The 115,343-nt window shown below is 73.8% G+C and carries 100 protein-coding genes, 3 tRNA genes and 1 pseudogene (1 of these 104 running past the window's edge); 48 read left to right on the forward strand and 56 right to left on the reverse strand.

Annotated elements, in window-relative coordinates; genetic code table 11:
• Together JOE68_RS14960 and JOE68_RS14965 are read right to left on the reverse strand one after the other, a co-directional pair.
• On the reverse strand, window positions 1-2,051 hold the 5' portion of the coding sequence (locus JOE68_RS14960) for an AfsR/SARP family transcriptional regulator (protein ID WP_204842955.1). Its footprint begins 757 nt before the window's first position; only the first 2,051 of its 2,808 coding nucleotides appear in the window; its start codon is at window positions 2,049-2,051; its stop codon lies beyond the left edge, outside the window.
• Window positions 2,052-2,671: 620 nt separating this feature from the next.
• Window positions 2,672-2,754: transfer RNA gene (locus JOE68_RS14965), tRNA-Leu, on the reverse strand.
• A gap of 116 nt (window positions 2,755-2,870) precedes the next feature.
• On the opposite strand from JOE68_RS14965, the gene JOE68_RS14970 reads away from it, so the two are divergent.
• The 7 genes from JOE68_RS14970 to pknB all read left to right on the forward strand — a co-directional run bounded on the left by JOE68_RS14970 (window position 2,871) and on the right by pknB (window position 12,378).
• Window positions 2,871-4,040 (forward strand): FHA domain-containing protein, encoded by a 1,170-nt coding sequence (locus tag JOE68_RS14970; protein ID WP_204842956.1) that lies wholly within the window; start codon window positions 2,871-2,873, stop codon window positions 4,038-4,040.
• A 56-nt stretch (window positions 4,041-4,096) separates the two neighbouring features.
• Window positions 4,097-4,558 carry an FHA domain-containing protein FhaB/FipA gene (locus JOE68_RS14975; RefSeq protein ID WP_204842958.1) on the forward strand — a complete coding sequence of 154 codons (462 nt, stop codon included), beginning with the start codon at window positions 4,097-4,099 and terminating at the stop codon, window positions 4,556-4,558.
• The gene (locus JOE68_RS14980) at window positions 4,555-5,949 is read left to right on the forward strand and encodes a PP2C family protein-serine/threonine phosphatase (protein ID WP_204842960.1); all 1,395 of its coding nucleotides are present in this window, start codon (window positions 4,555-4,557) and stop codon (window positions 5,947-5,949) included. Before JOE68_RS14975 ends, JOE68_RS14980 begins: the two co-directional genes overlap by 4 nt.
• A gap of 5 nt (window positions 5,950-5,954) precedes the next feature.
• A complete protein-coding gene (locus JOE68_RS14985; protein WP_204842962.1) occupies window positions 5,955-7,442 on the forward strand; it encodes an FtsW/RodA/SpoVE family cell cycle protein in 1,488 nt (495 codons plus the stop codon).
• Entirely contained in the window at window positions 7,439-8,902 is a 1,464-nt protein-coding gene (locus JOE68_RS14990; protein ID WP_204842963.1) for a peptidoglycan D,D-transpeptidase FtsI family protein, read from the forward strand. Before JOE68_RS14985 ends, JOE68_RS14990 begins: the two co-directional genes overlap by 4 nt.
• A complete protein-coding gene (locus tag JOE68_RS14995) occupies window positions 8,902-10,320 on the forward strand; it encodes a serine/threonine-protein kinase (protein ID WP_204842964.1) in 1,419 nt (472 codons plus the stop codon). Before JOE68_RS14990 ends, JOE68_RS14995 begins: the two co-directional genes overlap by 1 nt.
• Window positions 10,321-10,389: 69 nt before the next feature.
• Entirely contained in the window at window positions 10,390-12,378 is a 1,989-nt protein-coding gene (gene pknB / locus JOE68_RS15000; protein WP_204842965.1) for a Stk1 family PASTA domain-containing Ser/Thr kinase, read from the forward strand.
• 60 nt (window positions 12,379-12,438) lie between these two features.
• Here the strand turns inward: pknB and JOE68_RS15005 are convergent, their stop codons facing one another.
• On the reverse strand, window positions 12,439-13,080 hold the full coding sequence (locus JOE68_RS15005) for an aminodeoxychorismate/anthranilate synthase component II (RefSeq protein WP_204842966.1): 642 nt from the start codon (window positions 13,078-13,080) through the stop codon (window positions 12,439-12,441).
• A gap of 65 nt (window positions 13,081-13,145) precedes the next feature.
• On the opposite strand from JOE68_RS15005, the gene JOE68_RS15010 reads away from it, so the two are divergent.
• Window positions 13,146-14,492, forward strand: coding sequence for an FAD-dependent oxidoreductase (locus JOE68_RS15010; protein ID WP_239562250.1), 1,347 nt, complete (start codon window positions 13,146-13,148; stop codon window positions 14,490-14,492).
• Between the two features lie 30 nt (window positions 14,493-14,522).
• Here JOE68_RS15010 and JOE68_RS15015 read toward each other — a convergent pair whose 3' ends face one another.
• Window positions 14,523-14,681 (reverse strand): hypothetical protein, encoded by a 159-nt coding sequence (locus JOE68_RS15015; protein ID WP_204842967.1) that lies wholly within the window; start codon window positions 14,679-14,681, stop codon window positions 14,523-14,525.
• Window positions 14,681-16,474: a class E sortase gene (locus JOE68_RS32225; protein ID WP_307819692.1), complete on the reverse strand. Its 1,794-nt coding sequence runs from the start codon at window positions 16,472-16,474 to the stop codon at window positions 14,681-14,683. The genes JOE68_RS15015 and JOE68_RS32225 overlap by 1 nt, the downstream gene beginning before the upstream one ends.
• A gap of 138 nt (window positions 16,475-16,612) precedes the next feature.
• On the opposite strand from JOE68_RS32225, the gene crgA reads away from it, so the two are divergent.
• Both crgA and JOE68_RS32230 read left to right on the forward strand, forming a co-directional pair.
• On the forward strand, window positions 16,613-16,879 hold the full coding sequence (crgA, locus tag JOE68_RS15025) for a cell division protein CrgA (RefSeq protein WP_204842968.1): 267 nt from the start codon (window positions 16,613-16,615) through the stop codon (window positions 16,877-16,879).
• A 212-nt stretch (window positions 16,880-17,091) separates the two neighbouring features.
• Window positions 17,092-17,505 (forward strand): PH domain-containing protein, encoded by a 414-nt coding sequence (locus tag JOE68_RS32230; RefSeq protein ID WP_204842969.1) that lies wholly within the window; start codon window positions 17,092-17,094, stop codon window positions 17,503-17,505.
• Window positions 17,506-17,512: 7 nt separating this feature from the next.
• Here JOE68_RS32230 and JOE68_RS15035 read toward each other — a convergent pair whose 3' ends face one another.
• Window positions 17,513-18,370 (reverse strand): rhomboid family intramembrane serine protease, encoded by an 858-nt coding sequence (locus tag JOE68_RS15035; protein WP_204842970.1) that lies wholly within the window; start codon window positions 18,368-18,370, stop codon window positions 17,513-17,515.
• 4 nt (window positions 18,371-18,374) lie between these two features.
• Entirely contained in the window at window positions 18,375-18,923 is a 549-nt protein-coding gene (locus tag JOE68_RS15040) for a peptidylprolyl isomerase (RefSeq protein WP_204842971.1), read from the reverse strand.
• Between the two features lie 197 nt (window positions 18,924-19,120).
• On the opposite strand from JOE68_RS15040, the gene JOE68_RS15045 reads away from it, so the two are divergent.
• On the forward strand, window positions 19,121-19,819 hold the full coding sequence (locus JOE68_RS15045) for a hypothetical protein (protein WP_204842972.1): 699 nt from the start codon (window positions 19,121-19,123) through the stop codon (window positions 19,817-19,819).
• Between the two features lie 114 nt (window positions 19,820-19,933).
• Here the strand turns inward: JOE68_RS15045 and JOE68_RS15050 are convergent, their stop codons facing one another.
• Window positions 19,934-20,488: a DUF2020 domain-containing protein gene (locus JOE68_RS15050; RefSeq protein ID WP_204842973.1), complete on the reverse strand. Its 555-nt coding sequence runs from the start codon at window positions 20,486-20,488 to the stop codon at window positions 19,934-19,936.
• Between the two features lie 125 nt (window positions 20,489-20,613).
• Here JOE68_RS15050 and JOE68_RS15055 point away from each other — a divergent pair, with 125 nt between their 5' ends.
• Complete coding sequence (locus JOE68_RS15055) at window positions 20,614-21,039, forward strand: DoxX family protein (protein ID WP_204842974.1); 426 nt, start codon at window positions 20,614-20,616, stop codon at window positions 21,037-21,039.
• Window positions 21,040-21,409: 370 nt separating this feature from the next.
• Here the strand turns inward: JOE68_RS15055 and JOE68_RS15060 are convergent.
• From JOE68_RS15060 to dnaA, 11 genes and pseudogenes are all read right to left on the reverse strand, one after another.
• Window positions 21,410-21,482, reverse strand: a tRNA-Ala gene (locus JOE68_RS15060).
• 38 nt (window positions 21,483-21,520) lie between these two features.
• Window positions 21,521-21,637: pseudogene (locus JOE68_RS31195) on the reverse strand (DLW-39 family protein); the annotation flags it as partial.
• A 35-nt stretch (window positions 21,638-21,672) separates the two neighbouring features.
• Window positions 21,673-21,746 (reverse strand) — tRNA-Ile (locus tag JOE68_RS15065).
• A 78-nt stretch (window positions 21,747-21,824) separates the two neighbouring features.
• On the reverse strand, window positions 21,825-22,595 hold the full coding sequence (locus JOE68_RS32235; protein WP_204842975.1) for a DUF3566 domain-containing protein: 771 nt from the start codon (window positions 22,593-22,595) through the stop codon (window positions 21,825-21,827).
• A gap of 26 nt (window positions 22,596-22,621) precedes the next feature.
• Window positions 22,622-26,404, reverse strand: a complete 3,783-nt coding sequence (gene gyrA / locus JOE68_RS15075; RefSeq protein ID WP_204842976.1) for an intein-containing DNA gyrase subunit A — start codon at window positions 26,402-26,404, stop codon at window positions 22,622-22,624.
• Between the two features lie 46 nt (window positions 26,405-26,450).
• Window positions 26,451-28,421 (reverse strand): DNA topoisomerase (ATP-hydrolyzing) subunit B, encoded by a 1,971-nt coding sequence (gene gyrB, locus JOE68_RS15080; RefSeq protein ID WP_204842977.1) that lies wholly within the window; start codon window positions 28,419-28,421, stop codon window positions 26,451-26,453.
• A gap of 239 nt (window positions 28,422-28,660) precedes the next feature.
• The gene (locus JOE68_RS15085) at window positions 28,661-29,176 is read right to left on the reverse strand and encodes a DciA family protein (RefSeq protein WP_307819693.1); all 516 of its coding nucleotides are present in this window, start codon (window positions 29,174-29,176) and stop codon (window positions 28,661-28,663) included.
• 103 nt (window positions 29,177-29,279) lie between these two features.
• Window positions 29,280-30,500 (reverse strand): DNA replication/repair protein RecF, encoded by a 1,221-nt coding sequence (gene recF / locus JOE68_RS15090; RefSeq protein WP_204842979.1) that lies wholly within the window; start codon window positions 30,498-30,500, stop codon window positions 29,280-29,282.
• Window positions 30,501-30,503: 3 nt separating this feature from the next.
• Entirely contained in the window at window positions 30,504-31,418 is a 915-nt protein-coding gene (gene gnd / locus JOE68_RS15095) for a phosphogluconate dehydrogenase (NAD(+)-dependent, decarboxylating) (RefSeq protein WP_204842980.1), read from the reverse strand.
• 29 nt (window positions 31,419-31,447) lie between these two features.
• Complete coding sequence (dnaN, locus tag JOE68_RS15100) at window positions 31,448-32,584, reverse strand: DNA polymerase III subunit beta (RefSeq protein WP_204842981.1); 1,137 nt, start codon at window positions 32,582-32,584, stop codon at window positions 31,448-31,450.
• A 1,400-nt stretch (window positions 32,585-33,984) separates the two neighbouring features.
• Window positions 33,985-35,529, reverse strand: a complete 1,545-nt coding sequence (gene dnaA, locus JOE68_RS15105; protein WP_204842982.1) for a chromosomal replication initiator protein DnaA — start codon at window positions 35,527-35,529, stop codon at window positions 33,985-33,987.
• A 423-nt stretch (window positions 35,530-35,952) separates the two neighbouring features.
• On the opposite strand from dnaA, the gene rpmH reads away from it, so the two are divergent.
• The 9 genes from rpmH to JOE68_RS15150 all read left to right on the forward strand — a co-directional run bounded on the left by rpmH (window position 35,953) and on the right by JOE68_RS15150 (window position 41,957).
• The gene (gene rpmH / locus JOE68_RS15110) at window positions 35,953-36,096 is read left to right on the forward strand and encodes a 50S ribosomal protein L34 (RefSeq protein ID WP_033428178.1); all 144 of its coding nucleotides are present in this window, start codon (window positions 35,953-35,955) and stop codon (window positions 36,094-36,096) included.
• Window positions 36,097-36,109: 13 nt separating this feature from the next.
• Window positions 36,110-36,496 carry a ribonuclease P protein component gene (gene rnpA, locus JOE68_RS15115; RefSeq protein WP_204842983.1) on the forward strand — a complete coding sequence of 129 codons (387 nt, stop codon included), beginning with the start codon at window positions 36,110-36,112 and terminating at the stop codon, window positions 36,494-36,496.
• The gene (gene yidD, locus JOE68_RS15120) at window positions 36,493-36,762 is read left to right on the forward strand and encodes a membrane protein insertion efficiency factor YidD (protein ID WP_204842984.1); all 270 of its coding nucleotides are present in this window, start codon (window positions 36,493-36,495) and stop codon (window positions 36,760-36,762) included. The genes rnpA and yidD overlap by 4 nt, the downstream gene beginning before the upstream one ends.
• Before the next feature lie 3 nt (window positions 36,763-36,765).
• Entirely contained in the window at window positions 36,766-37,821 is a 1,056-nt protein-coding gene (yidC, locus tag JOE68_RS15125) for a membrane protein insertase YidC (RefSeq protein ID WP_204842985.1), read from the forward strand.
• 18 nt (window positions 37,822-37,839) lie between these two features.
• Window positions 37,840-38,382 (forward strand): Jag family protein, encoded by a 543-nt coding sequence (locus JOE68_RS15130; RefSeq protein ID WP_204842986.1) that lies wholly within the window; start codon window positions 37,840-37,842, stop codon window positions 38,380-38,382.
• A 215-nt stretch (window positions 38,383-38,597) separates the two neighbouring features.
• The gene (locus JOE68_RS15135) at window positions 38,598-39,056 is read left to right on the forward strand and encodes an NUDIX hydrolase (protein ID WP_204842987.1); all 459 of its coding nucleotides are present in this window, start codon (window positions 38,598-38,600) and stop codon (window positions 39,054-39,056) included.
• A 158-nt stretch (window positions 39,057-39,214) separates the two neighbouring features.
• Window positions 39,215-39,892: a 16S rRNA (guanine(527)-N(7))-methyltransferase RsmG gene (rsmG, locus tag JOE68_RS15140; RefSeq protein WP_204842988.1), complete on the forward strand. Its 678-nt coding sequence runs from the start codon at window positions 39,215-39,217 to the stop codon at window positions 39,890-39,892.
• A gap of 218 nt (window positions 39,893-40,110) precedes the next feature.
• Complete coding sequence (locus JOE68_RS15145; RefSeq protein ID WP_307819694.1) at window positions 40,111-40,983, forward strand: ParA family protein; 873 nt, start codon at window positions 40,111-40,113, stop codon at window positions 40,981-40,983.
• Window positions 40,980-41,957 carry a ParB/RepB/Spo0J family partition protein gene (locus JOE68_RS15150; protein ID WP_204842989.1) on the forward strand — a complete coding sequence of 326 codons (978 nt, stop codon included), beginning with the start codon at window positions 40,980-40,982 and terminating at the stop codon, window positions 41,955-41,957. The genes JOE68_RS15145 and JOE68_RS15150 overlap by 4 nt, the downstream gene beginning before the upstream one ends.
• Window positions 41,958-42,040: 83 nt before the next feature.
• On the opposite strand, the gene JOE68_RS15155 is transcribed toward JOE68_RS15150, so the two are convergent.
• Window positions 42,041-42,985, reverse strand: coding sequence for a D-alanine--D-alanine ligase family protein (locus tag JOE68_RS15155; protein WP_204842990.1), 945 nt, complete (start codon window positions 42,983-42,985; stop codon window positions 42,041-42,043).
• Window positions 42,986-43,000: 15 nt separating this feature from the next.
• Window positions 43,001-44,317, reverse strand: coding sequence for an aminotransferase-like domain-containing protein (locus tag JOE68_RS15160; protein WP_204842991.1), 1,317 nt, complete (start codon window positions 44,315-44,317; stop codon window positions 43,001-43,003).
• Window positions 44,318-44,463: 146 nt separating this feature from the next.
• On the opposite strand from JOE68_RS15160, the gene JOE68_RS15165 reads away from it, so the two are divergent.
• The 3 genes from JOE68_RS15165 (at window position 44,464) to JOE68_RS15175 (ending at window position 46,974) form a co-directional block, all read left to right on the forward strand.
• Window positions 44,464-45,102 carry a GNAT family N-acetyltransferase gene (locus tag JOE68_RS15165; RefSeq protein WP_204842992.1) on the forward strand — a complete coding sequence of 213 codons (639 nt, stop codon included), beginning with the start codon at window positions 44,464-44,466 and terminating at the stop codon, window positions 45,100-45,102.
• Between the two features lie 70 nt (window positions 45,103-45,172).
• On the forward strand, window positions 45,173-45,922 hold the full coding sequence (locus JOE68_RS15170) for an ArsR/SmtB family transcription factor (RefSeq protein ID WP_204846115.1): 750 nt from the start codon (window positions 45,173-45,175) through the stop codon (window positions 45,920-45,922).
• A gap of 50 nt (window positions 45,923-45,972) precedes the next feature.
• Window positions 45,973-46,974: a YdcF family protein gene (locus JOE68_RS15175; RefSeq protein WP_204842993.1), complete on the forward strand. Its 1,002-nt coding sequence runs from the start codon at window positions 45,973-45,975 to the stop codon at window positions 46,972-46,974.
• 288 nt (window positions 46,975-47,262) lie between these two features.
• Here the strand turns inward: JOE68_RS15175 and JOE68_RS15180 are convergent, their stop codons facing one another.
• The 9 genes from JOE68_RS15180 to JOE68_RS15220 all read right to left on the reverse strand — a co-directional run bounded on the left by JOE68_RS15180 (window position 47,263) and on the right by JOE68_RS15220 (window position 57,558).
• On the reverse strand, window positions 47,263-48,414 hold the full coding sequence (locus tag JOE68_RS15180; protein ID WP_204842994.1) for an N-acetylmuramoyl-L-alanine amidase: 1,152 nt from the start codon (window positions 48,412-48,414) through the stop codon (window positions 47,263-47,265).
• Between the two features lie 181 nt (window positions 48,415-48,595).
• The gene (trxA, locus tag JOE68_RS15185) at window positions 48,596-48,925 is read right to left on the reverse strand and encodes a thioredoxin (RefSeq protein ID WP_204842995.1); all 330 of its coding nucleotides are present in this window, start codon (window positions 48,923-48,925) and stop codon (window positions 48,596-48,598) included.
• A gap of 26 nt (window positions 48,926-48,951) precedes the next feature.
• Complete coding sequence (gene trxB / locus JOE68_RS15190; protein WP_204842996.1) at window positions 48,952-49,944, reverse strand: thioredoxin-disulfide reductase; 993 nt, start codon at window positions 49,942-49,944, stop codon at window positions 48,952-48,954.
• Window positions 49,945-50,037: 93 nt separating this feature from the next.
• Window positions 50,038-50,769 carry an RsmA family anti-sigma factor gene (locus tag JOE68_RS15195; protein WP_204842997.1) on the reverse strand — a complete coding sequence of 244 codons (732 nt, stop codon included), beginning with the start codon at window positions 50,767-50,769 and terminating at the stop codon, window positions 50,038-50,040.
• On the reverse strand, window positions 50,766-51,383 hold the full coding sequence (gene sigM, locus JOE68_RS15200; RefSeq protein WP_204842998.1) for an RNA polymerase sigma factor SigM: 618 nt from the start codon (window positions 51,381-51,383) through the stop codon (window positions 50,766-50,768). Before sigM ends, JOE68_RS15195 begins: the two co-directional genes overlap by 4 nt.
• 179 nt (window positions 51,384-51,562) lie before the next feature.
• Complete coding sequence (locus JOE68_RS15205) at window positions 51,563-53,089, reverse strand: protein kinase family protein (protein WP_204842999.1); 1,527 nt, start codon at window positions 53,087-53,089, stop codon at window positions 51,563-51,565.
• Between the two features lie 37 nt (window positions 53,090-53,126).
• A complete protein-coding gene (gene murJ / locus JOE68_RS15210) occupies window positions 53,127-54,758 on the reverse strand; it encodes a murein biosynthesis integral membrane protein MurJ (RefSeq protein ID WP_204843000.1) in 1,632 nt (543 codons plus the stop codon).
• Window positions 54,755-57,013 carry a DUF6049 family protein gene (locus tag JOE68_RS15215; protein ID WP_204843001.1) on the reverse strand — a complete coding sequence of 753 codons (2,259 nt, stop codon included), beginning with the start codon at window positions 57,011-57,013 and terminating at the stop codon, window positions 54,755-54,757. The genes murJ and JOE68_RS15215 overlap by 4 nt, the downstream gene beginning before the upstream one ends.
• Window positions 57,014-57,015: 2 nt before the next feature.
• Window positions 57,016-57,558, reverse strand: coding sequence for an NUDIX hydrolase (locus JOE68_RS15220; protein WP_204843002.1), 543 nt, complete (start codon window positions 57,556-57,558; stop codon window positions 57,016-57,018).
• A 136-nt stretch (window positions 57,559-57,694) separates the two neighbouring features.
• Between JOE68_RS15220 and JOE68_RS15225 the strand changes: the two genes are divergently transcribed.
• Complete coding sequence (locus JOE68_RS15225) at window positions 57,695-59,122, forward strand: CCA tRNA nucleotidyltransferase (protein WP_204843003.1); 1,428 nt, start codon at window positions 57,695-57,697, stop codon at window positions 59,120-59,122.
• Between the two features lie 112 nt (window positions 59,123-59,234).
• Window positions 59,235-59,726: a response regulator transcription factor gene (locus JOE68_RS15230; protein WP_204843004.1), complete on the forward strand. Its 492-nt coding sequence runs from the start codon at window positions 59,235-59,237 to the stop codon at window positions 59,724-59,726.
• 28 nt (window positions 59,727-59,754) lie between these two features.
• Here JOE68_RS15230 and JOE68_RS15235 read toward each other — a convergent pair whose 3' ends face one another.
• Entirely contained in the window at window positions 59,755-61,053 is a 1,299-nt protein-coding gene (locus JOE68_RS15235; protein WP_204843005.1) for an MFS transporter, read from the reverse strand.
• Between the two features lie 243 nt (window positions 61,054-61,296).
• Here JOE68_RS15235 and JOE68_RS15240 point away from each other — a divergent pair, with 243 nt between their 5' ends.
• The gene (locus tag JOE68_RS15240; protein ID WP_204843006.1) at window positions 61,297-61,869 is read left to right on the forward strand and encodes a YqgE/AlgH family protein; all 573 of its coding nucleotides are present in this window, start codon (window positions 61,297-61,299) and stop codon (window positions 61,867-61,869) included.
• Between the two features lie 3 nt (window positions 61,870-61,872).
• Here the strand turns inward: JOE68_RS15240 and JOE68_RS15245 are convergent, their stop codons facing one another.
• Window positions 61,873-62,271: an SdpI family protein gene (locus JOE68_RS15245; RefSeq protein WP_204843007.1), complete on the reverse strand. Its 399-nt coding sequence runs from the start codon at window positions 62,269-62,271 to the stop codon at window positions 61,873-61,875.
• Window positions 62,272-62,479: 208 nt separating this feature from the next.
• Here JOE68_RS15245 and JOE68_RS15250 point away from each other — a divergent pair, with 208 nt between their 5' ends.
• The gene (locus tag JOE68_RS15250) at window positions 62,480-63,043 is read left to right on the forward strand and encodes a Uma2 family endonuclease (protein WP_204843008.1); all 564 of its coding nucleotides are present in this window, start codon (window positions 62,480-62,482) and stop codon (window positions 63,041-63,043) included.
• A 214-nt stretch (window positions 63,044-63,257) separates the two neighbouring features.
• Window positions 63,258-66,038: a leucine--tRNA ligase gene (gene leuS / locus JOE68_RS15255; RefSeq protein ID WP_204843009.1), complete on the forward strand. Its 2,781-nt coding sequence runs from the start codon at window positions 63,258-63,260 to the stop codon at window positions 66,036-66,038.
• A 42-nt stretch (window positions 66,039-66,080) separates the two neighbouring features.
• Here the strand turns inward: leuS and JOE68_RS15260 are convergent, their stop codons facing one another.
• Entirely contained in the window at window positions 66,081-66,821 is a 741-nt protein-coding gene (locus JOE68_RS15260; RefSeq protein WP_204843010.1) for a TetR/AcrR family transcriptional regulator, read from the reverse strand.
• Between the two features lie 122 nt (window positions 66,822-66,943).
• On the opposite strand from JOE68_RS15260, the gene JOE68_RS15265 reads away from it, so the two are divergent.
• Window positions 66,944-69,055 carry an MMPL family transporter gene (locus JOE68_RS15265; RefSeq protein WP_204843011.1) on the forward strand — a complete coding sequence of 704 codons (2,112 nt, stop codon included), beginning with the start codon at window positions 66,944-66,946 and terminating at the stop codon, window positions 69,053-69,055.
• A 752-nt stretch (window positions 69,056-69,807) separates the two neighbouring features.
• On the opposite strand, the gene JOE68_RS15270 is transcribed toward JOE68_RS15265, so the two are convergent.
• A complete protein-coding gene (locus JOE68_RS15270) occupies window positions 69,808-70,797 on the reverse strand; it encodes a YncE family protein (RefSeq protein WP_204843012.1) in 990 nt (329 codons plus the stop codon).
• Window positions 70,798-71,077: 280 nt separating this feature from the next.
• Window positions 71,078-73,357 (reverse strand): DUF2339 domain-containing protein, encoded by a 2,280-nt coding sequence (locus JOE68_RS15275; protein WP_204843013.1) that lies wholly within the window; start codon window positions 73,355-73,357, stop codon window positions 71,078-71,080.
• A gap of 165 nt (window positions 73,358-73,522) precedes the next feature.
• Between JOE68_RS15275 and JOE68_RS15280 the strand changes: the two genes are divergently transcribed.
• From JOE68_RS15280 to ptsP, 9 genes are all read left to right on the forward strand, one after another.
• Entirely contained in the window at window positions 73,523-74,500 is a 978-nt protein-coding gene (locus JOE68_RS15280) for a LacI family DNA-binding transcriptional regulator (RefSeq protein ID WP_204843014.1), read from the forward strand.
• Window positions 74,490-75,932, forward strand: a complete 1,443-nt coding sequence (locus tag JOE68_RS15285; protein ID WP_204843015.1) for a sugar ABC transporter ATP-binding protein — start codon at window positions 74,490-74,492, stop codon at window positions 75,930-75,932. Before JOE68_RS15280 ends, JOE68_RS15285 begins: the two co-directional genes overlap by 11 nt.
• A complete protein-coding gene (locus tag JOE68_RS31210; RefSeq protein ID WP_239562252.1) occupies window positions 75,929-76,891 on the forward strand; it encodes an ABC transporter permease in 963 nt (320 codons plus the stop codon). The genes JOE68_RS15285 and JOE68_RS31210 overlap by 4 nt, the downstream gene beginning before the upstream one ends.
• Window positions 76,892-76,905: 14 nt before the next feature.
• A complete protein-coding gene (locus JOE68_RS31215; protein ID WP_239562253.1) occupies window positions 76,906-77,826 on the forward strand; it encodes a substrate-binding domain-containing protein in 921 nt (306 codons plus the stop codon).
• A gap of 2 nt (window positions 77,827-77,828) precedes the next feature.
• Complete coding sequence (locus JOE68_RS15295; protein WP_204846116.1) at window positions 77,829-78,680, forward strand: ribokinase; 852 nt, start codon at window positions 77,829-77,831, stop codon at window positions 78,678-78,680.
• A gap of 13 nt (window positions 78,681-78,693) precedes the next feature.
• Window positions 78,694-78,891: an RbsD/FucU domain-containing protein gene (locus JOE68_RS15300; protein ID WP_204846117.1), complete on the forward strand. Its 198-nt coding sequence runs from the start codon at window positions 78,694-78,696 to the stop codon at window positions 78,889-78,891.
• Window positions 78,892-79,023: 132 nt separating this feature from the next.
• Complete coding sequence (locus JOE68_RS15305) at window positions 79,024-79,185, forward strand: RbsD/FucU domain-containing protein (protein ID WP_204843016.1); 162 nt, start codon at window positions 79,024-79,026, stop codon at window positions 79,183-79,185.
• A 755-nt stretch (window positions 79,186-79,940) separates the two neighbouring features.
• On the forward strand, window positions 79,941-80,516 hold the full coding sequence (locus tag JOE68_RS31220) for an isochorismatase family protein (protein WP_307819695.1): 576 nt from the start codon (window positions 79,941-79,943) through the stop codon (window positions 80,514-80,516).
• A 204-nt stretch (window positions 80,517-80,720) separates the two neighbouring features.
• The gene (ptsP, locus tag JOE68_RS15315; RefSeq protein ID WP_204843018.1) at window positions 80,721-82,352 is read left to right on the forward strand and encodes a phosphoenolpyruvate--protein phosphotransferase; all 1,632 of its coding nucleotides are present in this window, start codon (window positions 80,721-80,723) and stop codon (window positions 82,350-82,352) included.
• Window positions 82,353-82,391: 39 nt separating this feature from the next.
• On the opposite strand, the gene JOE68_RS15320 is transcribed toward ptsP, so the two are convergent.
• The 6 genes from JOE68_RS15320 to JOE68_RS15345 form a co-directional block, all read right to left on the reverse strand.
• The gene (locus JOE68_RS15320) at window positions 82,392-83,264 is read right to left on the reverse strand and encodes a LysR family transcriptional regulator (RefSeq protein WP_204843019.1); all 873 of its coding nucleotides are present in this window, start codon (window positions 83,262-83,264) and stop codon (window positions 82,392-82,394) included.
• 109 nt (window positions 83,265-83,373) lie between these two features.
• Complete coding sequence (locus tag JOE68_RS15325) at window positions 83,374-84,468, reverse strand: CU044_5270 family protein (RefSeq protein ID WP_204843020.1); 1,095 nt, start codon at window positions 84,466-84,468, stop codon at window positions 83,374-83,376.
• Complete coding sequence (locus JOE68_RS15330; protein ID WP_204843021.1) at window positions 84,461-85,057, reverse strand: RNA polymerase sigma factor; 597 nt, start codon at window positions 85,055-85,057, stop codon at window positions 84,461-84,463. The genes JOE68_RS15325 and JOE68_RS15330 overlap by 8 nt, the downstream gene beginning before the upstream one ends.
• A 156-nt stretch (window positions 85,058-85,213) precedes the next feature.
• Entirely contained in the window at window positions 85,214-86,401 is a 1,188-nt protein-coding gene (locus JOE68_RS15335; RefSeq protein ID WP_204843022.1) for a glycine C-acetyltransferase, read from the reverse strand.
• 2 nt (window positions 86,402-86,403) lie between these two features.
• Window positions 86,404-87,438, reverse strand: a complete 1,035-nt coding sequence (gene tdh, locus JOE68_RS15340) for an L-threonine 3-dehydrogenase (RefSeq protein WP_204843023.1) — start codon at window positions 87,436-87,438, stop codon at window positions 86,404-86,406.
• A 36-nt stretch (window positions 87,439-87,474) separates the two neighbouring features.
• Window positions 87,475-88,938, reverse strand: a complete 1,464-nt coding sequence (locus tag JOE68_RS15345; protein ID WP_204843024.1) for an SDR family oxidoreductase — start codon at window positions 88,936-88,938, stop codon at window positions 87,475-87,477.
• Between the two features lie 173 nt (window positions 88,939-89,111).
• Here JOE68_RS15345 and JOE68_RS15350 point away from each other — a divergent pair, with 173 nt between their 5' ends.
• Window positions 89,112-90,557, forward strand: a complete 1,446-nt coding sequence (locus JOE68_RS15350) for a serine/threonine-protein kinase (protein ID WP_239562254.1) — start codon at window positions 89,112-89,114, stop codon at window positions 90,555-90,557.
• 33 nt (window positions 90,558-90,590) lie between these two features.
• Here JOE68_RS15350 and JOE68_RS15355 read toward each other — a convergent pair whose 3' ends face one another.
• From JOE68_RS15355 to macS, 4 genes are read right to left on the reverse strand one after another with little or no spacing between them, the layout of a single operon-like run.
• A complete protein-coding gene (locus JOE68_RS15355; RefSeq protein ID WP_307819696.1) occupies window positions 90,591-91,154 on the reverse strand; it encodes a GNAT family N-acetyltransferase in 564 nt (187 codons plus the stop codon).
• The gene (locus JOE68_RS15360) at window positions 91,151-91,726 is read right to left on the reverse strand and encodes a DUF1707 SHOCT-like domain-containing protein (protein ID WP_204843025.1); all 576 of its coding nucleotides are present in this window, start codon (window positions 91,724-91,726) and stop codon (window positions 91,151-91,153) included. The genes JOE68_RS15355 and JOE68_RS15360 overlap by 4 nt, the downstream gene beginning before the upstream one ends.
• A complete protein-coding gene (locus JOE68_RS15365) occupies window positions 91,723-92,376 on the reverse strand; it encodes a response regulator (RefSeq protein ID WP_204843026.1) in 654 nt (217 codons plus the stop codon). Before JOE68_RS15365 ends, JOE68_RS15360 begins: the two co-directional genes overlap by 4 nt.
• Window positions 92,373-93,512, reverse strand: coding sequence for a MacS family sensor histidine kinase (gene macS / locus JOE68_RS15370; protein WP_204843027.1), 1,140 nt, complete (start codon window positions 93,510-93,512; stop codon window positions 92,373-92,375). The genes JOE68_RS15365 and macS overlap by 4 nt, the downstream gene beginning before the upstream one ends.
• 180 nt (window positions 93,513-93,692) lie before the next feature.
• Here macS and JOE68_RS15375 point away from each other — a divergent pair, with 180 nt between their 5' ends.
• Window positions 93,693-94,889: a GGDEF domain-containing protein gene (locus JOE68_RS15375; RefSeq protein ID WP_204843028.1), complete on the forward strand. Its 1,197-nt coding sequence runs from the start codon at window positions 93,693-93,695 to the stop codon at window positions 94,887-94,889.
• On the opposite strand, the gene JOE68_RS15380 is transcribed toward JOE68_RS15375, so the two are convergent.
• Window positions 94,886-96,112, reverse strand: coding sequence for an AI-2E family transporter (locus tag JOE68_RS15380; protein ID WP_307819697.1), 1,227 nt, complete (start codon window positions 96,110-96,112; stop codon window positions 94,886-94,888). The genes JOE68_RS15375 and JOE68_RS15380 overlap by 4 nt on opposite strands.
• Window positions 96,113-96,310: 198 nt before the next feature.
• On the opposite strand from JOE68_RS15380, the gene JOE68_RS15385 reads away from it, so the two are divergent.
• The 3 genes from JOE68_RS15385 to JOE68_RS15395 all read left to right on the forward strand — a co-directional run bounded on the left by JOE68_RS15385 (window position 96,311) and on the right by JOE68_RS15395 (window position 103,037).
• Complete coding sequence (locus JOE68_RS15385; RefSeq protein WP_204843029.1) at window positions 96,311-98,458, forward strand: hypothetical protein; 2,148 nt, start codon at window positions 96,311-96,313, stop codon at window positions 98,456-98,458.
• 235 nt (window positions 98,459-98,693) lie between these two features.
• A complete protein-coding gene (locus JOE68_RS15390) occupies window positions 98,694-99,500 on the forward strand; it encodes a hypothetical protein (RefSeq protein ID WP_204843030.1) in 807 nt (268 codons plus the stop codon).
• Between the two features lie 186 nt (window positions 99,501-99,686).
• Window positions 99,687-103,037: a hypothetical protein gene (locus JOE68_RS15395; protein ID WP_204843031.1), complete on the forward strand. Its 3,351-nt coding sequence runs from the start codon at window positions 99,687-99,689 to the stop codon at window positions 103,035-103,037.
• A gap of 155 nt (window positions 103,038-103,192) precedes the next feature.
• Here the strand turns inward: JOE68_RS15395 and JOE68_RS15400 are convergent, their stop codons facing one another.
• From JOE68_RS15400 to JOE68_RS15415, 4 genes are all read right to left on the reverse strand, one after another.
• Window positions 103,193-104,056, reverse strand: coding sequence for a GGDEF domain-containing protein (locus JOE68_RS15400; protein WP_204843032.1), 864 nt, complete (start codon window positions 104,054-104,056; stop codon window positions 103,193-103,195).
• A gap of 104 nt (window positions 104,057-104,160) precedes the next feature.
• Window positions 104,161-104,997 carry an exonuclease domain-containing protein gene (locus tag JOE68_RS15405; RefSeq protein WP_204846120.1) on the reverse strand — a complete coding sequence of 279 codons (837 nt, stop codon included), beginning with the start codon at window positions 104,995-104,997 and terminating at the stop codon, window positions 104,161-104,163.
• Between the two features lie 25 nt (window positions 104,998-105,022).
• The gene (locus JOE68_RS15410) at window positions 105,023-105,580 is read right to left on the reverse strand and encodes a TetR/AcrR family transcriptional regulator (protein ID WP_204843033.1); all 558 of its coding nucleotides are present in this window, start codon (window positions 105,578-105,580) and stop codon (window positions 105,023-105,025) included.
• Between the two features lie 99 nt (window positions 105,581-105,679).
• Window positions 105,680-106,921, reverse strand: coding sequence for an erythromycin esterase family protein (locus tag JOE68_RS15415; RefSeq protein ID WP_204843034.1), 1,242 nt, complete (start codon window positions 106,919-106,921; stop codon window positions 105,680-105,682).
• Between the two features lie 113 nt (window positions 106,922-107,034).
• Here JOE68_RS15415 and JOE68_RS15420 point away from each other — a divergent pair, with 113 nt between their 5' ends.
• Window positions 107,035-107,727, forward strand: a complete 693-nt coding sequence (locus JOE68_RS15420; RefSeq protein ID WP_204846121.1) for a MerR family transcriptional regulator — start codon at window positions 107,035-107,037, stop codon at window positions 107,725-107,727.
• Window positions 107,728-107,808: 81 nt separating this feature from the next.
• Here JOE68_RS15420 and dnaB read toward each other — a convergent pair whose 3' ends face one another.
• From dnaB to JOE68_RS15450, 6 genes are all read right to left on the reverse strand, one after another.
• Window positions 107,809-109,170 carry a replicative DNA helicase gene (gene dnaB, locus JOE68_RS15425; protein ID WP_372443301.1) on the reverse strand — a complete coding sequence of 454 codons (1,362 nt, stop codon included), beginning with the start codon at window positions 109,168-109,170 and terminating at the stop codon, window positions 107,809-107,811.
• Between the two features lie 428 nt (window positions 109,171-109,598).
• Window positions 109,599-110,054 carry a 50S ribosomal protein L9 gene (gene rplI, locus JOE68_RS15430; protein WP_204843035.1) on the reverse strand — a complete coding sequence of 152 codons (456 nt, stop codon included), beginning with the start codon at window positions 110,052-110,054 and terminating at the stop codon, window positions 109,599-109,601.
• Window positions 110,055-110,071: 17 nt separating this feature from the next.
• Entirely contained in the window at window positions 110,072-110,311 is a 240-nt protein-coding gene (gene rpsR, locus JOE68_RS15435) for a 30S ribosomal protein S18 (RefSeq protein ID WP_015105786.1), read from the reverse strand.
• A gap of 45 nt (window positions 110,312-110,356) precedes the next feature.
• The gene (locus JOE68_RS15440; RefSeq protein ID WP_204843036.1) at window positions 110,357-110,857 is read right to left on the reverse strand and encodes a single-stranded DNA-binding protein; all 501 of its coding nucleotides are present in this window, start codon (window positions 110,855-110,857) and stop codon (window positions 110,357-110,359) included.
• Between the two features lie 12 nt (window positions 110,858-110,869).
• Window positions 110,870-111,199 (reverse strand): 30S ribosomal protein S6, encoded by a 330-nt coding sequence (gene rpsF / locus JOE68_RS15445; protein ID WP_204843037.1) that lies wholly within the window; start codon window positions 111,197-111,199, stop codon window positions 110,870-110,872.
• A 132-nt stretch (window positions 111,200-111,331) separates the two neighbouring features.
• Window positions 111,332-112,315, reverse strand: a complete 984-nt coding sequence (locus JOE68_RS15450; protein ID WP_204843038.1) for a hypothetical protein — start codon at window positions 112,313-112,315, stop codon at window positions 111,332-111,334.
• Between the two features lie 165 nt (window positions 112,316-112,480).
• Here JOE68_RS15450 and JOE68_RS15455 point away from each other — a divergent pair, with 165 nt between their 5' ends.
• The 3 genes from JOE68_RS15455 to JOE68_RS15465 are packed head-to-tail and all read left to right on the forward strand — an operon-like array spanning window position 112,481 to window position 115,277.
• Window positions 112,481-113,251, forward strand: coding sequence for a deoxyribonuclease IV (locus tag JOE68_RS15455; RefSeq protein WP_204843039.1), 771 nt, complete (start codon window positions 112,481-112,483; stop codon window positions 113,249-113,251).
• Window positions 113,248-114,639 carry a glycosyltransferase family 87 protein gene (locus JOE68_RS15460; RefSeq protein WP_204843040.1) on the forward strand — a complete coding sequence of 464 codons (1,392 nt, stop codon included), beginning with the start codon at window positions 113,248-113,250 and terminating at the stop codon, window positions 114,637-114,639. The genes JOE68_RS15455 and JOE68_RS15460 overlap by 4 nt, the downstream gene beginning before the upstream one ends.
• Entirely contained in the window at window positions 114,636-115,277 is a 642-nt protein-coding gene (locus tag JOE68_RS15465) for a class I SAM-dependent DNA methyltransferase (RefSeq protein WP_204843041.1), read from the forward strand. The genes JOE68_RS15460 and JOE68_RS15465 overlap by 4 nt, the downstream gene beginning before the upstream one ends.
• The last annotated feature ends 66 nt before the right edge of the window (window positions 115,278-115,343 follow it).

The following is a 115,343-nucleotide window of genomic DNA, read 5'->3' on the forward strand; positions in this document are numbered from 1 at the left end:
CGCAGGTGGAACCAGGTGAGGACGCGGGCGAAGTGCCAGGCGGCGCGGTGGCGGCCCACGTCGGCGGCGGTGTGCTGGGCGGCGAGCAGGTGCCGGTGCTCGGCGTCCAGCCAGGCCAGCGCGGCGGGCCGGTCGGGCAGCGGGAGGGGGGACGCGCCGGACGCGGGCGGTTCCGGCAGGACCGGCGGGGCGTGGGCGTTGAGCAGGCGGTCGGCGGCGTGGGCGGTGTGCAGGTAGAAGTCGACCACCCGCTCCGCCGCCGCCCGCCGCACCGGTTCGGGCAGGTCGCGGGCGAGCCCGGCGGCGTAGGCGCGGACCAGGTCGTGCAGGGCGCAGCGCCCGTCGGGCGAGCGGTCGAGCAGGGAGGCGTCGGCCAGCGCGCGCAGCACCGCGCGGGCCCGCCCCGCCGGCAGGCCGAGGAGTCCGGCGGCGGCCGGGAGGCCGGTGTCGGGTCCGGGCGCGGTGCCCAGCAGCGCGAAGGCGGTGCGCTGGGTGTCGGTGAGCCGGCGCAGGGACCAGGACAGCACGGCGGGCAGGCTCGCGGCGGGGTCGTCGTCGTCCAGGGCGTCCGGGCCCGACTCGCGCAGCTCGGCGACGGCCTCGGCCGGGGGCAGCCCCTGCTGGACGCGGGCGGCGACCAGGCCGAGCGCGAGCGGGAACCCGCCGCACAGCGCGATCAGGTCGGCGACGGCGGCCTCGTCGGCCGCGACCAGCTCCGCGCCGAGGGCGGCGACCAGCAGGGCGCGGGCCTCGGTGTCGGGCAGCACCCCGAGGGGCAGCGGCCGGGCGCCGTGGCGGGCGCCCAGGCCGTGCAGCCGGTTGCGGCTGGTGACCAGCACGGTGCACGAGGCGGTGCCGGGCAGCAGCGGCACGACCTGGTCGGTGGTGGCGGCGTTGTCCAGCACGACCAGCACCCGCCGGTCGGCGACCAGGCTGCGGAACAGCGCGGCCTGGGCGTCCGGGTCGGCGGGGACGCGGTCGGGCGCGACGCCGAGGGCGGCGAGGAACCCGCGCAGCGCGTCCCCCGGGGTCTTCGGCCGGCCGGTGGGGCTGAACCCGTGCAGGTCCACGAAGAGCTGCCCGTCGGGGAACCGGTCCAGGTGGTGGTGGGCCCAGTGCAGCGCCAGCCAGGTCTTGCCGATCCCGCCGGCCCCGGCCAGCGCCGAGATCACCACCGTCGCGGGCCGCCCCGCCGCGGAGTCCAGGGCCTTGGTCAGCACGGCCAGCTCCTCGGCGCGGCCGGTGAACAGCCGGGGCGGGGCCGGCAGCTGGCGGGGCGCCGGGGGCGCGCCGGGCGTGGGCGCGGCCGGCCCGGCCAGCTCCGGGTCCGCGGCCAGGATCTGCTGGTGGAGGCGCTGGAGCCCGGGGCCGGGGTCGGCGCCCAGCTCGTCGACCAGCCGGGCGCGCACCCGCCGGTGGTGCTCCAGCGCGTCGGCCTGGCGACCGCTGCGGTACAGGGCCAGCACCAGCTGGGCGGCGACCCGCTCGTCCAGCGGGTGGCGCTGCGCGCGCTCGGCCAGGTCGGGCAGCAGCTCCGCGTGCCGGCCGCGGCGCAGCGCGGCGTCGGCGTGGTCCAGCTCGGCGGCCAGGCGCTCCCGCTCCAGGGTGGCGCGCAGGCCGTGCGCCCACGGCGTCTCCAGGTCGGCCACCGGCTCGCCCCGCCACAGCCCCAGCGCCCGCTCGAACAGCTCGACCGCCCGCTCGTCGTCCGCGGCGCGGGCGTCGGCGACCAGGCCGCGGAACCGGTGCAGGTCGACCTCCCGCTCGTCCGCGGTGAGCCGGTAGCCGCCGGAGTGGCGGACCAGGTGCACCCCGTCGAGCGCGGACAGCGCCCCGCGCAGCCCGGAGACGTAGGTGTGCAGCGAGTTCCGGGCCCGCGGCGGGACCCGCTCGCCCCACACGCACCCGAGCAGGCGGTCGATCGCGACCAGGTGGTTGACCTCGACCAGCAGCACCGCCAGCACCGCGCGCTGCTTGGCCGACCCGAGGCGCGCCGGCGCGCCGCCGACCTCGGCTTCGACGCCGCCCAACAACCGGAACCGCACCACCATGACGCCCCCCGGTCCGCCCGTCGGCCGGCAACGGAATACCAGGGCGTGACCATATCGTCACAATCGCCTCGCCCGGTTGGTGCGGGCGGGTCAACAACCCGCTGCCGAACGCGGGCACGACCGCTGCGGCGCCGGTCGGCACCGGCCCGCGAGCCCGGTCGGGAGCGGTCGCCGGGCGCCCTGCCAAGCACTACCCTGCGCGTTCCCGAAGTGGAGTAACGGATATCACACGCTCCGCAACGGCGTGGGCGGCGCGCACGACCGCTCCCGGAAACCGCACCGAGGACCCCGCGACCGGCCGCGAACCGGGCGCCACCGCCGGTGGGCCGGCCCGACGGGATTCCACCCCACGACACCCGACGTGGGAAAACGCGGCACGTGCCCCGGGCGAGCCCGGCACGCCCGCCCGGCGGGCGGCACAGCGCCGCGCGGCCGGACGGCCGCACCGCCCCCGGCAACCGCCATTAGCCCGAACGAGTGGTCTACGACACAGGGGCGGGCGGAGCCCGACTCACCCCGAACAGCACAGGGGCCCCGCGATTGCGGGGCCCCTGTGCGGACTTCCTGCTCCGAACCGCGTACCGCCGGTTCGAGCCAGCTGATTCCCGATCAGCCTTCTGTGGGCGAGGGGGGAGTTGAACCCCCACGTCCTTTCGGACACACGGACCTGAACCGTGCGCGTCTGCCATTCCGCCACTCGCCCGGAGCGACGTGGAGAACACTAGCACGGTCCACGTCCGGGTTACCAATTGCCCCGTGTACCCGTACGGCGCCCCGGATACGATCGGCGGTGGAAGTCGACCGAGTCGGAGGGTTGCCGTGGGCCTCGTACAGCGCTTCGAGCGCCGTCTCGAAGGCATCGTGGGCAACACCTTCGCCCGCGTGTTCGGCGGCAACGTCGTCCCGCAGGAAGTCGCGCAGGCCCTCGCCCGGGAGGCCGAGGTCAACATCCGCGAGCTCGCGGGTGGCAGGCTGCTGGCCCCGAACCACTACCTGGTCCTGCTGGGCCCCCAGGACCACGACCGGCTTGCCGGTGACGGCCAGGATGAACTACGCATCACCCAGCTTCTCGGTGACTCCATCCGGGAGCACCTCGAAGAGAGCGGATGGGATACCTATGGTGACGTCGTAGTCTCCCTGGAGCGCTCCGACGCGCTGCACACCGGACAGTTCCGAACCAGCTCGTCCGTCGACCCCGACGTGAAAGTTGCCAGCCGACGGTCAGCACCACCTCGCACTGCAGGAGACGGATCCATGAGCCAGCCTCCCGGCTACGGACAAGGACAGGGCCAGCCCGGCTACGACCCCTACGCGCAGGGCGGCTACGGCCAACAGCAGGGCTACGACCAGGGCTACGGCCAGCAGGGGTACGACCAGGGTTACGGCCAGCAGCCCCAGGGGTACGACCAGGGCTACGGCCAGCAGCAGGGCTACGACCAGGGTTACGGCCAGCAACAGCAGCAGGGCTACGACCAGGGCTACGGCCAGCAGCAGCAGGGCTACGGCCAGGGCTACGACCAGGGTTACGGCCAGCAGCAGCAGGGCTACGACCAGGGTTACGGCCAGCAGGGCTACGACCAGGGCTACGGCCAGCAGCAGCAGGGCTACGGCCAGGGCTACGACCAGGGTTACGGCCAGGGCGGCTACCCGGACCCGTCGCAGGGCTACGCCCCGCCGGCGGTGCAGTCCGGCGCTCGCCAGCTGAGCGCGACGCTGCACCTGGACGACGGCTCCAACCGGACCTACAACCTCAAGCAGGGCGGCAACGTGGTCGGTCGCGGCCAGGAGGCGGACTTCCGGCTGCCCGACACCGGGGTGTCCAGGAGGCACCTGGAGATCACCTGGGACGGGCACAGTGCCATGCTCGCTGATCTCGGTTCGACCAACGGGACCACGGTGAACGGCACTCCGGTGCAGACTTGGCAGCTCGCGGAAGGCGACGTCGTCCGCATCGGCCACTCCTCGCTGGTCTTCCGCACCCAGGGCTAGCGCGGTCGGGACGGGTGAAGGCGTGACGGCACTCAAGGCAGGAGCGGTTACAACCGGTGCCAGAGCTGGTGATGCAGCTGACCAGAGCGGGTTTCCTCATCCTGCTCTGGTTGTTCGTGTTTGCTGCGCTGAAGGTGGTCCGGTCCGACCTGTACGCGGCGTCGGGACTGCGCGTTCCGACGCCCGGCCTGCGTAGGGGGGCCAAGAAGGCCGCGAAGGGCGGCAAGGCGCCCCGGCAGCTCGTCGTCACGCACGGCGCGCTGGCGGGCACGCGCATCTCCCTGGACGGCAGGCCGATCCTGATCGGCCGCGCGGACGACTCCACGCTCGTGCTGGACGACGACTTCGCGTCGACCAGGCACGCGCGGCTGTCCATGCGCGGCGCCGACTGGTACGTGGAGGACCTCGGCTCCACGAACGGCACGTACCTCGACCGGGCGAAGGTCACGGCCCCACTCCGGGTCCCGCTCGGCTCCCCGATCCGAATCGGCAAAACGGTGATCGAGCTGCGCTCATGACCCTCGTCCTTCGATACGCGGCCCGCAGCGACCGGGGCCTGGTGCGCTCCAACAACCAGGACTCCGTGTACGCGGGCCCCCGCTTGCTCGCGCTGGCCGACGGCATGGGCGGCCACGCCGCGGGCGAGGTCGCCAGCAAGGTGGTCATCGCCGCCCTGGCCCCGCTCGACGACGACGAGCCGGGCGACGACCTGCTCGGCCAGCTCCGCGAGGCGGTGATCGCCGGCAACGGCGCGATCTCCGAGCTGGTGCAGTCCGACCCGGACCTGGACGGCATGGGCACCACGCTCACCGCCGTGCTGTTCGCGGGCAGCCGGCTCGGCATGGTGCACATCGGCGACTCGCGGGCGTACATGGCCCGCAACGGCGCGTTCACGCAGATCACGCACGACGACACGTTCGTGCAGTCGCTGATCGACGAGGGCCGGATCACCGAGGAGGAGGCGGCGACGCACCCGCAGCGCTCGCTGCTGCTGCGCGCGCTGACCGGGCACGAGGTGGAGCCGCGCCTGATGGTGCGCGAGGCCCGGCCCGGCGACCGCTACCTGCTCTGCTCCGACGGCCTGTCCGGCGTGGTGAGCCAGGAGACGCTGGAGGAGGCCATCCGCATCCCGGACCCGCAGGCGTGCGCGGACCGGATGATCGAGCTGGCGCTCAAGGGCGGCGGGCCGGACAACGTGACGGTCGTCGTCGCCGACGTCGTGGACGTGGACTTCGGGGAGGACGCCCCGATAGTGGGCGGCGCGGCCGGTGACGGCAGCGAGGACCCGCCTCCCCCCGACTCGCCCGCCTCGCGGGCGAGTTCGATCACCGGCCCGCGGCCGGCGCCGCCGCGGCCCGAGCCGCCGCAGCCGCAGGTCGACCCGCGCCGGGCGCGCGGCAACCGCCTCAAGGCGCTGGGCCTGGTGGTGTTCCTGCTCCTGCTGCTGACCGCGGCCGGCCTGGGCACCCGCTGGTACGTGCTGCGGCAGTACTACGTGGGCGCCGCGCCGGACGGCCAGGTCTCGGTGTTCCGCGGTGTCACCGGCAGCGTCTTCGGGTTCGACCTGCACACCCGGGTGGAGGGCTCCTGCCCGCCGGGCGCGCAAGCCTGCGAGCCGATCACCGTGGACGACCTGAAGGTCGCGACCAGGGACGTGGTGCGCAACGGCATCACCGACGTGGACGGCCTGGAGGGCGCGCGCGAGGCGATCCGCCGCCTGCGCACGGAGCAGACGCTGCCGCTCTGCCCCAAGGACCAGTCGTCCAGCGCGACCGGGCCGACGACGACCACCGCACCGGTGGACCCGTCGGCGGCCTCGACCGCGCCGACGACGACCACCACGCTGGAGGGCATCCCGCTGCCCTCGCCCGTGCAACAGCCGGGCACGGACTGCCGGAAAGGTCAGTAGACGCCATGGGTTCGCCGGTCCCCGGCGCGGGAGGACCACCGCCCGCGGCGGCGGGGGGCAGTTCACCGCACGCGGCGGCGAGCACGTCGCCCGGGATGCGCCCGCCCACGAAGCGGTCCGTCGAACTGTTCCTGCTCGCCTTCGCCGCACTGCTCGTGACGATCGCCCTGATCCTGGTGGAGGCCAACCAGGAGCAGGAGCTGACCATGCGGATCGTGTGGCTCGGCCTGGCCTACCTGGGCGTGCTGTCCGTGGCGCACCTGGCGGTGCGCCGCTGGGCGCCGTACGCGGACCCGGTGATCCTGCCCTGCGTGGCGCTGCTCAACGGCCTGGGCCTGGTCATGATCCACCGGATCGACCTGGCCATGGAGGACGTGAAGCTGCCCAACAACCAGGTCTGGTCGGCCGCCGCGCCGAAGCAGCTGCTGTGGACGGCGATCGCCCTCGTGCTGTTCTGCACCGCCCTGAAGGTGCTCTCCGACCACCGCACGCTGGCCAAGTACGGCTACACGTGCGGCTTCCTGGGGCTGGTGGCGCTGGTCCTGCCCGGCGTGCTGCCGAGCTTCATCGCGCCGGAGATCAACGGCGCGAAGATCTGGCTGGCGTTCGGCGCGTTCTCCATCCAGCCGGGTGAGTTCGCGAAGATCCTGCTGATGGTGTTCTTCGCGGCGTTCCTGGTGTCCAAGCGCGACCTGTTCACCACGGCCGGGCGCCGGGTGCTGAACCTGGACCTGCCGCGGGCGCGCGACCTGGGCCCGCTGATCGCGGCGTGGCTGGTCGGCGTGAGCATCATGGTGCTCCAGAAGGACCTGGGCTCGTCGCTGCTGTTCTTCGGCATCGTGCTGGTGCTGCTGTACGTGGCGACCGAGCGCGCGGCCTGGGTGGTGCTCGGCGTGGTGCTGTTCTGCATCGGCGCGTTCGTGGCGTGGAAGCTGTTCGGCCACGTCCAGATCCGCGTGCAGAACTGGCTGGACCCGTTCGCCGACGCGAACGAGCGCGGCTACCAGATCGTCCAGTCGCTGTTCGGCCTGGGCACCGGCGCGCTGTTCGGCGCGGGGCTCGGCGGCGGGCGGCCGGACCAGATCCCGGAGGCCAACACCGACTTCATCACCGCCGTGATCGGCGAGGAGCTGGGCTTCGTCGGGCTGTCCGCGGTGCTGCTGGTCTACACGGTCCTGGCCATGCGCGGCCTGCGCGCCGCGCTGTCGGTGCGCGACACGTTCGGCAAGCTGCTGGGCGGCGGCCTGGCGTTCGCGATGGCGTTCCAGATCTTCATCATCGTCGGCGGCGTCACGAAGCTGATCCCGATGACCGGCATCACCGCGCCGTTCCTGTCCAAGGGCGGTTCGTCGCTGCTGGCGAACTACATCCTGGTGGCGCTGCTGCTGCGCATCTCCGACGCGGCGCGCGCGCCGAAGGCCGCGCCGAAGCCCCGCCAGCAGCAGCCCGCGATCGCCGACCAGTACACAGTCATGGTGGAGCGTCCCAAATGAACACACCGCTCCGCCGGATCGGCGTCGCCATGATGGCGATGATGGTGCTGCTGCTGGCCAACGCCACCTACGTGCAGGTCATCAAGGCCGACGACTACCGCAAGAACCCGCTGAACCGGCGGGTGGTGCTCGACCAGTACTCGCGCGAGCGCGGCCAGATCATCGCCTCCGGCGGCGAGCCGCTGGCGACCGTGGAGCGGACCACGGACCGGCTGCGCTACCTGCGCAAGTACGCGGGTCCGGCGTTCGCGCCGGTGACCGGCTACTTCTCCACCGTGTACGGGGCGAGCGGCCTGGAGCGGGCCGAGGACGACCTGCTCAACGGCTCGGACGACCGGCTGTTCGCCCGCCGCGTGTCGGACCTGATCACCGGTCGCGACCCGAAGGGCGGCAGCCTCCAGCTGACCATCGACGCGGCGCTCCAGCAGGTCGCCTACGACCAGCTCCAGGGCGTCGCCGGCTCGGTGGTGGCGATCCGCCCGCAGACCGGCGAGATCCTGGCGATGGCGTCCACGCCGACCTACGACCCCAACGCGCTGGCCAGCCACGACGTGGCCGAGCAGCAGGCGGCGTGGAAGCAGCTGATCGCGCCGGAGAGCAACCTGCCGATGCTCAACCGCTCGGTCGCGGGCCTCTACGCGCCCGGGTCGACGTTCAAGCTGATCGTGGCCGCCGCCGCGCTGGCCGAGGGGAAGACCAAGGAGAGCGAGGTCGACGGCCGGCCGGTCATCACGCTGCCCGGCACCCAGGTCCCGCTGCCCAACTTCAACGACACCATCTGCGGCAACGGCGTCACCGCCACCCTGGAGGAGGCGCTGGCGAAGTCGTGCAACACCGCGTTCGCCGTGCTGGCCGACCAGCTCGGCCCGGACAAGCTGCGCAAGGCGGCGGCGAAGTTCGGCTTCGACGACGCGGACCTGCGGATCCCGCTGGCGGTGGAGACCTCCACGCTGGGCCCGATGGACGAGCGGCCTGCGGTGTACCAGACCGGCATCGGGCAGCGGGACGTGCTGGTCACCCCGCTGCAGAACGCCATGATGACCGCGGCCATCGCCAACGGCGGCGTCCGGATGCGGCCCCACCTGGTGCAGAAGGTCCTGGCGCCCGACCTGCAGGTGATCAGCGAGGACGAGGGCGACGAGGTCGCCGACGCGATGGAGCCCGAGCACGCCGCCGCGCTGCGCGACATGATGGTCAGGTCGGAGGCGAACACCGCGCCCAACGGCCGGCTGTCCGGCGTGACCGTCGCGTCCAAGACCGGCACCGCCGAGCACGGCGAGGACGTGAAGGACACCAGGCCGCACGCCTGGTACGTGGCGTTCGCGCCGGCCGAGAAGCCGGAGATCGCGATCGCGGTCATCGTGGAGAACGGCGGCACCGCCGGCCTGTCCGCGACCGGCGGCAAGGTGGCCGCCCCGATCGGCCGCGCGGTCATCGGCGCCTACCTCGGGGGCCGCTGATGCTGACCTCCGGCCAGTTGCTCGCCGAGCGGTACCGCCTGTCCCGGCGGATCGCGGTGGGCGGCATGGGCGAGGTCTGGGAGGCGGCCGACACCCGGTTGGACCGCAAGGTCGCGGTGAAGGTGCTCAAGGCGGAGCTGTCCGGCGACCCGGAGTTCCTCAACCGGTTCCGCATCGAGGCGCGCACCACGGCGTCGCTGAACCACCCGGGCATCGCCGCCGTGCACGACTACGGCGAGACCGCGTCGGCGCCCGACGGGCCGGAGGACACCGCCTACCTGGTGATGGAGCTGGTGGAGGGCGAGCCGCTGGCGGCGATCATCGCGCGCGGCCGGCTGGGCGCGGACCGCACGCTGGACGTGCTGGAGCAGGCGGGCAACGCGCTGCAGGCCGCCCACGAGCGCGGGCTGGTGCACCGGGACGTGAAGCCGGGCAACATCCTGGTCACCCCGAACGGCCAGGTGAAGATCACCGACTTCGGCATCGCGAAGGCGGCCGACGCCGCGCCCGTGACCCACACCGGCATGGTGATGGGCACCGCCCACTACATCGCGCCCGAGCAGGCCCTCGGCCACGCGGCCGAACCCGCCAGCGACGTGTACGCGCTGGCCGTGTGCGGCTACGAGTGCCTGGCCGGGCACCGGCCGTTCCTGTCGGAGAACGCGGTGACCGTGGCGATGATGCACATCCGCGACATCGCGCCGCCGCTGCCGCCGGACGTGCCGCCGGGTCCGCGCGCGCTGATCGAGGCGACGATGGTGAAGGACCCCCGCCAGCGCTACCGCAACGGCGGCGAGTTCGCGGCGGCGGTGGGCGCGGTGCGGGCCGGCCAACCGCTGCCCACGCCCACCGGCCTGGCCATGGCGGTCGGCTCCGCCCCCCTGCCCCAGCTCACCCACCCGGCCGTCCCGGCGGGGCACCCGGGCTCCCTCCCTGGGATGCCGCCGGTGCCGCCGCAGGTGAGCACTCCGCGCACGGGCGCCTTCGGTCCGCTGTCGGTCCCGCCGCGGCCACCGGGGCGCAACCGCGCCGTGCTGTGGGTTATGGTCGCTGTGCTGGTGGCCGCGCTGGTCGTGCTCGGCGTGGTGGTCCTGCGCGGGATGGGCGAGGACGGGACACCCGGCGGGACACCGGGCGGGACCAGCCCGCAAGGCACCACGAGCACCCGCACGTCCCCGCCCGACCCGACCGATCGTCTCCCCGGCACGCCGAAGGTCACGATCACCGAGTCGGACTTCGTCGACCTGCCGGCCGACGAGGTCGCGAAGAGGCTCTCCGGGCACGGCCTGGAGCCCGAGGTGAGCACCGACCGGGGCGGTGAGCCGCAGGACCGGGAGCAGTGCCTGGTGTCGGACCTGAGCCCGACCGGCGAGGTTGCGATCGGCTCACGGGTGACGGTGACGTGTGTACCGACGTGACGCCCGAGCGGTACGAAGGCGGACGCAAGCGATGGCAGGACCGTTGACGAGGAGCGGGACGAAGCACTGATGAGCACTCCGCGACTGCTCTCCAACCGCTACGAACTGGGTGAGACCCTCGGCTACGGCGGTATGTCGGAGGTCCACAAGGGCCGCGACGTGCGGCTCGGCCGGGACGTGGCGATCAAGGTGCTCCGTGCCGACCTCGCCCGCGACACCCAGTTCCAGGAGCGGTTCCGGCGGGAGGCCCAGAACTCCGCGGCGCTGAACCACCCCGCCATCGTCGCCGTCTACGACACCGGTGAGACGAACACCGAGTACGGCCCGCTGCCCTACATCGTGATGGAGTTCGTCGACGGCCGGACGCTGCGCGACATCGTGAAGACGCAGGGGCCGCTGACCGGCAAGCGCGCCATGGAGATCATGGCCGACGTGTCCGCGGCGCTGGACTTCAGCCACCGGCACGGCATCGTGCACCGGGACGTGAAGCCCGCGAACGTGATGATCACCCGTTCCGGCGCGGTGAAGGTGATGGACTTCGGCATCGCGCGGGCCGTGCACGACGGCCAGGCCGCGGTGACCCAGACGGCCGCGGTGATCGGCACCGCGCAGTACCTGTCGCCGGAGCAGGCGCGCGGCGAGGCCGTGGACGCCCGGTCGGACGTGTACGCGTCGGGCTGCGTGCTGTTCGAGCTGCTGACCGGCGAGCCGCCGTTCACCGGCGACTCCCCGGTGGCGGTGGCCTACCAGCACGTGCGGGAGGACCCGAAGCCGCCGTCGTCGCTGAACCCGAAGGTGACGCCCGCGCTGGACGCGATCGTGCTCAAGGCGATGGCGAAGGGCCCGGCGAACCGCTACCAGTCGGCCGCCGAGATGCGCGCGGACCTGGTGCGCGTGCTGTCCGGCCAGCGCCCGTCCGCGCCCGCGGTGATGACGGCCGAGGACCGCACGGCGGTGCTCAACCAGTCGCCGCGCGCCGAGGTGTCCACCGGCGGGCGGCACCGCACGTCCGCGCAGCGCGACGACCCCGCCGACCACGACCCGCTCGACGGGGAAGAGGAGGAGCGGCGCGCCCGGCGCAAGCGGACGATCATGATCGCCCTGGTCGTCCTGCTGTGCGTCGTGGTCCTCGGCCTCGCCGTGTGGATCACCAAGTCGCTGCTGGACGGCAACACCGGCAACACCGGCGCCGAGAAGCCGAAGGTCCCCGACGTGCGCGGGCAGCTCACGGCGGCGGCGGAGCAGCAGCTGCGCGCGGTCGACCTCACCCCGCAGGTGGTGCCCCACCCGTGCCAGCCGAACTCCCCGCCGCCGGTGTGCGGCGCCGAGCAGGTCGGCCAGGTCCTGGACGTCGACCCGGCGGTCGGCCGCGAGGTGGACCGGTACTCGGTGGTCCGCCTGGTCGTCGGCGCGCCGCCGGAGCAGGTCGAGGTGCCGGACCTGACCGGGCTCTCCGCGGCCGAGGCGCAGCAGAAGCTGGAGGCCGACGGGTGGGTGTTCAAGCAGGCGCCCGACCTGACCGAGGTCGAGGACTCCAAGCTGGTCAACAAGGTGGCCCTGCAGAGCCCGTCGCCCGGCACGAAGGCGGCCAAGGGCAGCCCGGTCACCATCACCCTGGGCAAGGGCCCGGACAACGTCCAGCTGCCCGACGTGACCGGTCAGACGCTCCAGCGCGCGAAGGACACCCTGGAGGGCAACGGCTTCAAGGTGCAGACCAAGGAGGTCGACAGCGCCGAGGACCAGGGCGTGGTGGTCGCGCAGAACCCGGACCCGGGCCGCGTCCAGAAGGGCTCCCTGGTCACCCTCAGCGTGTCGAAGGGCAACCAGTTCCTGATGCCCGACCTGCGCGGGATGACCGAGGGCCAGGCGCGCGCGAAGCTGGGCCAGCTCGGCTGGACCGGCGACCTGAACGTCGAGCGGACGGCCACCAACGACATGTCCCAGGACAGGAAGATCTCCGAGACGGAGACCAAGCCGAACGCGCCGGTCGCGAAGAACGCCCGGATCAACGTGACGATCCAGGAGTTCAGGATCGGGTCGACCAGCACCACGAGGTAGCCGGCGCCGCGCGACGGCCCCCCGCCCCGGTCCGGGTGGGGGGCCGTCGGCGCGCCGGGGTCAGCGGGACGCGGCCGCCGCGAGCTGCCGCATCCCGGCCTCCAGGTGGGCGACGGTCTCCTCGGGCGCCTCGAAGCCGCACACCCGCAGCCAGTTCGCCAGCATCCGGTGCCCGCCCTCGGTGAGCACGGACTCGGGGTGGAACTGCACGCCCTCGACGGGCAGCTCCCGGTGCCGCATCGCCATCACCACGCCCGTGTCGGTGCGGCCGGTGACCTCGAACTCGTCCGGGATGGTGTCGGGCAGCACGGTCAGCGAGTGGTACCGGGTCGCCGTGAACGGGCTGGGCACGCCGGCCAGGACGCCCGCGCCCTCGTGGTGCACGACGCTGGTCTTGCCGTGCAGCAGCTCCGGGGCGAGGTCCACGGTGCCGCCCCACACCGCGCCGATCGCCTGGTGGCCGAGGCACACCCCGAGCACCGGGACGCCGGTGTCCGCGCAGCGGCGGATGACGTCCATGCTCCGGCCCGCCCGGTCGGGCGTGCTCGGGCCGGGGCTGACGAGCACCCCGCCGACGTCGCCCACCTCGTCCGGGTCGACGGCGTCGTTGCGCCGGACCACGCACTCGACCCCGAGTTGAGCCAGGTACTGGACGAGGTTGTAGACGAAGCTGTCGTAGTTGTCGACCACGAGCACGCGCATGGGGCCAGGGTAGCCGTGACCAACCTCTCGCCGGAATTGAGCTTAGGCTCTCCTAACCTGGAACCATGACACGTTCACTGCGCGTCGCCGTCATCGGCGCGGGCCCGGCCGGCACCTACACCGCCGACACCCTGATCAAGTCGGCGGCCGACGTCTCGGTCGACCTGTTCGAGCGGATGCCCGCCCCGTACGGCCTCATCCGCTACGGCGTCGCGCCCGACCACCCGCGCATCAAGGGCATCGTCACCGCCCTGCAGCGCGTGCTGGACCGCCCGGAAGTGCGGTTCTTCGGCAACGTCGAGTACGGCGTGGACGTGAAGCTCGACGACCTCCGCCAGTTCTACGACGCGGTGGTCTTCGCCACCGGCGCCGAGAAGGACCGGCCGCTGGACATCCCCGGCATCGACCTGGCCGGCTCGTACGGCGCGGCCGACTTCGTCTCCTGGTACGACGGCCACCCCGACGTGCCGCGCACCTGGCCGCTGGACGCGTCCCGGGTCGCCGTGCTCGGCGTCGGCAACGTGGCGCTCGACGTCGCCCGCGTGCTCGCCAAGACCGCCGACGAGCTGCTCACCACCGAGATCCCGGACAACGTCTACCGGGGCCTCAAGGCCAGCCCGGTCACCGACGTGCACGTGTTCGGCCGCCGCGGGCCGGCCCAGGCCAAGTTCACGCCGCTGGAGCTGCGCGAACTCGACCACTCGCCGAACGTCGAGGTGATCGTGCACCCCGAGGGCATCGACTTCTGCGCGGCCAGCATGGCGGCCATCCGGTCCAGCAAGCAGGTCGAGATGGTGGTCAAGACGCTCCAGGAGTGGGCGCTGCGCGACGTCGGCGACCGGCCGCGCCGGCTGCACCTGCACTTCCTGGAGGCCCCGGTCGAGGTGCTGGGCGCCGACGGCGCGGTCACCGGCCTGCGCACCGAGCGGATGCGGCTCGTCGGCGACGGCAGCGCGGAGGGCACCGGCGAGTTCACCGACTGGCCCGTCCAGGCCGTGTACCGGGCGGTCGGCTACCTGTCCACGCACCTGCCGGACCTGCCGTTCGACCACGCCTCGGGCACCGTGCCGCACCGGGCGGGCCGCGTGCTCGGCCTGGACGACCGGGCGCTGACCGGCGTGTACGTCACCGGCTGGATCAAGCGCGGCCCGGTCGGGCTGATCGGGCACACCAAGGGCGACGCGCTGGAGACGGTGACCAGCCTGCTCGCCGACGCGCCGGCGCTGCCGGCCGCGCCGGTGGCCGACCGGGACGCCGTCGTGCGGTTCCTGGAGCAGCGCGCGGTGCCGTTCACCACCGTCGACGGCTGGCGGCGGCTGGACGCCCACGAGCTCGCGCTCGGCGCGGCCCGGGGCCGCGAGCGGGTCAAGGTCGTGGACCGGGCCGAGATGACCGCCATCTCCCGGTCCTGACCCGCGCCGCCCGGCGGCGGGCGGGGCCCGCTACTGGGTGGTCGTCACGTTGTTGAACGGCAGCTTCGGCTCCGCCCACGGGAACACGACGAACATCAGCAGGGCCACCACCCCGGCCACCAGCACGAGGGCCTGGAGGACGCGCACCGGCAGGGGGCCGGGGAGGTGGCGCCAGATCCAGCCGTACATCACTGCTCCTTCAGCTCTTCGGGCACGAAGCCGGGCGCCTTGGGGTAGCCCTGCGCCAGCACCGCGTGCACGATCAGCCGCTGCTTGTCGGAGAACCGGGGGTGGCAGGTGGTCAGCGTCATCAGCGACGCCTGCTGCGCCTCCGGCCCGGCGCCGGTGACGTGCGGGATGGGGTTGATCACCTCGCCCTGGGAGGGCAGCACGATCTCCTGGCCGACCGTCTTGGCGTAGGAGCCGCCCAGCGGGGCGACCTTCGCGCACCTCGGGTCCCGGGCCTTCGGGTTCTGCGCCCAGCCCGCGACCTCGCCGGCCTTGGGCAGCATCCGGTAGACGAACCACTGCGTCTGCGTCTCGACCACGATCGCGTCGCAGGAGTCCATCAGGTCGAGGTCGTTGAACGGCGCGCCCTTGCCGACCCGGTGCCCGGCGACCGAGAAGTTGCCCGGGTCGCCCGGCAGCGCGGTGTTGACGTAGTGGCCCGGCCCGATCTCCAGGTGCTTGTCGGTGGTGCCCTCGACGATGGAGAACTTGTAGTCCGGCCCGAACACCGGGATGTACATCTTGGCGAACGCCTGGCCCTCGACCAGGTCGTACCTGGCCTCGCGCTGCGGTTCGGCGCCCTGGACGGTGTTGGCGCCCCACTGCTCGTCCAGTGCCTGCGTGGCGTCGTCCTGCTTGCCGGCGGAGATGAGGTCGGTGACGTAGACCTCGTAGACCACGAACAGCAGGACCACCAGGCCGGCGGTGATCAGCAGCTCGCCGACCGCGCGGACGGCCTTGCGGGCCCCGCCCTCCGGCGGCGGTGGCGGGGGCCCCCCGTGGTCGTCCGCCGCGCCGTTCCGCGCACCTCTCCGCGCGCCGCCCGACGCGTCGTCCTCCGCGTCGTCGTAGTAGCCGTCCTCGGCGTAGTTCCCGGCGTAGTCGTCGGCGTGGTCGTCCGCCACCGGCTCGATGACCTCGGTGGGCGGGTCGGGGGGTCGGGGGCGCGGCGGGATGCGGCGGGGCGGGGCGATCCGGGGCGGGGGCGGCGGCGGGAGGCTGCCGGAGAACGCGCTGGTGTAGCGGGTGGCCTCGGGCGACGGCTCGGGGTCGAGCCGGGCGGTGCCGCGGAAGCCCCGGTCGGGCTCGCCGTTCGGGCGGCCGTCGGGGGCGGAGGGGTCGGCGGCCCGCGCACCGGGGTCCGGCCGGTGGAACCCGCGCGGCCCGGTGTCCGGCCCCGGGCGGCCGACGGACCCCCGGACGGGTGGTTCCGCGTACCCGCGGTCCGGTGCTCCCGGGTACCCGCGGTCCGGCGGCCCCGCGGTCCGGCGGTCCGGCGGTCCGGCGTGCGCGCGGTCGAGCGAGCCGGCGTGCGCGCGGTCGAGCAGGTCGGGCTGCCCGTGGTCGAGCGAGCCCGAGCGCCCCTGGTCGAGCGAGCCCGAGTGCCCGCGGTCGAGCGGGCCGGGGTGGTCGCGGTCGAACGGGCCGGCGGGCGCGCGGTCGGAGGGGCCGGGGTACGGGTGTTCGGACGGGGCGTGGCGCCGGGGCGGGAGCCGTTCCGCGGGGCCGGGGGTGAACGGGTCGGCGTGCCGGGGGGCGTCCGCGCGGTGCGCGCCCGCGTGGCGCGGGTCGACCGGCCGGGGCTGCCCGCGCGGCGGTGTCGGCGGGCGGGCCGAAGCCTCGTCCCCACCGCCCGGCGAGGTCCGCACGACCTCGCCCGGCGCCGGCGGCGGGGGTCCGGGCCTGGGGCGGGGCGGCCGTCCCGGCGGCGGGCCCGACGGGCCGCCTTGCGGCGGGGGCGGGTCGTAGCTCACCGAAAAACCTCCCGGTCCGAACGTTCCAGAACTAAGCAGTGCTTCAGCGACCTGCTCGGTTACGTTAACGTGTTCATCCAGCAGTGGACGTGAACCCGCGCCACTGGAGGCTCATCCACCCCGTCAGGCGAGGACAGAATGCCCAAGTCCAAGGTCCGCAAGAAGGCCGTCTACACGGCGCCGGCCGATCGCCGCACCCCGGTGAAGGTGAAGGCCGCAGGCCCGTCGCACCCGGTGTACATCGCCGTGATGCTCGGCGTGATGCTGCTCGGCCTGGCGTGGCTGGTGGTCAACTACATCGCGGGCGAGAAGGTGCCCGTGATGATGGACCTCGGGAGCTGGAACTTCGGCATCGGGTTCGCCCTGATGATCATCGGATTGCTGATGACCATGCGGTGGCGCTGACCACTCGCTACGCCACGTGGCCGACGGCCCGGACGTCCACACGTCCGGGCCGTCGCACGTCAACCGGTCGTTCAAGCCGTTCACCACCCGGTCACCGAAGCACAGGGATGTAAGTCATCCCCAATGGGGACAACTCCTGTGGACAACTTTGCGCCAAATTGCACAAGCGTCGGTAGGGGCCACTGGTCGCCCCATGCGGAAGACTCCCCGACGTGACCCCACTCCGATCCTGGGCGCCCCGGCCGGCCGTCGCGGTCGTCGCCTGGGCCACGGCCGCAGCCGCGCTCGTCGCCGCCCTCCTGGGCGGTGAACCCGCCGAGGTGGTCTTCCTGGGCACCGCCGCGGCCCTGCTGCTCGCCATCGCCGCGTACAGCACGTTCCTGCGGCCCAGGCTGGCCGCCGACGACACCGGCCTGACCGTCCGCACCGTCACCGGGGCCCGCCACCTGCCGTGGCACGAGGTGCAGGTCAAGCTCGTCCGCACCCGCCGGCTCGGCCGCGAGGTCGCCACCCTGGAGCTGGACTGGCGGCGGGGCGAGGACGAGCAGCTGTTCGTGCTCACCCCGCTCGACCTCGGCGCCGACCCGCACGACGTGGCCGACGTGCTGCACGCCCTGCGGCCGTAGCGCGCCGCTAGCCCAGCTGCCCGGTGCGGACGAACGCCATCACGACCAGCAGCGCGAACGCCGCCGCCACGACGCCCGCCTGCCACACCTCGCGGCGTTCCCGCGGCGCGTGGACCAGGCCGGCGGCCACCGCCGCGCCCACCACCAGGCCACCGAGGTGGCCGAGCAGGGAGATACCCGGGAGGGTGAAGCTCAGCACGAGGTTGAGGCCGATGACGCCGAGCGCCGAGCCCGGGTTGAGCTTGAGCCGCAGCACCGCCACCAGCATCGCGCCCATCAGGCCGTACACCGCGCCCGAGGCGCCCGCGACCGGCGTGTTCACCCCGCCGAACAGGTACACCGCGACCCCGCCGCCCAGCAGCGACACCAGGTAGACGGCCAGGAACCGGACCTTGCCGAACACCGGCTCCAGGTCCCGCCCCAGCACGTACAGGGCGATCATGTTCAGCGCCAGGTGCGCCGGGCCGAAGTGCAGGAACCCGGACGTGGCCAGCCGCCACCACTCGCCGTAGTAGACGGCCGCCGGCCACAGGTAGTAGTCCAGGAACAGCTCGGACCGGTTGTTGCCCACGACGCTGCCGGCCTGCACCGCCGTCAGGGCGAACACCAGCGCGTTCAGCGCGATCAGCACCGGCGTCACCACCAGGCGCCGGGAGAACCGCGCCCCGACGAACGTGCGCGCCGGGCGGACCGCCCGGCTGCCCTCGGCCACGCAGTCGACGCACTGGTAGCCGACCGAAGCCTCGCGCAGGCACTCGGGGCAGGCCGGCCGCTCGCACCGGGTGCACCTCAGGCCCGTGGCCCGGTCGGGGTGCCGCGCGCAGGCGGCGCCGACCGGGTCGCCGGGGGTGACAGGCTGGTCCACCGCGTCAGTGTCGCTCGATCGAGACCTTCTCGATCACCACGTCGGTGACCGGGCGGTCGCCCGCGCCGGTGGGCCCGTTGCCGATGGCGTTCACGACGTTGATCGAGTCCTGGTCGGCCACCTCGCCGAAGATCGTGTGCTTGAAGTTCAGCCACGTGGTCGGCGCGACGGTGATGAAGAACTGCGAGCCGTTCGAGTTGGGGCCGGAGTTCGCCATCGCCAGCAGGTAGGGCTTGTTGAACTGGAGTTCCGGGTGGAACTCGTCGGCGAACTTGTAGCCGGGGCCGCCGCGGCCGGTGCCGGTCGGGTCACCGCCCTGGAGCATGAAGCCCGCGATCACGCGGTGGAAGATCGCGCCGTCGTAGAACGGCCCGGTGGCCTCCCCGCGGGCGTTGGACTCGGAGTATTCCTTGGTGCCCTCCGCCAGGCCGACGAAGTTCGCCACCGTCTTGGGAGCGTGGTCGGGGAAGAGGTTGATGCGGATGTCGCCCTGCGAGGTGTGCAGGGTCGCCGTCACCTTGGTCCCGACGAGGGAGTCGTTGCTGTCTGCCACGCACCCATCGTGCCATCCGGGAGCCCGGGGGTTCGGGAAGGGGCGGGGTGGGTATAGCCACTGGTGTGACTGACCGACAGCTTGTGGAGCGCGATATGGATGAGGTTGACGCCATGACCCGAGCCGGCGAGTCCGTTGGCAAGGCGGTCGGCACGGGTCTGCGCGCCGTCCGTCGTGGCGCTGTCCGCGCAGGTCAGGTGAGTGCGGACGCCGCGGTCACGTGGGCGGAGCGCGCGGAGGGCAAGCTCGCCGAGCGCGGCGTCACGGCCGACCACCTGCGTGGCGTCGTGGCGGATCGCGCGGGCGCGCTGGTGGAGAGGGCCGAGCAGGTGGAGAAGTCCACCCGCAAGCGGCGCAAGCAGCTCGCGAAGAAGGCCCGGCTCGTCCGCAAGGACGTCGCGAAGGCCACCGAGCGGGCCCGCAAGGAGGCCCGGTCGCGCGCGAAGGACGTGCGCAAGGCCGCCAAGCAGGCGCGCAAGGACTACGCGGCGTCCCAGCGGCCCCAGCGCAGCCGGTGGCCCTGGGTGCTCGGCGTCCTCGCGGCCGGTGCGGTCGCCGCCTACGTGGCGCTGACCCGCAGGCCCCAGGAGGTGCGCCTGGAGGAGATCGAGGAGACCACCGAGTCGACCCCGCGCGGCAACACCACGCCGGGCGGCGCCTCGTCCGCGGACACCGCTCCGGGCAGCACCACCCCCGGCAACACCACCCCCGGCAACACCACCCCCGGCAACACCACCTCGGGCGGCACCACGCCGACGAGCGCCAAGCCGGGCGAGGCCAAGCCGAGTGACATCGCCCCCGCCGGCAGCACGCCGGGCAAGGGCGGCGCCACGCCCGGCGACCACGCCGCCCGCAACGGCCGGGTCGCCGACGAGAGCGTGGCCGACCGGAAGTAGCCGCACCCGCGAGCGCCCGCCACCGAGGACCTGGTGGCGGGCGCGGAGTGCTGCCCAGAAGTCCTACCCGGAAGCGCTACCCGGAAGTGGCCGGGAGTGCCGGCCGGCCCCTGCTCAGAGCCCCAGGTTGCCGATGACCGTCCCGGCGATCCGCCTGGCCTTGACGGTCTGCTTCTGGTTGCTGGTCACGACCACCGCGTCGCCGCCCTTGGCGACCGCGTAGACCGCGCCCCCGCCGCCGACCAGCGACCCGCCCGCCCACCCCTCGGGTGTGCTCTCGGGGCTGGAATCGGCGACCGGCGCGGCCCGGTCGACCACCGCCTTCGCGGTCCCGGCGTCGCCGTGGAACACCCACACCGACAACTGGACCTCGGTCGCGTCGGCGTAGAAGAAACAGGCCGGGTCCGGTTCGTCCGCGGACAGCCGGACATCGCGCACGAGTTGCCCGTTGGCCTCGGCGACGACCTCCGACGCCAAATACGGACACGTCCCATCGGCGGACGGCTCCGGGACGGGCGGCGGGCCGGCCGGGGCGGCGGCGGATTGCGCGCTCGGCGCGCTCGACGGGACGGGCGGTGTCGTCGCGGTGGTCGGTCCCGCGGTGCCGCACGCGGTCAGCGCGCCGAGGACCAGCAAGGACGGCAGGGCATTGCGCAGTGCTCGGTTCATAGGACGGCCAGTCAATCAGAATTCCAACAGCTAATCGACAGGGTGATGACCTAGGCACCCACGGTCATGACGGTTAGGTTGACCTTACCTGCCAGGCCGCCCTGCAATGTGAGGACTGACCCAAGATGAACGTCTTAGACCGCGGACGCGATCACGCGCTGGCGCTGTTCCGAATCGTCGTCGGCGTGTTGTTCATGTGCCACGGAGTGCAGAAGCTGTTCGGCGTCCTGGGCGCCCAGAACCCGGTGTCGCTCACCGCCTGGCCATCCGGCCCGGCCGCGGTGATCGAGCTGGTCTGCGGTGCGCTGCTCGTCCTGGGCCTGGGCACGCGGGCCGCCGCCCTGCTGGCGTCCGGTGCGATGGCCTACGCGTACTTCGTGGTGCACCAGCCGATGGGCCTGCTGCCGATCGAGAACAAGGGTGAGCTCGCCGCGGTGTACTCGTGGGCTTTCCTGCTCCTGGCCTTCACCGGCCCCGGCGCCTGGGCGCTGGACAGGGTGATCGCATCCCGCAAGCAGCACGACACATCGGCCTCACTGGCCAACGCGTGACCAGCCGCCGGCCCGTGCCCCCTGCCACCCGGGCAGGGGGCACGGGCCGCCCCACGAACGAGCCGAAAACCTGAAAATCCCACGCAAACCCGCGCACCACGCTCACGGCAAAGCCCCGCGCACAACTCCCGCGGGCAGAAGAAGCCAACACCAGGACGCGCGCAGGCAAAGCCCGCGTCACCACTCCTGCGCGTGAAACGCCACACTGATCCCCAGGGGCGGGCAAAGCCTCGCCCCCAACGCGACCACCCGGGCCAGGGGGTCCGGGGGGCGGAGCCCCGCCGGGCGGGGCCCGGGGGTCGCACCCCCGGAAAACACGAAGAGCGAGGCAGGCCCGCGCTTCCCGCGGGCACACCTCGCCCAGAGCTCGTGGAGACGAGGGGAATCGAACCCCTAACCCCCGCCTTGCAAAGGCGGTGCTCTGCCAATTGAGCTACGTCCCCCTCACGAGGGGCGGCAGACCTCCGCCCTCGCGGGTTCAGTCGGTCGGAGCGGTGGCCTCGCGCCACAGGTCCGCGTCGGCCTTCGCCGAGCGGTTGCGCTTGACGAAGAACAGGACCGCACCGGCGACGGCGACAAGTGCGATGATCTTCTTCACAGCAGTTCCCCTCTGCAATCCTGCGAAACTTCCGGTGGGCCTAGGAGGACTTGAACCTCCGACCTCTTCATTATCAGTGAAGCGCTCTAACCGCCTGAGCTATAGGCCCTCGGGGCAACGACGGCAACAGTACACGATCCGCAGTCGTGGCCCCAAATCAGGGGGGTCCTCGCGTCCCCCCGGTCGGTCACTCCCGCTCGGACAGGGTCACTTCCAGCCCGCCGGCGAGGTCCGCCGACACGTTGTAGACGAACGCGCCGACCGTGGCCAGGGCGGTGAACAGCACGATGTTCACCGCGCCGACGATCGCCGCGACGCCGAACACGCGCCCGGCGCTGATCAGCGGGTCGCCGGCCGACTCGTTGCCCTGGAGCAGGTCGTTGGCGGTGTTGTTGATCTTGTCCCACACGCCCATGCCGTTCAGCACGCCGTACAGCACGCCGACCGCCACCAGCCACACGAAGAACAGCGCCACGCTGAGCACCAGCGCCAGCTTCAGCACCGACCACGGGTCGACCCGCTTGACCTGGAGGCTCGCCCGCCGCGGACCCCGACCGGGCCGCCGCGGCGACGACGCCGCGCCCGTGCGGCCGTTCGCGGCGCCCAGGTTCACCGAGGTGCGCGACGACCCCGCCTGCTGCTCCCCGCCCGAACCGGCCCCGACCACCGGGCGCGCCACCGCCACCGTGTCCGGGTCGGAGGCCGGGTACGCGGGCTGCGCCCCGGCCTCCCCCGCCGGCTGCTCCGGGGCCGGGTCGCCCGGCCCGACCTGCTGCGCCTCGCCGTACCCCGCGTCGCTCGACACCCGCTGCCAGGGCGGCGGCGCGGCGGACGGCTCCGGCTCGACAGCCGCGTCGGCACCCGATGAGGTCTGCGCCGTCGGCTGCTCAGGTGTCGACTCGGCACCGGGCCGGGTGATCACCGCGGTCTTGTCCTCTGGCTTCTCGGGTGAAGTCACGGGCTGTCCTCAACCTCTCGTTCGCGCTAGTTGGCAGGCTCGGCCTCGGCCGGGTCCCCGCCGTCACCATGGGGGACGTCCCCGGCCTCGTCGGCGTTGCGCGCCACCGCGATCAGGGTGGTCCCTTCGCCGAGGTTCATCAACCGGACGCCCTTCGTCTGCCTGCCCGCTTTGCGCACTTCCACCGCGCTGGTCCGGATGACCCCGCCGGAGGAGGTGATGGCGTACAGCTCGTCGTCGACGTCGACGATGAGCGCGCCGACAAGCCTCCCACGCCGGCGGTCGTGTTGGATGGTCAGCACACCCTTGCCACCACGCCCCTGCACCGGGTAGTCCTCGATCGGCGTGCGCTTGGCGTACCCCCCGTCGGTGGCCACCAAAACAAACAGCCCCTCCTGGACGACACCCATCGACAGCAGCTCGTCACCGCTGTTGAACCGCATCCCCAGCACGCCGGACGTGGCCCGGCCCATCGGCCGCAGCGCCTCGTCGCTCGCGTGGAACCGGATGGACTGCCCGTCGGCCGACACCAGCAGCAGGTCGTCCTGCGCCGAGCAGAGCACCGCGCCCACCAGCTCGTCGTCGTCGCGCAGGTTGATGCCGATCAGGCCACCCGAGCGGTTGGAGTCGAAGTCCGACAGCTTGGACTTCTTGACCAGGCCCCGCTTGGTGGCCAGCACCAGGTACGGCGCGACGTCGTAGTTCTTGATCTGGATGACCTGGGCGATCTCCTCCTCCGGCTGGAACGCCAGGAGGTTCGCCACGTGCTGGCCGCGCGCGTTGCGGTTGGCCTCGGGCAGCTCGTACGCCTTGGCCCGGTACACCCGGCCCTTGTTGGTGAAGAACAGGATCCAGTCGTGCGTGGAGCACACGAAGAAGTGCTGCACGATGTCGTCCTGCTTGAGCTGCGCGCCCTGCACGCCCTTGCCGCCGCGCTTCTGCGAGCGGTACAGGTCCGTCTTGGTGCGCTTCGCGTAACCCGTCCGAGTGATGGTGACGACGACGTCCTCGACCGCGATCAGGTCTTCCATCGACACGTCGCCGTCGAACGGCACGATCTTCGTCCGCCGGTCGTCGCCGTGCTTGTCGACGATCGCCGTCAGCTCCTCGCGCACGATCGCGCGCTGCCGCTCCGGCTTGTCCAGGATGTCCCGGTAGTCCGCGATCTCCAGCTCGATCTCGGCCAGCTGGTCGATGATCTTCTGCCGCTCCAGGGCCGCCAGGCGGCGCAGCTGCATCTCCAGGATCGCGTTGGCCTGGATCTCGTCGACGTCCAGCAGCTCCATCAGGCCGGTGCGCGCCACGTCCGGCGTGTCCGACCGGCGGATCAGGGCGATGACCTCGTCCAGGTGGTCCAGCGCCTTGACCAGGCCGCGCAGGACGTGCGCCCGCTCCTCGGCCTTGCGCAGCCGGAAGCGCGTGCGCCGGACGATGACCTCGACCTGGTGCTTCACGTAGTGCCGGATCATCTGGTCCAGGCGCAGCGTGCGCGGCACGCCGTCGACCAGGGCCAGCATGTTCACGCCGAACGAGTACTGGAGCTGGGTGTGCTTGTAGAGGTTGTTCAGCACGACCTTGGCCACCGCGTCCCGCTTCAGGGTGACCACGATCCGCATCCCGGAACGCCGGTTGGACTCGTCGGCGATGTTCGCGATGCCGGTCAGCTTCTGGTCCCGCACCAGGTTGGCGATGTTCTCCACCAGGTTGTCCGGGTTCACCTGGTAGGGCAGCTCGCTGACGACCAGGATCGTGCGGCCCTTGCCGTCCTCGTCCACGTCCACGACGGCGCGCATCTTCACCGACCCGCGCCCGGTCCGGTAGGCGTCCTCGATGCCCGCCGTGCCGAGGATCTGCCCGTGGGTCGGGAAGTCCGGGCCCTTGATGCGGGCGATCATCGCCTCGAGGGTTTCCTCGTCGGAGGCTTCGGGGTTGTCCAGCGCCCACACCACGCCCTCCGCGACCTCGCGCAGGTTGTGCGGCGGGATGTTGGTCGCCATGCCGACCGCGATGCCCGAGGACCCGTTGATCAGCAGGTTCGGCACGCGCGACGGCAGCACCGTCGGCTCCTGGATGCGACCGTCGTAGTTGTCGCGGAAGTCGACGGTCTCTTCCTCGATGTCGGCCAGCATCTGCATGGCCAGCGGCGTGAGCCGGCACTCGGTGTTGTGGCTGACGAAGCCGTCCGTGATGAACGAGTGGTCCTCGGTGTCGACCCGGAGGCCGTACACCGGCTGGACGCCCGCGTCGGTGACGGACTCGACCGCCGCGTAGTAGAACCGGCCGTCCACCAGGGGCTCGACCACGTCGAGCACCTCGCGCTCGGTGATCCGGGCGGCGATCTCGTCGCGGTCGCGCTCCCACCGCTCCACGCGGTCGACGTTGTGCCGGCGCAGCCAGTCCCGCTCGGTCCACCGGCTCGCGCCGTGCGCGCGGACGTACGCGCCGACGAGCGGCACGTGGTCGCTGCTCATCGCCCGGCTCTCCACCGGGATGGCGTCGAGGATCGCGACCAGCTTGTCCTGCTTCGCGCCGAGGAACCCGACGTTCCGGGCGAACAGCCGGGCGTCGCGCCGGTTGGTGATGACGACCTTGATCTCACCGTCGGAGTAGTCGACCAGCGCGCTGACGACGCCGAACTCCAGCAGCAGCTGCTGGACCTCGCGGGCCAGCCGGGGGCTCCGGGTCGAGTACGAGACCTGCACGCTGCTGCGCGGCAGCGCGGAGGCCGAACCGTCGCCGGTGAACAGCGACGCGAGGAACACCTTCTTGGTCGCGGCGCCGCCCTGCCAGACGAACTCGGGCACCTCCTTGGCCGCGCTGCGCAGGCCGACCATCGGGCCGAGCACGCTCCGGCGGAGCTGCGCCGGGTTCTGCACGTCCAGCTCGTGGAGCAGCGAGCCGGACTTGATCGTGCGGGAGTAGGCGTACCGGGGCCCGCCCACCACCAGGTCGTACGCCGCGAGCACGCTGCCGAAGTAGTCGGCGTCGACGTTGCTGAACCCGGCCCGGTTCTCGGTGACGAACCCCTCGCTGACGAACGCCCCCGCCAGCAGCGCGGCCGCGTGCTGCTCCGGCGCCGGCTCCGCCACCTCGTCCTGCGGCGTGCGCTGGAGGACCACCCGGTCCCCCGGCCGCACCTCCTCCAGCAGCTTCCACAGGAGGGTCGGCACACCGCCCACGCCCACCAGGCAGAGCACCGGGTGGTTGTGCGTGCCGGTCAGCTCGTACCCGTTGCGGGTGCGCAGCCTCAGCGTCGGGTGCTCACCGGAGTGGAACAGCGCGTCGGCCCGCACCGGGTCGCCGTTGCGGTCCAGCACCTTGAGGTCGATCGGGTTGTCGCTGTTCGGCAGCGCGCCCGGCACGATGTCGCCGATGCGCGGCGTGGAGCCGTCGGCGAGCCGGACGCGCGTGCCGGGCACCACGCAGTACCGCATGGCGGCTGCCGGGTCGTTGCCCTGGGAGCCGAAGTTGCCCTGGCCGTCGATCAGCGGGTAGCGCATGGCCCAGGGCTGGGCGAGGCGGACCAGCGCGTCGTAGATCGCCGAGTCGCCGTGCGGGTGGTAGTTGCCCATCACGTCGCCGACCACGCGCGCGCACTTGTTGTAGCCGCGGTCGGGGCGGAAGCCGGAGTCGTACATCGAGTACAGGACGCGGACGTGGACGGGCTTGAGGCCGTCGCGCACGTCGGGCAGGGCTCGTCCGACGATCACGCTCATCGCGTAGTCGATGTACGAGTTCTGCATCTCCTGCTGGATGTCGCGCGGCTCGGTGCGATCACCACCGCTGGGAGGCAGCGTCGTCTCAGTCACGGTTCTTCTTTCCTGTTCGCCGGCCGGGGTGGACTAGTCGGGACGCTCAGACGTCCAGGAACCGCACGCCCTTGGCGTTGCGGGTGATGAACGAGCGGCGTGCCTCGACGTCCTCGCCCATCAGCACGCTGAACAGCTCGTCGGCCGTCGCCGCGTCGTCCATGGTCACCTGGAGCAGCACCCGGTTCGCCGGGTCCATCGTGGTCTCCCACAGCTCCTCGGCGTTCATCTCGCCGAGGCCCTTGTACCGCTGGATGTTGTCGTCCTTGCCGATCTTCTTGCCCGCCGCCAGGCCCTGCTGGATCAGGCCGTCGCGCTCGCGGTCGCTGTAGGCGTACTCCGGCTCCTGCCGCTGCCACTTGATCTTGTAGAGCGGCGGCTGCGCGAGGTACACGTGCCCGTGCTCGATCAGCGGGCGCATGAAGCGGAACAGCAGGGTGAGCAGCAGGGTGCGGATGTGCTGGCCGTCGACGTCGGCGTCGGCCATCAGCACGATCTTGTGGTACCGCAGCTTGGTCAGGTCGAACTCGTCGTGGATGCCGGTGCCCAGGGCGGTGATCAGCGCCTGGACCTCGTTGTTCTTCAGGACGCGGTCGATGCGCGCCTTCTCCACGTTGATGATCTTGCCCCGGATCGGCAGGATCGCCTGGAACATGGAGTCCCGGCCCTCCTTGGCCGAGCCGCCCGCGGAGTCGCCCTCCACGACGTAGATCTCGCACTCCTCCGGGTTGGTGGAGCGGCAGTCCTTGAGCTTGCCGGGCAGGCCGCCGATGTCCAGCGCGCCCTTGCGGCGCACCAGCTCGCGGGCCTTGCGCGCGGCGATGCGGGCCTGCGCGGAGGAGACCGCCTTGGTGACGATGGCCTTGGTCTCGTTCGGGTGGCGCTCGAACCAGTCCGCGAGGTGCTCGTTGGTGGACTTCTGCACGAACGACTTGGCCTCGCTGTTGCCCAGCTTGGTCTTCGTCTGCCCCTCGAACTGGGGCTCCTTGAGCTTGACCGAGATGATCGCGGCCAGGCCCTCGCGGATGTCGTCGCCGGTGAGGTTGGTGTCCTTCTCCTTGAGCAGCTTCTTCTCGCGCGCGTACTCGTTGACCACGCGGGTCAGCGCGGCGCGGAAGCCCTCCTCGTGCGTGCCGCCCTCGTGGGTGTTGATCGTGTTGGCGAACGTGTACACCGAAGGCGTGTAGCCGGTGTTCCACTGCATCGCCACCTCGACCTCGAGGTCGTCGCCCTTGGCCTCGAAGGCGATGACCTTCTGGTGCACGGCCTCGCGCGTGTGGTTGATGTGGCGGACGAAGTCCTCCAGGCCGCCCGGGTAGTGGAACGTGCGCTCGCGCACGGCCGCCACGTGGCCCTCGGCGTCGGCCTCGGCGTCCTGCTCCTCCACGCGCTCGTCGCGCAGGATGATCGTCAGGCCCTTGTTGAGGAACGCCATCTCCTGCAGGCGGCGGGCGATGGTCTCGATGTTGTACTCGGTGGTCTCGAAGATCTCCGGGTCCGCCCAGTACGTGATGGTCGTGCCGGTCTCGTCGGTCGGCTCGCCGCGGCGCAGGTCGTGCGCGGGCTTGCTGGCCTCGAAGCGCTGGTTCCACGTGAAACCCTCGCGCTTGACCTCCACGTCGACGGCCGTCGACAGCGCGTTCACCACGGAGATGCCGACGCCGTGCAGGCCGCCGGACACCGCGTAGGAGTCGCTGTCGAACTTGCCGCCGGCGTGCAGCTTCGTCAGGACCACCTCCAGGGTGGGCCGCTGCTCGACGGGGTGCATCTCGACCGGGATGCCGCGGCCGTCGTCGATGACCCGGACGCCGCCGTTGGCCAGCAGCGTCACGTCCACCAGGGACGCGTGGCCGGCCATCGCCTCGTCGACGGAGTTGTCCACGACCTCCTGGATCAGGTGGTGCAGGCCGCGCTCGCCGGTGGACCCGATGTACATGCCGGGCCGCTTCCGGACCGCCTCCAGGCCCTCCAGGACGGTGATCGAAGACGCGCTGTACTCATTCTTCTTGGCTGCCACGGGCTTGGTGTCTCCTCGGACGTCGAGCGACTCGCCACCGGAGGGTGCGACGCTGCGGTCACGCTGTACCCCTCGATTCTACTGGGCGAGACGTCCAGAAACCCATCGAGGACACCTCTGATTTGCTCACAGACGGCCGGAAGTGAAGGCGGACGGGGCCGGATGGCCGCCCGAGGGGCGCAAATCGGCTGGTGAGCGCTCACCGGGCCGCAGGATCGCCGCTGACGCCCTCGCGCAGCTCACCCATAGGTGTCACGGGGGCCGCGGCCGGGGACGTGCCTGGGGCCGTAGCGCCAGCTCGGGGCCGCCGGGCCCTGCACCTTGAGCCGCAGGACGACCCCGTGGCCGACCCCGGCGGCGATGCGCTGGAGCAGTTCGCGCTGCAGCAGCCGCAGCTGGGTCGCCCACGCCGTCGAGTCGGCCTGCACGGTCAGCTCGCCGTCGGCGAAGGCGACCGGCTGCGCGTGCTCGGCCAGCTCCTCGCCGACCAGCCGGCCCCACCGCGCGAACACCTGCCCGCCCGCCAGCCGCTCGGTCCAGCCCCGGTCCGCGGCGACCCGGGAGGCGAGCCGGCCCAGCGGCTGGGGGTCGCGGTCGTCGGGGCCCGGACCGGACCAGCGGCGCCGGCGCCGGCGCGCCCCGGCGCCCGGCGCACTCCGGCGGACGGCGCGCGAGCCGCGCTCCCGGGCCGACGCCCGCGCCGCCTCGAGGGCCGCACGGGCCAGGTCCGCTCCACGCGGCCCGTCCCCTGCCACCGCTTCGGGTGTGGATATGTCCCCTTCAGGGGACGAGTTATCCACACCATCCACAGGGTTGTCCCCAGTTGTGCGTGGAGTTACACCCGATTGGGGGGTTTCATCAGGCACGGTGGACCTCCCCGTCACGGACCTCGAACCGGGCGCCCGACAGTTCCTCGGGCACGTCCTCGGCGACCGCCGCGGTGATGAGCACCTGCTCCGCGCCCGCCGCCACCTTCGCCAGCTGCCGCCGCCGGCCGCGGTCCAGCTCGGCGAACACGTCGTCGAGCACGAGCACCGGCTCGGCGCCCTCCGCGCGCAGCATCTCGTAGCCGCCGAGGCGCAGCGCCAGGGCGAACGACCACGACTCCCCGTGGCTGGCGTAGCCCTTCGCCGGCAGGTCGCCCAGCGCCAGTTCGAGGTCGTCGCGGTGCGGGCCGACCAGGCACACGCCCCGCTCGATCTCCTGCCCGCGCACCCGCCGCAGCTCCGCCAGCAGCGCCTCCTCCAGCGCCGCCCGGTCGGGCACGCCCCGGTCGGGCACGCCGGGAGCGGGCTCGCCGGCGGGAACCCCGTCCGGAGAAGCCCCGCCCAGGGAGGCCCCACCCGGGGAGGGCTCGCCGGCGGGGGGCCCGCCCGGGAAGGCTTCGCCCAGGCTCGACCGGTACGCCAGCCGGGCCGGCCGCGACTCGGGGGCGACGTCGGCGTAGGACCGGGCCACGTGCGGCGCGATGTCCGCCACCAGCTCCAGCCGGCCCGCCAGCAGCTCCGCGCCGTGCCGGGCCAGGTGCCCGTCCCACACCTCCAGCGTGCCCAGGTCCGCCGAGCGCACCGACCGCAGGCTCTTCAGCAGCGCGCCGCGCTGCCTGAGCACCCGGTCGTAGTCGCCGCGCACCCCCGCGAACCGCGGGTACCGGCTGGTCAGCAGCTCGTCGAGGAACCGGCGCCGCTCACCGGGGTCACCGCGCACCAGGGCCAGGTCCTCCGGCGCGAACAGCACCGTCCGCAGGATGCCCAGCACGTCGCGCGGGCGCGGCACCGGGCCGCGGTTGACCCGCGCCCGGTTCGCCCGGCCCGCGGTGATCTCCAGCTCGACCAGCAGCTCGCGGCCCTCGTTGACCACCGCCGCGCGCACCACCGCGCGCGGCGCGCCGTGCCGGATCAGCGGCGCGTCGGTGGCGACCCGGTGCGAGCCGAGGGTGGCCACGTAGCCGAGCGCCTCGACCAGGTTCGTCTTGCCCTGCCCGTTGCGGCCGACCAGCACGCTCACCCCCGGCTCGAAGGCCAGGTCCGCCTGCTCCCACGACCTGAAGTCCGCGACTTGCAGGTGCCGGACGTACAACGCTCAGCTCTGCGTGCTGCCGGAACCGGAAGAGGGACCGGCAGCCTGCACGGCGTGGCCGCCGAACTGGTTGCGCAGCGCGGCGACCGCGCGCATCGCGGGCGAGTCCTCCTGGCGCGAGGCGAACCGGGCGAACAGCGCCGCGGAGATCACCGGCGCGGGCACCGCGTGGTTGATCGCCTCCTCGACGGTCCACCGGCCCTCGCCCGAGTCCTCCACGTGGCCGCGCAGGTCGTCCAGCTCCGGGTCCGACTCCAGCGCGCGCACCAGCAGGTCCAGCAGCCAGGACCGGACGACCGTGCCGCGCTGCCACGCCTTGATCGTCGCCGGCACGTCGGCCACCAGCTCCGAGGCTTCCAGCAGCTCGAAGCCCTCGGCGTAAGCCTGCATCAGGCCGTACTCGATGCCGTTGTGGACCATCTTCGCGAAGTGGCCCGCGCCGACCTTGCCCGCGTGCGCGAAGCCCTCCGCGCGCGGGCCCTCCGGCCGCAGCGCGTCGAAGATCGGCATCGCGCGCTCGACGTCCTCGGGCGCGCCGCCGACCATCAGGCCGTAGCCGTTCTCCAGGCCCCACACCCCGCCGGACACGCCGGCGTCGACGTAGGAGATCCCCTTCGCGCCCAGCGCCTCGGCGTTCCTCGCGTCGTCGGTGAACCGCGAGTTGCCGCCGTCGATCACCAGGTCGCCCGCGTCGAGCAGCTCCCCCAGCTCGGCGACGGTCTGCCGGGTGATCTCACCGGCCGGCACCATCACCCACACCACGCGCGGCGCGGCGAGCCTGCCCACCATGTCGGCGAGCGAGCCGGCGTCGGTCACGTCCGGGTTGCGGTCGTAGCCGACGACCTCGTGACCGGCGCGGCGGATCCGCTCGCGCATGTTGAAGCCCATCTTGCCGAGACCGACGAGTCCGAGCTGCACGGTCGTTCTCTCCCCTGGTTCGTGGTTGATCAGCCGGGCAGGCGCACGGGCATGAGCAGGTAGAGGTAGCCCGGCGCCACGTTTCCATCCTCGTCCACCGGCTTGAGCAGCGCCGGTCGGCTGGGCGTGGTGAAGGACAGGTGCGCCCTCGGGGTGCGCACGGCCTGGAGGCCCTCCAGGAGGTAGGTCGGGTTGAACGCGATGGTGACCGGGTCGCCCGTGTAGTCGACCTGGAGCTCCTCCTCCGCGCTGCCCTCGTCGTCGCCGCCGGCGGACAGCCGCAGCGCCGAGTCGACGAACTCCAGCCGGACCTGCGTGCCGCGCTCGGCGACCAGCGACACGCGCTTGATCGCCTGCACCAGCGAGTCGACCTCGATCACGGCCGCGGCCGAGTGCTCGGTCGGCAGCAGCTGGCGGTACTTCGGGAAGTCCGCGTCGAGCAGCCGGGTGGTGGTCCGGCGGCCGGTGCCGGACAGGCCCAGCAGCCCGTCGTTGGCCGCCAGCGACAGCTCGACCTGCGCGCCGGACGCGCCGAGCGTCTTGGCGGAGTCGTTGAGGGTCTTGGCCGGGACGAGGACGGCGACCTCGCCCAGCGTCTCGTCGGGCTCCCACGGGAACTCGCGCATCGCCAGCCGGAACCGGTCGGTCGCGACGAGGGTCAGCCTGCCCTCGCCGATCTCCAGCCGGACGCCGGTCAGCATCGGCAGCGTGTCGTCCCGGCCGGCCGCGACGGCGACCTGCGAGACGGCCTCGCCGAACACCTCGCCGGGCAGCCGGCCCGCGAGCTGCGGCATGGCCGGCAGCTGGGGGTAGTCCTCCACCGGCATGGTGGGCAGGGAGAAGCGCGCCGAGCCGCAGCTGATCGTCATGCGGGAGCCGTCGACCGCGATCTCGACGGGGTGGTTGGGCAGCGCCTTGGTGATGTCGGCGAGCAGCCGCCCGGAGACCAGCGCCTTGCCGCCGTCCGCGATCGTGGCCGGCACGCCGCACTGGGCGGACACCTCGTAGTCGAAGCCGGACACGGTGAGCGCCTCGCCGGACCCGTCCTCCGCACCGGCATCGAGCAGCACACCACCGAGCACCGGCACCGGCGGCCGGGACGGCAGGCTGCGCGCGACCCAGGCGACGGCGTCGGCCAGGCCGTCGCGCTCGACGCGGATCTTCATGAGGCGTCCTCTCTCATTCCTCAAGTCGGCACGAGCCGCAACAGCGGGCGTTGCGGTGGGGTTCGGGGAGCCGCGGCCCTCGCCGGATCGCTTCGACCGGCCCGACCCTCGGCACGAGGGCTCCACCGTAGAGCGTCGGGGAGCACTTCGTCACGTCGGGGCCACCCCTGGGCGCCGCCCGGGGCGGAGCCCTGTCCCCGGGCTCGACCCCCGCCTGTTTTTTCTTTGTTCATCTCTTCAAGGGAAGACAACAGCAACAGCAGTAGGGGCTGTGGACAGTGTGGACAACCGCCGTTCCCGCTGCTCGCCGCCCGTCCGGAGGTGTGGATGGACAGGGGGGCGCACCCGGGGACAACTCGGCGTCCCCGGGGAGAACTACCGAGGTGCTCCGTTCGGTCCACAGATCGGCCGAGTTGTCCCCGGGTGCATCCCCGGGTGTGGGCCGAGTTGTACCCGGGTGTTGCACAGGCTGATCGTGGCCTGGATCTCCCCCGATCGGCGACTTCGCGACGCCTGTGGACGGGTTCGTCGCCCCCGGTTCACCTGGGGCCCGACCCGCGGCGCCGGGGTTCGCGGACCGCGCGGCGGCGTTCCGGGCGGCGGTCGGGCGGTGTCCCGCGGGTGGTCGGCGCCGGTGCCGCGCGGGCCTGGTCGAGGGCGATCAAAGGCCCCCGGCGGTGGAATCGCGGGGTCGGCCGGCGGTCCTCGGCGGCCCGCCCGCCGGTCGGGGGCCGCCGCGCGCGCCCGGGTGCGGACGCCGGTCGCACCCGGGTGTCGGCGCGGCACCCGGGTGCGGGCGACGGCCCCCGGGTGCGCGGAGGAGTCCCCGGGTGCGTCAGGCCCGGCGGCAGCCCGCGCGACACCGCGGAGCCGACGGCGACGGCATCGCCGGCGCGGGCGGTGGCGCGGAGGTGGCGGCGCGGGCGGTGGCGTGGGCGGTGGCGTGAAGGTGGCAGTGCGGGGGTGGCGGTGCGGGCGTCGCCGGTGCGGGGGTGGTGGTGCGGGGTGGCGGTGGCGACGTGCGCGTCGGCGCGGCTCGGGCCGGCGGGCGGCCCGCGGGTGTCGGGGCGGGCCGAGGAGCGGCGCGTCCGGCGGGGCACAGGGCCGCCGCCCGCTCGAACGGGGTGCTCGCCGGGCCCGCCGCGGCTCGGGCGGGGGCGATCGAGTGCCCGGCGCGGGCCGGGCGAGGGTCGGACGGGGACCCGGCGCACTCCGGGTGAGGGCCGGGCGCACTCCGGGTGAGGGCCGGGCGCACTCCGGGTGAGGGCCGGGCGCACTCCGGGTGAGGGCCGGGCGCACTCCGGGCGCACTCCGGGTGAGGGCCGGGTGAGGGTCGGGCGAGGGGCGAGGGGCGAGGGGCGAGGGGCGAGGGGCGAGGGGCGAGGGGCGAGGGGCGAGGGTCAGGGGGTGTGGCGGGCCCGCTGCTTGATCCGCGACGTCAGCTCCTGCACCTGCTCGTACACGCGCCGCCGCTCGGCCATCTCCTTGCGGATCTTCTTGTCCGCGTGCATGACCGTCGTGTGGTCGCGACCGCCGAAGGTCTGCCCGATCTTGGGCAGCGACAGGTCCGTCAGCTCCCGGCACAGGTACATCGAGATCTGCCGCGCCTGGGCCAGCACCTTCGTCTTGCCCGGCCCGCACAGGTCGTCGATGGTGACGCTGAAGAACTCCGCCGTCACCGCCATGATGGTCGGGGCGGTGATCTCCGGCGCGTGCGAGTCCGGGATGAGGTCCCGGAGCACTATCTCCGCCAGCTGCACGTCGACCGGCTGGCGGTTGAGGGACGCGAACGCCGTCACGCGGATGAGGGCGCCCTCCAGCTCGCGGATGTTGCGCTCGATCCGCGCCGCGATGAACTCCAGCACCTCGGCGGGCGCGGCCAGGCGGTCCTGGGCGGCCTTCTTGCGCAGGATCGCGATGCGCGTCTCCAGCTCCGGCGGCTGGATGTCGGTGATCAGGCCCCACTCGAACCGGGTGCGCAGCCGGTCCTCCAGCGTCTCCAGCCGCTTGGGCGGTCGGTCGGAGGACACGACGATCTGCTTGTTGGAGTTGTGGAGGGTGTTGAACGTGTGGAAGAACTCCTCCTGCGTCCCCTCCTTGCCCTCCAGGAACTGGATGTCGTCCACCAGCAGCACGTCGATGTCCCGGTACCGCCGCTGGAACGCGACCTTGCGGTCGTCGCGCAGGGAGTTGATGAAGTCGTTCGTGAACTCCTCCGTCGACACGTACCGCACCCGCATCCCGGGGAACAGCCGCTGCGCGTAGTGCCCCACCGCGTGCAGCAGGTGCGTCTTGCCCAGCCCGGACTCGCCCCAGATGAACAGGGGGTTGTAGGCGCGGGCCGGCGCCTCGGCGACCGCCACCGCCGCCGCGTGGGCGAAGCGGTTGGACGCGCCGATGACGAAGGTGTCGAAGTTGTACTTCTCGTTCAGCCTGGTCTGGGAGGACGCCGGGTTCGCGGGCCGGGTGAACGGCGTCCCGCTCGGCGCGCCGCCGCCGAAGGTCGGCCAGATCTCGGTGACGGCGGCGAGCGCGTCGCCCTCCTCGTCGACCTCTTCGTCGGTCTCCTGCTCCTCGCCGACCAGCGGCAGCTCCGGCGCGGCGCCGTTGGCGACGACGGCCACCGGGACCGGCGGGACGGCGGGCACCGGGATGGGCGTGGTCGGCGGGCCGTTGAGCGGCTCCGGCGAGTCGACCTTCACGGCCAGCGACACGGCGCGCCCGAGCCGGCGGGACAGCGCGGCCGTGATCGGCTCGCGCAGCGCCCGCTCGATCGCCTCCTTGGCGAAGTCGGACGGCGCGGCCAGCAGCGCGGTGCCGTCGAGCAGGCCGATGGGGCGGGTCACGCGCATCCAGGCGCGTTGCTGCGGTGACAGCGTGCTGGCGGCCAGCTCCTGCACGACCTGCTCCCACACTCGGCCCAGGTCGACCTGGTGGTCGGACACCTCTGCGCTCCCCTCCCCTCGGTGTGACTCCCCCGCGGCCCGTTCCCCCTGGGGGGAACCACCGCGCGTGGACACGGAGAATAGAGGCATCCACAGAGTTATCCACAACTGTGCACGAATGCGCGTCGGAGTGCAGCGGCTCCCCTCCACCGCTCCCCGAGCGCCGGCGCGGCGGGTGGCGACCTCGGCGCCGGCCACGGCAGCCGCGAGGGCAGCACGCTAACAAGGTGCGGGCCGGGCCACAAGGCGCGGGTCGCCGCAAGCGCTTTCCCCGCCCGGCCACCGCCGCAGGCCACCCCGATTTGAGTCCGGCGCCCGGGGCTGCGTACCCTGGACCGGTCTCCGCTTGCGAGGCGTGCTCTTGGCGCGCGCCCATGGACCCGCCGGGGACGACCACAGACGTTAACCACCGGGAGTCCGACCGTGAGCAAGGGTAAGCGCACCTTCCAGCCCAACAACCGCCGCCGCGCGAAGACGCACGGCTTCCGGCTGCGTATGCGCACCCGTGCCGGTCGCGCCATCCTGGCCGCGCGCCGCAGCAAGGGCCGCAAGCAGCTGTCCGCCTGATCGCCGCAGCGCCGTGCTCCCGCCGGCCAACCGGCTGACCCGCAGCCAGGACTTCGGCCTGGTGGTCCGCCGAGGCCGCCGGGCCGGCCGGCCCAGGCTGGTCGTGCACGCCCTGCTGCCGTCCCCGGCCCTGCCCCAGGGCGCCGAGGGCGGCCGAGCCCCGTCGGCACAGCCCACCTTGGACCCGTCCAAGGTGGGCTTCGTCGTGAGCAAGGCCGTGGGGAACTCGGTGGTCCGGCACCGGGTGAGCCGCCGGCTGCGGCACGTGGTGCGCGACCGGCTCGCCGCGCTCCCCGCCGGCACGTCGCTCGTCGTGCGCGCGCTCGCGCCGGCGGCGGCGGCCTCCAGCGCCGAACTGGGCGAGGACCTCGACGCCGCGCTGCGCAGGCTGCTGCGATGACCGACCGCGTGAGCCCCGTGACGCGGGTGCTGCTGCTGCCGATCCGCTTCTACCGGCGGTTCATCTCCCCCGCGTTGCCCCCGACCTGCCGTTTCCACCCGAGTTGCAGCACCTACGCGGTGGAGGCGCTGACCGTCCACGGTCCGCTGCGCGGCTCCTGGCTGGCCATCCGCCGGCTGGGCCGCTGCGGGCCCTGGCACCCTGGTGGCCTGGACCCCGTTCCGCCGAGGCGGACCACGGTCCCCGACCTTCCTGCCGAGGAGTAGCCAGTGCTCAACTTCATCTACTACCCGGTGTCCTTCATCCTGTGGTGTTGGCACTGGGTGTTCGGCCACATCTTCGGCGAGGCGAGCGGGTTCGCGTGGGCGCTGTCGGTGGTGTTCCTCGTCTTCACGCTGCGGGCCCTGCTCTTCAAGCCGTTCGTCGGCCAGGTGCGCTCGATGCGCAAGATGCAGGAGTTCGCGCCCGAGCTCCAGAAGATCAAGAAGAAGTACGCGAACGACCGCCAGCGCCAGGCTCAGGAGATGCAGAAGCTCCAGGCCGAGCACGGCGTGAACCCGCTCGGCGGCTGCCTGCCGATGCTGGTGCAGATCCCGGTGTTCATCGGCCTGTTCCACGTGCTGCGCTCGTTCAAGCCCGGCTGGGGCGAGGTGTACTTCTTCGACGCGCAGGGCGTCGAGTCGTTCGTCAACGCCAAGCTGTTCGGCGCGAACCTGTCGACGTTCATCACGATGCCCGCGCAGGAGCTGGCGGATTTCGCGACCGACCGCAACGCGGTGCTGCTGGTCGCCATCCCCATGATGATCGTGGCCTCGATCGCCACGCACTTCACCGCGCGGCACTCGGTGGCGCGGCAGACGCAGGCCGCGGCGGACAACCCGCAGACCGCGATCATGAACAAGCTGACGCTCTACATCTTCCCGCTGGGCGTCCTGGTCGGCGGTCTGTTCTTCCCCATCGCGATCCTGCTCTACTGGCTGAGCAACAACGCGTGGACGCTGGCGCAGCAGTACTTCGTCTACCACCGCATCGACCGCGAGGAAGCGGAGAAGAAGGAAGCCGCCACGCAGCAGCGCCAGGCGCTCGCGCCGCGGCCGGGTGCGAAGCCGAAGCCGGGCGCCAAGCCCGCGCCGGGCGCCAAGCCGGCCGCCGGTGCCAAGCCCGCCGCCGGTGCCAAGCCCGCCGGCGCGACCCCCGCGGCGAAGGAGCAGGACGCGTCACCCACGGACGAGCCCGCCGCGAACGGCAAGCCGTCCACCGAGATCCCCGGTCTGAGCCCAGACCGATCCCCGGGCAAGAAGCAGGGCAACAAGAAGCGTCGTTGACCCTGGAGAGGAGACATCGTGTCGGAGACGTTGCAGGCTGCCGACGTGGACACGCCGGAGGCTGAGGAAGCCCCACCGGCGCGGTCGGGGAGTTCGGAGGACCTGCTCGTCCAGGAGGGCGACATCGCGGGTGACTACCTCGAGCGGTTGCTCGACCTCCTCGACTACGACGGCGACATCGACCTCGACGTGGAGGCGGGTCGGGCCATCGTGAGCATCGACGGCGGTGACGACCTGGAGAAGCTGGTCGGCCCGCGCGGCACCGTGCTGGAGTCGCTGCAGGAGCTGACCCGCCTGGCCGTGCAGCAGGAGACCGGCGTGCGCAGCCGGCTCATGCTGGACATCGCCGGCTGGCGGGCGGGCCGGCGGGCCGAGCTCGCGGAGCTGGGCAAGACCACCGCGGAGAAGGTGCTCGCCTCGGGCGAGAAGGTGCGGCTGCACCCGATGACGCCGTTCGAGCGCAAGGTCGTGCACGACGCCGTCGCGGCGGTGGCCGGCGTGCACAGCGAGAGCGAGGGCGAGGAGCCGCAGCGCCGCGTCGTGGTGCTGCCCAAGCCCTGAGCGCGTTCCGGACAGCGGCCCCGTGTTCCACGTGGAACACGGGGCCGCTGTCTTGTGCGGACCGGTGACTGGGTGGCCCTGTTCACCGGTTCCGCCCAGGGGCTCCCCCTCGTCGCATTCCACGTGAAACCTGCCCAGGAGCTCCCCTGCCGCGTTTCACGTGAAACGCGCCCAAAGGCTTCCCCTTGCCGCGTTTCACGTGAAACGGTCCGGGGATGACTGAGATCATCCGGAAGCTGCGCGTCGCCGCGTACGCGGTGATCGTCGACGACGGGCGCATCCTCCTGTCGCGGTGGCTGGGGCCGGAGCGGCCGAGGTGGATCCTGCCCGGCGGCGGGGTGGACCACGGGGAGGACCCGTACGACGCCGTGGTGCGCGAGGTGTTCGAGGAGACCGGCTACCGCGCCGAGGTGCAGCGGCTGCTCGGCATCCAGAGCGTCCACGGACCGCTCAACAAGGACGGCGTGGACGTGGACTACCACCGCATCCGCATCCTCTACGAGGCGAAGGTCGTCGGCGGTGAGCTGACCTACGAGGTGGGCGGGACGACCGACCAGGCGGCGTGGTTCCCGCTGTCGGAGGTGCCGGACCTCGACCACGTCGAGTCGGTGGACGTCGGGTTGGAGATGTACCGCAACCACCCGCCGGACGGTCGGATTCCGCGTTTCACGTGAAACGCGGTCGATCTCGTCACGTCGGTTTGGCGTGTCGCCGGGGTGATCCGTCATAGTGGGCATCGGCACATCGCGGGCCCACGCGGCCCCCGTGGACGCCCCCATCAACCCCACCGGCTGGACCACCGCCGCGTGGTTTCACGTGAAACGACGGAGACATGGCCGCAGCTCTGGAGGACCGCGCGAAGCGGGTGTTCGGTGACCACTACCCGCAGGCGGTCACCTTCACGGACCTGCTCGCCGAGCACGGGGTCGAGCGCGGGCTCATCGGCCCCCACGAGGTCGACCGGCTCTGGGAGCGCCACGTCCTGAACTCGGCCGTGGTCGCGGAGCTGCTGCCCGACGGGAGCCGCGTCGTGGACGTCGGGTCGGGCGCGGGCCTGCCGGGCGTCCCGCTCGCCATCGCCCGGCCCGACCTCCGGCTGACCCTCCTGGAGCCGATGGCGCGCCGGGTCGCGTGGCTGACCGAGGTGGTCGACGCGCTCGGGCTCGACGTCGAGGTGCTCCGCGGTCGGGCCGAGGACGCGGCGGTGCGCGAGCGGCTGGCGGGTAGCGACGTCGTGACCGCTCGCGCGGTCGCCCCGCTGGAGCGGCTGGCCCGGTGGTGCCTGCCGCTCCTGCGGTCCGGCGGGTGCCTCGTGGCCCTCAAGGGCGAGAGCGCCGCGGAGGAGTTGGAGCGCGACGCCGAGGCGGTTCGGCGGGCCGGCGGCGCCGCGTCCCGCGTGACCACCTGCGGCGGCGAGGTGCTCGAACTGCCGACGACGGTCGTGCTCGTGGAACGCGCGGAGCAGGCGAGCCGCCGTGACGGCGGGCGTCGCAGGAGGAAGGATCGGTGACCGTGTACCCCGACCCCCTCCAGCCGGTGTTCCAAGCGGCCGGTGTTCCACGTGAAACCGGGCCGGTGGGTGCGGGTGAAGCGCTCCGCCCCGACGACGCCCCGCACCGCGCACAGCACCACGCTCCGCACCGCCCACCGCAGGACCGCCACCACCGCGGACCGACCCCGAACGGATCAACTGCCCACGGCTCGGACGACAACGCAGGAGACAGCACCGTGTGGACCCCCATCGCGGAGGAAGCAGCACGCGCCACCCGCGTTCTGCACCCCGACTCCTCCCAGCTCCCCAAGCCCGCCCGCCGCCGCGTCTTCACCGTGGCGAACCAGAAGGGCGGCGTCGGCAAGACCACCAGCACGGTGAACCTCGCCGCGGCCCTCGCGATCCACGGCCTCAAGGTCCTGGTGATCGACCTCGACCCGCAGGGCAACGCGAGCACCGCGCTGGCCGTCGACCACCGCTCCGGCACGCCGTCGGTGTACGAGGTGCTGCTCGGCGAGCTGTCGGTCGCCGAGGCCGCCCAGGTCAGCAACCAGTCCCCCAACCTCTACTGCGTGCCCGCCACGATCGACCTCGCCGGCGCGGAGATCGAGCTGGTCTCGATGGTCGCCCGCGAGTCGCGGCTCAAGGAGGCGCTCAGCCCCGAGGCGCTGGACCCGATCCGCCCGGACTACGTGTTCATCGACTGCCCGCCGTCGCTGGGCCTGCTGACCGTCAACGCGATGGTCGCCGCCCAGGAGGTGCTGATCCCGATCCAGTGCGAGTACTACGCGCTGGAGGGCCTGGGGCAGCTGCTGCGCAACATCGAGCTGGTCCAGGCGCACCTCAACCCGACGCTGCTGGTGTCCACGATCCTGCTCACCATGTACGACGGCCGCACCAAGCTGGCCGACCAGGTGACCAGCGAGGTGCGCGGCCACTTCGGCGACACGGTGCTCAGGACGGTGATCCCGCGCAGCGTGAAGGTTTCGGAGGCACCCGGGTACGGCCAGACGGTGCTCACCTACGATCCCGGCTCACGGGGCGCGATGAGCTACCTGGACGCGGCACGGGAGATCGCCGAACACGGCGCGGAGATGGGGACGGCATGACGGAGCAGCGCAAGGGTGGCCTCGGTCGCGGCCTGGCGGCCCTGATCCCGAGCGGCCCGCCGGTGGGCGCGCCGGCTCAGGTCCGGGTGGTCGCCCACGGCGCCACCCCTGCGCCCTCCCCCGACCCGTCGCCGACGGGCGAGGTGGCCGGCGCGGTGTACCAGGAGCTGCCGGTCACCGCGATCCGCACGAACCCGAAGCAGCCGCGGCAGGTGTTCGACGAGGAGGCGCTCCGCGAGCTGGAGCACTCCATCCGCGAGTTCGGGCTGATGCAGCCGATCGTGGTCCGGGCGGCCGGTCCGGGCGCCTACGAGCTGGTGATGGGCGAGCGGCGGTGGCGCGCCACCCAGCTCGCGGGCCTGAAGACGATCCCGGCGATCGTGCGGCGGACCGCCGACGACGTGATGCTGCGCGACGCCCTGCTGGAGAACATCCACCGCGTCCAGCTCAACCCGCTGGAGGAGGCGGCGGCCTACCAGCAGCTGCTGGAGGAGTTCGGCGTCACGCACGAGCAGCTGGCCGACCGCATCGGCCGCAGCCGGCCGGTCGTGACGAACACGATCCGGCTGCTGCGGCTCCCCCTTCCCGTGCAGCGGCGGGTGGCGGCGGGCGTGCTGTCGGCGGGCCACGCGCGGGCGCTGCTGGGCCTGGAGGACCCGGGCGTGCAGGAGGAGCTGGCGACCCGGATCGTGGCCGAGGGAATGTCGGTGCGGGCGACGGAGGAGGCGGTGACGCTGGCGAAGTCGGCGGAGCCCGCCAAGGCCAAGCAGGTGCGGCGCAAGCAGGTCCAGGCGCCGGGGTTGGCGGAGCTGGCCGAGCGCCTGTCGGACAACTTCGACACCCGGGTGAAGGTCGAGCTGGGTCAGCGCAAGGGCCGGATCGTGGTCGAGTTCGGCTCCGTGGACGACTTGGAGCGGATCATCGACCTCATGGCGCCGGAAGCGACAAATCGGACACGAACCAGCGACGTGTGATCACCCGCGGGTCTTATGTCACGGTGATGAATACGGGGCGCATCCGGTCGGATGCGCCCCGTATTCGCAAGGTCGGTGTCGGATCAGCGGGAGACGGCGCGCTCCACGAGCCCGGCGTAGATCTCCCCCAGCGACAGGCCGGCCGCCTCGACGGCCATCGGCAGCAGCGAGGTCTCGGTCAGCCCCGGCGACACGTTCACCTCCAGGAAGTGCACCGTGCCGTCGGCCGCCACGACCGCGTCCGTCCGGGACACGTCCCGCAGCCCCAGCAGCCGGTGCGCCGCGACGGCCAGCTCCCCCACCGCCCGCGCCGACCCCTCGTCCAGCCGGGCCGGCGCGTGGAAGTCGGTCAGCCCGGCGGTGTACCGCGCGGTGTAGTCGTAGATGCCGCTCTCCGGCACGATCTCGACCGGGGGCAGGGCGTAGGGGCCCTCCGGCCCGTCGACGACCGCCACGGCCACCTCGACGCCCTCGACGTACCGCTCGGCGAGCACGGTGTTCCCGTAGGCCAGGCACCCGACCATCGCCGCCGGCAGGTCCGCCGCGTCCCGCACGACCTGGGCGCCCAGCGCCGACCCGCCCTGGTCCGGCTTCAGCATCAGCGGCAGGCCGAGCCGCTCCACCATCGCGTCCAGCACGGGCTGCGCGCCCAGCTCCCGGAACGTCGCGTGCGGCAGCACGGTCCACTCCGGCGTCGCGAGCCCGGCGCGCGCCAGCTCCGCCTTCGCGGTCGGCTTGTCCCACGCCCGGCGGCACGCCCGCGAGTCCGCGCCCACGAACGGCACCCCGACCAGCTCCAGGACGGTCTGCACCGAGCCGTTCTCGCCCTCGCCGCCGTGCAGCGCCACCACTACGGCGTCGGGCCGGTGCTCGCGCAGCCGGGTCAGGAGCCGGTCGTCGGCGTCCCACTCCTCCACGACCAGGCCCGTCGAACGCAGCGCGGCGGAGAGCCTGCGGCCGGACCGCAGGCTCACCTCCCGCTCGTGCGACAGACCACCGGACAGCACTGCGACCCAGCGGTCAGACAACTTCTCTTCTCCTGATCAGGCGGTGTCGGGCGAGGGGGTCTGCGGGCCGGAGAGCGCTCGCGAGGCCGTGGGCCCGAACGTCTCGTGCAGCTCCATCTCGTCCTTGATGACGTTGGCCAGCCGGCGCACGCCCTCGCGGATGCGCTCCGGCGTCGGGTAGCAGTACGAGATGCGCAGCTGCCTGCTGCCCAGCCCGTCCGCGTAGAACCCGGTGCCGGACGCGTACGCCACGCGCTGCGTGATGGCGCGCGGCAGCATGGCCTTGGTGTCGATGCCCTCGGGCACGGTCAGCCACACGTAGAACCCGCCGGCGGGCTTGTTCCACGTGGAACCGGCCGGCATGTGCTGCTCCAGCGCCGAGATCGCGGCGTCGCGGCGCTCCCGGTAAGCCTCGCGGTAGGTCTTGACCTGGCCCTTCCAGTCGTGCGTCGACAGGTAGCGCGACACGATCAGCTGGTTGAGGGTGGGCGGGCACAGCGTGGCCGACTCGGCGGCCAGCACCAGCTTCTCCCGCACGGCGTGCGGCGCGAGCACCCAGCCCACGCGCAGGCCCGCCGCGAACGTCTTGGAGAACGAGCCCAGGTAGACCACGTTGTCCGGGTCGGTCGACCGCAGCGCCGGGTAGGTCACGCCGTCGAAGCCGAGCAGCCCGTACGGGTTGTCCTCCACGACCAGGATGCCGTGCGCCCGGCAGATCTCCAGCACCTCGGCCCGGCGCTGCACGGCCAGCGTCACGCCGGCCGGGTTGTGGAAGTTCGGGATCGTGTAGAGGAACTTGACCCGCCGGCCGCTGCGCTCGACGGCCGCGACCGCCTCGCGCAGCGCGGTGGGCTCCAGGCCGTCGGCGTCCATCGCGACGTGCACGACCTGCGCCTGGTAGGCCGCGAACGACCCCAGCGCGCCCACGTACGACGGGCCCTCGGCCAGCACGACGTCACCGGGGTCGCAGAAGATCCGGGTGACCATGTCCAGGCCCATCTGGGAGCCGACGGTCACCACGACGTCGTCCGGGTGGGCCCTGATGCCCTCCAGCGCCATCACGTCGCAGATCTGCTCGCGCAGCTCCGGCACGCCGTGCGCGGAGCCGTACTGCAGCGCGACCAGGCCGTCCGCCGCGATCAGCTCGCCGATCTCGGCCGAGAGGGAGTCCAGCGGCAGCGCCGCCAGGTGGGGCATCCCCCCCGCCAGGGACACCACCTCGGGCCGGCTCGCCACCGCGAACAGCGCCCGGATCTCCGATGCCGTCATGCCCGCCGTGCGCGCCGCGTACCGGCGCAGGTGCGGGTCGAGGCTTCGGGGGCCCTGCTGGGGGGGCTGTTCGGGCAGGTTCACGGGAAACTCCGACGTGGTATCGGTTACCGGCGGGTTCGTTCCCGGCTGAGTGTAACCGCCGTCCCGTTCGGGGCATCTGCCTTCCAGCCGGGGGTCACCTCCGCCTATCCTTCGAAGGGGTAGTTCTCGGGGGTTGGGAGGTCGGGGTGTCGCGACGCGTTGTGGGCGTCACTCTGGACAACCTGGAGCACCTCTCCAAGCACAGTCGGACCTGCGTGTTCTGGGAGCTGGCGCCCCACCTGAAGGAGCAGGCCGAGGAGTACGGGGACACCGAGTTCGAGAAGGAGGCTTGGGTCTCCAGCGTCCTGCTCGAGTGGGGCTCCTGCGGCCGGATCATCTACTGCGACGGCATCCCGGCCGGTTCGGTGTTCTACGCGCCGCCGGCGGCCGTGCCGCGGTCGCTGGCCTTCCCCACCTCCCCCGCCAGCCCCGACGCGGTGCTGATGACGGGCCTGGAGGTGCTGCCGGAGTTCCGCGGCGGCGGGCTCGGGCGCGTGCTGGTGCAGGCGGTGGCCAAGGACCTGACCCGGCGCGGCGTGAAGGCCGTCGAGGCGTTCGGGGACAACCGGCCGCCCGGCGAGGGCGACGAGCGCTCGTGCGTGACGCCGGCCGACTTCCTGCTCCAGGTGGGCTTCAAGACCGTGCGACCGCACCCCCGCTGGCCCCGGCTACGGCTGGAGCTGCGCAGCGCGTCCTCGTGGAAGGAAGACGTGGAGGCGGCGTTGGAGCGGCTGCTCAACTCCGTGACCGTGTCGACGGCCGAGCCGAGCTTCCGTCCCGTCTGAATTCCCGCTCCGACCTGCGGCTCCTTTCGCGCGGGTTGACATGCAGGCATTTGCCTGCGTTACTGTGCGTGTGGACAAGGTGTTCAAGGCGCTGGCCGACGAGACCCGCCGCCTCCTGCTCGACCGGCTGCGCGAGGAGAACGGCCAGACGCTCGGCGAGCTGTGCGCCCGGCTGGGCATGACCCGCCAGTCCGCGTCCCAGCACCTGAGGGTGCTGGAAGCCGCGAACCTGATCACCACCGCCCGCCGGGGGCGGGAGAAGCTGCACTACCTCAACCCGGTGCCGCTGAACGAGGTCCAGGAGCGGTGGATCGAGCGGTTCGAACAGCCCCGGCTGCGGGCGCTGAGTGCGATCAAACGACAGGCGGAGGCCGCGATGAAGCCCGGTTTCGTGTACGTGACCTACATCGGGAGCACCCCGGAGGAGGTCTGGAAGGCGCTCACCGACGCCGACCTGACCGCCGCCTACTGGGGCCACCACAACATCTCGGACTGGCAGGCCGGTTCGACCTGGGCGCACCGCCGCGCGGACGGCTCGGGGGTGGACGACGTCGTGGGCGAGGTGCTGGAGGCCGACCCGCCGCACCGGCTGGTGACGACGTGGCGCGACCCGGCGGACCCGGCCGCGGCGTCCACCGTGACCTTCCTGGTCCAGGCCCACGGCGACGTCGTCCGGCTCACGGTGACCCACGAGGGCCTGGAGGGCGCCGAGCGGGCCCAGGTCGCCGCCGGCTGGCCGGCCGTGCTGTCCAACCTGAAGTCGCTGCTGGAGACCGGTCGCGCCCTGCCCCTGCCGCCGTGGGAGATGCCGGACGCGTGACCCCGATCGAGTGACCGGCGAAGAATCCCCGATCGGATTACCTTGTCGTCGTGCTCTACGCGATCGCCGCCGTGGTGTCGGCCGTCTTCTTCGCCCTCGGCGTGCGCCGCGACCGGCGTCGGGTGGCCAACGCCGTGTGGCTGGGCCTGACCCTGGTGTCCGGGTTCCTGTGGGTGGTGTCGCGCGACGACCTGCCGGAGTGGCTCGACGACGCCATCGGGGCCGCGGTCCTGGTGGCGCTGCTGCTCGCGGGCCTGGTGCTGCCGGTCGCGCTGGTCGTCAACGGCGTGGTGATGCTCCGCCGCGAGGGCCGCGGCCTGGCGAACCTGCTGTCGCTGCTCACGGGCCTGGCGATCCTCGCGCTGGTGGTGGTGTTCGGGTTCGCCCTGGCCGACGACCGGACGTGGGTGCACGCCGTGGTCGGGTCGCTGGTGATCGTGGCGGCCTACGTGGCGTTCCTGTTCGTCAGCCTGCTGCTGTACTCGGTCTTCTACGGCAAGACGGGCCGCCGCACCGGCTTCGACGCCGTGATCGTCCTCGGCGCGGGCCTCCGCGGCGACCGCGTCCCGCCCCTGCTGGCCGCCCGCCTGGACCGGGCCGCTGCCGTCTTCCACCGGGAGGCGGCGGCGGGCCACACCCCGCTGGTCGTGGTGTCCGGCGGCCAGGGCGCGGACGAGGACGTGACCGAGGCGGCGGCGATGCGCCGCTACCTGCTGGGCAGCGGCGTGCCGGAGGACCGGATCGCCCTGGAGGACCGGGCGACCACCACCGAGGAGAACCTGATCTACAGCCGCGCCCTGCTGGCCGACCGGGGCCACACGGGGCGGGTGGTGGCGGTGACCAACAACTACCACGTGTTCCGGACGGCCGTGCTCGCGCGCCGGCTGCGGATGCGCCTGGAGGTCATCGGCTCGCACACCGCGTGGTACTTCCTGCCCAGCGCCTTCCTGCGCGAGTTCGTGGCCCTGCTGGCGCGCCGCCCGGTCGTGCACGCGCTGGTGTGCGGGACGTTCGTGGGGCTGTACCTGGCCGTGCTGTCGCTGATCACCTAGGCGGAGCGGTGGGCTGCCACGAACGCCTGCCAGTCGACCAAGGAGGAGCGATCACCGGACCGGTGGGGTTCCCGGAGACGCGGACGGCTACGGCCCGCCCGGACGAGGCGGTCCGGCGAGCGGGACAGCCCGGCGGCGTCGAGGTCGACCCGGGTGCGGCTTCGCGGAGTTCCGCACCCGGCTCACGTCTGCGGGCGGTGGTGGGGCGCCCCGGGTCCCGCGGCGGCCGGCGCCGGTCGCCCGACCGGTGCGCGAGAGCCGGCCGAGGGGTGCTCCCACCCCGGGGGATCAGCCGGTGGGGCGGACTTGCCCGATGGTCAGCTCGTGGCGCATCAGGTCGTCCAGGGTGAACGTCCCGGTCGGCTGGTCGTTCTGCCCCAGCAGGTACAGGCGCTTGACCGCCACCAGGATGCCCTCGGCCACCACGTCCCGGAACGACGGGTTGGCCAGGCGCGCCCGGTCGCCCGCGTTGGTCAGGTAGCCGACCTCGACGCGGACCGCCGTGCACCGCGTCATGCGGAGCATGTCCCACGTCTTGGGGTGCGTGCGGCAGTCCGGCATCCCCGTGCGCGCCACGATCTCGCGCTGGATGAACCCCGCCAGCGCCTCGCCGACCGTGGACGACGTGCCGTTGCCGGTGCCGAAGTGGAAGCTCGCCACGCCCGACGCCAGCGGCGACGGGTTGGCGTCGGTGTGCAGGGACAGGATGAGGTCCGCGCCCGCCTCGTTGGCGAACTTGGCGCGCTCGCCCTCGTCCGGGCAGTGGTGGGGGCCGCGGGTGAGCAGGGCCTCCATGCCGGTCGCCGCCATCTTGCCCTCGAGCAGCCGCGCGAGGTCGAGCATGACGTCGGCCTCGGCGACCCCGCCGACCACGACGCCGCGGTCCGCGCCGCCGTGCCCCGGGTCGATGATGATGCGCTTGCCCGACAGCCTCGGCCCGGCCCGGCGGACCCGCTCCTGCTCGCGCAGGAACACCGGCCGGCCGCCGCGCACCTTCGGCTGGAGCTGCCGCAGGGCGCGCACCGTGTCGGGACCGCACATCCCGTCCGCGATCAGGCCGTAGTCGCGCTGGAAGCTGCGCAGCGCCAGCTCGGTCTGCTGGCCGAACTCGCCGTTCGGCCGGCCGGCGTCGTAGCCCAGCTCCAGCAGGCGCTCCTGGAGCGCGAAGACGTCGTCACCCGTCACCGGCTGGGACATCAGGTACGCCAGTGGGCGGTCGCCCAGTCGGAACGTCGCGTCGCGCAGGGCGCGGTAGGTGGCCGGACCGACGACACCGTCGGTGATCAGACCCCGCTGCTGCTGGAAGGCGCGCACGGCGTGCTCGACCGGCAGGTCGAACACCTGCGACGGCTGCGGGTCGGACAGCAGCCCGATCCTCGTCAGCGTGGCCCTGACCTCGGCGACGTCCGGACCGAAGTCCCCGCGGCGGAGAAGCGGCATGTACCCCTCGTTCGCTTAGGCGCCGGCCTGTGCCGACGCTGAACCTGACGCCCTATTGTGCCTTGCTCGCAACCGTGGCCCGCGCAGGGCTACAACGAGTGGTTACCCACCTACAAAAGTGTGACCCGTCCGCCTTTAGTTTGACGGACGGGCCACGATTCGGCTCGTTCAGCCGGGTGGGTCAGCCGAGGACGCCGGCCAGGTCGTTGAGCAGAGCCGCCTTCGGCTTGGCGCCGACGATCTGCTTCACCGGCTTGCCGCCCTGGAACAGGATCATGGTCGGCACCGACATGATCTGGTAGTCGCGGGCGACCGACGGCTCGGCGTCGATGTCCACCTTAACGATCTTGATCTTGTCGGTGTTCTCGGCCGCGATCTCCTCCAGGACCGGGGAGACCATCTTGCACGGGCCGCACCAGGTCGCCCAGAACTGGACCAGGACGGGCTTCTCGCTGAGCAGCACGTTGTCGGTGAAGGTGGACTTCGTCACCGGCATGGTGGCGCCTGCCATGTTGTTCTCCTCTGTCGAAAGGTTCTTCAGCTGGTGGTCACGGGCTCGCCGTAGCCGCCGCCGACGTGCTCAGCGGTCACCGCGGCTTCCGCGGTGCCGTGCTCTGCCAGCCAGCGCTCGGCGTCGATCGCGGCGGAGCAGCCCGAGCCGGCGGCGGTGATCGCCTGCCGGTAGGTGTGGTCCACCAGGTCGCCGGCGGCGAAGACGCCGGCCACGTTCGTGTAGGTGCTCTGCCCCTTGACCTTGACGTAGCCCAGGTCGTCCACGTCGACCTGACCGCGCACCAGCTCGCTGCGCGGGTCGTGGCCGATGGAGACGAAGAAGCCGGTGAACGGGTGGTCGGTGACCTCACCGGTGCGGGTGTCGCGGGTCTTGAGGCCGGACATGGTGCCCTCGCCGGCGATCTCGACGACCTCGGCGTTGAGCAGCCACTTGATCTTCTCGTTGGCGCGGGCGCGCTCCAGCATGATCCGGGAGGCACGGAAGTCCTCCCGTCGGTGGATGATCGTCACCGAACGGGCGAAGCGGGTCAGGAAGGTGGCCTCCTCCATCGCCGAGTCGCCGCCGCCGACCACCGCGATGTCCTGGTCGCGGAAGAAGAAGCCGTCGCAGGTCGCGCAGGCCGACACGCCGCGGCCCAGCAGCTCCTGCTCGCCGGGGACGTGCAGGTAGCGCGGCGCCGCGCCCATGGCGAGGACCACGGCCTTGGCGGCGTAGCGGGAGCCGTTGGCGGTGACGTACTTGACGTCGCCCTCCAGCTCGACCTCTTCCACGTCCTCGGCGCGCAGCTCGGCGCCGAAGCGCTTGGCCTGCTCCCGCATCTGCTCCATCAGCTCGGGACCGTTGATCCCGTCGCGGAAGCCGGGGTAGTTCTCGACTTCGGTCGTGGTCATGAGCGCGCCGCCGTACTGCGAGCCCTCGAACACCAGGGGTTCGAGCTGGGCACGCGCCGCGTAGACCGCCGCGGTGTAACCGGCGGGCCCCGATCCCACGATGATCAGGTTCCGAACGTCCGACACCCTCGACCTCCGTTAGTCGTGACAGGCATGGGCCTGCACTGCCTTCAACGGATCGTAGGATGCCGTGATTCCACGGCCTTCGGGTGAGGTGGGCTACTCCGGGGTGATGTTGCTCTTCGCCAGTACGCCGTTCGGGTTATCGGGACCACACGTCTCGGGGTCGAGCACGACGATCTGGAACGCACCGGGCCGGCCGCCGGGCAGGATCGCCATCACCGCGTCGCGGTCGTCCAGCGCGATCGGGCTGACGCCCAGCGGCTTGGAGCCGACGATGTCCCCGCCCCTCAGGCAGCCCGCCAGCTTGTCCTGGTTCTCCAGCGGGCCGTAGTTCTGCGCCTTGAGCACGTCGCCGAAGACCGGTCCGAAGTCGTTGCCCTTCACGGCGAGCCGCGGCGCGGTGACCGGCGTGTCGCCGGGGGTCGGCAGCGCCTGGTCGTCACCGGGGGCCGACCTGGTGTCCGGCTGCGTCGACACGACCACCACGCCGACCGCGACGGCCGCGGCGGCGAGCAGCCCCGCGCCCCAGCCCAGGTGCTTGCGCCGGCGCCGGGCGGCGAGGTCGACCACGGGCGCGGCGGGCCGGGCCTCCTCCGCGAGGGCCGCGTCGATCCGGTCCGCGACCTCGCGCGGCATCGGGATCGGGGGCAGTCCCCGCAGGTCCTCCAGCGTGGCGTCGAGCGCGGCCAGGACCTGCCGGGCCTCGGGGTCGTTCGCGACGACCTCCCGCAGCTCGGCCTCGGTCCGCGGGTCCAACGCGCCCGCGTGCAGTTCCGCCAGCAGGTCGACGGACCACGGCGGCCCGGAGCGCCGCGCATTGCCGGTCATCGTTCCTCCAACTGACGTCCCTGTTGCACCTGCACATCGGTCACTGGGACGTTCGCATCTGCACTCCGGTTCCGGAGGTGACCCAGAATCTTGGCCAGCTTCGCGCGACCGCGGGCGCACCGCGACTTCACCGTGCCCTCGGCGATCCCCAGCAGCGCGGCCGTCTCGGCGACCGAGTAGCCCTCCACGTCGACCAGCACGATGGGCGCCCGCTGCTCCTCCGGCAGCTCCGCCAGCGCGTCCTGGACGACCAGCCGCGTCTCCCGCTCGGCCATCGCGTCGCGCGGCGCGACCGGCTCGCCCGGCCCGGCCTCCGGCAGCGGCACGGTGGGCCGGGTCTGCCGCCTGCGCATCCGGTCCAGGCAGGCGTTGACCACTATTCGGTGCAGCCAGGTGGTCACCTGCGACTCGGCGCGGAAGCTCCCGGCGGCCCGGAAGGCGGAGATGAACGCCTCCTGCAGGGCGTCCGCCGCCTCTTCGGGATCGCGCAGCGTCCGGAGCGCCACCGCCCACAACCGGTCCCGGTGCCGTTTCACCAACTCCGAGAACGCGTGCGGGTCGCCCGCGGCATGAGCCGCGATGAGGTCTGCGTCCGAGCTGGCTGCGGCGGTCACGGTGAGAGGGTATCGGCACCGGCCAGGGATACGCCGATCACCCGTTCAGGCTATGAGCAGGCACGGTCCGCCACCGTCCGGCGCGGGCCGCCACTCCCCCGGACCGACTTCGGGCCGCCTGCGGGTCGCTTCCGGGCAGCCCCCGGTCACCCCTCGGCCACTCCCCCGGGACGGCCCCGCTACTGCGCCCGCGTGTAGACCAGTTCGGCGATCTCCGACTTGTTGTTCCGCTCGCCGCCCGCCAGCTTCGTCACCCAGACGAGGACGTGCCCGGTCGGCTCGTGGTCGTCCAGCTGGATCTGCGTCTGCCCGCCCGTCAGGGTCGCGGTCGCGACGACCTTCGTCTCCTCCAGCGGCGCGCCGTCCGAGGCGGCCACCCGCACCTCCACGACGGTGCCCTCGCTCGGCGACGTGACGGTGATCGACGCCAGCTTCACCGGCTCGGCGAAGGACGCCATCAGCCCGATGCCCGGCTTGAGCGCCGGGAACGGCTGGAAGTAGTTCTCCGTCTGCCAGACCGTCGTCGGGTCGTTGTCGACCGCCCGGCTCGCCCGGTTGGCGTTGTCCGGCTGGTTCGTCACGTCGTAGACGCCGACCTGCGCCGGCTGCACCGGACCCGCCGGCGCGGTCGCGGGCGGCGCGGGCTGGCCGGAGGCCGCCGGTTGGCTGGACTGGCCGATGACCACCGTCGGACCGCCGCCCTTGGTCGGCTCGTCGCTGAAGAAGCTCACGATCTGCACGCCCAGCCAGGCGACGACGGCCAGCGTCGCGACCGCCAGCACCGCCACGCTGATCATCAGCTTGCGCCGGTGGCCCCGGCCGCTCTCCGGCCGCTGCGTCGTCCACACCGCGCCGTCGTCGGCCGCCTCGGTCACCGGCTTGATCAGCGCCGTCTGCGCCTCGGACTCGGCGATCCGGTCGAGCACCTGCAGGATCGCCGCCGAGGTCCGGATGCCGCCGACGCTGGTGTCCTCCAGCGAGCGCACCGCCACCGACGACAGCTCGTGCGGCACGTGCGGGTGCAGCGCGCTCGGCGCGACCACCGCGCCGTCCGGCCCCGTCGGCGCCACCGGCACGTCCGGCGGGCCGCCGGGCAGCGCCCACCGCCCGGTCAGCAGCAGGTAGAGGATCGCGCCCAGGCCCTTGACGTCGTCGCGCGCGATCGCGTCCGGCCGGGGGCCCGGGAAGGCCAGCCGCAGCCTGCCGTCGGACGTGACCCGGATGCGCAGCGGGTGGTCGGCGCCCAGCACCAGGCCCGCGTGGTGCGCGCCCTCGATGGCCGCGCCCAGCGGCTCCAGCAGCCGGGTCGCCGCGCCCGCCGGCAGCGGGCCCTCGGCGACCAGGTCCATCAGGTCCGTGCCCTGGGTCCACTCGGCGACGACCATGCCGAGGATGCCCTCCTCGAACCTGATCCCCGAGCCCGGCGTCAGCACGTCGATCACCCGGGCCACGCCGGGGTGCGTGAAGCTGGCCGCGTGCATCGCCCGCTCGACGGTCCGCTTGGCCCGCGTCAGCGCCGCCGGGTCGGCCGGGTTGCCGACCAGGACCGTCAGCGCCACGTCGCGGTTGAGCTGCCCGTCGCGCGCGCGCCACAGGTGGGCGTCGCAGCGCCGGTCGACGCCGGACCGCGCGAGCAGCCGGTAGCGGCCGTCGCCGATGACCCCGCCGGGCACCAGCGAGGTGTTCTGGATCGGGCCGCCGCTCACGCGCCCGAGCGTACGGGAATCCGCTCCGCGGGCGCGCTCATCGGCGTCGCACCAGACGGCTGATCTTGTTCATCACCGGCTTCACCTCGGGTACGCGGAACACGGCCATCATCACGAAACTCAGCGGCAGGCCCACGACCGTGAGCACCACCATCTCCACCCAGGCCGTGGCGACCGGGCCGTCGGTCCCGATCAGGTGGACGGCGAGCCGGGACGCCCCGGCCGCGACCGCGAAACCGATGGCCGAGGCCACCACGGTGAGGCAGATCGTCCACGCCGTGTACCCCGTGCGCAGCCGCCCCAACCGGATCCGCAGCCACAGCTGCCCGATCAGGGCGCCGACGACGAAGCTCAGCGACATGGCGATCGACACGCCGACGGCGATCTTGTCCGGCGGCGAGAACGCGAGGACCGCGTACAGCAGCGCGATCCGGACCGCGACGATGACCGCCTGGACGAGCGTCGGCGTCCGGGCGTCCTTCAGCGCGTAGAACACCCGCAGCTGCAGCAGCGTGATCGCGTAGGGCACCAGGCCGAAGGCCGACAGCGCCAGCGCGGTGCCGATGCGCTCGCCGCCCTCGACCCCGGACTCGCCCCACGAGAACACCGCGAGGCCGATCGCCACGCCGGCCACGGTCATCAGCGCGCTGAACGGCATCAGCAGGATGGACGACATCCGGTTGCCGAACGCGAGGTCGCCGACCAGCGCGCCGGTGTCGTTCGCCGCCGCCGCGCGGGACATCTTCGGCATCAGCGCCGTCAGCAGCGACACGCCCAGCACGCCGTAGGGCACCTGGGCGACGAGCCACTGGTAGTTGTAGACGGTGATCGCGCCGTGGTCGTAGGCCGTGACGCGGGTCAGCACCACCATGCTCGCGAACCCGAGCGCCACGTACAGCAGCACCCAGAACGCCAGCCCGCCGAACTCGGCCAGCCGCCGGTCCCAGCCCCACCGCCAGCGGAACCGGAAGCCCGTCCGCCGCATCGCCGGGACCATCACCGCCGCCTGCACGCCGACGCCCAGCATCGTGCCCAGGCCCAGCACCAGCAGCTTCGGCTCGCCCATCCGCACCGGGTCGAGCGAGATCTCGCCCGGCACCAGCCAGTACACGACCAGGACCACGATCACCACGAGGTTGTTCAGCACCGGCGCCCAGGTGGGCAGGCCGAACACGTGGCGCGTGTTGAGGATCGCGCCCAGCATCGCCGACAGGCCGTAGAAGACGATGCCCGGCAGCACGAGGTAGGCGAACGCCGTCACCAGCTCCGGGTTGGCCTCGGTCGCGTTGCCGATGAACAGCGAGGTGAGCAGCGGCGCGCACACGACGGCGACCACCGTGCCCACGCCGAGCAGCGTGACCGACATGGTGACCAACCACTGCGCGTAGGACTCACCGCCGTCGTCGTCCTCCTTCTCGGCGCGCACCAGCAGCGGGATCGCCACCGACGTGAGCACGCCGCCGAGCAGCAGCTCGTTGATCATCGTCGGCAGCGTCGTCGCGACCTGGTACGAGTCGTTGAGGACGGTCGTGCCGACCAGCGTGACCAGCAGCAGCTTCGAGAGCAGGCCGGAGGCCCGGCTGACGACGGTGGCGATGGCCATCGAGCCGGAGGCCCGCGCCACCGACGGGGGCTTCGGCTGTTCGACCACCTTGGTTGTTCCGCTCAACTCGTGCTCGACTTCTCCGGTGTGACGCCCGAGGCGTCGTTCGGCACCGCCGCCGCGGCGGCCCGCGAAGCGCGCGCCCGCCGGTAGATGCGCCGGGCGGACAGCAGCACCAGCAGGGCGCCGGCGAGGGCGGTGATGACGATGGTGATGGTCCCGTACGCCGAGGAGGACACCTCGAGCCGGGCCCGCTCACCGAGTTCCACGCCGTCCGGCGTGGTCAGCCGGACGTGCACCGGGAACCGCCCGGACCGCAGCACGTCCACCGGCACGGTGAGCTGCCGGTCGCCGCGCGCGGGCAGCACCTGGTCGCCGAGCTGCTGGGCGACGATGCCGGGGGTGTCCTCGACCACGACCCGCACGGTGATCCGCACGTCCAGCCGGTTGCGGATGGTCACCGGGATGGGGCTGTCGCCGGACGCGAGCAGGATCGGGCTGTTCGGCTCGCTGACCGTGACCTGGCCGCGCAGCGCCGCGAGCTGCTCCTCGGCGATGGCCAGCGCGGCGCGCGCGCCCGCCTCGTCGCCCCGCCACGCGCCGGACACCGCCCGCAGCAGGCTCAGCCGCAGCGGCGACACCAGGTCCGCGGGCTTGGTGGCGAGGGCGTCCTCCTGGCTCATCGACTCGGCCAGCCGCCCCAGCTCCTGCCAGGACCGCCCCACTTCGGCGGTCACCGCGGGCGGCACCTCCTGCGCGCCCGCCTCGACCGGGTAGCTCAGCGCCGCGACCTGCTCGGGCGGCGCCGCGCCCAGCAGCGCCTCGACCCCGACCGTCGTGGCGAACCCGCCGGCGACCAGCGACTTGGTGATCTGCAGGAACGTGTTGACCTCGCCCGTGGGCGCGTTCCAGCGCCGCGGCGGGCTGATCACCACGTTCTGCCCGTTGCCCTGGAAGCCGGTGCGGAAGGCGAGCGCGGCCAGCGCGTTCTGCACCGACACCGGGCGCGTCTCGGCGGGGGTGGTGATGCCGGTCACCGTGCGGCCGGCGGCCGGGCCGCGCAGCGCGTCGGACACCATGCCGTCGATCCGGACCGCGGTGAGCGGCTTGCCCGCCGGCGGGTCCAGCCGCACCGGGCCGGTGCCGGGCGTGCCGGCGACGGCGGACTGGTCGAGCACCAGCGACGTGACGCCGCGGGCGGCCAGGTCGCTGAGCGCCTGCTGGTCGAGCACGCCGTCCTCCGGCCACGCCAGGCCGGGCAGCGCCTGCACGTCGAGCACCTGGCGGACGACCTCCGCGCCCTGGCCCGCGAGCGCGGACAGCTCGGTGAGCTTGGCCCGCGACAGCGCGACCAGGTCGGCGTCGGCGTCGGGCAGCGCCACCACGCACCGGCCGCTCGCCAGCAGCTTGAGCCGCGCGAGCCACAGCTCGGCGTCGTTGCGGCCCTTGCCCGGGCCCCGGCCGCGGACCTGGTAGCCCTTGCCCATCGCCTGCACGGTGCGCAGCAGGTCCGGGTCGACGGCCAGGCACACGGCGGGGCTCAGCGGGCCGTCCAGCGCCGACTCGTAGGCCATGAGCAGGCTGTGCAGCCGCCCGCCCAGCGCCAGCGAGGTCGCCAGCTCGTCGTCGGTGAGCACCGGCTCCTGGCCGCCGGACACCATGCGGGGGCGGTCGGCCAGCGGCCACAGCACGGTGAGCTTGGCCGGGTTCGCCGGCGGGCTCAGCGCCGCGCCGCCGGGCACCGCGAGCACCGGCAGCAGGGTGCTCAGCGCGGCGAGCCGGGCGCGGTCGCCGTAGTCGGGGCGGCCGTTGATGTTGGCCAGCACGGGGTAGACGCCGGGCTGCTCGACGCGCAGCGACGTGTTGCCCGTCCCGGTCACCGGCACGGTCAGGGCGAACGGCCTGCTCTGGCCCACCCGCAGCTCGTCGACGATCCGGGTGAACCAGGGCTGCCGGACCCCCGCGTCGGCCGGCTCGCGCAGCGCGCCCCGCAGGGCCTCCTCGTCGGTCAGCGCCTCGCCGCGCTCCAGGCGCAGGTCGATGTCGAAGATGTCGCGGTCGCCGACGTTGACGACCTTGCCGGTGATGGTGACCGAGTCCGCGCCGGCGGTGACCACCCGCGGCGCCAGCTCCTCGATGTCCAGCCGCAGCAGCGGCTGGGCGTTGCTGCCGGGTTGGAGGGACGCCGGTCGGGTCGCCCACACCTGGGTGGCGGGCGCCGGCTTGACCGGGATCCGGCCGCCGTCGGCGGGAGCCGCCGACGCCGGTGTGCCGGCGAGCAGGAACCCAGCCGCCGCGAGCGCGGACAGCAGCCGTTTCACGCCTACTCCGCTCCGTCCACGTTGGCGTCGGCCAGGTCGGAACCGGCCGGGTCTGATTCGGCAAGGAGTTCGACGGCGCGGCGCACGAGGCGCCGCTCGTCCGCGTAGGCGAGCCGTTCGTCCAGTTCGCCAAGGGGCACCCACGCCACCTCGGTGACCTCCACGTCTTCGTCGGAAAGCTCGCCGCCCAGCGCTTCGAGGAGGAAGTGGTGGACGGTCTTGTGCACCCGGCGGTCCTCGGCGACGAACCAGTAGTCGATCGAACCGAGGGGCCGCAGCACCCTGCTATGAATACCGGTCTCCTCCGCGACCTCGCGCACCGCGGTCTGTTCCGCGGTCTCGCCGGCCTCGATGTGGCCCTTGGGCAGTGACCAGAGCAGCCTGCCACGCCGGTCCAACCGCCCGATGATCGCGGCGGCCCGGTGGCGGGTGTCCAGCACCAACCCGCCCGCCGAGGTCTCGTCGACGGTCTTCAGCCGGCGGCCCCGGCGCCGGTTCCGGCGCCTCGGCTTGGGACCGCCGGAGCGACCGGACGAGTGGGGCATGACCTGATGGTAGTGCCGAGCAGCGGTGACGGGCCGTGCCCGGCAGGTCGCCGACGGTGATCAACCGGCCGGTGGGCCGGGCGGCCGGAAAAGTGTGGGAGTTGCCACAGCCCGCGGACCAGTACGCTGGCTCCTCGTGTCCGGATCCGACGTTCCCACCGACGTGGTCGAGTTGCTGAGCGCCTTCCCCGTGGCCGACGAGCTGGCGCGGCGGTTCGCCGCGGCCGGCCACCGGCTCTACCTGGTCGGGGGCAGCGTCCGCGACGCCCTGCTGGGGCGGCTGTCCGGCGACCTCGACTTCACCACCGACGCCCGCCCGCCCGCCGTGCAGGCGCTGCTGGCCGGGTGGGCGGACGCGGTCTGGGACACCGGCATCGCGTTCGGCACGGTCGGCGCGACCAAGCGCGGGCAGACGGTGGAGATCACCACCTTCCGCGCGGACTCCTACGACGGGGTGACCCGCAACCCCGAGGTGACCTTCGGCGACACCGTCGAGGGCGACCTCGCGCGGCGCGACTTCACCGTGAACGCGATGGCGTTCGACCTGGTGGAGCGGGTGCTGGTGGACCCGACCGGCGGGCGGGCCGCGCTGGCGGCGAAGGTGCTGGACACGCCGGCGACGCCGCAGGAGTCGTTCTCCGACGACCCGCTGCGGATGCTGCGCGCGACCCGGTTCGTGTCGCAGCTGGGCTTCACGCCCGCGCCGCGCGTGGTGGAGGCGATGGCGGACATGGCGGGCGAGCTGGCCCGGATCACCCCCGAGCGGGTCCAGGTCGAGCTGTCCAAGCTGCTCACCGGCTCCTGCCCGCGCGCCGGCGTCGAGCTGATGGTGTCGACCGGGCTGGCGGACGTCGTGCTGCCCGAGCTGCCCGCGATGAAGCTGGAGATCGACGAGCACCACCAGCACAAGGACGTGTTCCACCACTCGCTGGTGGTGCTGGAGCAGGCCGTCGACCTGGAGGAGGGCGGCCCCGACCTGGTGCTCCGGATCGCCGCGCTGCTGCACGACATCGGCAAGCCCGACACCCGGCGGTTCGAGGAGGGCGGCGGCGTCTCGTTCCACCACCACGAGGTGGTCGGCGCGAAGATGGTCCGCAAGCGCTTGCGGGCGTTGCGGTACTCGAAGGAGGTCGTGGAGGACGTCGCCCAGCTCGTGTACCTCCACCTGCGGTTCCACGGCTACGGCTCCGGGGGGTGGACGGACTCGGCGGTCCGCCGGTACGTGACCGACGCGGGCCACCTGCTGCCCCGCCTGCACAAGCTCGTGCGGGCCGACTGCACCACGCGCAACAAGCGCAAGGCCAACGCGCTGCAGCGCACCTACGACGAGCTGGAGCGCCGGATCGAGCGGATCGCCGCCGAGGAGGACCTGCGGCGCGTGCGGCCCGACCTCGACGGCAACGAGATCATGCGGCTGCTCGGCCTGCCGCCCGGCCCGCAGGTCGGCCGGGCGTGGAAGTTCCTCAAGGAGCTGCGCCTGGACCGGGGGCCGCTGGAGCACGACGAAGCGGTGGCGGAGCTGTTCGCGTGGGCGCGGTCGGAGGGCATCGAGCCGCCGGCGTGACCCCGCGGCGCCGCGATGTGCCGGCGGAATCACCCGCTTCCCGTTAGCCGAGTGACAGCCGGTTGCGAGACCATGACTGTGTGCGCTGAACGCACACTGGGGGTGGTGTCGCATGAACGCCTGGGGACTGTCCGGCGAAGGGAGTGGTCCGGCGCGGCGGCTGTCCGCGCTGGACGACCGGCAGCGCGCCGTGCTGCGGTGCCTGGCCAGGGGGCTGGCCGACCACGAGATCGCGTGCGTGCTCGCGGTGAGCCGGTGGGAGGTCGAGTCGGTCGTGGCGGAGATCCTGCGGGTGCTCGACCTGCGGGACCGGATGGCGGCGGTGGTGTTCGCCCACGAGACGGGGCTGATCCGGCTGCCGGTGCCTGTGCTGGATTGCCGCGACTCCGTCGCGGCGGGCTCGGCCGCCTTTGGTCGGCAGTTCGAGCCTGATTCCCCTCCAATCGGGTCTGTGTCCGATGGCCGCGACTCCGTCGCGGCGGGCTCGGCCGCCTTTGGTCGGCAGTTCGAGCCTGATTCCCCTCCAATCGGGCCTTCGGCTCGGTTGGAGGGGAATCAGGCTCGACCTACCGACGCGGCCTCGCGGGGGGCGCGGTACTGGTGAGCCTCGCGAGGGGCGGTACCGGTGAGGGTCAGGGGCGGTGGGGTCTGGGGGCCAGGAGCAGGTAGGCGGCTATGCCCACCAGGTAGGCCGCGGACGCCGTGATGATCAGGCCCGGTGAGCGGCCGTCCAGGGGCACCACGGCGGCGGCGGTGGTCACGGCCGCCACCTGGGTGGCGTTGAACAGGGTGTCGTAGAGGGCGAACACGCGGCCTCGGACCTCGTCGCCGATGTCGCCCTGCACGGCCGCGTCCACGCACAGCTTGACCACCTGGCCCGCGAAGGTCAGGACGAACGACGCGGCCAGGGTGGTCGGCAGCAGCATCGGCAGGCCCAGGCCGAGCTGGGCGGCGGCGGCCAGGCCGAGCGCTCCGCACACCGCGCCCCGGCGGCCGAGCACGTCCACGACCCGGTCCGTGAGCAGGCCGGCGAGCAGGATGCCCGCGCCGCCCGCGACGGCGACCTCGCCGAGCCCGGCCAGACCCGCCTTGAACGGCCCGACGTCGGTGAACGTGTGGCGCATCAGCAGCAGCGTGATCAGCAGCGACGCCCCGAACGCGGCCCGGTGCGCCAGCAGCGCCAGCAGCGCGGCGGCCACGCTCGGCGTCCGCCACGCGGCCCGGCCGCCGTCCAGCAGGCCGCGCGCCACGGCGGTGAGGGTGCGGCTGGGCTCGTCCACCTCGTCCGGGCCGAGCGCGCCCCGGGCGAACCGGGACGCCAGGAACGCGGCGACCAGCGACCCGACGACGGCGAACGCCGTGGTGCCCGCCGAGCCGCCGTCCCCGGAGCCCAGCACCTCCCGCAGCCCGACCGCGCAGCCCGCGCCGACCACGGCGGTGAGCGCGCCGGCGGTGGTGGCGAACGCGTTGGCCTCGACCAGGTGGTCCGGCCCGACGACGTGCGGCAGCGAGGCGGACAGGCCCGAGCCCGCGAACCGGCTCACGCCCGTGACGAACAGCGCCGCCGCGTACAGCGGGACGCCGTCCAGGCCGGCCCCGACGGCGGCGGCGGTGAGCAGGATGAACACGGCGCGGACGAGGTTGGCGGCGACCAGGACCCGGCGGCGGTCCCACCGGTCCAGTAGCGCGCCCGCGAACGGCCCGACGACCGAGTACGGCAGCAGCAGCACGGCGAAGCCGGCCGCGACCGCGAGCGGGTCGGCGTGCCGCTCCGGGTTGAACAGCACCGCGCCGGCCAGGCCCGCCTGGAACAGCCCGTCGCCCCACTGCGCCGCCAGCCGGGAGGCGAACAGCCTGCGGAAGCCCGCTGTCGCGAGGAGCCTCCGGATGCCGAGGTGGTGCTGTGCCGTGGCCGTCCCGGCGGTGTTCACCCGACGAGCCTATGCCCAGCTGCCACGGAGGCCGGACCCGCAGTGGGTCCGGCCTCCGTGGCGCCAGGCGCCCGGTCGCCTCTCGGCGGGTTGCGCTTCGCGGCTCCAGCCGGACGGTATTCCGCGAAGGCGGTTTGTGTTGGGCCCGGGGGACTCGATGGCGCCTGGCGGTCGGTACAACGGACACGGTAGCCCGGATGTTCCGCTCCCGGTGTGACGTGCGCCGTCTGGGATCATGTCCCCGTGCGACCTGACGCCGAAGTCGAACCGGGTTCCCTGCTGGTCGCGGCACCGAGCCTGACCGACTCGAACTTCCGCCGCACGGTGGTCTACGTCATCGACCACCGGGGCGAGGGCACGCTGGGCGTGGTGCTCAACCGGCCCAGCGAGGTCGCCGTGCACGACGTCCTGCCGGCCTGGGGCCCGCACGTGAGCCGGCCCCGGGCCGTCTACATCGGCGGCCCGGTCGAGCAGAAGACCGCGTTGTGCCTGGCCGCGCTGCGCACGGGCGAGGACCACCGGTCGATCGAGGGCGTGGTGAACGTCCACGGCCCGGTCGCGCTGATCGACCTGGACTCCGACCCGGACGCCCTGGTCGCCAGGGTGCGCGGCCTGCGGGTGTTCGCGGGCTACTCGGGGTGGGGCGAGGACCAGCTCGCGGGCGAGATCGAGCGCGGCGACTGGATCGTGGTGCCGGGGCTGCCCGACGACGTCCTCACCCCGCCGAACACCGACCTGTGGGGCCGGGTGCTGCGGCGGCAGGGGATGCCGACCGCGCTGCTGGCCACGTTCCCGCTGGACGTGCGGCGCAACTAGCCGTCAGGCGCGCTGGAGGACGCCGCAGGCCCCGGCGCAGGCGCAGCCGCCGCACCCGGAGGGGGCGGGCTCCGGCATGGCGTCGGCCGCGCGGTGGCCCAGGACGCCGCCGGCGGCGGCGATCACCAGGGCGCCGACCAGGCCGATCAGGCCCACGACCAGCGCGGTGCCCGGGTTGGCGGCCACCGCGGCGGCGCTGGCCAGCGCGATCGCACCGGCCACCAGGGTCGGCACCCCGGCGATCCGGTTGGCCAGCGCGAACGCCTCGTCGTCGCGCAGCGTCGCCTTGGTCCGCACGCCGAAGAAGCGGTTGCGCCCGAGTCGGCCGCGCGTCCCCAGGGCGCCGACGGCCACGAACGCCACGCCCACCAGCCCCAGCACCACGAGCAGCACGATGTTCACGCCATCGAGGGTAAGCGCGCGCCCCGATCAAGGCCGCACCAGGTCCGCCCAACGCGGTCACCCGGAAGTGCGATGACGTCCTCGCGACCGGTGGAATTCACCCCGCTGCGGCCCCTGGTGGACCTGCGACACCCGGTCGGGCGACTCGGTTCGTGCCATGCTCAAGGCGCAGCGGCATCCGGTCGATCAGGGGTGGGTGGTGATGGCCATGAGCAGCACAGCACATCGTTACGAGGGTTACACCTTGGACGACTGGGAAGCACTTGAGCCGCGCGAAGGACGTCGCATTGAACTCGTCAACGGCCGGTTCCGCGTGAGCGCGGCACCGGCGACCCCTCACCAGCGGGTGGCGGATCGGCTGTGCCGGTTCCTCGACGCGGCGGTGGAGCCGCTGGGGTTGGAAGCCATCAGCGCGATCGGCGTTCGGGTGGGTCGGATGGGCTACATCCCGGATCTGGTCGTGTGCGAACCCCAGGACGCCACCAGCATCTCCTCCGACACGGTCCGGCTGGTGGTGGAGGTGCTCTCCCCGTCCACGGCCACGATCGACCGGTTGGAGAAGGCCGCTGCCTACGCGGCGGTCGGCGTCCCGGCGTACTGGCTGGTGGAGCTGCCGAGGGAAGGGCTGCCGGTGATCCGGTGCAACGCGCTGGACCGGAACGCCTACACCGAGATCGCCGTCGCCGCGCCGGGAGGGCCGGTCGACGTGGAGGTGGTCGCGGGCGTCCCGGTGAAGCTGGACGTGGACGTGCTGTTCGCGCCCCGGCGGTGACCGACCGCGCCGCGCCCCGGGTCACCCGCTTCGTCGGGCTTGTGGTCCGCTGATACCGTGAACGCCATGAGCACGGCCCGCCTGCTCCTTATCTAGCCGCGCGGACCCTCGTAGACGGGGTCGGCGCGGCAACCCCTCATGCCCGTCTGGGCTGGGGGGTTTCGTCATGTCAGGGGCCGGCAATCGAAAGGGACAACCGGAGATGAGCCCGGAGATGAGCACCGACGCGGCGGCCGAGACGCCCGCCTTCCGCTACACCGCCGAACTGGCCGGTGAGATCGAGCAGCGGTGGCAACGGGAGTGGGAGGAGCGCGGCACGTTCCACGCGCCCAACCCGGTCGGCCCGCTCCGGGGCGACGTGCCGGCCGACAAGCTGTTCGTGCAGGACATGTTCCCCTACCCGTCGGGCTCGGGGCTGCACGTCGGGCACCCGCTGGGCTTCATCGGCACCGACGTGTTCGCCCGGTACCACCGGATGACCGGCCGCAACGTGCTGCACACCATGGGCTTCGACGCGTTCGGCCTGCCCGCCGAGCAGTACGCCGTGCAGACCGGGAAGCACCCGCGCGAGACCACCGAGGAGAACATCCGGACCTACCTGCGGCAGATCCGCCGGGTGGGCCTGGGCCACGACGAGCGCCGCCGGATCTCCACGATCGACCCCGGCTACTACAAGTGGACCCAGTGGATCTTCCTGCAGGTCTTCGACTCCTGGTACGACGAGCGGGCCGGCCGGGCGCGGCCGATCGCCGAGCTGGAGGCCGAGTTCGCGCGGGGCGCGCGGCCCACGCCGGACGGCCGAGCCTGGGACGCGCTGTCCCCGGCCGAGCGGCAGGGGGTGCTGGGCGAGCACCGGCTGGCCTACCTGTCCGAGGCGCCGGTGAACTGGTGCCCCGGCCTGGGCACGGTGCTGGCGAACGAGGAGGTCACCGCCGACGGCCGCAGCGAGCGCGGCAACTTCCCGGTGTTCCGCCGGTCGCTGCGCCAGTGGATGATGCGGATCACCGCGTACGCGGACCGCCTGATCGACGACCTGGACCGGCTGGACTGGCCGGAGAAGGTCAAGTCGATGCAGCGCAACTGGATCGGCCGGTCGCACGGCGCGCGGGTCCGGTTCGCCGTCGGCGACCGGGACGTCGAGGTGTTCACCACGCGGCCGGACACGCTGTTCGGCGCGACGTACCTGGTGCTGGCCCCGGAGCACCCGCTGGTCGACGCGATCGCGACGCCGGAGCACGCCGACGCGATCGCCGCCTACCGCCGCGAGGTCTCCCGCAAGTCGGAGCTGGACCGCCAGGAGAACAAGGACAAGACCGGCGTCTTCACCGGCGCGCGCGCCGTGAACCCGGTGAACGGCGCGGAGATCCCGGTCTACGTCGCCGACTACGTGCTGATGGGCTACGGCACGGGCGCGATCATGGCGGTGCCCGGCCAGGACCAGCGGGACTGGGACTTCGCCAAGGCGTTCGACCTGCCGATCATCCGGACCGTGCAGCCGGCCGAGGGCTTCGAGGGCGAGGCGTACACCGGCGCCGGCCCGGCGATCAACTCGGGCTTCCTGGACGGCCTGGACGTCGACGAGGCCAAGAAGGCGATCATCGCGTGGCTGGAGGAGCACGGCCGCGGCGAGGGCACCGTGCAGTTCAAGCTGCGCGACTGGCTGTTCTCCCGCCAGCGGTACTGGGGCGAGCCGTTCCCGATCGTCTACGACGAGGACGGCACGCCGGTCGCCGTGCCCGAGTCGATGCTGCCGATCGAGCTGCCCGACGTGGACGACTACTCGCCGCGGACGTTCGACCCCGACGACGCGAACTCCGAGCCGTCGCCTCCGCTGTCCCGCGCCGCCGACTGGGTGGAGGTGGAGCTGGACCTGGGCGACGGGCGGAAGAAGTACCGCCGCGAGACCAACACGATGCCCAACTGGGCCGGTTCCTGCTGGTACCAGCTGCGCTACGTCGACCCGACGGAGACCGAGCGGTTCGTCAACGCCGAGAACGAGCGCTACTGGCTGGGGCCGCGCACGGCCGAGCACGGCGCGAACGACCCCGGCGGCGTCGACCTGTACATCGGCGGTGTCGAGCACGCGGTGCTGCACCTGCTGTACGCGCGGTTCTGGCAGAAGGTGCTGTTCGACCTGGGCCACGTGTCCGGCGACGAGCCGTACCGGCGGCTGTTCAACCAGGGCTACATCGAGGCTTACGCCTACAGCGACGCGCGCGGCGCGTACGTCCCCGCCGAGGGGGTCGAGGAGCGCGACGGCAAGTTCTTCTTCGAGGGCGAGGAGGTGCGGCGCGAGTACGGCAAGATGGGCAAGAGCCTGAAGAACGTCGTGACGCCGGACGAGATGTGCGCCCGCTACGGCGCGGACACGTTCCGCCTGTACGAGATGTCCATGGGCCCGATGGACGTGTCGCGCCCGTGGGCGACGAAGGACGTCGTCGGCGCGCAGCGGTTCCTGCAGCGCCTGTGGCGCAACCTGGTCGACGAGGAGACCGGCGAGCTGCGGGTGGTGGACGAGGAGCCGTCGGAGGAAGCGCTGCGGCTGCTGCACAGGACGATCGCCGGCGTGCACGACGACTACGGCAACCTGCGCTACAACACGGCGGGCGCGAAGCTGATCGAGCTGAACAACTTCGTCACCAAGCACCACGCCGGCGGTGCGCCGCGGGCGCTGGCCGAGCCGATGGTGCTGCTGCTGGCCCCGCTGGCGCCGCACGTGGCCGAGGAGCTGTGGGCGAAGCTGGGCCACGCCGAGTCGCTGGCCCACGGCCCGTTCCCGCGGGCCGACGAGAAGTACCTGGTGGAGGACTCGGTGGAGTACCCGATCCAGGTCAACGGCAAGGTGAAGGCCCGCGTGGTGGTGGCCGCGTCGGCGTCGCAGGACGAGGTGAAGGCGGCGGCGCTCGCCGAGGGGAAGGTCGCCGAGCTGCTGGGCGGCGCCGCGCCGCGGAAGGTGATCGTCGTGCCGGGCCGCCTGGTCAACGTGGTGCTGTAGCGGTCGGCGGGGCCGCCCCGGCGCGGGGCGGCCCCACCGGGCTCACGGGTCGGCGAGGCCGAGGCCGCCCATGATCTCGGCGAGCATCGAGTCGAACATCGGCTCGGGGTTGGACACGGCGAACGGGAAGCGGCCGAACACCTCCAGCGCCACGTGCCCGTAGAGCCGCACCCACGACTGGGTGATGTGGTAGACCGCGCTGAGCGGCAGCCGGTCGACGTCGGCGTGGCCGCCGCGCGCGCCGACCGTGTCGACCAGGATGCGCCGGAACGCCTCCAGGTCGGCGTGCAGGCCCTCCGGCACGTCCTGCTCCTGCGCCCCGGTCATCGGGTGGCTCGCGATGAGCCGGCCCGCGACCTCCAGGAACACCCGCCCGAACTGGTCGCCGACCTGCTGGTCGGCGTCGGGCGCGCACGTGCCGAGGGTGTCCTCGGTGGAGGCGAACACCAGGGCGAACTCCTGCGGGTGCGCCAGCGCCCAGCGGCGGAAGCCCCGGCACACGGCGTGGACCTGCGCGGTGACGTCGTCGTCCGGGATGGCGGCGAGGTCGTCGTCGAGTTCGCTCGCGAGGTCGGTGCAGATGTCGTCGGCGAGGTGGTGGAGCAGGTCCTCGCGCGAGTCGTAGTACCGGTAGAGCGCCGGCGCGGTGATGCCCATCTCCCGGGCGATGGCGCGCAGGGTGACCGCGTCCCGGCCGTTCGCCACGAGGAGGGCACGTGCCTGCCGACGGATGTCACGCTCCGTCTCGGCGCGCAGCCGCTCGCGGCGGGTGGCCTGCGTCATATGTCACCCCATCGGGTTGTAAACGGTGTTCACCGCGCGTACGGTCGGGCACAACCAGTGAACGGTGTTCACAACAGTTGACGCCTTTCACGTCACCGTAACGCATCAGCCTGGGAGGACGCGTGTTCGCGAACTGGGGATCGCTGGCGTACCGCCGCCGATGGGTGGTGTTGATCGCGACGGTGGTGCTGGCGGTGGCCGGTGGTGTGTGGGGCCTCGGCGTGTTCGACAAGCTCAGCCAAGGCGGCTACGACGCGCCGGCCAGCGAGTCGGCGCGCGCGAACCAGGCGGCGCAGGACGCGTTCGGCCGTCAGGGCGGCGACGTGGTCGTCGTCTACGACACCGTCGACCCCGAGCAGCTGCGCAGGATCGGCGACCGGCTCTCCGGCCTGCCCTCCGACGCGGTGCTCCAGGTGCAGCCGCCGTTCCCGTCGCCCGAGGCCGGCAAGTCGCTGGTCTCGATCACGCTGCGCGGCAGCGACTCGAACACGCACGTCAAGCAGTACGAGCGGATCGCCGACCAGCTCTCCGTGGACGGGGTGGCCGACCAGGTCGGCGGGCTCGTGCCGACCCAGAAGGCCATCAACGACATGTCGTCGTCGGACCTGACCAAGGCCGAGGCGGTGTCGCTGCCGATCGTGCTGGTGCTGCTGGTGATCATCTTCGGCGGCCTGGTCGCGGCGTCCCTGCCGGTCCTGGTCGGCGGCCTCGCCATCGCGGGCTCGCTGGGCGTGCTGCACGCCATCTCGTTCGGCGCTGAGGTCAACTCGTTCGCCGTCAACGTCGCCAGCCTGCTCGGCCTGGGCATGGCGATCGACTACGGGCTGTTCATGGTCGGGCGCTTCCGGGAGGAGCTGGCGGCCGGCCGCGGCACCGAGGACGCGGTGCGGCGGACCGTCATGTCCGCCGGCCGCACCGTCGTGTTCTCCGCGACGCTGCTGGTCATCGCGCTGTCCGGGCTGCTGCTGTTCCCGCACGGGTTCCTCAAGTCCCTCAGCTACGGCGGCATGTCGGCGGTCGCGATCGCCGCGGTGGTGTCGCTGACCCTGCTGCCCGCGCTGCTGGGCGTCCTCGGGCACCGCGTCGACAAGCTCGCCCTGCCGTGGCGCAAGCGCCGCGGCGCGCCGTCGGAGGAGGGCTGGCGGCGGCTGGCGGGCCGGGTGATGCGGCGGCCGGTGCTGTTCGCGGTGCCGATCGTGGCCGTGCTGGTGGCGCTCGGCGCGCCGTTCCTGGGCGTGCGGTTCGGCGAGGTCACCGAGAAGGTGCTGCCCGAGGGCAACCCCGTGCGGGTGGCCGCCGAGACGATCAACGAGGACTTCTCCGGCGTCGCGACCGGTGGGCTCAGGATCGTGCTCACCGGCGACCCGTCGAGCGCCGACGTGCAGGCGTTCGCGGCGCGGGTCGCCGACGTGCCCGGTGTCGGCGAGGCGCGGGTCGCGGCCGAGCCGAAGGGCGGCGCGTGGCTGCTCAACGCGGGCTTGGAGCAGGACGCGCTGAGCGAGGAGTCCAAGCGGGCGCTGCGGGAGGTCCGGGAGCTGGACGGGCCGGGGTCGGCCGAGGTGCTGGTCGGCGGCAGCACGGCGGTGGTGTCCGACAGCCTCGACGCGATCAAGGACAAGCTGCCCTGGATGGTGCTGCTCCTGGTCGGCGCGACGTTCGTGCTGATGTTCCTGGCGTTCGGGTCGGTCCTGCTGCCGATCAAGGCGGTCGTGGTCAGCGCGCTGTCGCTGTCGGCCACGTTCGGCGTGCTGGTGTGGGTGTTCCAGGAGGGCCACGGCGCGTCGCTGCTGGGCGTGACGCCCGCGCCGCTCGAATCCGGGATCGTGGTGCTGATGGCGGCCATGGTGTTCGGGCTGTCCACCGACTACGAGGTGTTCCTGCTGTCGCGCATGGTCGAGGCGCGCGGGCGCGGCGCGACCACCGAGGAGGCCGTGACGGCGGGCCTGGCCAAGACCGGCCGGGTGATCACCGCGGCGGCGCTGCTGCTGATCGTGGTGACCGGCGCGTTCGCGTTCTCGCAGATCACGATGATGCGGTTCGTCGGCGTCGGCATGATCCTGGCGCTGGCGCTGGACGCGACCGTGGTGCGGATGCTGCTGGTGCCGGCCGTGCTGAAGCTGCTGGGCGACGCGGCGTGGTGGGCGCCCGGCCCGCTGCGCCGGATCCAGCAGCGGATGGCGATTCACGAGGACGCGCCGCCGGCGGAGGAGGAGAAGGTGCCGGCCCGGGTTTAGGGGCGGGCGCCGGGGTCCGCTTTCGCGGCTTCGACTCGTGGGTGCGGCACCTTTGCGCTTCGCGCGGGGGTGCCGCACTTTTTGCGCTTCGCACGCGGGGCGGTGCACCTCGCGCGCTCCTCACCCGGGGCGGTGCACCTCGCGCGCCCGCACGCGGCGATGGCGCACCTCGTGCGCTTTGCGCACAGCGGTGGTGCACCTCGTGCGCACACCGGTGTCTTCGTGTTCTCCTCCCCGTACGGCCTGGGCGCAGCCCGATCGCATTTGTCGGGGGGTGTCAAGCACGCTCTTCGCTTGACACCCCCCGACAAATGCGATTGCCTTCGGCAGGCCGTGCGGGGAGAAGAACACGACCGCTCTTGCTTTTTCTCCTCCTTGGGGGCCTCTCGGCCGCTCTTCATACTTGGGTCGCGCACCGAGCCGGGTAAGAACTGGTGCGGTACGGATCCAATTGGTGCTGTACCGATCGAGGCTGAAGAGCTTTAAAGAGTCCTCGCCGGACAGGCAGGCCGCCAAGGAGAAGGAAAAGAAACAGCGGTCGTGTTCCCCCCGCATGACCTGTCAAAGACGACCATGCTTTTCTGGGGGGTGCAAGCGAAAAGCGTGCTTGCACCCCCCAGAAAAGCATGGTAGCCCTCCGGGCAGGCCATACGGGGAGAACACGAAGGCACCGGTCTGCACGGGGGCGTGCCGAAAACCCGGAGCCGGGTGTGCGGCCCGAGAGTGGAAAGCGTGAGCCGGTTCGGGGTGGGTCAGGGCTCGAAGGCCACGGCTGTGGCGTCGAAGTCCTGGCCGTCGGTGTCCAGGCCGCTGAGGTGGAACGTGGCCAGTTCCGAGTCGTCGGCGCTGTCCAGCACGACGGCCTTGCCACCGGCGGCCAGGAAGACCCGGCGGTCGCCTGGCGGCACGGCCAGGCCGCGTGCTCGGAAGTCCACCTCCCGGGTGGTGCGGGTGGTGGTGTCCAGCACGGCGACGCCCCGGTCCAGGGCCACGTAGACGCGCCTGCCGTCCGGGGTGACGGCGACGGCCCCCGCGCCCTTGCCGATCGGGGCGGTCCAGCGGACCCGCCTGGTCGTGGTGTCGATCGCGGTCACCGAGCCCTCCTCGTCGGGCAGGGTGAGGGAGCTGACGTAGACCTCCCGCCCGTTCGGGGCGACGGCGACGTGCTGCGGCAGGCCGCCCACCGCCACCGTCGTGATCGCGGTGGCCGACCTGGTGTCCAGGACGCTGACCGTGCCGTCCTGGGTGTTGGCGACGTAGAGCTCCCGGCCGTCCGGGGTGACCGCGATGCCCTGCGGCTGCCTGCCCACCGGGATGGTGGCGATCAACCGGAACTGCTCCGGGTCGACCACCCCGACGACGTTGCCGCCCGTGACGTACAGGCGCTCGCCGTCCGGCCGGAGGACGACCTGCGCGAGCTGCGCGCCGGTCCGGATGCGGCCGACCACGCCCTTGCCCGGGTCGACCGCCGTGATCACACCGGACCAGCCGTTGACCACGTAGACCCGCCCGCCCCCCGGCTCGACGGCCGCGCCGGTGGCCCACGCCCCGGTGTCCGCGCGGGCCACGACCGTGCCGTCGGAGGTGTCGAGCACCTGGAGCTGCCCGCTGCGGCCGACCACGTAGGCGCGCGGGGCCGCCCGGCCGGCGGCGGTCAGCACGGCCGGGCCGGGGACCTGCGTGGTGATCAGCGAGCAGACGAGCAGGGCCGCGACACCGAGGACCACTCGCCTTGGGGACATGCGCGAATAGCAACACCCCTGGCGGCGGCCTTCCACTTCACAGCCACCGGCGGGTGATTTCTTCGCCGGACCGGGTGATTCTCCGGGGATCGGGTGAGTCGTCTGCCGCCCGCGACGGCGGAGCGGGCGGCAGCCCGCCTGTGTGCCCGGCGCCGGTCGCTCGGGGGGCGAAACGACCGACGCCGGACCCCTGCCGGTGCGTTGCACCGGTGGTCTGCGCCCCGACGACGTAGAACTACCACCAGGTTGACGCAAAGCGGGTGGTTTTGGATCCCGACAGCTACGAATTGGCCGAAATTCGTCGTGTTGCCACCAACTTGGCGTAACGGGTGCCCGCCGTCAGGAGGACCAGGCCCGCGCCGATGAACGCCAGGACGCGGGCGATGCCGTCCAGCGCGGCCAGGTCGAACAGCAGCAGCTTCGCCACCGCGGCCCCGACCAGCACCAACCCGGCCACCCGCAGCGACCGCACGTCGATGCCCCGCACCAGCAGGACCAGCGCGGCCACCGCCCAGGAGACGGTCACGACGGAGTGGCCGAACACGAAACCGGTCACGCTCTGCGATACCAACAGGGCGCCGCACAGGACCACCCCGGCCGCCGCGTAGAGCACGACGAGCGCGAGCACCACCCACGGCAGCGGGGTCCGGCCGAGGACGCCGAGCCGCACCGCCGCCCACGGCAGCGCGATCGCCACCAGGCCGAGGACGAGCGCGGTCAGCAGGCCGGCCACCAGCGCGCCGTCGGTGACCGGCCGCCACGGGCCGTCCAGCAGCAGGCGGGGCGGCACGGCGTCGGCGACCGCCAGGACGAACCCGACCGCGCCGAACGCGGTGGCCCCGACCAGTGGCCCCCGCGAGCGCAGCCGCCGGGCCAGGAGCGCGAGGACCAGCGCCTCGGCCAGCACCACCGCGGCCCGCGCGCTGCCGTCGAGGGCGATGGCCGTGCCGACGAACAGCGCGAACACGCCGACGGAGCCGACGCCCGCCGTGAACGGCGCCGGCAGGCCGCGCCGCCCGAACGCCCACAGGGCCAGCAGCACCACCGCGAGGACGCCCGCCAGCCCGGCGCCCCACTGCCGGTCGAGCACGGCCGTGGTCAGCAGCGCCGGCATCGGCGAGCCGACGGCGAGGCCCAACGCGGTGAGGTCGTCGGGCCGGACGCGCGCGGTCAGCACCGCCGCCGCCACGCCCACCAGGGCGGCGACCAGCGCGACGCCGGACAGCACCAGCGGGTCGTCGGTCCGGCCGATGGTCAGGACCGCGGCCAGCAGCGGCGGGACACCGGCGGTGACGGCGAGCGGCGGCCAGTCCCGCTTGAGGTGGACCGGGCTCGCGGCGATCTTGAGGACCAGCAGGAACGCCACCAGCAGCGGCGTGAAGCCGGCCGTCAGGATCGGCGCGCACACCGCGCACGCGGCCACGACCCCGATCGCGAACGGGGCCGAGTCCCAGCGCATCGCCAGGAGCAGTCCCGCGGCGGCCACGGCGAGCCCGGCGGCCAGCCCGCCGCCCTCGGGCAGGTAGGCGTAGATCGAGGTCGCGGCGACGACGTCCAGGTAGAGCACGGCGAACCCGGTGGCGGCGACCGCGAACGCGCCGGTGCGGGAGGTCTCGGTGCGGTGCAGGCGCAGGGCGACGCCGACCAGGGCCGCGCCGAGCACCGCGCCGCCGACCACCCGCGGCAGGGGGCCCAGGTAGCCGCGCTGCACGGCGAGGATCAGGAGCAGGACGACGCCGAGCAGCGTGATCGCGCCACCGACCCAGGCGAGCAGCTTGCTGCCCGCGCCGGGCCGGCTGAGCCGGTCGAACAGCGAGGGGCCCGGAGGCGGCGGTGGCGGCGGCTGGTGGGCCGTCCACGGGGCCTGCGGTGGTGGCGGGGCGCTCCAGGCGTGCCACGGCTGCGCCGGCGGCTCGGCCGGCGCCTGCCGCCGGCCCGGCGGCGGAGTGGTCGGGCCGGGCGCGGTCGGCTGCCCGTGGGTCGGAGCGGCGGGCGCGGTCGGCTGCCAGTGGGGCGGGACGGCGGACGCGGTCGGTTGCCCGTGGGGCGGGGTGGTGGGCGCGGTCGACTGGCCGCGCGGCGGGATGATCGGGCCGGTGCGCCCGTCGGTCGGGCCGGTCGGGGCCGAGCCGGCCGCGGTCGGGCCGGTCGGGGTCGAGCCGGCCGCGGTCGGGCCGGTCGGGGTCGAGCCGGCCGCGGTCGGGCCGGTCGGGGTCGAGCCGGTCGCGGTCGGGCCGGTCGGGGTCGAGCTGGTTGCGGTCGCCGCGGCGGACGCGGGTTCGGCGGCCGGGGCGGATCGGGTCGGCTGCGCGGTCGGTCCGGAGGCCGTCGGGGTCGTCGGAGTCGGCTGCCCGGTCGGCTGTGCGGTGGGCTGTGCGGTCGGCTGCCCGGTCGGCTGTGCGGTCGGTGCCGGTGCGGTCGGAGCGGTGTCGGCGGGACGCGGCGCCGTGGTGGTGGCCGTGCCGCCGACGTTCCGCAGCTCCAGCCCCACCGCCTCCAGGCGGCGGCCGAGGTGGCCGAGTTCGTCCGCCAGCCGCATCAGGGGGTCCGGTCCAGTCATGCGACCAGGGTCGCCCGGACCGGGCGTGCCCGAATCCGTACCTCTACTCAAAGCCGCGTACCGAAGAGGTCACGGGTGCTGAATCGAGCAACTTGACGGCAATCCCCGTGAAAACGATTAACTGCCTCCTGCAATCGTTAACGCGTAACCGAGGGGGCGCTCAGCGTGACTACGATCAAGGATGTGGCGCAGCACGCCGGGGTTTCGACCGCGACCGTCTCCAGGGTCCTCAACGGCCACGCCGCGCCCACCCCGCGGACCCGCGCCCGCGTCCTCGCGGCCGTCGACGAGCTCGGCTACCGCCCCAACGCCCTGGCCCGCTCGCTGCGCACCACCTCCACCCGGACCCTCGGCCTGATCGTCGGAGACCTGGCCAACCCGTTCTTCGCCGAGGTCGCCCGCGCGGTGGAGGAGGAGGCGCGCGCCCACGGGTTCTGCGTGGTCGTCGCCGGCACCGACGAGAGCGCCGACCGGCAGGCCGCCCACGTCCGCACGCTGCTCGACCGCCGCGTCGACGGCCTCCTGGTCTGCCCCGCGACCGACGACCCCGACCGGCTCGCCGAGGTGGCGGCGCGCGGCGTCCCGCTGGTCCTGCTCGACCGCGCGGTGCGGGGCACGACCTGCCCGGTGGTGCGCGCCGACGGGGCCCGCGCCCTCGCCGACCTCGCCGACGCGCTCAGGTCCGCCGGCCACCGCCGCGTCGGCGTGATCGCGGGCCCCGCCGGTGCCGGCCGGGAGCGGCTGGAGCAGTTCGCCCGCGGCGGCCTGGAGCCGGTCGTCGTGCACGGCGACCTCCGCCGCGACAGCGGCGCGCGGGCCGCCGCCGACCTCCTCGACCGCCCCGACCGCCCCACCGCCCTGGTCGCGATGGACGACCTGATGGGCCTGGGCGCGCTGGAGGAGCTGCGCCGGCGGGGGCTGCGGGTCCCCGCCGACGTGGGCCTCGCGGTCTACGGCGACCAGCCGTGGTTCCCGCTGCTCGACCCGCCGATCACGGTGGTCGCCCAGCCCACCGCCGAACTGGGCCGGGAAGCCGCGCGGAGCCTGCTCGCGCTGGTCGCGGGCGAGCGGCCGGCCGACGTCCGGCTCACCGCGCGCCTCGTGGCGCGCGGTTCCTGCGGGGAGGCGACCGGTGCTGCTTAGCGCCCGGAACATCACCAAGAGCTTCACCGGGGTCAAGGCGCTCGACGGCGTGGACTTCGACGTGCGGTCCGGCGAGGTGCACGTCCTGCTCGGCGAGAACGGTGCGGGCAAGTCGACGATGGTCAAGGTGCTGGCCGGGGTGCACGCCCCGGACGGCGGGACCGTCGAGCGGTCCCCCGGCGTCCGCCTCGCGGTGATCCACCAGGAGCTCGCGCTGGTCCCGCGGCTCTCGGTGGCCGAGAACCTGTTCCTGGGCCGCCCGCCCCGCCGGTTCGGGCTCGTCGACCGGGCGCGGATGCGGCAGCGGGCCGCCGGGCTGCTGGAGCGCGTGGGCCTGGCCGTCGACCCGGACACACCGGTCGCCGACCTCGGCGTCGCGCAGCGGCAGATGGTCGGGATCGCCCGCGCCCTGGACCTCGACGCGCAGGTCCTGGTGCTGGACGAGCCCACCGCCGTGCTCACCGGCGCCGAGACCGACCGGCTCCTGGGCATCATGGCCGGGTTGCGCCGGCAGGGCGTGGGCCTGGTGTTCATCACCCACCACCTGGACGAGGTCCGCCGCATCGCCGACCGCGTGACGGTCCTGCGCGACGGTCGCGGCGTCGGCGTGCTGCCCGGCAACGCGAGCGTCGGGCGGATGGTCGAGCTGATGGTCGGCCGCGCCATCGCCGAGCAGTACCCGCGCCGACGCCGGGACCTCGGCGAGGTCCTGCTCCGGGTCGACGGCCTGACCCGCGCCGGCGCGTTCCGCGACGTGTCGTTCCAGGTCCGCGCGGGCGAGGTGGTGGGCGTGGCCGGCCTGGTCGGCGCGGGCCGCACCGAGGTCGTGCGCGCGGTGTTCGGCGCGGACCGCTACGACTCCGGCCGGGTCGAGGTCGCCGGGCGGGCGCTGCCCCGGCACGACGTGCGCGCGGCGCTGCGCGCCGGCCTCGGGCTCGTCCCCGAGGACCGCAAGGGCCAGGGCCTGGTGCTGCCCTCGACCGTCGGGGACAACCTCGGCCTGGTCACGCTGCGCGGGACCGCGCGCGCCGGCCTGGTCGACCGCGCCGGCCAGCGCCGGCGGGCCCGGGACATCGCGGACCGGCTCCGGATCCGGTCCGCCGGCCTCGACCAGGGGGTCCGCGAGCTGTCCGGCGGCAACCAGCAGAAGGTCGTCATCGGCAAGTGGCTGCTCGCCGACCCGAAGGTGCTGGTGCTCGACGAGCCGACGCGCGGCGTGGACGTCGGCGCGAAGGTCGAGATCTACGAACTGGTCAACCGGGTGACCGCGGCCGGCCGGGCGGTGCTGCTGGTGTCGTCCGACCTGCCCGAGGTGATCGGGATGAGCGACCGGGTCGTCGTGATGGCGCACGGCCGGGTCGTGGGCGAACTGCCCGCGGGCACGACCCAGGACGAGGTGATGGCGTTGGCGGTCCGGGAGCCCGCGGCATGAGCGCGGTGGCGGGCGGCAGGCGGCGGGGGTCGGCGCGCAGGGTGCTGGCCGACAACGGCGCGCTGGCCGGCCTGCTGGTGCTGGTGGTGGCGCTGTCGGTGCTCGCGCCCGCGTTCCTCGGCGCCCGGAACCTGCTCAACGTCGGCGTGCAGGCCGCCGTGGTGGCGGTGCTGGCGTTCGGGTCGACGTTCGTCATCGTCTCCGGCGGCATCGACCTGTCGGTGGGCAGCGTGGCCGCGCTGTCCGCGGTGGTCGGCGCGTGGTCGTCGGCCGGGGCCGGCCTGCCCGGCCCGGTCGCCCTGCTGCTGGGCCTGCTGACCGGCGTGGTCGCGGGCCTGGTCAACGGCGCGCTGGTGGCCTGGGGCCGGCTGCCCGCGTTCATCGCGACGCTGGCCGTGCTCAGCGTCGCGCGCGGCCTGACCCTCGTGGTGTCGCGGGGCAGCCCGCTCGCCACGCCGGACGTCGTCAGCTCCCTCGGCGCCGACCTCGCGCCGTACCTGCCGGCGCCGCTGCTGGTGATGCTGGTCTTCTACGGCCTCACCGGGTTCGTGCTCACGCGCACCTACCCCGGCCGCGCGATGTACGCCATCGGCGGCAACGAGGAGGCGGCGCGGCTGTCCGGCATCGACGTGCGGCGGCAGAAGCTCGTCGTCTACGCGCTGTCCGGGCTGTTCGCGGCCGTCGCCGGGATGCTGCTGGCCGGCCGCCTGTCCTCGGCCGGGCCGCAGGCCGCCGTCGGCTACGAGCTGGACGCCATCGCGGCCGTCGTCATCGGCGGCGCGTCGCTGTCCGGCGGCGTCGGCCGCGCCACCGGCACGCTGGTCGGCGCGCTGGTCCTGGCCGTCCTGCGCAACGGGCTCAACCAGCTGCAGGTCTCCCCGTTCTGGCAGCAGGTCGCGATCGGCGCCGTGATCGCGCTGGCCGTCCTGCTGGACACGCTCCGCCGCCGCACCCGATGAAAGGAAGCAGACAGATGGAGTTCCGCGGTGTCGCCGCGCTGTCAGCCCTCACCCTGGCGCTGACCGCGTGCGGTTCGGGGACGACGACCGGGGGCGGTGGTGGTGACATCACCATCGGCCTGGCCATCTCCACCCTGGACAACCCGTACTTCGTGGCCCTGAAGGAGGGCGCCGAGAAGGCCGCCGCCGAGCTCGGCGTGCGGCTCACCGTGGTGGACGCGCAGAACGACGCCACCAACCAGGTCGACCAGGTGCAGGCGTTCACCACCCGGGGCGTCAAGGCGGTCGTGATCAACCCGGTCGACTCCGAGCAGGCCGCGCCCGCCGCGAAGGCCGCCGCGAACGCGGGCGTCCCGCTGGTCGCGGTGGACCGCACGGTGGACGAGGGCGAGGTCGCCTCCGAGGTGACGTCGGACAACGTGCAGGGCGGCACCCTGGCCGCGATCGAGCTGGGCCGCGCGGTCGGCGGCGACGTCGTGCACCTGCAGGGCATCCCCGGCGCCTCGGCCACGCGCGACCGCGGCCGGGGCTTCGAGCAGGGGCTGAACTCGGGCGGCATCAAGGTCGTCGCCAGCCAGCCGGCGGACTTCAACCGGGCCAAGGGCCTGGACGTCATGACCAACCTGCTCCAGGCCAACCCCGGCATCAGGGGCGTGTTCGCCGACAACGACGAGATGGCGCTGGGCGCGATCAAGGCGCTGGGCGACCGGGCCGGCAAGGACGTCCAGGTGGTCGGCTTCGACGGCACGCCGGACGCCCTGCAGGCCGTCGAGGACGGCACGATGGTCGCGACCGTCGCGCAGCAGCCCGACGTGCTCGGCCGCAAGGCCGTCGAGCAGGCGGTGAAGGCCGCGCGCGGCGAGGGCGTCCAGGAGGTCGTGGACGTCGAGGTGAAGGTCGTGACCAAGCAGAACCTGGCAGAGTTCAGGAAGTGACGGTGCTGGTGCTGGGCTCGGCCAACGCGGACCTCGTCGTGGCGGTGCCCCGCCGCCCCGGTGGCGGGGAGACGGTGCTGGGCGGTGACACGGTGGTCATGCCCGGCGGCAAGGGCGCGAACACGGCCGTCGCCGCCGGGCGGCTGGGGTGCGACGTGGCGCTGGTCGGCGCGGTCGGCCCGGACCGGTACGGGGAACTGCTGCGGGCTTCGCTGGCCGCGGCCGGGGTGCGCACCTCCCGCGTGCGCACCTCGGCCCGGCCGACCGGCCTGGCGTACATCACGGTGACGCCGGACGGGGAGAACTCGATCGTCGTCGCGCCGGGCGCCAACGCGGACGTGTCGGTGTCCGACGTGGACGCGCTGGCGTGGGACGGCGTGGAGGTGCTGGTGTGCTCGCTGGAGGTGCCGCTGGACACCGTCGTGCACGCCGTCGCGGCGGCGGCCTCCCGCGGGGTGCGGCCGGTGCTGAACCTGTCCCCGGTGACGCCGGTCCCGGCGGCCACGCTGGCGCTGCTGGACCCGCTGGTCGTCAACGAGCACGAGGCGCTGGAGCTGGCCGGGTCGTTCGCGGGGCTGCTCGACCTGGGTCCGCGCTCGGCCGTCGTGACGCTGGGCGCGCGCGGCGCGGCGGTGGTCACGCCGGCCGGTGTGGTCGAGGTGCCGGCGCCGGCCGTGCGGCCGGTCGACACGACCGGGGCGGGCGACGCGTTCGCCGGCGCGCTGGCCGCCGGCCTGGCCGCGGGCCGGTCGCTGGAGGCGGCGGCGGGCTACGCGGCGCGCGTGGCGGCGGTGTCGGTGACCAGGCGGGGCGCCCAGCCGTCCTACCCGACACCGGACGAGGTGCCGTCGTGAAGCGGTCGGGCTCCTGCGCCCCGGGCTGAGCGCCGAGCCGGTCGGGCCGGGGCACGCCGACGAGGTGGTGGTCGCGGGCTGCGGCCTGCCGATCCCGCCGGGAGCGGCGGTGGCGGACCCGGCGTTCCCGTTCGGCGTGCCGGCGTTCCCGCGGGTGCCTGCCGGGCTGTTGGACGGGCTGCTGGGCGGGGCGGGCGGTGTAGTCGGATGACCGCGATCCGGCTTGTGCGGGGGTGTTGGTGGTTGCCGTTGATCGGCCGGGCCGGACAGGAGGAGCTGAGGGCGCGGCGGGTCGTGCGGTGGTGGCAGTGGAGTCGGCTGACCGCAATCCGGTCTGTGTGGGGTGGTTGCGCTGATCGACCGGATCGGGCACGAGGAGCTGGGAGCGCGGGTGAGGGCGCGGCTGGTCGTGCGGACCGGTGAGGTGACGCCCTGCGCGAACGTGCTGCTGCGCCGCGGCGTGCCGTTCGGAGGCCCCCGGCCCGTGGTTGCTGCGCTGTCCTGAGCGGGATTCGCGTTGTGCGCTGCCCCCGGCTTCGATCCTGCCGGCGGGCACCGACAGGGCCGGGGTGCCGATCACGCGCTTGTGGACGGTTCGGCGGCAGGGGTCGACCTGTGGACAACTCCCGTCGTCGCGCCGAAATCGTCGTACCTTCCTGGAAGGATTGAACTCGGGGGCTGCTCAGAACCGGACCGGGGAGTGTTCCCATGCCCGCACTGCACGACAACCCGCCCGCACCCCAGGACACCCGGCAACCGCGCGCCGCCGCACCGAACCCGCCCGCGCCTGCCACCGCCGCGCCTGCCACCACCACACCGAGTCCGCCTGCGCCCGGCACTGCCGCGTCGAGCCCGCCCGCCACTGCCGCGCCGAACCCGTCCGCGCCCGGCACTGCCGCACCGTGTCTGCCCGCGCCCGGTATTGCCGCGTCGGGTCTGCCCGCGTCCGGCACTGCCACACCGAGTCCGCCCGCGCCTGCCACCGCCGCACCGAGCCTGCCCGCGCCCGGCACTGCCACACCGAACCCGCCCGCGCCCGGCACTGCCACACCGAACCCGCCCGCGCCTACCGCTGCCGCACCGAACCTGCCCGCGCCCGGCACTGCCGCGCCGAGCCCGTCCTCGCCCGGCACCGCAACACCCGACACCGCCGCACCTTGCTCCGCCGCGCCCGAACGCCCCCACGACTGGCTGATCGAAGAGGTCGAGTACGCCCGCCACGAGGCGCGCCGCGGCAGGAGGTTCGCCTTCGAGCGGGTCGTGCCGGCCCGGACCGCGCTGGTCGTGATCGACATGGTGCCGTTCTTCGTCGCGGCCAACCCCCGCTGCCGCGGCATCGTGCCCAACATCAACCGCCTCGCCACCGCGCTGCGCACCGCCGGCGGCACGGTCGCCTGGGTGCTCCCCGCCGCCGGACCGCCGAACCCGTGGGCGCAGGAGTTCTACGGGCACGCGACCGCCGAGGTCTTCCGCACCGCCGGCGGCTCCGGCCCGCTGCCCGGCCGGCTCTGGCCCGCCCTCGCCCACCACCGCGACGACCTGCTGGTCGAGAAGCACGCGCCCAGCGCCTTCTTCCCCGGCCGCTGCCCCCTGCCCGCCCTGCTCGACCGGCGCGGCGTCGACACCGTCCTGATCACCGGCACGGTCACCAACGTGTGCTGCGAGTCCTCCGCCCGGGACGCCGCCACCCTGGGCCTGCGGGTGGTGATGGTCGCCGACGCCAACGCCGCCAAGCGCGACCGGGACCACAACGCCACGCTGCACACCGTCTACCGGTCGTTCGGCGACGTCCGCCCGACCGCCGACGTGCTCGCCCTGCTCGACCGGTCCGGGTGAACCGGGGGTCCGGGTGGACCGGGCGCCCGCCGCGCAGCCGGTGTCCGCCGTTCCCACCGCCGGGCGCCCCACCGCCGGGCGCCCCACCGCTCCGGCCGCCCCTCGCCGGACCCGCGCGCCGCAGCCCCCGGCTGCGGTAGCGGACCGGTGGGAAGTGGCGTTGGCTGTTCACGTCCCGTCGACCCGAAGGGTATGGTCTAGACCATGTCGAGCGCGCGGCTGAGCGGTGTCGGTGTCAGTTCCGGTCGGGCTTCCGGGCCGGTGGTCCGGGTCGCCGAACCGTTGGGGGAACCGCCCGCCACACCCGCGCCGGCCGACGTCGCGCAGGAGGCCGCGCGCATCCGCCCCGCCGCCGACCTCGTCGCCGAGCGGCTGTTCGCGCGCGCCGCCCAGGCGACCGGCGACGCGAAGGCCGTCCTGGAGACCACCGCCGCCATGGCCGCCGACCCGGCGCTGCTCGCCCAGGCCGAGAAGCTCGTCGCGGACCGGGGGCTGCCCGCCGCGCGCGCCGTCCACCAGGCCGCCGCCGGGTTCATCACCGCCCTGGAAGCCGCCGGCGGGTACATGGCCGAACGCGCCCGCGACGTCCAGGACGTCCGCGACCGCCTGGTCGCCGAACTGCTCGGCGTGCCCGCGCCCGGCGTGCCCGAGCTGGCCTCCCCCAGCGTCCTGGTGGCCCGCGACCTGGCGCCCGCCGACACCGCCGGGCTCGACCCGGCGAAGGTGCTCGCCCTGGTCACCGAGGAGGGCGGCCCCACCTCGCACACCGCGATCCTCGCCCGCTCCCTGGGCATCCCGGCCGTCGTCGCGTGCCGGGGCGTGCTGGCGCTGGAGGTCGGCGCGCTGCTCGTGGACGGCGACACCGGCGAGGTCGAGGAGTCCGACGGCACGGTCCTCGCCGCGCACCCGGCCGGCGCGGCCGAGTGGAACGGCGTCGGCGTGCTCCGCGACGGCCACCGGGTGAAGGTGCTGGGCAACGTGGGCTCGCCCGCCGACGCCGTGGCCGCCGCGGCCGCCGGCGCCGAGGGCGTCGGGCTGTTCCGCACCGAGTTCTGCTTCCTGTCGGCCACGGAGGAACCCACCGTGGACGAGCAGCGCCGGGCCTATGCGGCCGTCCTCGCGCCGTTCGCCGGCAAGCCCGTGGTGGTGCGCACCCTGGACGCGGGCGCCGACAAGCCGCTGGCCTTCCTCGAACCCGAGCCCGAGCCGAACCCGGCGCTCGGCGTGCGCGGCGTGCGGGTGGCGTTCGACCGGCCGGAGCTGCTGGACCGCCAGCTGGAGGCGATCGCGCTGGCCGCCGGGGACACCGGCGCGGAGGTGTCGGTCATGGCCCCGATGGTCGCGACCGCCGCCGAGGCCGCGTGGTTCGTCGAGCGCGCCCGCGCGGCGGGGATCGAGCGGGCCGGCGTGATGATCGAGATCCCGGCCGCCGCGCTGGTCGCCCGCGAGATCCTCCAGGTCGTGGACTTCGCGTCGCTGGGCACGAACGACCTCGCGCAGTACGTGTTCGCCGCCGACCGCCAGGTGGGCGCGGTGGCCGCGCTGAACGACCCGTGGCAGCCCGCCCTGCTCCGCCTGGTCCGGCTCGTCGGCGACGCGGGCACCGAGCTGGGCAAGCCGGTCGGCGTGTGCGGCGAGGCGGCGGCCGACCCGCTGCTGGCCTGCGTGCTCACCGGGCTGGGCGTGACCAGCCTGTCCATGAACCACACCGCGCTGGCCGGCGTCGGGTCGAAGCTCGCGTCCACCAGCTTCGACCTGTGCCAGCTGGCGGCCCGGGGCGCGCTGTCGGCGGCGGACCCGGCAGCGGCCCGGCTCGCCGCCCGTGCGCCGCACTGACCCCGGGACCCGCGCGCCGGACGCCCGCGGCGCCGGGCGTCAGGGGTGGGCGGCGGCGGTGAGGGCCTCCCGGATCAGGCTGATCAGCGGGTGGTCCTCGCTGCCCTTCCGCACGGCCGCGAACACCCGGCGCAGCGGTGCGGTGCCCTGCACGGGGGTGCCCGGCAGCGCGTGCCGCGGCACGAGCGCCGCGCCCGCCCCCGCGCCGACCAGCGCGCCGATCGCCCGGAAGTCGTTGGACGTGTGCGTGATGCGGGGCGCGAACCCGGCCTGGCCGCACGCCAGCTCGACCACGTCGCGCACCGGGTTGCCCGGCGGCGTGGCCACCCAGTCGTCCTCGGCCAGCGCCCGCAGGTCCACCGCCCGCGCGCCGGCCAGCGGGTGGTCCGGCGGCAGCACCACGTCGAACGGCTCGGTGTAGAGCGGGAACCGGGTCAACCGGCCGTCGTCGCGGCGCGGCCGGTACTCCTCGGTGATCGCCAGGTCGATCTCGCCGTCGAGCAGCAGCGGGACGCTCGCGTGCCCCTCCACGTCCCGCACCCGCACGGTGACCGCCGGGGCGCGGCGGCGCAGCGCCGCCATCGCGGGCGCGACCACCTGGGTGATCGCCGAGGCGAAGCTGCCCACCTCCACCCGCCCGGCCGCGCCCGCCGCCAGGCCCGCCAGCGTGGCCTGCGCGCGCTCCAGCTCGGCGGCCACCGCGTTCGCGTGCCGCACCAGCAGCTCGCCGGCGGAGGTCAGCGACACCCGCCGGCCGCGCCGGCGCAGCAGTTCCTGCCCGACCTCCGACTCCAGCGCCGCCAGCTGCTGCGACACCGCCGACGGCGTCAGGTGCAGCGCCTGGGCCGCCGCCGTCACGGTGCCGTGGTCGGCCAGTGCCCGCAGCACGCGCAGCCGTCGAGGGTCGATCACGCGCCCATTCTCCGGCCCGTGGCCGACCTCGCCGCCCACGGGCCGGACGCGGCGGAGGGCCCGTGCGCCCCCGACGCGCACGGGCCCTCCGGGCTCACCGCCCCCCGGGTCAGCCGGCGGGCTTGGCCCCGATGGTGTCCACGACCCCCGTCGTCACCGAGGTGAACGCCAGGACGGTGCCGGCCTTGAAGAGGTCCATGTCGGCGCCGGCGACCTGGCGCTCGCCGATGAACTGCCCGGTCTCCGGGTCGATGATGATGTCCTGGCGCTCCTTGCCGTCGTCGACGCCGAGCGCGGTGCCGGTGCGGCCGTCCAGGTTGGCCTGCTGCTCGGTCACCTGCAGGCCCGGCAGCTTGGCCAGCGCCTTGTAGATGTTGGCGCGCACGTCCTTGCGGACCAACCCGCTGCGCAGCGCGTCGGCGGCGTAGACCAGCAGTTCGGCGTCGGAGTCGCCCGGCGCGTCGGCGGCGAGCCGCTCGAACAGCGCGTCCGGGTCGGTGGGCAGGCCCGCCTGCCACTCCGGGGTCGGGTTCTGCCAGCTACCGCGGTCGGTGCACCACTGCTCCGGGGACCGCGCGTAGAAGTCGCCGCACGGCGCGCGCCACTCGCCCTCGGGCCAGCCGCCGTCGGTCGACACCCCGGCCGCCCTCGCCTGCTCCTCGGTGCCCACGACCCACCGCTGGTTGCCGGTGACGTCGCGGCGCAGCAGCCACTCGTCGCGCGGGTTCGCCGGCGCCCACGTCTCCAGCACGTTCTCCGCGAGCCGGGCGAAATCGCGGCCTTCGCCGCCGTGGGCGGACGCCATCCACCACGCCCGCGTGGCGACGTACCGGTACTGGCCGGGCCCGACCTCCTCGTCCAGCACGCCGATCGAACTCGTCGCCGCCCGGTCCAGCGTCGCCACCGCCTCGGCGCCGGCCGGCGCCGGGTTGCGGCCGAACGACACGGTCTGCACCACCTGGCCCCCCGCCACCAGCACGGCCACCGCCGCCGCGCCGGCCAGCCACCGCCACCCGGAGCGGCGCCGCCGGGCTTCCCGCGTCGTGGTCACTTCGGTCTCCCCCTGTTCCCCGGTGGCCGCGATCAGCGCCACCCTGGCGCCGGCGATCACCCGTTCGTCGGTGCGGGTGTCGGCGTTGAGCGCGTCCAGCGCGGCGTCCAGCTCGTCGTCGGTCCAGATGCGGAGGATGTTGTCGTCACTCATCGCCGGTCCTCGCGTGTTCGGTGTTCGACGCGTGCCCGCGGAGTTTGCGCCGCACGCGGTGCAGCCGGGACCGGACGGTGCCGACCGGGACGCCCAGCGCCTCGGCCACCTCGTTCGTGTCCAACCCGGCCCAGCTGGTCAGCAGCAGGACGTCCCGGTCGCCCGGCTCCAGCCCGGCCAGCGCGCCGGCCAGGTGCCGGGTCCGCGCCGCGGCGTCGACCCGGGCGGCCACCCGGTTCTCGTGGCCCTCGTCCCCGGCGGCGGAGCCCGCGGCCCGCGCGGCGGCGCGCAGGCCGCGCACCTCCTGCCGGTGGTGCCGGCGCAGCAGGTTCGTGGCGATGCCGTAGAGCCAGGCGCGGGCGGTCCCGCGGTCCGGCCGGTAGGCGGCCCGGGTCTGGAAGGCCACCAGGAACGTCTCGCCGACCAGGTCGTCGGCGAGGTCGCCGACCCGCCGCGCGAGGTAGCGGTGCAGCGGGCGGGCGTGCCGGTCGAACAGCTGCCCGAAGACCCGGCCCGGGTGGGGGCCGGACAGGTCGGGCCGGTCGTCCGCGGCGGGCGCCGGGGAACCGGCTGTCACGCACTCGGTCATCGTCCTCACACCAGGTATTGCCCGCGGGCCCCGGCCGCGTTCACGGTCTGCCAACGACCCGGCCCGCGAACGGCCCCGGCCCGCGAACGACCCCGGCCCGCCACCCGGCGCGAGCCGGGTGGCGGGCCGGGAGGTCGACCGCCGGGGTGCGCGCCGCTAGCCGGCGTCCCGCATCCTCGCCCGAGCCGCCACGAACGCGTCCACCGCCCGGTTCACCTCGTCGGTCGAGTGCGCCGCCGACATCTGGGTGCGGATGCGCGCCTTGCCGTGCGGCACCACCGGGTAGGAGAAGCCGATGACGTAGACGCCCTGCTCCAGCAGCAGGTCGGCCATCCGGGACGCCTCCGCCGCGTCGCCGATCATGACCGGGATGATCGGGTGCTCGCCGGGCAGCAGGTCGAAGCCCTCCTCGGTCATCCGCCGCCGGAACAGCGCCGAGTTCTCCCGCAGCCGGGTGAGCAGCTCGCCGGACGAGCTGAGCAGGTCCAGCGCGGCCACCGCCGCGGCCGTGACGGCCGGCGCGAGCGAGTTGGAGAACAGGTACGGCCGGGACCGCTGCCGCAGCATCGCCACGATCTCCGCGCGGCCCGAGGTGTAGCCGCCGCTCGCGCCGCCCAGCGCCTTGCCGAGCGTGCCGGTGACGATGTCCACCCGGTCCTGCACGCCGAACAGCTCCGGCGTGCCGCGCCCGGTCGGGCCGGTGAAGCCGACGGCGTGCGAGTCGTCCACCATGACCAGCGCGTCGTAGCGCTCGGCCAGCTCGCAGATGTCGTCCAGCGGGGCCAGGTAGCCGTCCATGGAGAACACGCCGTCGGTCGCGATCAGCCGGTAGCGCGCGTCGGCGCAGTCCTTGAGCTGCCGCTCCAGGTCGTCCAGGTCGCGGTTGCGGTAGCGGTGGCGGCGCGCCTTCGACAGCCGCACGCCGTCGATGATCGACGCGTGGTTCAGCTCGTCGGAGATGACCGCGTCCTGCGCGCCGAGCAGCGTCTCGAACAGCCCGCCGTTGGCGTCGAAGCACGAGCTGTAGAGGATGGTGTCCTCGGTGCCCAGGAACTCGGACAGGCGCCGCTCCAGCTCCTTGTGCGGCTCCTGGGTGCCGCAGATGAACCGGACCGACGCCATGCCGAAGCCCCAGCGGTCCAGCGCCCGGTGCGCCGCCTCGACCAGCGCCGGGTGGTCGGCCAGGCCCAGGTAGTTGTTGGCGCAGAAGTTCAGCACCTCCTCGCCGGCGACCCGGACCGACGAGTTCTGCGGGCTGCCGATCACCCGCTCGGCCTTGTGCAGGCCCGCCGCGCGGATCTCGGCCAACCCGGACAGCAGGTCCTCGCGCATCGCGCCGTACATCGTCAGTGTGCTCCCGTCCAGTCGAGGATGACCTTGCCGCACTTGCCCTCGCGCGCGGTGGCGAACGCCTCTTCGTGCGCCGTGTGGTCGAACCGGTGCGTGATCACCGGGGCGAGGTCCAGGCCCCGCTGGAGCAGCACCGACATCGAGTACCAGGTCTCGAACATCTCCCGGCCGTAGATGCCCTTGAGGTGCAGCATCTTCAGCACGACGCTGCTCCAGTCGACGGCGAACCCCTCGGCGGGCAGCCCCAGCATGGCGATCCGCCCGCCGTGCGCCATGTTGCCGATCATCTCCTGGAGGGCCTGCGGCTTGCCGGACATCTCCATGCCGACGTCGAAGCCCTCGGACATGCCCAGCTCGGCCTGCGCCTCGGCGATGGCGCGCCCCGCGACGTTGAGGGCCAGGTCGACGCCGACCTTGCGGGCGATGTCCAGCCGGTGGTCGCTGACGTCGGTGATCACGACGTTGCGCGCGCCCGCGTGCTTGGCGACGGCGGCGGCCATGATGCCGATGGGCCCCGCGCCGGTGATCAGCACGTCCTCGCCGATGACCGGGAACGACAGGGCGGTGTGCACCGCGTTGCCGAACGGGTCGAAGATCGCGGCCACGTCCAGGTCGACCGGCGACCGGTGCACCCACGCGTTCTGCTCGGGCAGCGCGACGTACTGCGCGAACGCGCCGTCGCTGTGCACGCCCAGGCCCCGCGTGTGCGCGCACAGGTGGCGGCGGCCGGCCTTGCAGTTGCGGCACGTGCCGCACACCAGGTGGCCCTCGCCGCTGACCAGGTCGCCGACCGCCACCCCGCTGACCGACGCGCCGGTCTCCACGACCTCGCCGACGAACTCGTGGCCCAGCACGAGCGGCGCGCTGATGTTGTGCGCGGCCCACTCGTCCCACGAGTCGATGTGCAGGTCGGTGCCGCAGATGCCGGTGCGCAGCACCCGCACGACCACGTCGGTGGGGCCGGGGGTGGGGTCGGGGACGTCGGTGAGCGACAGCCCCGGCCCGGCGGCCGTCTTGACCAGAGCCTTCATGGCGGCAGTGTGCTCCCGTCCCGCTTGTGCAGTCCATCAGGACTTTCTGAACTCGCTTGTAAGCTCCGCTTCACTGGCGATGTTGCGCACCATCCCGCCGAACACCAGCCCGTGGAACGGCCAGACCAGCCACCAGTAGACGTGCCCGGCCAGCCCGCGCGGCACGAACACGGCGCGCTGGCGGTAGGTGGACCCGCCCCCGGGCCGGTCCGCCACCCGCAGCTCCAGCCAGGCCAGGCCCGGCACGCGCATCTCCGCCCGCAGCCGCAGCAGCCGGCCGCGCTCGATCTCCTCCACCCGCCACCAGTCCAGCGCCTCGCCGACCTGCAGCCGCCGCGGGTCCCGCCGGCCCCGCCGGAGGCCGACCCCGCCGACCAGGCGGTCCAGCCACCCGCGCACCGCCCACGCGAGCGGGAACGAGTACCAGCCGTGCTCGCCGCCGATGCCCTCCACGACGGCCCACAGCCGCTGCGGGGATGCCCTCGTCGGGCGTTCCCGCAGGTCCACGTAGCGGGACCCGCCGGCCCAGGCGGGGTCGGTCGGCAGCGGGTCGCTCGGCGCGCCCGGCACCGACGCGCCGGACCACCGGGTCTCCACGTCCGCGTCCCGGACCCTGGCCAGCGCCAGCTCCACCGCCCGGTCGTAACCGGTCACCGGGCCGGGCAGCAGGCGGCGGGCGTCGTCCTCGCGGCACACGACCTCGTGCACCAGCGAGCCGATCAGCGGCGTGGCGATCGACCGGGGCACCGGCGTCACCAGGTTCACCCAGTGGGCGGACAGCTTCGGCGTCAGCAGCGGGACGCCGACCACCCGGCGCGGCGGCAGCCCGGCGACCCGCGCGTAGCGCAGCATCATCTCCTGGTAGGTCAGCACGTCCGGCCCGCCGATGTCGAACGACCGGTTCACCCCCTCCGGCAGCCCGACCGCCTCCACCAGGTAGCGCAGGACGTCCCGCACGGCGATCGGCTGGACGCGGTTGTGCACCCACCGGGGCGTGAGCATCACCGGCAGGCGCTCGGTGAGGTGGCGCAGCATCTCGAAGCTCGCCGACCCGGACCCGATGACCACGGCCGCCTGGAAGACCACCGCCGGCACGCCGGAGGCGAGGAAGACGTCCCCGACCTCCTTGCGGGAGGCCAGGTGCGGCGACAGCGCGACGCCCGGCGGGTGCAGCCCGCCGAGGTACACGACCCGCCGGACGCGGGCCCGCTCGGCGGCGCGCGCGGTGTTCTCGGCGGCCCGCCGGTCGGCGTCGGTGAACCGGGGGTTGTGCAGGGAGTGGACCAGGTAGTGCACGACGTCGACGCCGGCCATCGCGGGGTCGAGCGTCGAGGCGTCCAGCACGTCGCCCCGGACGACCTCGACCCGATCCGCCCACGGCACGTCCCGCAGCTTGCCCGGGTCGCGGACCAGGCAGCGGACCTGGTGCCCGTCGGCCAGCAGGCGCGGCACCAGCCGCCCGCCGAGGTAACCGGTCGCTCCGGTGACGAGGCAGCGCATACCCCGATCCTGGCCGGCCCGGTGGCATCGCGCACGGCGGGGGCGCGACTCGCCGGGCGGCGCGGGTGGCGACGCCCGGCCCAAGTCGTGACCGGGTCGGGCGCCGGTCGTTGACGTGCGAGGTCACCTTCCGCGCACAATCCGGTGCGGAACACGGACAGGGGGTGACGGAGATGCGCGGAGACGCCTCGGCGCGCACCGTGCTGGGCCTGCTCATCAAGCAGCGTCGGCTCAGCCTCGAGGAATTCGCGGAACAGCTCGAGTCCTTCTCCCGCGACCACCGCGAAGTCGGCACGCTGAGCGTCCGGCACGTGCAGCGCCTCGCAGCCGGGCAGCTGACGTCGGAGCAGTTGCGGCCGGCGACCGTTCGGCTGCTGGAGCGGTTCCTGGGCCGGCCCGTCGAAGAGCTGCTCGCCCGGCCGGACGCCCCGCGGTCGGTTCCGGCGGCGGGTGGCCGGGGGAGCGCGCGGTCGGCCCGCCGGGTCGCCGCCAGCCGGGAGGAGTGGCTGACGACCCGCCGCGCGCCCGGGGCGCGGGGTCGGGAGCTGACCGAACTCGCGGCGTGGCTGTACCCAGAGTCCGAGCGCGCGCCCGGCGGGCACGTGCTGGCGGCGCCGCACTGGCCGCTCGGGGAGCCGGTCGACCTGGCCGCCGTCGAGCTGGCGTGGGCGGACGACCTCCCGGCGCACGCCCTCCCGGGGACCGACGCCCTGGACGACCTCCTGCCGCTCACCGACGAGGGCGTCCGGTACGCGGACTACAGCCGCGCGGTGCGCGACCTGGTCCGACCGCGGTTGCTCGAGAACCGCCCGAGCTACCGGCTCACCGGGGTCCGCGCCGGCGGTCCCGCCGGCTTCCGGCTGGAGTTCGGCCTCACGACGTTCTTCGAGGTGTTCAACCTCAAGCAGCTGCTCGCCCACGAGTTCAAGCGGGCCTGGCTGCGCTCGGGCGGGGCGATCCCCCGGATCGGGGACCTCCCGCTGCGCGCCGCGGTGGGCAGCCCGTTCGACCCCCGGGCCGTGCTCATGTCACCGGGCATCAGCACGTTGACCATCCGCCGCGGCGACGCGGGCGAGGGGCCGGGTTTCGTCCTGCACGAACGGGACGGCGGCAAGGTGGCCGACGGGGGCGGGCTGTGCCACACGATGCCCGCCGGCGAGTTCCAGCCGTCCTCCGGCGCGCCGGAGGACGTCCGCAACGACTTCTCGTTGTGGCGGAACATCATGCGTGAGTACTCGGAGGAGTTCCTGGGGACCCCGGAGCACGACGGGTGCGACTCGCGGCCGATCGACTACGCGCTGGACGAGCCGTTCGCGCGCTTCGAGGAGGCGCGGGAGCGGGGGGACTTCCGGGTGTTCCACTACGGCCTCGTGGTGGAACCGCTGGAGCTAGGGGTGCAGCAGCTCACCGTGGCCGTCATAGCCGCCCCCACCTACGACCGGCTGTTCGGGGACATGGTCGCGGTCAACGACGAAGGGCGCGTCGTGGCACGCGACGGCGTCAAGCGCGTCCCGTTCACCTCGGAAGCCGTCGACCGCCTCGAACCGCGGCTGTCCGCGAGCGCGCTGACCCTGCTGCGGATGGCGTGGAACGACCGGCGCGCGCTCCTCGGCGACTGACGCCGGCCCGTGCCGGGGCGGCACGGGCCGGCGTCAGGCCGGGCGGACCGGCTCGAACGGGTGGGTGGCCGCGAACTCCGCCGCGGTCAGGCCCAGCAGCACCACGTCGTGGTGGCGGCCGGCGAAGAACTCGTGGTCGCGGAGCAGGCCCTCGCGGCGGAAGCCGAGCCCGTCGTGCAGCCCGAGCGAGGCCCCGTTGAACGCGTGGACCGACACCTCGCACTTGTGGAAGCGCCGCTCGCCGAACATGAACGCCGGCAGCAGCACGACCGCCTCGGTCGCGTACCCCCGCCGCCGGTGCTCGCGCCCGATGCCGATCCCGTACGAGAAGCGCCCGGCCCGCGGGTCGACCGCCGCCGTGGACAGCGACCCGACCAGCTGCCCGCCGGCCACCTCCTCGATCGCCAGGCGGAACTCGTCGGAGCCCTCCCGCAGCGACTCGGCCTCCGCCCACGCCCGGTAGCCCGCGGCCGAGCGGGGCGGGTGCACGACGTCCACGTCGCGCATGTCAGCCACGTGCGCGTCGAACCCCATGAACGACCGCCAGTCGCCCGGCTCGACCCCGCGCAGCCGGACCCGGTCCCCCACCCACCTCACGCGCTGCGCAACCAGCTCTTCTTGCGCTTGATCTCCAGCGAGCCCAGCGTCACGGTGCCGCGCAGCACGAGGTGCGGCCGGCCCGAGCCGTCGCCCACCTTGTCCTTGATCGACCCCATCGAGACGTGCACGCCGTCGGTGTTGACCGTCATGCCGTCGGGCACGACCAGCCGCACCGTCCCGCACGTCACGTCCAGCTCGACGTCCACGACGGGGTGCGGGACGGTCGCGTCCCGGAAGTCCAGGTCGGTCGTCCCCATCCGGTTCTGCACGACCACCGTCCGCGGCACCACCCAGCCGCCCTTGCGGCTGACGGTGGACATGTTCGCCCGCAGCTGCACCGTCGTCCCCTCCTGCCCCGGCACGGCGGTGTCCCGGTCGCCGTGCACCAGGCCCGGCAGGTCCAGCAGCACCGGGTTCAGCTCCTCCCGCGTGCGCGCCGCCAGCGCCGCGTCGGTCCGCTCGGTGAACTCGTCCAGCGTGATGAGCCCCCGGCCGATGGCCTTCTGGAGCACCCCCACCACGTGCTCGCGCTCGGCGTCGGACACCCGCCACTGCCTCGGATCGGTCATGTTCCCTCCGGTTCTACGTCCAAGCCGTGCTCGATGGCGTACCGGGCCAGCTCGACCCGGTTGTGCAGCTGCAGCTTCCGCAGGGTCGACTGCACGTGGTTCTCGACCGTCCGGTGGGAGATCACCAGGCGGGTGGCGATCTGGCGGGCGGTCAGGCCCTTCGCCACCAGCCGCAGCACCTCGGTCTCCCGGTCGGTCAGCTGGGGCTTGTCCTCGTCGGGCGTCGCGGCCATCCGCCGGTACTCGCCGAGCACCAGCCCCGCCAGGCCGGCGGTGAACACGGCGTCCCCCGCCGCCGTCCGGTTGACCGCCTCCACCAGCTCCTCCGCCGACGCCGACTTCACCAGGTAGCCCGACGCGCCCGCCTTCACCGCCTCCAGCACGTCGTCGTGCTCGCCGCTGGCGGACAGCACCAGCACCCGCGTGGCGGTCAGCGAACCGGTGATCATGGTCGTCGCCTCCACCCCCGACGGGCCGCCCAGGTTGAGGTCCATCAGCACCACGTCCGGCCGCACGGCGCGGGCGATGCGCACCGCCGAGGCCGCGTCACCCGCCGTGGCGACCACCTGGAACCCGCGCTCGGCGAGGTCGCGCGCGACGCCGTCGCGCCACAGCGGGTGGTCGTCGACCACCATCACGGAAACGCTCATCGGTAGACCCGCACCTCCCACTCCGTGCCCTCCCCCGGCCCGGTCTGCAGCTCCAGCGTCCCACGCAACGCCTCGACCCGGCCCCGGATCGACTGCGCGACCCCCATGCGCCCCTCGGCCTCGGCCGACGCCAGCCGCCCCTCCGGGATGCCGGGGCCGTCGTCGCGCACGCTGAGCACGACCTCTTCCCCCAAGTCCTCCAACAACACCCACGCCCTGGCGCCCGCGGCGTGCTTGTCCACGTTGGACAGCGCCTCGCGCACCACCGCGGTCAGCTCGGCAGCCGTGGCAGTGGGCAGCATCACCTGAGTGGCCGGTGTGGACACCTGCACGCGCGAGGTCGCCAGCAGCTGCAGCGCCGGGCGCAGGTCCGCCTCACCGTCCATCGTCGACTCCGCGGGCGCGGCGGCGACCAGCGACCGCAGCGCGACCTCCTGCTCGCCCGCCAGCTCCGCCAGCTCCGCGGCCTCGCCGCCCAGCTCCGAGCCGCGCTTGCGCACCCGGGCCAGCACCTGCAGCACGCCGTCGTGGATGGACCGCGCGAGGCGCTCGCGCTCCGCGGTGGCCGCCTCGGCGCGCAGCGCCTGCGCCAGCCGCACCGCCGAGCGGCGCGCGGTCGTCGACGCCATGCCCACGACCAGGCCCGCGCCCGCGAGCAGCACCACGTCCCGCACCAGGTCGACGCTCAGCTCGCGCCGGTTGAGGTAGGTGCTCAGCCCGACCGCCAGGCCCGCCAGCGCGCCCGCGACCTGGCCGCCGAGCGCGCCCGCCGCCACCGCCGGCACGCACGCCCAGATGGTCGTGATCAGCGGGACGTTGTAGAGGAACTGGGTGTCGGTCATGATCAGCTGCGACAGGGACATCAGCCCGCACGCGACGACCAGGTCCGCGACCACCACCCACGGGCGGCGACCGCCCCGGCGGCTGTACGCCTGGACGGTGAACACCGACCAGGCCGCCATGGCCCCGATCGCGGCCCACGCGATCCACGGGCGCTCGTACTCGCCGTGGTGCACGACCGCGTTGCCCAGGGCGAACAGGAACGTCACGATGCGTAGCGCTACGGTTCCCCGCCAGAGGTGCGCAACCGGGTCCTCGGTCACCGATGGACCCGTCCGAGCCGGTTTCGTGTGCACGGTGTGCTCCCTTCACCGCCAATCTTGCCGTGTCGGAGTGGGCCGGCTAACCCCCAGGTGGACGTCTGTTCCCCCGCCGGCGGGTGTGGAAGGCTGGCCGGTAGCACCGGGTTGACTTCCGGGTTGGCTCCCGGGGGACCGCGCCGTTCGGCTCCTACGACTCCGGGGGGTGGGCTGGGCGTGCGCGACTGGCCACTGTGGACGCTGAAGCGCTCCGCCCTGGCCTACTGGCTGCTCGTCGACGCCCTCGCGCTCGCGGTGGTCGTGCACGTGATCGCCTCCTCCACCCCGCCCGACCCCGGCGAGGTGGCCCGGTTCGGCGCCATCGCCGGCACGGCCGGCGCCGTGGTCATCGGCAGCTCGATCCACAGCCACCGGATCGGCGAGACCGAGCGCAACCCGTGGGCCGCGCACCTGTGCTACCTGGTGGCCGGGGTGGTCGCGCTGCCGTGCAACCTGCTGGTGCTGCTGCTGTTCGGCCCGGCGCTGCACGGCGTGCTCGGGCAGCGCCCCGAGTCGCACCGCTGGCTGTTCACGCTGTCGGCGACCGCGCTGTCGGTGTTCGCCACCCGGTTCCTGATCGGCTGGGAGGAGCCCGACCCGGCCCTGCCGGTGATGGCGCTCGGCTCGGCGGTGCTGCTGGTGGTCCGGGCGGCGCTGATCGCGCTGGGCCTGAAGCTGCGCAGCCCGGCCGCGACGGTGGAGGAGGTCGTCGGCGAGCCGATCGACGCGGTGCTCGGCGTCGTCGCGGTCAGCATCGGCGGCCTGATGGGCTTCGCGGCGACGACGACGCCGGTGCACGCGCTGCTGGCCGCCGCCCCGCTGGCGCTGCTGGAGCGCGCCGCGCAGCTGCCGCACTGGCGGCGGTCGGCGCAGCGCGACGCGAAGACCGGCCTGGCGAACGCCGTGCACTGGGACGGGCGCGCCCGCTACGAGCTGGCCAAGGCGCGCTCGCGCGAGCGGCCGATGGCCGTGCTGCTGCTGGACCTGGACCACTTCAAGCGGGTCAACGACCGGGTCGGCCACCTCGCGGGCGACGCGGCGCTGAGCGCGGTCGCCGTGCTGCTGTCCGGCACCGTCCGGCGCGGCGACCTGGTGGGTCGGTTCGGCGGCGAGGAGTTCGTCGTGCTGCTGCCCGACGCCGAGCCCGCGGTCGCGCGGTCGGTCGCCCAGCGGGTGCGGCACGCCGTGGCGGACCTGGCCGTGGCGACGGTCGGCACCGACGGCCGCGAGCACCTGCTCACCGGGCTGACCGTGAGCATCGGCGTGGCGACGACGCAGCGGTTCGGCTACGAGCTGCCGGACCTGCTGGTCGCCGCCGACGCGGCGCTGCTCGCGGCCAAGGGCTACGGCCGCAACCTGGTGGAGATGGCCTAGCCCCGCCGGTCCGCCCCGCCGGGGTCCGCGGTCCCGGTCGGCGCGTCGCCGGGCACCGGCCGCGTCCGGCCGTCGAGGTCCTCGACGCGGTCGCCGCCGGTGTCGGGCGGGCCGGTCTCCTGCGGCTCGTGCACGTCCACGTCCCGCGGCTCGACCGCCCGGTCCGAGTCCGACAGCAGCGACCGGATGCCCGAGTTCAGCACCGCCAGCAGCGGCACCGACAGCAGGGCGCCCGAGATGCCGCCCACCACCAGGCCCGCCGTGATCGCCAGCACCACGGCCAGCGGGTGCAGCTTCACCGCGCGGCCCAGCAGCAGCGGCTGGAGCACGTGGCTCTCCAGCTGCATCACGCCGATCAGGACGGCCAGCACGATCAGCGCCGCCACCGGGCCCTCCGCCACCAGCGCCACCAGCACGGCCACCGCGCCGGTGATCACCGCGCCGATGATCGGGATGAACGCGCCCAGGAACACCAGCGTGGACAGCGGCACGACCAGCGGCACGCCCACGATCCACAGCCCGATGCCGACGCCGACCGCGTCCACCACGGCCACCAGCGCCGTCGCCCGCACGTAGGACACCAGGGACGCGAACCCGCGCCGCCCGGCGACGTCCGCCCGGTCCCGCACGTCCGCCGGCACCGCCCGGACCAGGAACCGCCAGATGCCGTCGCCGTCGTGCAGGAAGAAGATCAGCGTGAACAGCGCCAGCAGCAGGCCGGTCAGCAGCTCGCCCACGGTCGCCGCCGTGGTCAGCGCGCTGGAGGTGATCTCGGCCTGGTTGTCCTTCACCGTCTGGAACGCGCGGTCCAGGTACTGCTGGAGCTGCAGGTCGCTCAGGTGCAGCGGCCCGTCCCGCAGCCAGCCCCGGATCGTGTCCAGGCTGGCGCCCACCTGCTTCTGCAGCTCCGGCAGGCCGTTGGAGAACTCGGTGATGACGAACGTCAGCACGCCGCCGACCACGGCGATGCCGCCGACCAGCACCAGCCCGGTCGCCAGCCCGCGCGGCACCCCGACGCGCGCCAGCTGCGACACGGCCGGTGACAGCAGCGCCGCGAGCAGCAGCGCGATCCCGGTCGGGATCACGATCGTGGTCAGGTACCCGACCACCTCGCCCACCACGTACAGCGCGGCGACGACCGCGACGAACCGCCAGCTCAGCGCGGCGCTGACCCGCAGCAGCCGCGGCACCCGCGCACTGATCTCCCGCTCACTCCCCGTCACGGGATCACCGTAGCCCGCGCGCCGCGCGCGCGAGCCGAACACGGGGCGGACAGCGGGCGGAGAGTTCCCCACGTCACGGTCGCGGGGGCCTTCGCGGTCGCCGGTCCGGCGAGTCGGCACGTCATGCCACCGGGTATCCCCCGTCACGGTTGCGCCGAACCCCCCTCGCCGACGCCGCCGGGGTGGTCGGATCGTCGCGTGACCGACGCCGAGGAGACCGTCCGGGCCGCCTACGCCGCCGGCCGCCGGGTCGAGTTCGACCGCGCCGCGCCCCGGCGCGACCGCGCGGTGCGCGGCGAGACCCTCTCGGCGCTGCTGGCCGAGCCCGTCCCCGGCGCGGCGCTGCGGCTGGTCGGCGCGCACGTCACCGGCCTGTTCGGGCTGGAGGGCGCCCGGGTCGACCACGTGGTCGACTTCCTGGGCTGCACCTTCGAGCAGCCGCCGGACCTGCGGATGGCGCGCCTGGTCGGGCTGCGGCTGCGCGGCTGCGGGGTGCCCGGCCTGCTGGGGCGCAACCTGCGGGTGGGCAGCGACCTGGTGCTGGAGGCCGGGTTCACCAGCGACGGCGTGGTGGACCTGACCGACGCGGTGGTCGAGGGCACCGCCCGGCTCGCGGGCGCGGTGCTGCGCGGCGGCGGCGGCCACGCGCTGCTGGCCGCGCGCATCCGGCTGTCGGGCTCGCTGCAGGCCGTCGCGCTGCGGGCGACCGGCGAGGTGCGGCTGCGCGGCGCGGACATCGGCGGCTCGGTGCACCTGGGCGGCGCGCGGCTGACCGACCCCGGCCGCAACGCCCTGGACGCGTCCGGCGTCGCCATCGCGGGGAACCTGTTCTGCGACGCCGAGGGCGGCCGGTTCACCGCCGAGGGCCGCGTGCTGCTGGACGGGGCCCGGGTCGGCGGCAACGTCGTGCTCTCCGGCGCCCGGCTGCGCGCGGGCGTGGTGGACCACCCGGTCCTGGTGATCCCGCACGGCACCGCGGACGAGGCGGCGGCGCTGGTCGCCGACCGCATCCGGGTCGAGGGCAACGTCGAGCTGGGCGACGGCCTCACCGCCGACGGCGCCGTGCGGCTGCCCAACGCGGAGATCGGCGGCTACCTGCGGCTGTCCGGGGCGGTCATCGGCCGGCGGGACCCCGCGGCCGGGCCGGGCGACGGGGCGGCCGTCGACCACGTCCCGGTGGCGCTGCACGCGGACGGCATCCGGGTGCGCGGCGACCTCGAAGCGCGCGGTCCCGGGGCCGAGACCGCGCTGCGCGCCCACGGGCAGGTGCGGCTGGTGGACGCGCACGTGCGGGGCAGCGCGAGCCTGTCCGGCGCCCACCTGCGCGGTCCGGGCATCGACGTCCTGTTCGCCGACCGGCTGCGGGTGGGCGGCACCCTGTTCCTGCGCGACCTGCGCGCGGAGGGCTCGCTGCGGCTGCAGAACGCCGAGATCGGGTCCACCGTGGACTGCTCGGGCGCGGTCCTGCTCAGCCCGCGCCGCCGGTCCGACGGCTCGGTCAAGCCGTCGCTGGACGCCCGGGTGGCCACGGTCGGCAAGGACCTGCTGTGCAGCCGCGGCTTCACCGCCGCCGGCGGGGTGCGGATCAGGATGGCCGAGGTCGGCAAGATGGCCACGTTCGCCGGCGCCCGGCTGGGCGGTCCGGGCGGCGACATCGCGCTGAACGCCTACGGGCTGACCGTCCAGCAGCTCGTGCTGCGGCCGGCGGAGGACCGCGTCCCGGTGGGCCGGGTGGTGCTGCGCAGGGTGGCCGCGACGACCGTGCTGGACGGCCCGGGGCTGTGGGCGGCCACGGGCGGCGTGGACGTGGAGGACTTCACGTTCGAGTCGATCTCGTCCGCGCCGGAGGTGGGCGTGCGCACGCGGCTGCGGTGGCTGCGCGAGGTGCAGCCGGACTTCGCGCCGGGCCCCTACGAGCAGCTGGCCAACGTCTACCGGGACGGCGGCGAGGAGGAGCTGGCGCAGCGCGTGCAGCTGGAGAAGCAGCACCGCCGGTACTCGGAGCTGGGCCCGGCCGGGCGGGTGTGGGGCTCCCTGCAGCGCTGGACGGTCGGCTACGGCTACCGGCCGTGGCTCGCGATCGCCTGGCTCTCGGCGTTCTGGCTGGCGGGGGCGCTGTGGTTCCTCGGCCACGAGATGCCCAGGCTGAACGAGGACGAGTCGCCGACGTGGAACCCGTGGCTGCTGTCGGTGGACCTGCTGGTCCCCATCGTGGACCTGGGCCAGGACGGCAAGTGGAAGTTCGGCGGGGCGTCGCAGTGGATCTCCAGCTCGCTGATCGCGGTCGGCTGGATCCTGGCCTCGACCGCGGCGGCCGGCGCGGCGCGGGTGCTGAAGCGGGTCTGACCCGGCCCCGGACCGGCCCTGACCACCTACGGTCACTAGGAGTGAGAACCGGCAACACTCTGTGTCGATCACACGATCCGGCGAACCGGGTGTGGAAGGGGTGCGCGGCGGGCACCGCGACTGGCACGCTCGACGGCGTCGGCTTGATCACCTCCGATCGACCGTGCCGGCGAAACCCAGCGTTCAGGTGGAGGTACCAGTGCTGTCGTCGGTCGACCAGCGAGCGGGTGCGGGGGTGAGCCGCGTCAGGCGGCTGCTCTCCCGTGCCCTGCTGGTCGCCGGCGGCGCGCTGGCCGGCACCGCCGCCGCGTGGGCGCTCTCCGCGGCCCCGGCCTCCGCCCAGGCGGCCGGCCTCGACCTCGGTGACGAGGGCGCGGTCGCGGCCGTCACGCGCGTCGTGGCGGACCGGGAGCCCGTCGGCGAGGCCGTCGCGCCGGTCCGCGAGGCCGTGCGCGGCCTCGACGCCGCGCTGCCCGCCCGCCGGGCGGCCGACGCGGCGCCGCCCGAGCTGGACCGGATCGCCGAGGGCCTGCGCGGCGCGTTCGGCCAGGCGGGCGCGGGTCTCAACCCCGGCGCGGCCACGCTCGACCCCCGCCCGACCGGCCTCGCCTCCGCCGGCCTCCTCCGCTCCACCGCGCCCGCCGGGCGCGCCGCGGAGGCCCGGCCCGCCGAGACCGCCCCGACGGCCGAGGCCGTCCCGGCCGTCGACCCGGTGGTGACCGGCGCGGCGGTGGTGCGCGGCCCGTTCGGCAAGCTCAGCGAGAGCTGGGCGGCGTCGCCCGCGCCGCTGCCCGCCGACGCGCTCGACCCCGGGCCCGCGGGCCCGGCCGGCCCGCCGTTCGCCCCGGCCACCCCGCCGTTCGGGGTGCCCGCCCACTGCACGTGCGCGGGCGACGGCTCCGGCTCCGCCGGCGGCGGCACCGGCCCGTTCACGGGCGTGTCCGCCGACGGCACCGACACCGCCGTGGCGCGGGCGCTGCTGCCCGCCACCGAGCGGAACACCGTGGCGCCCGGCAAGCAGCCCGGCACCACCCCCGACTGATCCCCGCGCGCGGTCCGCGACGGCCCCCGGCCGTCCGGTGATCGACCGACGCGCGTCTTCGCGCACCTGAACCGCACCCGGTCGACCAACCGCGCCGCCACCCCCGATCCGGGTGGTCCGCCTGACGCGCAACCGCGTCCGACCACCCTTCACCTCCCGCAAGGGACACTGGAAGAAGGAGAACCCATGCAAACCTGGGCCAAGCGCGGTATCCAGTCCGCACTTGTCACGGGTGGTCTGCTGATGCTCGGCACGGGCATCGCTTCAGCCCAGGAGAACGTCAGCCCCGACACCCCGCCTTCGCCGCTGGACTCGAAGGTGCGCGTGCCGATCGAGGTCGACAAGAACAACCTGGGCACTCCGGTCGGCAACCACGACCTGCCGTCGATCCGCCAGGAGCTCGGCACCGAGAGCCTCCGCGCCACCGTCCCCGCCAACCCGCTGTTCCGCGGCCTGCAGGACCGCGCGGGCGGGGTCGACACCTCGCACGTGACGCGTGGCAACACCGTCGACGGCGACGTGGTCGTGCCGGTGATGGCCTGCGGCAACGCCGTCGCGGCCGGCGGCGACGCGCAGTCCGTCGAGTCGTGCGACCAGTCTGCGCGCACCACCGACACCGGCCGGGTGCTCCGGACCGACGGCTCGAACAGCGCGCTGGCGGGCAACGCCGTCGCCGCCCACAGCGCGACCCCCGTCCTGGTCAGCGGCAACGCGGTGGCCGCGGGCGCCGACGCCTACTCCGAGACCGCCGCCCGCCAGGACGCCGCCGCCGGCGGCGACGTCGAGACCGCCGGCTCCGACGGCGCGCTGGCGGGCAACGTCGTGGCCGCCCAGCAGGCGACGCCGGTCCAGCTCGCCAACAACGGCGTCGCGGCGGCCGGCGTCGCGAACAGCACGTCCACCGCCGACAGCACCGCCCGCTCGGGCGGCGCGCTCAGCACCGACGGCGACCGCAGCTCCGTCGGCGGCAACGTCGTCGGCGTCCCGCTGGCCCCCGCCGCGGCCGTCGACGGCAACGCCGTCTCGGGCGTGGGCAACGCCGACACCCTCAGCCGCACCAGCACCGGCTCCACCGCGGGCCGCGAGCGGGTCGCGCCCAACGGCGCGACCCGGTACGCCAACACCAGCGGCGAGGACGCCACCGCCGCGGGCGGCGTGGTCCAGCCGCAGTTCGCCGGCCCGATCGCGACGAACGGCAACGCCGTCGCGGGCCTCGGCAACGCCGACACGGTCAACACGACGAAGGGCGTCGCGAAGGCCGGCGGGGTCACCGACACCAGCGGCGACGACTCGACGGTGTCCGGCACGATCGCCGACGCGCCGATCGCGCTGCCCTCCACCACCGGCGGCAACGCGGTCACCGCCGTGGGCAACGGCTCGGCCGCCCACCGCAACCAGACCGCCGCCGACGCGGGCGGCGAGACGCTGACCAACGGCGACCGCTCGGTGCTGTCGGGCAACTCGGCGAACACGCCGCCGGCGGGCGCCTTCGACCTGTGCGGTAACGGCGTGTCCGGCGGCGGCATCGCCGACGGCGAGTGCGACAACGTCGTCGAGTCCGAGGCCGGCGGCTACAACGGCACCACGGGCAACGACAGCGTCCTGTCCGGCAACATCGGCCAGGCCCCGCTGGGCGTGCCCGCCGAGGGCTTCGGCAACGGCGCGGCCGCGGCGGGCACCGCGTCCGGGGCGGCGGCGGAGGACAAGGTGATCCGCTCCGGCGGCACGCCCAACAGCCGCGACGACGACGGCACGGTGTCCAGCAACGTGGTCACCGCGCCCACGGCGGTCGGCGGCCAGGTGTTCGGCGACGCGGCCGGCGTGGTGGCGAACCCCACGAGCCGCAGCGACAGCGACACCACGATCGTGACCGGCGGGCCCGCCCAGGCCACCGGCCAGCACGGCTCGGCGTCGGGCAACATCGTCGAGGCGCCCACCTCCAACCCGGCGCAGGCGTTCGGCCTCACCGCCGTGGGCGTCGGCAACGGCTCCTCCGACGTGTCGAACCGGCTGCGCTCCCGCTCCGGCGGGTCGGCCGCGTCGACCGGTGACGAGGGCTCGGTCGCGGGCAACGTCGTGTCGCTGCCCGAGGCCACGTCCCCGCAGGTGTTCGGCAGCGCGGTCGGCGTGGGCGGCAACACCGAGAGCCGCGCCGGCAACGACTTCACGTCGTTCTCCGGCGGCGACGTCGCGACCTCGGGCAACCGCGGGTCGCTGGCGGGCAACGGCGTCACCGCCCAGCCGGCCGTGCCGTTCCAGGCGTTCTCCGACACCGTCTCGGCCGTCGGCAACGGCCGGTCGGACGTCGACAACAACTCCGCCGTGGTCGCCGGCGGCGGCCACAGCACCGAGGCGTGGGACTCCTCGGTGTCGGGCAACCTGGTCTCCGCCCCCGTGAACGCGGGCCCCGGGGCCTTCGGCGACGCGCTGGCGGCGGTCGGCCGGGCCGAGTCCGAGACCGACAACACCACCCTGTCCCAGTCCGGTGGCGCGACCGCCACCAAGGGCCGCGGCTCGGTGGCCGCGCAGGAGCTGGCGCTGCCCAACGAGGCCCGGCCCATCGTGCACGACGTGCCCGGCGAGGTGCTCGGCACGGCGACCACCGCCACGCGGGACGACTCCCGGCAGCGCACCGGGGACGACGACGTCGACGGCAACCCCGTCCGCAACTCCGCCGACCAGGGCATCCACCTGCCCCTCGGGATCGACAGCCTGATGGGACCGACGGAGGTGCCCAGCCTGAGCAGCCTGGACCGCTTGGCCTCGTTCGGCAGCCTGGACCTGCTGTCCGACCTGCACGCGCCGCGCGAGCTGGCGCTCGACGGCGCGCGCCTGCTGACCGTGCCCCCCGTGCTCGTCGACGAGGACCGGCCGCTCACCACGCCGGTCCTGGCCGTGCCGCCGCACCGCCCCACCGAGATGACCCCGCCGCGCCTGGGCGCGCCGGTCATCGCGGCGGAGTCCGGTGAGGCGCGGGCGGAGACCGTCCGCGTCAGCCAGGTGCGGGAGGTGCGCGAGCACGCCCGCCTGCCCCGGTCCGCCCGCAAGGCGCCCGGCCTGGACCAGCTGACCGGCGGCCTGAGCGTGGCCGGCCTGGGCGAGGGCAGCCCGCTGTCGGGCCTGGCCGGGGGCTTCACCCCGGCCCGCCTGGTGGAGGGGCTGACCCGGGCGGCGTCGACCGTCGGCGGCGCCACCCGGCACGCCGACGCCGAGGAGCGGTCGTTCACCGGCACCCTGCCGCTGGTCGACCAGGACGCGCCCACCCTGCCGACCCTGCCGGCCGTGCAGCGCGAGCTGCCGGGCCTGCCGGTCGCGTCCCCCGCGCCGCTGCCCTTCGTGGTGCCGGTGCCGGGCGTCGCGCAGCCGCGCACGCAGGCCGCCCCGGCCCTGCCGGCCCTGGACGGCCTGGCCGACGCCGAGGTGACGCGTCCGCTGGCCCCGATCACCCAGCGCGTGCACGCCCCGGCCCTGGCCGGCCTGGACGCCCGCACCGTGTTCGGCGCGCTGGAGGACACCACCGTCCTGCCCCGCATCTGACCGAACCCGTCCGCTGAGCCCCCGGCACACCCCGTGCCGGGGGCTCAGCCCTGTTCCGCCCCCCGAGCCGCGGCGAGCGCTCCGGGGTAGGTCATCTCAGGGCAGGTCGTCCCCATGCCGGTCGTCTCCGGCCGGTCCTTTCCGGACAGATCTTGTCAGGGCCGGTCTTGTCCGGGCCGGTCCTGCCTGGGCAGGTCGCGCGGTCCGGTGTGGCGCAGGCGCTCCTCCACGTAGGCGAGCACCGAGTGCAGCGGCGCGTCCCCGTCGCTGGTCACCCAGCACACCCGCACCCCGGGCCGCACCCGCGACCCCGCGATCCGCACCGCCCGCCCGGCCAGCTCGCGCACCCGCGCCGCCACCGCCTCGCCGCTGCCGTTCGGGTGCTCCGCCACCACCGCGAACCGGTCCCCGCCGTACCGCGCCACGGTGTAGTCCGCCCGCAGGCCCTGCCGCAGCCGCCCCGCGATCGCGGTCAGCAGCTCGTCGCCCCGCCGGAACCCGTGCTCCCGGTTCACCTCGGCCATCCGGTGCACGTCCGCCAGCACCAGCGACGCCAGGGTCCCGTGCGTGCGCGCCCTGGTCAGCGCCTGGCCGAGCCGGTCGAGCAGCAGGGCGCGGCCGGGCAGCCCGGTCAGCCCGTCGAGCAGGCGCGCGGAGTGCGGCACGTCCGCCTGCACCGGCCACAGCACCACGAGCACCTGCCCGCGCGGCTCCAGCGGGTGGTACTCGGCCCACACGTGCGCGTGCGGCAGCACCATCGGGATCGTCAGCGGCGCCCCGGTGCGCAGCACCTGCGCGGCCAGCTCCGCGCCCGAGGGCAGCGGCGCGCCGGACGCGTCCCGCCCCGGCGGCCGGCGCAGGCCGGGCAGCTCCGCCGAGGGCACGCCCAGCAGCGACGCGGCGAGCCGGTTGCCCGCGAGCACCGCACCGGCGCCGTCCTGGAGCAGCACCCCGACCGGCAGCTCGGAGACGAGCTCGTCCCACACCGCACGGGAAGCCGTTGTCTGCACGGTACTCATAGGACTGGTGCCCTCCGCCGGGTGCAACCCTGTCCGTCAAGAGCCTCCCCGCGGGTCGCGGGCATTTCAAGGGCACGCCCACCACTCGGTCCGGTGATCTTTGGTCAGCCGTGTAACGCCCCGACCAGCGCGCCGAACTCCCGTTCGGCCACGATCGGCACCCGGTACGCGCGGGCCCGCCGCGCCTTGCCGGACAGCGTGAACGGGTCAGCCGCGACCAGCACCCGGGTGGACCGGGTCACGTGGTCCCGGCTCACCAACCCGGCCGCGTGCGCGCGGGAGACCCACACGTCGCGCGGCTCGCTCAGCTGCCCGGTGAACACCACCAGGTCGCCCGCGCGCAACGCCACGTGCCCGGTCGGCGCGCTCGGCGCCGCGTGCCCCCGGCGCACCTCGCGCACGTCGTCGCCGGGCAGGTGCGGCCACGGCGCGGTCGGGGCGTCCAGCGGGCCGTGCCGCAGGTAGTGCGCGAGCAGCCGCCCGGTGGCCCGCGCGTCGTGCAGCGCGGAGTGCGCCTCGCCCAGCGGGATGCCGGCCGCGTCGCAGCAGGCCCGCAGGGACCGCCCGCCACCGGGCAGGAACCGGGCGGCGAGCCGCATCGTGCACAGCCCGTCGAGCGCCGGGTCGACGCCCAGCCGCCCGAACTCGGCCGCCAGGAACCGCGCGTCGAACGCCAGGTTGTGCGCGACCAGCACCCGCCCGGCCAGCCGCCGCGCCAGCGCCCCGGCGGCCTGCGCGAAGGTGGGCGCGTCCCACACGTCGGCGGCGGAGATCCGGTGCACGTGCTGCGGGCCCAGGTCGCGGCCGGGGTTCAGCAGCGTGCACCACTCGCCGGTCTGCCGGCCGTCGTCGTCCAGTAGCACCACGGCGACCTCGACGACGCGGTCGGACCGGCCCGCCGCGAACCCGGTCGTCTCCACGTCGACCACGGCGTACCCCATGACGGTCACAGCCTACCGACCGCGCTCACCCCAGCAGCGCCCGCAGCGCGAGGTCGACCACCCGGTCGGAGAACGCGCCCGTCAACGGGCCCGTTCGCAGCAACCACCGCTGGTACACCGGGCCCAGCAGCAGTTCCGCGGCGGCGGCCACGTCCACGTCGCCCCGGACGTCCCCGTCGCGCTGCGCCGCCGCCAACCGCTGCTCCAGCACCACCCGCCGGGGCGTCAGCAGCAGGGCCACCAGGTCGGTCCGGGCCTCGTGCACCAGCGCCCGGCACACCTGGTCGAACCGCCGCTCGCCCACCTCGGCGATGGCCTCGCGCAGCTCCAGCTTGAGGTCCGCGCCCAGCTCGCCCCACGGCCGGACCTCCCACCCCACCGCCCTGGACTCGATGAACGCGTCGAACAGCAGCGGCCCCTTGGCCTGCCACCACCGGTAGATGGTCTGCTTGCCCACGCCCGCGCGGGCGGCGACCGCCTCGACGGTCACCTTCGCGTAGCCCCGCTCCTCCAGCAGTTCCAGGGCGGCGGCGAGGATGGCCCGCCTCGAACGGTCGCTGCGCCGCGCCGCGTCGGGTGGCATCCCTTGATCGTATGCGCGTTTTTGCGGTTGTTCACAGTTCCCGGCGGTCGCGCCCACCGAGCGCGACCGCCGGGAACCGCGCCACTGCGCCACCCGCCGCTACCAGTACCGGTGCTGCTCCCCGTCGGTGTCGGCGATGAAGACGACGGCGTCGGCGCCGGCCACCCCCGCCGGGGTCAGCGGGAGGTGGCCGCGCGCGATCGGCTCGCCCACGCCGGTCGACGGGGGGAGCGCGGCGCTCAGCGCCCGCGCCGGGAACAGGGCGCGGCGGGTGGTCGCCCCGGCCATCGCGTGCTGGAGGGTGCCCGGTGCGCCGCAGGGGCCGCCGTCGGTCGCCACGAACACGTAGCGCTCGCCGAGGGTGAGCGCCGCGAGCGCGCCGGCGCTCGACCAGCTCACCTCGCCGTCCCAGGTCGCCATGCGGGACGGCATGCGCTGGAGGTGCACGTTGTGCGCGAACACCAGGCTCGGCCCGCGGCGCCGCTCCCGGTCGACGATCGCGAGCAGGTTCTCGGCCATCATCTCGGTGCGCAGGCTGAGCAGGGCCTCGATGCGGTCGGGCCCGGGGGTGGCCATCGCGGCGTGGTAGCGCAGCAGGCCCAGGGCGGTGCGCGCGTGCGCGACGGCGTGGGCGTGGCCGACCGGGTCGGCGGCGTGCAGGCCGGGCGCCGCGCGGCGCAGCGCGCTCGCCAGGTCGTCCGCGACGACGCGCAGCGCGCGGGCGCGGTCGGAGTCGCCGATCGACGCCGCCGGGTCGAACATGGCCGCCTCGTTCGCCCAGTCCGCGTCCTCGCCCAGCAGCGCGTCGAGGTCCCGGGTTGATCGGGGCCGCAGCGCCGCGGGCAGGAAGTCGACGACCGAGGACAGCGCGCGCCGCGGGCTCGGCGCGGCGGAGAACTCCACCGGGGCGTCGAAGCCGTGGAAGCGGACCTGGTCGCGCGGCGCGCGGCCGGCGTTGTGCGCGCGGAGCCACTCGACCAGCTCGCGGTTGCCGGGCAGGGCGCCGAACCGGTGGCTGAACCCGGTCGCGAGCACGGCGTCCACCTCTGCGTCCACCTCTGCTCCGGCGCCTGCCGCTCCCCCGGTCACGTACTCGTCGACGACGGACGCGGCGAACGCGTCGATCTCCAGCGCGATCGACCGGAACCCCCGCTCGACCAGGTGACCGAGCACCTCGTTGCGCAGCTCCGGGAACGCCGCGACCCCGTGCACCGGCTCCCCGAGGGCGAGCACGGCCGGCGGCTCGGCCCGCCCGGCGAGCAGTTCGTCGATCGCGCGGCCCAGGTCGGCCGGGTCGTCGAGTCGGCGGCCGATCGCGCGCAGTGCTGCGGCAGTGGACATGAGCACCCCTTCGGAAGAAGAACTCCCCACAACGCTATCGTTGAACGATCGGTTGGCACTTCCGCGGAGCCGACCGGGGAGTACCGGTCGAAACCCTCAATCGGAGGTGTGAGCTGCGACCCGTCGACCTCGCCCGGGAGCACGGGCTGTCCGCCCAGGCGATCCGCAACTACGAGGAGGCCGGCGCCCTCCCGGCGGCCGAGCGCGGCGAGACCGGCTACCGGCGCTACACGCCCCTGCACGCGCAGGCCCTGCGCGCCTTCCTCGCGCTGCGCGGCGGCCACGGGCACCAGCCGGCGCTGGAGATCATGCGCGCGACCAACCGGGGCGACACCGAGTCCGCCTACCGGCTCATCGACGCCGCGCACGTCGCGCTGCTCGCCGAGCGCAACACCCGGGCCGAGGTCGCGACGGCCCTCGGCGGCCTGTCCACCACGGCGCCCGCCCCCGTCCACGGCCGGCCGCTGACCGTGGGCGAACTCGCGCGCCGGCTGGGCGTGCACCCGGCGACGCTGCGCACCTGGGAGGCCGAGGGCATCCTGCGCCCCGAGCGCGACCCGGCGACGGGCTACCGCCACTACGGGCCCGACTGCGTGCGCGACGCCGAGATCGCCCGGCAGCTGCGCCGGGGCGGGTACCTGCTGCGCCAGGTCGCGCAGTTCACCGGATCGCTGCGCGCGGCGGGCGGGGCGGAGGCGCTGGGCGCCTTCCTCGACTCCTGGCAGGACCGGCTGACCACGCGCAGCCGCACCCTCCTCTCCGGCGCGGCCCAGCTCGACGCCTACCTCGCCCTCCGCGGCGCGTAGCGGGGCCGGCCGGAGCCGCCGGCGCGCCCCGCGGCCCCGGAGCGGTCCCCCCGGGGGGACCGCCGCCCCGACCGGACCGCGCTAGCCCTGCGCGAGGTCGGCGAAGCGGCTGTAGTGCAGCTGGTGGGCGACCGTGATCGTGGCGGTGGGGCCGGCGCGGTGCTTGGCGATGATCAGGTCGGCCTCGCCCGCCCGCGGGTCGTCGCGCTCCCACGCGTCCGGTCGGTTGATCAGGATGACCATGTCGGCGTCCTGCTCCAGCGAGCCCGACTCGCGCAGGTCCGACAGCTGCGGGCGCTTGTCGGTGCGCTGCTCGGGGCCGCGGTTGAGCTGGCTGATCGCGATGACCGGGACCTCCAGCTCCTTCGCGATCAGCTTCAGGTTCCGGGAGAACTCCGAGACCTCCTGCTGGCGGGACTCGCTGCGCTTGCCCGACGACATCAGCTGGAGGTAGTCGACCACCACCAGGCGCAGGTCGTGCCGCTGCTTGAGCCGCCGCGCCTTGGCCCGGATCTCCATCATCGTCAGGTTCGGCGAGTCGTCGACGAACAGCGGCGCCTCGCTGATCTCGCTCATCCGCCTGGCCAGCCTGGTCCAGTCGTCGTCGCTCATCCGGCCGCCGCGCATGTCGCCCAGGCGGATCCTCGCCTCGGCGGACAGCATCCGCATGACGATCTCCGTGCGGCTCATCTCCAGCGAGAAGATCGCGCTGGTCAGGCCGTGCTTGACCGAGCAGGACCGGGCGAAGTCCAGGCCCAGGGTCGACTTGCCGACGCCGGGGCGGGCCGCCACGATGATCATCTGGCCGGGGTGCAGGCCGTTGGTCAGCTCGTCGAGGTCCGCGAAGCCCGTCGGGATGCCCAGGGACGAGCCGCCGCGCGACGCGATGGCGTCGATCTCGTCCATCGTCGGCTGGAGCAGCTCCTCCAGCACCACGTAGTCCTCGGTCGTGCGGCGCTCGGTGACCTCGTAGATGGCCGCCTGCGCGCGGTCGACGACCTCGTCCACGTCGGCGCCCTCCGCGCCGTTGTAGCCGAGCTGGACGATCCGCGTGCCGGCCTCGACCAGCCGCCGCAGCACCGCCTTCTCCGCCACGATCTCGGCGTAGTAGGAGGCGTTCGCGGCGGTCGGCACGGTCGCGATCAGCGTGTGCAGGTAGGGCGCGCCGCCGACGCGCAGCAGCTCGCCCCGGCGCTCCAGCTCCGCCGACACCGTGATCGGGTCGGCCGGCTCGCCGCGCCCGTACAGGTCCAGGACGCAGTCGTACACCGCCTGGTGCGCGGGCCGGTAGAAGTCGTTGGGCGCGAGCACCTCGACGACGTCGGCGATGGCGTCCTTGCTCAGCAGCATCCCGCCCAGCACGGACTGCTCCGCCGCCAGGTCCTGCGGCGGCTGCCGTTCGAAACCGGGCTCGGCCATGCCCCGGTCGTCCACCAGCGCCACCGCGCACTCACCCCACTCCGCTCGTGTCCCCTGTTCTACCCCGCGGGTACGACAATTCCCGCGGGCGACGCCCTGTGACCCGGCGGACGGTAGAGGCCCCCGGATGGCGCAGGCAACCGACCCTGGGGACAGACCGGTGGACAGCTTGGGGATGGTTCGCGCCGGTTGGCCACATCGTCGTGGAAACCTGTGGACAACCTGGGTACAACTCTGGCCGTGACAGAAGTTTTCGCAGGTCAAGCCCTGTGGATAAGTATGTGGAAAAGTACTTCGTCACACCCTCGGCGTGTCGCGTGTAACCGCCTCCACGGCGTGTCGCGGTCGGCCCGTCACACGGGTTGTCCACAGCCGGACGTGCGAGAGCGCCGCCCGTCCGGAGTATCCGGTCGGACGGCGCTCCCGGCGTCGTTCGCGGGCGCCCGGCGCCCTCAGTTCGCGGCGGCGACCTCGACGGCCAGCGACACCGTGACCTCCGGGTGCAGGCGCACCGAGACGGTGTGCCTGCCCAGGGTCTTGATGTGGCCGGCGATGTCGACGGCGCGCTTGTCCAGCGTCGGGCCGCCGGCGCTGCGCACCGCGGACACGACGTCGGACGAGGTGACCGAGCCGAACAGCTTCTTGGAGCCGACGGCGGCCTTCGCCTTGAGCGTCACGGAGCCGAGGCCCTCCAGCGAAGCCTTGATCTCCTTGGCGTGGTCCAGGTCGCGGACCCGGCGGGTCTCCTGCGCGCGGCGGATGACCTCGACCTGCTTGGCCGCGCCCTTGGTGGCGAGGATCGCCAGGCCGCGGGGCAGCAGGTAGTTGCGGCCGTAGCCGTCCTTGACCTCGACGATGTCGCCGGGGCCACCGAGGCCGCTGACGTCAGCGGTGAGGATGAGCTTCACGGTGTTCTCCCCTTTCTCTAGCGAGCGGTCGAGGTGTAGGGCAGCAGCGCCATCTCGCGGGCGTTCTTGACCGCGACGGCGACGTCGCGCTGGTGCTGGCTGCAGTTGCCGGTCACCCGGCGGGCGCGGATCTTGCCCCGGTCCGAGATGTACTTCCGGAGCAGGGTGGTGTCCTTGTAGTCGATCGCGTGCGCGTTGCGGTCCTTGCAGAACGCGCAGACCTTCTTCTTGGGCTTGCGCACAGGCGGCTTGGCCATGTGGGTCACTCCTGGGATGACGCGGTGAAGTGGAGGGGGTGCGGTCTAGAAGGGGGGCTCGTCGGAGAAGCCGCCGCCGGAGCCGGCCGGGGGCGCGGAGCCCCACGGGTCGTCGGCCGGGGGCGTGGAGCCACCGCCGCGGGACTGGCCGCCGCCGCCGAAGCCGCCGCCGCCGTCACCCCGGCTCACCTTGTTGACCTTCGCGGTCGCGTACCGCAGCGAGGGGCCGACCTCGTCGACCTCCAGCTCGATGACGGTGCGCTTCTCGCCCTCCTTCGTCTCGAAGGAGCGCTGGCGCAGCCGCCCGCTCACGAGCACGCGCGAACCGCGCGTGAGCGACTCGGCCACGTTCTCCGCGACCTGCCGCCACACGTTGCACCGCAGGAACAGGGCTTCCCCGTCCTTCCACTCGCCGGTCTGGCGGTCGAAGGTCCGGGGCGTGGAGGCGACCGTGAAGCTCGCCACCGCGGCGCCGGACTGGGTGAAGCGCAGCTCGGGGTCGGCGGTCAGGTTGCCGACCACCGTGATCGTCGTCTCGCCTGCCATGTCGGGGAACCCCTAGACCTTGGCGGGCTGGACCTTGGCGGCCTTGGCCGCCTTGGCGGGCTCGCGGCGCAGGACCTTGGTGCGCAGCACCGTCTCCTGCAGCCCGAGCTGGCGGTCGAGCTCCTTCACCGCCTCCGGGGTCGACGTCAGGTCGAGCACCGCGTAGATGCCCTCGGAGTTCTTGTTGATCTCGAAGCTCAACCGGCGCTTGCCCCACACCTCGACCTTCTCGACGTTGCCGCCCGTGGTGCGGATGACGTTGAGGAACGTGTCGAGCGAGGGCGCGATGGTGCGCTCGTCGAGACTGGGGTCCAGGATGACCATGACTTCGTAATGACGCATGAAGACCACTCACCTCCTGTGGACTCGGCGGCCACGGACTTTCCGTGGCAGGAGGGTCGTCGCGTCAGCAACCCGGAGAGGCTAGCAAAGGGCGGTGCGGAACACCGCACCCGGGTGGTGGCGGGGCCGCGCTCAGCCGGCCGCGCGGCGCCGCGCCCAGGTGCGGGCCAGCGCGCCGGCCACGCAGGACAGCGCCAGCACGGCCGGCAGCACGGGGGCCGCCACGCCGCCCCCGGCGCCGGGCAGGGCGGTGGCGCGGCCCGCGGTCTGCGTGCCGTCCGCGCCGAGCAGGCCGTAGCCGGGGACGTCGCCGCCGTGGCGCGCGCCCGGCGGGGAGAGCCGCCCGAGCGCCGCGGACGGCAGCGCGCCGTGGCCGAACAGCGGCACGCGGCCGAACGGGTTCGAGCCGTGCGGCGGCAGGTCGGTCCCGCCCACGCCGCCGACCGGGGCGGAGCCGCCCGCCAGGCCGCCGCCGGGCCGGTCGGCGCCGGGGGTGCCGGCGCCCGGGTCGCCGGTGCCCGGGGTGCCGCCGGGCTGCCCGCCGCCCGGTCGGTCGGTCGGCGGTGCGCCGGGGTCGGGCGCCGGCTCGTCCCCCGGCAGGCCCGGCACCCGGCCGGTGGCCTGCTCGGCGGCGTCGGCGATCGCCTTCGAGCCGTCCCGGACGGGCGCGGCGGCGGTGTTCACGCCGGTCACGGCCACGCCGCAGAGCGCCGACAGGGTGGTCCGCACGTCGTGGGCCAGGGTGGCGGCGACCGGGCCGAGCAGTGCGATCCCGTCCAGCTCCGCCACGACCGCGTCGGCGATCCGGCCGCCGGTGATGACGCCGGATCCGGTGGGGATCGAGCCGACCGGGATGGGCGGCAGCGCCGTGAACGCCCGGCGGAAGGGCTCGGCCAGCGGCGGCCCGAGCAGCGGGACGGCCCGGACCAGGTCGGTCACCGGCTGCACGACCGCCGCGGGGCTCAGCGCCACCGGGGTGCCGGGCGCGCCCCGGACGGTGGTCGCGCACTCGCCGACCACCACCGGTTCGGCCGCGTCGGCGGTGCCGGACCCGGCGGCGCCGACCGCGAGCGCCACGGCCGCCGCGGCCACCGGGCGGGTGAGTCGGGTCCGCATGTCCGGCCTCCCTGAGCCTGCCCCGAACCGGGCGTCCGCACCGTCCCCTACTTACGGGTAACGAGCGTAGGGCCTCGTGGTGACGTGCGTCGCGCCCGGTGCGAACACTTTTCGTATCGGCGGTCCCGGCCACTTCGTCACCCCTCCCGACTACTCTGCACTGTCATGCGCATCGGAGCCCACGTCCGGGACGACGACCCGCTGGGCGCCGCAGCCGCTCGCGGGGCCGAGGTCGTCCAGTTCTTCCTGGCCGACCCGCAGGGGTGGAAGGCGCCGCAGCCGCACCCCCGGGCGGACGCGCTGCTGGCCTCCGACCTGGACGTCTTCGTCCACGCCCCGTACGTCGCGAACGTGGCGTCGCTGAACAACCGCATCCGCATCCCGTCCCGCAAGCTGGTCCTCCAGCACGCCACCGCCGCGGCCGGGGTCGGCGCCAAGGGCCTGGTCGTGCACGGCGGCCACGTCGCCAAGGGCGACGACCCGGCCGACGGCATCGCGAACTGGCGCAAGATGTTCGAGCGGCAGGCCGCCGACGGCGGCTTCGCGGTCCCGGTCCTGATCGAGAACACCGCGGGCGGCGACAACGCGATGGCCCGCTCGTTCGACGTGCTGGCCCGGCTGTGGGACGCGGTGGGCGGGTTCGGCGCCGGGTTCTGCCTGGACACCTGCCACGCGTTCGCCGCCGGCGAGGACCTGGTCGGCGTCGTGGACCGGGTCAAGGCCATCACCGGGCGCATCGACCTGGTGCACCTGAACAGCTCGCGGGACCCGTTCGGCTCCGCCCGCGACCGGCACGCCAACATCGCGACGGGCACCGTCGACCCCGGTCAGCTGGTCGCGGTGGCCGCCGCGGCGGGCGCGCCGGTGCTGGTCGAGACCCCGGACGAGGGGCAGGCGGAGGACATCGCGTTCCTCCGCGAGCACCTGGGTCGATGAGCGCGGCGCGAGAGGCGGCGGTCGCGCCCGGGCGGGTGGGCGGGCGGGCGCGGCGGCTGGGCCGGTCCGCGCTGGCCGCGCTGGTCCTCCTGTGCGGGGTGACCCTGCTGCTCGGCTTCGCCAACAAGGACCGCTGCACGGGGCCCGAGTTCGACCAGTGGGGCCGCAGCCAGCCCGACTACAACGAGCGCAACAAGGGCGAGGTCTGCTACTCCGACATCCAGCACCTGTGGATCGGCCGGGACGTCGACCGGCACGTCTTCCCCTACGTCAACGGCGGCATCGACGCCGGCGGCGCGCTGGTCGGCGGCACGGTCGAGTACCCGGTGCTGACCGGCCTGCTGATCTGGGCCGGCGCGGCCTTCGCGCACACCGACGCGTCCTTCCTGCTGTTCTCCGCGCTGCTGATGGCGCCCTTCGGGCTGGCGACGGCGTGGCTGCTGGGCAGGCTGAGCGGGTGGCGGGCGCTGCTGTGGGCGATCGGGCCGCCGATGGTGCTCTACGCGTTCCACAACTGGGACCTGCCGGTCGCGTTCTGCGCGGTGGCGGCGGTGTACGTCGTGCACCGGGGCTGGGGCCGCGCGCCGCGGCCGCTGGCCGACCGCGCGGTGGTCGCGGCGGTGCTGCTCGGGCTCGGGTTCGCGTTCAAGATCTACCCGGCGGCGTTCGTGCTGCCGCTGTGCCTGTACGTGCTGACCGGCGGGCGGGGCGGGCGGGAGGGGCCGCGCTACGACTGGGCGGGCGTGGTCCGGGTGCTCACCGCCGCGGCGGTCACCGTGGTGCTGGTCAACCTGCCGTTCGCGCTGATCGGGTTCGAGGGCTGGCGGGCCTCGTTCACGTTCCAGCAGCTGCGCCGCGTGGACATCACCACGAACTCGGTCTGGTTCTGGTCGCTGCGGCCGTTCATGCCCGACGAGTCGATGCAGGCGCTGGTGGGCGTCCTGTCGCCGCTGAGCGTCCTGGCGTCGTTCGCGCTGGCCTGCTGGATCGGCTGGCGGCGGTTCCGGCGCGAGGGCGCCTACCCGTGGGTGCAGGTGTCGGCGGCCATGCTGTGCGGGTTCCTGCTGCTGCACAAGGTGCACTCGCCGCAGTACACGCTGTGGCTGGTGCCGATGTTCGTGCTGCTGCGCATCCCGCTCGGGTGGGTGTTCGCCTACTTCGCGGCGGACCTCGCCATGGGCATCGGCATCTTCCGCTGGTACTACGCCATCGAGTTCGGGCAGCCCTCCGGCATCTACGACGGCTTCTCGGCGCAGGCCGTGGTGATCGGCGTGTGGGGCCGGGCCGCGCTGCTGGCGGCGCTGTTCTTCGTGTTCCTCGGGTCGCGGGTGTCGTTCCGGGACCGCCCGCCGGACCGGGAACCCGCGGCGGAGGTGGGCGCGACGTGACCGATCCGGACTTCCTGGCCACGACCCGGACCGCTTACGACGTGGTGGCCGCGGACTACGAGGAGCTGCTGCGCGACCACCTGGCCGGCTGCCCGGCGGACCGGGCGGTGCTCGGCGCGTTCGCCGAGCTGGTCACCGGCGAGGTCGCCGACGTGGGCTGCGGCCCCGGCCGGATCACCGCGCACCTCGCGGCGCTCGGCCTGGCCGCCTTCGGCGTCGACCTGTCGCCGCGGATGGTCGCCGTCGCCCGCTCCCGCCACCCGGGCCTGCGGTTCGAGGTCGGCTCGATGACGGGGCTGGACCTGCCCGACGCCGGCCTGGGCGGGGTCGTGGCGTGGTACTCGGTGATCCACGTCCCGCCGGAGCACCACCCGGGCGTGTTCGCCGGGTTCCACCGCGTGCTGCGGCCCGGCGGCCACCTGCTGCTGGCGTTCCAGGCGGGCGACGAGCGCCGCGACATCACCGAGGGGTACGGCCACGAGATCACCATGAGCGCCTACCGGCTGCCGCCGGAGCGGGTCGCCGCGCAGCTCGTCGAGGCCGGCTTCAAGGTGCGCGCCACGCTGGTGCGCGCCCCGGAGCCGCAGGAGAAGACCCCGCAGGCTTACCTGCTGGCCCGCAGGCCGCAGGCCGGCTGACCCGCCGCCCCGGCCCCGGGAACCCGGTCCCGGGACCGCCGGCCCCGGGAGCCCGGTCCCGGCGGT

The sequence above is a fragment of the Saccharothrix algeriensis genome, assembly GCF_016907655.1.
In the GTDB taxonomy this organism is placed as follows: domain Bacteria; phylum Actinomycetota; class Actinomycetes; order Mycobacteriales; family Pseudonocardiaceae; genus Actinosynnema; species Actinosynnema algeriense.

Excerpts from the sequence above, each read along its gene's own strand:
- JOE68_RS14980 (WP_204842960.1), top strand. The coding sequence starts at position 4,555 with ATGACCCTCGTCCTTCGATACGCGGCCCGCAGCGACCGGGGCCTGGTG.
- JOE68_RS14985 (WP_204842962.1), top strand. The coding sequence starts at position 5,955 with ATGGGTTCGCCGGTCCCCGGCGCGGGAGGACCACCGCCCGCGGCGGCG.
- JOE68_RS14990 (WP_204842963.1), top strand. The coding sequence starts at position 7,439 with ATGAACACACCGCTCCGCCGGATCGGCGTCGCCATGATGGCGATGATG.
- JOE68_RS14995 (WP_204842964.1), top strand. The coding sequence starts at position 8,902 with ATGCTGACCTCCGGCCAGTTGCTCGCCGAGCGGTACCGCCTGTCCCGG.
- pknB (WP_204842965.1), top strand. The coding sequence starts at position 10,390 with ATGAGCACTCCGCGACTGCTCTCCAACCGCTACGAACTGGGTGAGACC.
- JOE68_RS15005 (WP_204842966.1), bottom strand. The coding sequence starts at position 13,080 with ATGCGCGTGCTCGTGGTCGACAACTACGACAGCTTCGTCTACAACCTC.
- JOE68_RS15010 (WP_239562250.1), top strand. The coding sequence starts at position 13,146 with ATGACACGTTCACTGCGCGTCGCCGTCATCGGCGCGGGCCCGGCCGGC.
- JOE68_RS15015 (WP_204842967.1), bottom strand. The coding sequence starts at position 14,681 with ATGTACGGCTGGATCTGGCGCCACCTCCCCGGCCCCCTGCCGGTGCGC.
- crgA (WP_204842968.1), top strand. The coding sequence starts at position 16,613 with ATGCCCAAGTCCAAGGTCCGCAAGAAGGCCGTCTACACGGCGCCGGCC.
- JOE68_RS15050 (WP_204842973.1), bottom strand. The coding sequence starts at position 20,488 with ATGAACCGAGCACTGCGCAATGCCCTGCCGTCCTTGCTGGTCCTCGGC.
- JOE68_RS15055 (WP_204842974.1), top strand. The coding sequence starts at position 20,614 with ATGAACGTCTTAGACCGCGGACGCGATCACGCGCTGGCGCTGTTCCGA.
- dnaN (WP_204842981.1), bottom strand. The coding sequence starts at position 32,584 with ATGAAGATCCGCGTCGAGCGCGACGGCCTGGCCGACGCCGTCGCCTGG.
- yidD (WP_204842984.1), top strand. The coding sequence starts at position 36,493 with ATGACCGACCGCGTGAGCCCCGTGACGCGGGTGCTGCTGCTGCCGATC.
- JOE68_RS15135 (WP_204842987.1), top strand. The coding sequence starts at position 38,598 with ATGACTGAGATCATCCGGAAGCTGCGCGTCGCCGCGTACGCGGTGATC.
- rsmG (WP_204842988.1), top strand. The coding sequence starts at position 39,215 with ATGGCCGCAGCTCTGGAGGACCGCGCGAAGCGGGTGTTCGGTGACCAC.
- JOE68_RS15150 (WP_204842989.1), top strand. The coding sequence starts at position 40,980 with ATGACGGAGCAGCGCAAGGGTGGCCTCGGTCGCGGCCTGGCGGCCCTG.
- JOE68_RS15180 (WP_204842994.1), bottom strand. The coding sequence starts at position 48,414 with ATGCCGCTTCTCCGCCGCGGGGACTTCGGTCCGGACGTCGCCGAGGTC.
- trxA (WP_204842995.1), bottom strand. The coding sequence starts at position 48,925 with ATGGCAGGCGCCACCATGCCGGTGACGAAGTCCACCTTCACCGACAAC.
- JOE68_RS15195 (WP_204842997.1), bottom strand. The coding sequence starts at position 50,769 with ATGACCGGCAATGCGCGGCGCTCCGGGCCGCCGTGGTCCGTCGACCTG.
- JOE68_RS15220 (WP_204843002.1), bottom strand. The coding sequence starts at position 57,558 with ATGCCCCACTCGTCCGGTCGCTCCGGCGGTCCCAAGCCGAGGCGCCGG.
- JOE68_RS15230 (WP_204843004.1), top strand. The coding sequence starts at position 59,235 with ATGAACGCCTGGGGACTGTCCGGCGAAGGGAGTGGTCCGGCGCGGCGG.
- JOE68_RS15250 (WP_204843008.1), top strand. The coding sequence starts at position 62,480 with ATGAGCAGCACAGCACATCGTTACGAGGGTTACACCTTGGACGACTGG.
- leuS (WP_204843009.1), top strand. The coding sequence starts at position 63,258 with ATGAGCACCGACGCGGCGGCCGAGACGCCCGCCTTCCGCTACACCGCC.
- JOE68_RS15260 (WP_204843010.1), bottom strand. The coding sequence starts at position 66,821 with ATGACGCAGGCCACCCGCCGCGAGCGGCTGCGCGCCGAGACGGAGCGT.
- JOE68_RS15270 (WP_204843012.1), bottom strand. The coding sequence starts at position 70,797 with ATGTCCCCAAGGCGAGTGGTCCTCGGTGTCGCGGCCCTGCTCGTCTGC.
- JOE68_RS15275 (WP_204843013.1), bottom strand. The coding sequence starts at position 73,357 with ATGACTGGACCGGACCCCCTGATGCGGCTGGCGGACGAACTCGGCCAC.
- JOE68_RS31210 (WP_239562252.1), top strand. The coding sequence starts at position 75,929 with ATGAGCGCGGTGGCGGGCGGCAGGCGGCGGGGGTCGGCGCGCAGGGTG.
- JOE68_RS31215 (WP_239562253.1), top strand. The coding sequence starts at position 76,906 with ATGGAGTTCCGCGGTGTCGCCGCGCTGTCAGCCCTCACCCTGGCGCTG.
- ptsP (WP_204843018.1), top strand. The coding sequence starts at position 80,721 with ATGTCGAGCGCGCGGCTGAGCGGTGTCGGTGTCAGTTCCGGTCGGGCT.
- JOE68_RS15325 (WP_204843020.1), bottom strand. The coding sequence starts at position 84,468 with ATGAGTGACGACAACATCCTCCGCATCTGGACCGACGACGAGCTGGAC.
- JOE68_RS15330 (WP_204843021.1), bottom strand. The coding sequence starts at position 85,057 with ATGACCGAGTGCGTGACAGCCGGTTCCCCGGCGCCCGCCGCGGACGAC.
- JOE68_RS15335 (WP_204843022.1), bottom strand. The coding sequence starts at position 86,401 with ATGTACGGCGCGATGCGCGAGGACCTGCTGTCCGGGTTGGCCGAGATC.
- tdh (WP_204843023.1), bottom strand. The coding sequence starts at position 87,438 with ATGAAGGCTCTGGTCAAGACGGCCGCCGGGCCGGGGCTGTCGCTCACC.
- JOE68_RS15345 (WP_204843024.1), bottom strand. The coding sequence starts at position 88,938 with ATGCGCTGCCTCGTCACCGGAGCGACCGGTTACCTCGGCGGGCGGCTG.
- JOE68_RS15350 (WP_239562254.1), top strand. The coding sequence starts at position 89,112 with ATGCGCGGAGACGCCTCGGCGCGCACCGTGCTGGGCCTGCTCATCAAG.
- JOE68_RS15360 (WP_204843025.1), bottom strand. The coding sequence starts at position 91,726 with ATGACCGATCCGAGGCAGTGGCGGGTGTCCGACGCCGAGCGCGAGCAC.
- JOE68_RS15365 (WP_204843026.1), bottom strand. The coding sequence starts at position 92,376 with ATGAGCGTTTCCGTGATGGTGGTCGACGACCACCCGCTGTGGCGCGAC.
- JOE68_RS15395 (WP_204843031.1), top strand. The coding sequence starts at position 99,687 with ATGCAAACCTGGGCCAAGCGCGGTATCCAGTCCGCACTTGTCACGGGT.
- JOE68_RS15400 (WP_204843032.1), bottom strand. The coding sequence starts at position 104,056 with ATGAGTACCGTGCAGACAACGGCTTCCCGTGCGGTGTGGGACGAGCTC.
- JOE68_RS15405 (WP_204846120.1), bottom strand. The coding sequence starts at position 104,997 with ATGGGGTACGCCGTGGTCGACGTGGAGACGACCGGGTTCGCGGCGGGC.
- JOE68_RS15410 (WP_204843033.1), bottom strand. The coding sequence starts at position 105,580 with ATGCCACCCGACGCGGCGCGGCGCAGCGACCGTTCGAGGCGGGCCATC.
- JOE68_RS15415 (WP_204843034.1), bottom strand. The coding sequence starts at position 106,921 with ATGTCCACTGCCGCAGCACTGCGCGCGATCGGCCGCCGACTCGACGAC.
- rpsR (WP_015105786.1), bottom strand. The coding sequence starts at position 110,311 with ATGGCCAAGCCGCCTGTGCGCAAGCCCAAGAAGAAGGTCTGCGCGTTC.
- JOE68_RS15440 (WP_204843036.1), bottom strand. The coding sequence starts at position 110,857 with ATGGCAGGCGAGACGACGATCACGGTGGTCGGCAACCTGACCGCCGAC.
- rpsF (WP_204843037.1), bottom strand. The coding sequence starts at position 111,199 with ATGCGTCATTACGAAGTCATGGTCATCCTGGACCCCAGTCTCGACGAG.
- JOE68_RS15450 (WP_204843038.1), bottom strand. The coding sequence starts at position 112,315 with ATGCGGACCCGACTCACCCGCCCGGTGGCCGCGGCGGCCGTGGCGCTC.
- JOE68_RS15455 (WP_204843039.1), top strand. The coding sequence starts at position 112,481 with ATGCGCATCGGAGCCCACGTCCGGGACGACGACCCGCTGGGCGCCGCA.
- JOE68_RS15460 (WP_204843040.1), top strand. The coding sequence starts at position 113,248 with ATGAGCGCGGCGCGAGAGGCGGCGGTCGCGCCCGGGCGGGTGGGCGGG.